Below are 111390 nucleotides of genomic sequence, written 5' to 3' on the forward strand. Positions count from 1 at the left end.
GCGCTCCCTTCAAGGGGACGCCCGCCAAACTTGTTCGAAGCTGAAACGAGCGCGCTCAGCGCTTGAACGGGTCCGCCCAACCGGCCGGAAGGCCCGGCGTGCGCGTCGTCTCGACGCTTTCGGCATCGCCGGCATGTTCGGCCTCGTGCGCGGCACGTTCGCGCTCGGCACGCAATTCGGTGATCAGCGCTTCGCGGTCGCCCTCAAGTCGGGTATCGACTGGCGCTTCGATCCCGGCAGCCTTCGCGGCCTTCGCCACCAGCGCGTCGAGTTCGCGCTGCGAACACAGGCCGAGCGTGACGGGGTCTTTCGGCGTGATGTTGGCGATGTTCCAATGGCTGCGGTCGCGGATCGCGTCGATCGTGGTGCGCGTGGTGCCGATCAGTTTGCCGATCGCGCCGTTCGACACTTCGGGGTGATTGCGGATGATCCAGGCGATGCCGTCGGGCTTGTCCTGGCGCTTCGATACCGGGGTGTAGCGCGGGCCCTTGGTACGGCGGACCTGATCCGGCCCCTTTGCCATGACCAGCCGGTAATCGGGGTTGTCCTGACCCTTTTCGATTTCTTCCATGGTCAGTTCATGCGCGCGGACGGGATCGCGGCCGGTCAGCTTGGTCGCGGCGGTATCGTCGGCGATCGCCTGAATTTCCAGAATGTGCAGGCCGCAGAATTCGGCGATCTGCTCGAACGAAAGCGCGGTGTTGTCGACCAGCCAGGAAGCGGTCGCATGGGGCATCAGCGGCTGGGCCACGATCAAATCTCCGTGAAACAATAAGGGCCGCCCCTTCACGGAGCGGCCACCTCGTATAACGTCGATTTAGTCGCTGGCGCGGCGAAGGGCAAGGATCATCGCACGCAATTACGCCGCGTGCCTCATTCCCGGCAATGGTGAGAGGGCTTCGACGAACTGCGCTGCGCTCGCTTCCCAGGTGAAGCCGCGCCCATAGTCCGCGCAAGTGCTTCGATCGCGAGTCAGCGCGGCGGCAATCGCCCGGTCGAGATCGGCGTCCATCGCCCCGGTCGCGGGCGTCAACACATCGACCGGCCCGGTTACCGGATAGGCCGCGACGGGCGTGCCGCAGGCCAGCGCCTCGATCATCACCAGCCCGAACGTGTCGGTGCGGCTGGGGAAGACGAACACGTCGGCGGCGGAATAAATGCTCGCGAGTTCGCTGCCGAAGCGCGCGCCCATGAAGATCGCTTGTGGATAACGCGCGGCAAGCTTTTCCCGCGCCGGGCCGTCGCCGACGACGATTTTCGTGCCCGGATGGCCGCTATCCAGAAACGCCTCGATATTCTTCTCGACCGCGACCCGCCCGACATAGAGCTGCAACGGGCGGGGCAAGTGCAGCAGGCTGGGATGCGGCCGGACGCGGTCGTGGAAATGGCTCAGATCGACGCCGCGTCCCCAATGCTGCACCTGATCCAGCCCGTGATCGACGAGCGTCGCGCGGATCGACGGGGTTGAAGCCAGGATCGCCTGCGCCGGCCGGTGGAACCACTGGATATAGCGCCACACCCATTCGGCGGGCACGCCCGAACGCGCCGAGACATAATCGGGGAACTGGGTGTGATAGGCGGTGGTGAAGGGCAACCCCCGCCGCAGGCACCAGCGCCGCGCCCCGACGCAGAGCGGCCCTTCGGTCGCCAGATGAATGGCGTCGGGCGCGAACATCGCCAGCATGTCGCCCACCCGCCCGCTGCCCGCCAGCGCCAGCCGGATTTCGGGATAGGTGGGGCATGGCACCGATCGGAACAGGTCGGGCGAGACGACCAGGACTTCGTGCCCCTGCCCCTCCAGCACGGCGCGGACGGCCTGCAATGTGCGCACTACGCCATTGACCTGCGGTGCCCAGGCATCGGTGACGATCGCGATTTTCATGGACATCACGTCACGTTGCCCATCTCCGTTCGTTTCGAGCGAAGTCGAGAAACCTGGGCTGGGCGCTTGAACTGCGTTTCTCGACTTCGCTCGAAACGAACGGGGAGGATGGGGTGAATAGGAAATCACGCTGCCATCGCCTCGACCATCACCGGCGCGTCGCGTTTCGCCACCTCGTCCGCCCAGTGGAGGATTTCCATCGTGCCGTCGAAATGCTCGACCAGCGCGGTGCAGCCTTCCACCCAGTCGCCGTCATTATAATATTCGACGCCTTCGATCGTGCGCATCTCGGCGGTGTGGATATGGCCTGCGACCACCCCGTCGACCCCGCGCGACCCGGCTTCCTTCGCGACGATCCCCTCAAAGTCTGAGATGAACTCGACCGCGTTCTTGACCTTGTGCTTGGCGTGTTTGGACAGCGACCAGTACGGCATGTCCAGCTTGCGCCGCCAGAAATTGACCCAGCCGCTCAGCACCATCATCGCGTGGTAGGCAGCGTCGCCCAGATAGGCGAGCCAGCGATGCGACAACATGATCGCGTCGAATTCGTCGCCGTGCAGAACCAGCAGGCGCCGTCCGTCGGCGGTGGTGTGCACCGCCTGACGTCTGATCTGCACCCCGCCGAAGTTCAGCCCGGTGAACTGCCGGAACATCTCGTCGTGATTGCCGGGAATATAGGTGATCCGGGTGCCGCGCTTGGCCCGTTTCAGGATCCGCCAGACGATGTCGTTGTGCGAGGCGGGCCAGTAAAATTTCTTCTTCAGCCGCCAGCCGTCGATGATGTCGCCGACGAGATATAGTTGCTCGCTGTCGACATGGTCGAGAAAGTCGATGAGCATCTCTGCATTGCAACCGCGCGTGCCGAGATGGACGTCCGAAATCCAGATGGTGCGAAAACGCCGCCGCTCGGTAATCACTTTTTCCGGAATCGACGGTTCGTTCGGGAATTCGACCTGCGACAGATCGAACGGTAACCGGGTGACGGTTGCCATTGTGGGTACTCCCCCAATGCCCTGATGGGCCCTTGCCTGGGGGAGCCTATGCCCGTTCTGTGTGACGATTTGACCGAAACGCGGTTACGGTTTCGCGTCACGCTCCGGCTTGGGCGGTTGCGGTCGCGGCGCAGGCCGGGCGGGGGCACGCGGCGGTGCAACTTCGCTCGGCTTCATCGCCTGGGACGCTTCCGCTGCCCCCTTGACCAGAGCGTCTAGCGATCCGCCGTCGAAGCCCAGTTCCTTCATTAATCCGTCGAGCACCGGCGCCTGCGCCCGGTAGCGCAACGCCGCCGACACGGCCGAGCTGGCAAGGTTGCCGTCGCCCTCCCCCGCGCTGACGCTGCCGCCATCGCCGCCGCGTCCGGTCAGACCGTCGACTTGCACGATCTTGATCGAATCGATCGCTTCCATCGGCTTGGCGGCTTCGCGCACCAGTTCTGGCATGACTTTGAGCAGTGCGAGTTTGGTCTGGAGCGAAATCTGGTCCGACGACAATATGTTGGCGGCTTCGTTGACTGCACGCTGACCCGCGGCCTCGACTTCGAAGCGGACGCGATCGGCCTCCGCCTTCAGCTTGGCGGCCTCCGCCTCACCCTGAGCGACGACGCGCACCGATTCCGCGCGATCGGTCGCGGCCTGCTTCTCGGCCTCGGCCTGGACCTTCACGCTGATTGCGGCGCGTTCGGCCTCGCGGGCGGCGTCGATCAATTCGATCCGCTTGGTGCGCTCGGCAATCTCGGTCTCGCGCGAGGTCGTAACTTGTTCCTCGGCGGCGACCGCCTTGGCGCGAGCCTCGTCGGCCTCGGCCTTGGCCTGGCTTTCCTCGCGGCTTTTGTTCTGGACCGCGATCTGCTGTTCCTGGCGCGCCAGTTCGAGCGCCTGTTCCTGCGCGATCCGTGCTTCCTTGACGGCACGATCGGCTTCGATTTGCTGGCTGTCGACCTGCTTCTTGGCTTCGATCCGGGCATGATCGGCTTCGCGCTGGCGCTCTGCCTGTTCGCGGGCGACCTCCGCCCCTTGCGCAGCGCGACGGACTTCCAGCTCGCGTTCCTGTTCCAGCCGCGCGAATTCGGTGTCACGCCCGATCAGAAAAGACTGGCGCGCGGCTTCCAGATTTTTGGTCTCGATTTGAACGCGGGTATCCTGCTCGATGTCGTTGCGCGCTTTCTTGCGCAGTTCGATCTGCTCGGTCAGCTTGGTCAGACCCTCGGCGTCGAACGCGTTGTTGGCATTGAAATGCTCGATCGATGTCTGGTCGAGCCCGGTCAGCGATACCGATTCCAGCTCCAGCCCGTTCATCGCCAGATCGGCGGACGACACCTGCTGCACCTTTTGCACGAATTCGGCGCGCTGTTCGTGAAGCTGGTTCATCGTCATTCCCGCCGCGACCGAACGCAGCGCGTCGACGAACTTACCCTCGACCAGCTCCTTCAACGCTTCGGGGTTCATCGTGCGCAGGCCCAGCGTCTGGGCTGCGGTTGCGATCGACTGAGAATCGGGCTTCACCCGGACGTAGAATTCGGCCTTCACATCGATCCGCAACCGGTCGAGCGTAATCAGCGCATCGGCATTCTTGCGCTCGACCGCCAGCCGCACCGTGTTCATGTTGACCGGCATCGTTTCATGGAACACCGGCAACACCAGCGCGCCGCCGTTGATGACGACCTTTTCTCCGCCAAAGCCGGTGCGGACGAAGCCGATTTCCTTCGATGCGCGCTTGTACAGGCGGGCGACGATGAACCCCAGGATCAGCAGCGTCAGCAGGCCGACGCCCGCATAGATCAAATAGGGCAACACGGATCCTCCATCGTTGGTCGTCACGAGATCGTTCATCGGTTTACAGCTCCAGTCGCGGCAAGTGGTGGTCGCCGCGCGAGATCGCCCGGAATATGTCGCCGTCGCGGCGGACGATCAGAACGCGCTCGCCCTCGACGAAAGCCTGTCCGTCATTATCGGGTTCGACCATGATGAAATGCGCCTGGCCATATTGGTCCTCGGCGCGCGCACGCGCAGGTGATCCGGGCGTCGCGCGTCCGATCTGGATCGTCGCGCTGCGCCCGATCAGGACTTCGAGGGGTACGGCGGTGGTGTGATCGCGCGGCAGGATGCGTGCCAGTCCCCGCGCGCCCAGCCCCGTCAGTGGCAATGCTGCAGCCGCAGCAGCGGGTACGGCAATCCAGGGTGTCAGCAAATCGCCGGTCAGGTCGAACATCAACTGCTGCCCGACCAGCCCAACGATGCCGAAAACGCCAAGAAACAGCACGATCAGCATCAGCAGGGGCAACCGGCCGACGCCCAGCCAACTAAGCAGACCCGCGCCGCCATCCATGTCGAGATCGGCATCCGCGTCGAAATCGCCACCCAGCCCGATCGCATGGACGATCCCGATCAGGATCATCAGGATCAGCGCGGATACGAAAGCAATGTTCGCCGATGCCCCCAAAAACGCGAACACGCCCACTCCCCCAACAGCGATTCGCCTGTCAGATTAAGGCGTTGGCCGTTCGAGTCAAAGTAGGGCGAGTCAAAGCGTGGTGGTCAACACGATCTTGCCGATATGGTCGCCTGCATCCATTCGGGCGTGCGCGTCGGCAGCGCGTTCGAGCGGGAAGCGCTGGTCCATGACCGGGCGTAATTGCCCCGACTGGACGAAGGGCCAGACCGTGCGCGACAGCTCGTCGGCGACCAGCGCCTTGAACGTGTTGTCGCGCGCACGCAGCGTCGATCCGGTCAGGACCAGGCGTTTGCGCATGATGTCGAACAGCGGAACGGTCGCCATCGCCCCGCCCTGCACCGCGATCGACACATGGCGGCCTTCGTCGGCCAGGCATTTCAGGTTGCGGGGCACGTAATCGCCGCCGACCATGTCGAGCACGATGTCCACGCCACGTTTGTCGGTGATCCGCGCCACTCCCTCGACGAAATCCTGCGTCTTGTAGTTGATCGCGTGGGTTGCACCGTGGGCCTTGGCTGCCGCGGTTTTCTCGTCCGATCCGGCGGTGACGATGGTGCGGATGCCGAACAGGCGGCACAGGCTTATCGCCATGGTGCCGATGCCGGAGGTAGCCCCATGCACCAGCACCCAGTCGCCCTCGGTCGCATAGGCGCGCTCGAACAAATTGGTCCACACGGTGAACAAGGTCTCCGGCATCGCCGCGGCTTCGGCCATCGACAGCCCTTCGGGTACGGTCAGGCACGATCCTACCGGCGCGACGGCATACTCGGCGTAACCGCCGCCCGCGATCAGCGCGCAGACGGGCTGGCCCAGCATATCGCGCTCCACGCCTTCGCCCAGCGCGACGATTTCCCCTGCGACTTCCAGGCCAGGCACGATCGGGGCGCCCGGTGGCGGCGGATAGAGCCCCTTGCGCTGCATCACATCGGGACGGTTCACCCCTGCCGCTGCGACGCGGATCAGCACCTCGTCCGCACCCGGCTGCGGCACCGGTCGCTCCACGCATTGCAGCACTTCGGGGCCGCCCGGCGTCTCGGGATCGATCGCGCGCATCGTCGTCGGCAGTGTCATGATTGCGTCTGGCCCCCAAAGCGTGACTGTATCTCTTTGGCACGAACCTGCGAAACACGCCAAGGGTCCGTCAAGGGTGGGAATGAGATGAGATTAACCGACGTCTTTCACTGCGTCTCTGTCATTCCCGCGAAGGCGGGAATCCATAAGCGCTGACATAAGTTATGGATTCCCGCCTTCGCGGGAATGACGATCTGAGTGGCTTATTCGGTTCACCATGCTGCAAACTGGCTCTGGAAGCCGATTTCCGCGCAACGCCCGTTGACACACGCGCCAATGCAGCCGAACCTTTGGGTATGAACCCCGACGACGACCTTCCGACGCGAAAGGACGATCCGGTTTCGCTGCTCGCGCGCCAGGACCTCGATCCTTTGTCGGTCGCCGAACTCGAAGCGCGCATTGCGGCGCTGGACGCGGAGATCGCGCGAAGTCGGCAAAAAATACAACGCGCCGTTAACCATCGCGCAAGTGCCGACGCGTTATTCAAAGGATGAGCGTGGACGCACCGGACCGGGGCACATCGCCCGTTACGATCCGGCGCATGGCCACCATGCTTGATGCGGGGCCACCGACTTCCGACATAGTGGATGTGGGCCGCGCGTTCCTTGCGGCCCGAACGGAGACGTATTTCAATGCCTAGCTTTGCCTCCGCGCTCGAATCCACGCTGCACAAGGCGCTGGAAGCCGCATCTGCGCGCCGCCACGAATATGCGACGCTGGAACATCTGCTGCTGGCACTCGTCGATGACGAGCATGCCGCGCGGGTAATGAGCGCCTGCGGCGTCGAACTCGACGATCTGCGCACCGCGGTGGCGCATTATCTCGACACCGAACTCGATGCGCTGAAGGTGGAGGCGTCGACCGACCCCTCCCCCACCAGTGGGTTCCAGCGCGTCGTCCAGCGCGCGATCCTGCACGTTCAGTCATCGGGCCGCGACGAAGTGACCGGCGCGAACGTGCTGGTCGCGCTGTTCAGCGAACGCGACAGCTATGCCGTCTATTTCCTGCAGCAACAGGATATGAGCCGCCTGGATGCGGTCAGCTATATCTCGCACGGTGTCGGCAAGGGCGGCACGCCCACCGAGGCTCGCGAAGTGAAGGGTGCCGCCGAAGAGGACAAGCCCACGCAAAAAGGCGGCAAGGACGCCAAGGAAAGTGCGCTCAAGCAGTTCTGCGTCGACCTCAACGAGAAGGCGAAGAACGGCAAGATCGATCCCCTGATCGGTCGTGGCCCCGAGGTCGACCGTACCGTTCAAATCCTGTGCCGCCGCAGCAAGAACAACCCGCTCTATGTCGGTGATCCCGGCGTCGGCAAGACCGCGATCGCCGAAGGTCTGGCGCGCAAGATCGTCGAGGGCGACGTGCCCGAAGTGCTGTTGCCCGCGGTCATCTATTCGCTCGACATGGGCGCACTGCTCGCGGGCACGCGCTATCGCGGCGATTTCGAGGAGCGGCTGAAACAGGTCGTGACCGAGCTGGAGAAACTGCCGCACGCGGTCCTGTTCATCGACGAAATCCATACCGTCATTGGCGCGGGCGCGACCAGCGGCGGGGCGATGGATGCGTCCAATCTGCTGAAGCCGGCGCTGTCGGGCGGCACGATCCGTTGCATCGGATCGACCACCTACAAGGAATTCCGCAATCACTTCGAAAAGGACCGCGCGCTGCTGCGCCGGTTCCAGAAGATCGACGTCAACGAACCGACGGTCGATGACACGATTAAAATCCTGGCCGGGCTGCGTTCGGCGTTCGAAGAGCACCACAACGTCAAATATACGCCCGACGCGATCAAATCCGCGGTGGAACTCAGCGCGCGCTACATCAACGACCGCAAGCTGCCCGACAAGGCAATCGACGTGATCGACGAGGTTGGCGCGATGCAGATGCTGGTCGCCCCGTCGAAGCGCAAGAAGACGATCACCACCAAGGAGATCGAAGCGGTGATCGCGACGATGGCGCGCATTCCGCCGAAGACGGTGTCGTCCGATGATACCAAGGCGTTGGCCAACCTCCAGACGGATTTGAAACGCGTCGTCTTCGGTCAGGACGAGGCGATCGGTGTGCTGTCTTCGGCGATCAAGCTCAGTCGTGCGGGGCTTCGCGATCCCGACAAGCCCATCGGCAACTACCTTTTCTCCGGCCCCACCGGCGTCGGCAAGACAGAGGTTGCGCGACAACTGGCGGAAATCATGGGGATCCCGCTCCAACGGTTCGACATGTCCGAATATATGGAACGCCACAGCGTATCGCGGCTGATCGGCGCGCCTCCGGGCTATGTCGGCTACGACCAGGGCGGCCTGCTGACCGATGCGGTCGATCAGAACCCGCACAGCGTGCTGCTGCTCGACGAAATCGAAAAGGCGCATCCCGACCTGTTCAACATCCTCCTTCAGGTGATGGACAACGGCAAACTGACCGATCACCACGGCAAGACCGTCGATTTCAGGAACACCATCCTGATCATGACGACCAATGCCGGGGCATCCGACATGGCCAAGGAATCGATCGGGTTCGGCCAGATGACGCGCGAGGATGTCCAGGAGGAAGCGGTGAAGAAGCTCTTCACGCCGGAATTCCGCAACCGCCTCGATGCGATCGTGCCGTTCGGTTATCTGCCTCCGCAAGTCGTCGCACGGGTGGTGGAGAAATTCATCCTCCAGCTCGAACTGCAACTCGCCGACCGCGGCGTTCACATAAGCCTCGACGACGAGGCGAAGGCATGGCTCACCGAACGCGGTTACGATAAATTGTACGGCGCGCGTCCGATGGGCCGTCTGATGCAGGAAAAGGTCAAACAGCCGCTGGCCGAAGAATTGCTGTTCGGCAAATTGCTCCATGGCGGCGAGGTTACCGTCAAGCTGAAGGACGGTGTGCTGGCGTTCGAAATCACCCCCGCCCCGCCCAAGAAGGGCGGGAAAAAGGGCGGCAAGAAGGCAGTTGTCGCCAAAGCCTGACGTTGGTTGGGTCAAATACTAGATTGAGGCCGGGAGGGTGACTTCCCGGCCTCGATCATTCGATCACGACGCGGCTACCGGTCTGCTCTGGCAAGCGCTCAGCGACGCTCGGACTGGTCGGATGGCACGACCGTCGAACCTCAGCGCCACGTCATAGGGTTGCAGAGAACCTCCCCCTGCAACCCGAACCGCCAGATCGCGCCATCCATGTGAGGAGGTCGAAAGCACGCGGACCGGCGGGCGGGTCACGGTCATCCTTGTCACGACGCGACAGCCGTCTGCTGTCGGGGTCAGAATGAACAGCGTGCAACCGCCGCTGCCACAATAATCGCGATCCTTTGCCAAAACGATGACCTCAGGGATGTCGTCGTCGTTCAGATCAACCGATGCCGATTGATAGCGCTTCAGGTCGAGTTCGTTTCTCACGAAAGTGTCGGCGGATTGCGAAATGGATACGGACGGCGGTGCACCCGAAATTGCGATCGCCAAAATTATCCCAACCGTCACCATACTCGCCTTCCTTTCCGCTACCACGACAAACACGATGCATGTTCGCGTTGGCCATAGTTGCCATACCGAAAAACGGGTGTCACGTTTGGACGTTCACGTTGAAAGGACCGATCCGTTGTCGATCAGAGTCGCGTCAATCTTTTTCGTCATCTTCACGGTAAGTGGTTGCGGTCAATCGGCTGCCGATATTGTCACTGGGACCGAACGCTGTGGAACCACCAGGATCGGCAACGATATTGCGATGAGGTTGAGCGCCTATAACGGCCATCCGGATTCCCAAAGGCTGTGGGTGATCCAAGCCTGCCATTCGACGATCACCGCCTGCGTGCCCATCCTGACCTACGTCAACGCATTTCCCCCGCATTACGCCGTCGAAAACGATGGGACGGTTTCGATCTCGCTGCTTGGCGGACGGATCGTCGAACGCCACAACGACGAAATCAATTTCAAAGAGGTGACGTACCCAGTCCGGACAACAGAAATCGCAGGCAAAGTCAGCGATGCCGATATCGATGCTTATTTGGGCCGGATCGGGTTGTCGCAGGAGTCTCTTCGCGGTGATTTGTGCGAGAACGCAAGATTCGCGAACCCTGATTAAAGAGCCAGCCAGAGGGCAAAGACTTCCGGGACTTTCCTGCTATTACGGCTCAATGAGGGGCCGGAGTGTCGATGGGTCGGGTGAACCGATGACGACGCCGTCGGAGATTTCCAGCGCGACTATGATTGCGGGTCCATCGCCCCAATCCTGCCCGCGAAATACCAGCAGCGGGGTTTCGCCTCTGCAAGTGATTTTCCAGTCGCGTAAATTACCGATTTCCAACAATCCAGCTCTCACTTCGGTCAAATCTTGATCGATTTCGCCGATGCGTGGAAATCGGGGAGACCGAAGCGACACACCCTTTCGGGTGGCGATGAATTCGATTTCGATCGGCTGCATGGAATTGCATTTCGCGATCGCTTTGATTTCCACAGAAACCGGTGCGTGGTCATGGGATAGCGTGAATTTTCGCGGCGTATCTTGCAAAAAGGCGAACATGAAGACGGTCGACGCGATAAGAGACACTGCTCCGTACTCCCGACGAAAAGATATTGAACTTACCAGCCTCTACAGCGGATTTTTCGATGCACTATGCTGGTTTGGTTCTGACTATACATCTCTATTGCAGCAACCGCCAAACGTCATAGGATGCTTGAATGAAAATATTTCAAACCTGCATCGCGCTATTGGTTGCCTTGCCTATCCCATCAGGCTTTGCTTGGATGACGGCGAAACTGAATTCTTTCCAGCAGCGACCATTGTTGCCAACGCCCCCACCGGCCGTGATTTATGACCCGCAGCCCGGTCCCTTCATCATCAGGCTGGATGAAAGCGACAACATTGCCGATAACCAGAATGGCGTCATCGAAACTGCCGTAAAGTCTTGGTCCGGCCCCACGCTGCAAGCATTCATGATTTGCTTTCGGTCGCACCGCCAGCCGATCAATTGGTCGGCGGCGTCACGCGCTCTTAGGACGGTCGCACTGGAACTCAGGGCGCGCGAGGCGGTGGTCGTGCTAACGCCGAACGGAACGCTATGCCGTCCCTCGTCCAATCCAGAGCTTGCGCGCGTATCGCACGTCGAAATCATGGGCGTCGTTCGCATCTGATTTGCCACGCATTTACCAGTTGTTCGCAACCCGACACTAACTCAGTCGCTCATGTGGGGGCGCGTCATCAGGGGGGTGTGGCTGGCGGTGATCGCGGGGGCGATCATGCTTGGCCTTTCCGTGCCAGCGTCGGCGCAAAGTCGCTATATCGGCGACAAGATCGACGTTTGCGTCCGTCCGGCGGATGCGCCGGGGCTCGATCCCAAACGGTTGATCGCCGAGGCCGCGACCTTCGATTGCGCGTCCCCCCAACGCTCGTTTCCTTCCGGCGATTATTGGGTAGTCTCCAAACCACTGTCCGCGCGATCGAGCGAAGGCAGCCCTTTGCGCGTGCGGACCAGCAGCCTGTTCCAGGGATCGGTCACGCTCGACATCGTCTACGCCGATGGCGCGATCGTTCGTCACCGGGCCGATGGACGGCAGATGTCGTCGCGCATTCAGCTCGGCGCGATTTCCCAATTCGAGGTTCCGCCCCGCGACGCCGCAGTGACGCGGTTGGTGTGGCGGATCGACGACGCGAGCAATCTGCACGGGATCGTGCTGGGCGCGCGATTGGCGACCGCAGAGGATGCCGCGCAGGCGAATCTCAGCCTCGGCGCGCTCTATGCGGGATTTGCCGGGCTCGCCATTGCGCTCATCGTTTACAATCTCGCGCTGTGGGTTGTGCTTCGGCAGGGATTCCAACTTGCCTATTGCGCCATGGCGGCGCTGCTCCTCGCTTATTGCTTCACCTCGTCCGGGGCGCTGGCCTGGGCCTGGCCCGACCTGCCGAACAATGACCGCATCCGGTTGAACCATGCGCTGCTGGGGGCCGCTGCCGCCGCCGCACTTGTATTCGCGCGCAGTTTTTTCGAACGCGAAGTCTTTCTCGGCTGGGTGGGCCGTTTTACGCATGTTGCGACTGTGGCGGTGCTGGGGGGCGGGATCGTGTTCCTGCTCGCGCCTGACACCCATATCGGCCAGGCCGACTCTGTGTTCGCCTGGGGCTTTGTCGGGGTGCTCGCCGTCATCGGTCCGATGCTGTGGCGCGCCTGGAAAGTGAAGAGCAATTACGTCTGGTTGTTCGCCTTTGCCTGGGCCGCGCCGGTGGTCATGGCAGGAATGCGCTTTTCCCAGCATCTTGGGCTGATCCCTTGGCGCTTCTGGATCGACAATTCGACGATCTTCGCGCTCGCGTTCGAAGCATTGCTGTCCTCGGTCGCCATCGCGTACCGCATCCGGCTATTGTCGAACGAGCGCGATTTCGCGGTCGCCCAGGAAGCGGTGCAGCGCAAGCTTGCCGATACCGATCCGCTGACCGGGCTGCTCAATCGCCGCGCGTTCCTGGATCAGGCGATCGGGCGTGGCGGGATGCAGCAATTGCTGCTGATCGACATCGACCATTTCAAATCGGTCAATGAGACGTTGGGCCATGACGGCGGCGACGAAGTGCTGCGCGTCTTTGCCCGTGTCCTGCGCCAGGTCGTGCCCGAAGGCGGGCTGGTTGCGCGGTTGGGAGGGGAGGAATTCGCGGTGCTCGCGCCGCCGGGGGCGGAGATCGATCCCGATGCGCTGCTCGCACGATTGAGAGCGGCCCGAATGCCGTTCGACCTCGACGTCACCGCCTCGATCGGCCTGTGCCGGGGCGGCATGAAGCGCGAGGCGGACTGGAAATCGCTCTACCGTGCCGCCGATCGCGCATTGTTCGATGCCAAGGCAGCGGGGCGCGACCGCGTTCGGCGCAGCGAAACCCTGTTGGCGGAGGCCGCCTGATCCGCTTGCCGCATCTGCCGAAATCGGGTAAATGCGGGCATAGAGGGAGTGGCGACATGAAGCCGGTCGACAAGCGCAAAACGGGATTGATCGCGGGCGGCGTGCTGCTCGTCGCGCTGGCATGGCAAACGCCGACCGCCAGCCTGGAAATCCAGATGCACGACGTCACCGATGTCGCCCCAAAAAAGGTGGAGGCCGCGCTCGATCTGGGCATCGCCGCCGTGTCGTTGCTCGTCACCTGGACCGCGAAGCGATAACCGACGCCGCTTGACGGGAACGTAAACAGGGTTGCGTTTACCGCAACGCTGCTTACACCTATGTCAATGACTGATCCGGCCCAGATCTGGCGCGAGCATTATCTGCATCCCGGTGCATGGGATCGCCCCTTTCCGCCGATGTCGTTGATCGACCTGTTCGAAGCGAGTGCGGCGAAGCGTGGATCGGCACCGCTGATCGATTTCATGGGCCGCAAATACAGCTATGCCGAAACGCTCGACGGAGCGAACCGCGTCGCCTGCGGGCTGAAGGCGATGGGCTACGGCCCTGGCAACCGCATCGGATTGTTCCTGCCCAATGCGCCGCATTATCTCGCGGCCTATTACGGCATTCTCAAACTCGGCGCGACGGTGGTCAATTTCTCGCCGCTCTACACGGTTGCAGAGTTGTCCGAGCAAGTCGCGGATTCGAGCACGAAATTGCTGTTCACTCTGTCGGCGACTGCATTGCTGCCCACCGCGATCAAGGTGCTGGAGGCGAGCAGCCTGGAACGGCTGATCGTCGGATCGGTCGCGGGTGCGCTGCCGCCCGCCAAATCGGTGCTATACCGGCTATTCAAGCGCAAGGAAGTCTCTGCACGTCCCGACGATCCGCGCATCACCGCTTTCTCCGCACTGATCGCCAATGACGGAGGGTGCGTGACCCCGGACATCGATCCGATGACGCATCTGGCGCTGATCCAATATACCGGCGGCACCACCGGCACGCCCAAGGGCGCGATGCTGACACACCAGAATCTGTCGGCCAATGCGCGTCAGGTGGCCCAACTCGATCCCGAAGTCGCGACGCGGCACGACCGGATTTTGGGCGTTTTGCCGATGTTCCATGTGTTCGCCAACACTTGCGTCCTCAACCGTACGGTCGCGGTCGGCGGCGAAATCGTGATGCTGCCCCGGTTCGAGGCGGGGCAAGTGCTGGCCGCGATCGACGCGACCAAGCCCACCGCGCTGCCGGGCGTTCCGACCATGTATCAGGCGCTGCTCGACCATCCGAAGTTCGCAACCACCGATTTCTCGTCGCTCGAATTCTGCATTTCGGGCGGGGCGCCGCTCTCGGCCGAATTGAAGCGTAAGTTCGAGGCTGCGTCGGGCGCCAAGGTGATCGAAGGCTATGGTCTGTCCGAAAGCTCGGGTGTGGTGTCGTGCAATCCCTATGTCGCGGAAAACAAAACCGGCAGCATCGGTCAGCCGATCGCCGCGACGCGCGTCAAACTGGTCGACAAGGAAGACCCCAGCCGCCCGCCGCCCCAGGGCGAACCGGGAGAGATCGTCGTGTCCGGCCCGCAGATCATGGCCGGTTACTGGAATCGCCCCGATGCCGATGCCGAGGTGTTCCTGACCGACGCCGACGGCACCCGCTGGCTGCGCACCGGCGATGTCGGGCAGATCGACGAGACCGGCTTCATCCGCATCGTCGACCGGATCAAGGACATGATTTCGGTCGCGGGGTTCAAGGTCTTCCCGAGTCAGGTCGAAGCCGTCCTCTACCGCCACCCGGCGGTTAAGGAGACGCTGGTGATCGGCATTCCCGACACCTATCGCGGCGAAGTCCCGCGCGCTTACGTCACGCTGAACGAAGACGAAGCGGCGACCGGAGACGCGCTGAAGGCGTGGCTTAACCCTCAGCTCGGCAAGCATGAAAAGGTCGATGACGTGGTGGTACGACTGACCATGCCGAAGACGATGATCGGCAAGCTGAGCCGCAAGGATTTGGTTGCGGAAGTGATGGGCCAGTAAATTCCCCCCCATTGGGGAGGTGGCAGCACGCAGTGCTGACGGAGGGGGAGCGCCGCGCAGCGCAACGCTTGCCGCCCACCCCCTCCACCATGCTTCGCATGGTTCCCCTCCCCATGCCGGGGAGGAATTACTTCGCCAACACCGCCTTCAAATTCATGAATTCGTGCAGCCCCCATGGTCCCAACTCGCGACCGTGTCCGGACAGCTTCACCCCTCCGAACGGTGCTTCCGGCGACGACGCGAGCATCTGATTTACCGCGGTCATCCCGGCTTCGACATCGCGTTCGAAGCGTTCGCGTTCGCCTGCGTCGTTCGTCCACACACTCGATCCCAGGCCGTAGGGAATGTCGTTGGCCAGCGCGATCGCATCGTCGATGTCGGTCGCGCGGAATAGCATCGCGATGGGGCCGAACAATTCCTCGCGCGCGATGTCATGGTCGCGCGGTACGTCGGTCAGGATGCCGGGGTTCATCCATGCGCCCGGAAGGTCTACGCTTTCGCCGCCGCGTAAGCTCGCACCCGCCGCCTTGGCACGTTCGATCTGATCCAACACCGTATTGCGCTGCTCTTCACTCGACAGCGGCCCCATATCGACCTCGGTCATCGGGTCGCCAATGGTAACCGCGTCCATTGCCGCCGCGAATTTCTCGGCAAAGGCGTCATACACATCGGCATGGACGATCATCCGTTTGGCGCAAATGCACGACTGTCCCGCATTCTGGATGCGCGCCTTGACCGCGACCTTGGCCGCTTCGTCCAGATCGGCGGACGGCATGACGATGAACGGGTCCGACCCGCCGAGTTCGAGCACGACTTTCTTCAGATGCTTGCCCGCCGCTTCCGCGACTTTTGATCCCGCCCCTTCGCTACCGGTCAGCGTCGCAGCGACGATGCGTTTGTCGGCGATCAGGCCATTCACCTTGTCTGATTTGATCGCGAGATTCTGAAACAGCCCCTCGGGCGCGCCAGCCGCCCGAACCATTTCCTCGATCAACGCCGCACAGCCCTGCGTCAGCGATGCGTGCTTCAACAGCCCGACATTGCCCGCCATGATCGTCGGCGCGAGGAAGCGGACGACCTGCCAATACGGAAAATTCCACGGCATGATCGCCAGCACGATACCGGTCGGCAGCCAGATCGCCCTGGCATCCCCCGGCGCGTCGGTCACCGCGACGGGCTCCAGGCATGCCGGGCCGTTCTTGGCATAATAGCGGAATCCGGCGACGCATTTTTCGACCTCTGCAATGGCGGACTTCAGCGTCTTGCCCATCTCGCGCGTCGCGGTTTCCGCCAACCGCTGCTTGTTTGCGTCGAATGCATCGGTAATCGCCGACAACAGCTTAGTCCGCGCCTCCATCGGCGATGCGCGCCACGTTTTGAACGTATCGGCCGCCAGCGCGACGCGACGCTCGATTTCAGCATCGTCGTGGATAGCATGGCTGCCGCCCGCTTCGCCGGTCGCGGGGTTGATGCTGGTGAACATGGGGGAAGCTCCTGAAATCTGGTTTGCCCTCCCAATGCGCGGGGCCTTGTCCGGGTTGCATAACCGCCCCACCCTGCCGCATAGCGCGTGCATGACCGAAGATGCCGGAATCGCCGAATTGAGCTTCGAAGACGCGTTGCGCGAACTGGAAGGGATCGTGGCCAAGCTGGAAAGCGGCGACGCGCCGTTGCAACAGGCAATCGACCTGTACGAACGCGGTGACGCTCTGCGCAAACAATGCGCCGCTCGGCTGGATGCGGCGCAGGCCCGGATCGAGGCGATCCGCACCGACGCCAGCGGCCAGCCGGTCGGCACCACCAATTTCGCCGCGGGCTGACACCGATGGGGGGGGCATCGATCGCGCTGCAAACGGCGCTTCAGCAGATCTCCGGCGACATGGATCGCCAATTCGATCAGTTGCTGCCCGTCCCCGACGATCCCCGCGCAAAGCTGTATCAGGCGATGCGCCACGCCGCGATCGGCGGGGGCAAGCGGCTGCGTCCGTTGTTGGTCCATGCCACCGCGCAGCTGTTCAACGTCGATCGCACCGCGACCTTGCGCGTCGCGACCGCGCTCGAATGCATCCACGTCTATAGCCTGGTGCATGACGACCTGCCTGCGATGGACGATGACGACATGCGCCGCGGCAAGCCGACCGTTCACCGCGCCTTCGACGAGGCGACCGCGATTTTGGCAGGCGATTGCCTGCACGCGCTGGCGTTCGAGATATTGGGCGACGAGACGACCCACCCGGATCCGTTCGTTCGCATCGAACTGGTCGCCTGCCTTGCGCGCTCGGCGGGTCCGTCGGGGATGGGCGGCGGTCAGATGATGGACCTTGAGGCGGAGAAGGCGAGCTTCGACTTGCCGACCGTTACGCGGCTTCAGGCGATGAAGACCGGCGCGCTGATCGCCTGTGCTGTCGAATCGGGTGCAATTCTCGGCAAGGTTCCGGTCGAGGGCCGCACCGGTCTACGCGGCTATGCTCGCGACATCGGCCTCGCCTTCCAGATCGCCGACGACATATTGGACGTCGAGGGCGACGAGGAACTGGCAGGCAAAAAACTGCGCAAGGACGGCGACGCGGGCAAGGAAACCTTCCTCTCGCTGCTCGGCCTCGACCGCGCCCGCGAACAGGCGCGGATGCTGGTGGATCAGGCGATCGACCATCTGCGCGGCTATGGCAGCGAGGCCGACCTGCTGCGCGACATCGCCCGCTACACCCTAGAACGCGATCGCTAAGGGGCTCGCCACCATGACCATCCGCACCGGCGTCTATCCCGGCACGTTCGATCCGATAACGCTCGGCCATATGGATATCATCCGGCGAGGCGCAAAGCTGGTCGATCGTCTGGTGATCGGCGTAACGACCAACCCGTCGAAGAACCCGATGTTCGATATCGACGAACGCATGGCGATGGTCCGACGGGAAGTAGAGGGCATCGCAGGCGACATCCGCGTCGTCAGCTTCGATTCGTTGCTGATGGACTTTGCCGAGCGCGAAGGCGCGAACGTCATCGTCCGAGGGCTGCGCGCCGTCGCCGATTTCGAATATGAATATCAGATGGCGGGGATGAACCAGCAGATCAATCCGCGGATCGAGACGGTATTCCTGATGGCCGATGTCTCGCTGCAGCCGATCGCCAGTCGCCTGGTCAAGGAGATCGCGATGTTCGGCGGGGCGATCCACAAGTTCGTGACCCCTGCGGTCTGCGACGAAGTCGTCGCCCGCGTCGATAAGATCGGTCGCAAGGGCTCCTAAAGGTGATCTGCCCGATCCTATTCAGTTTGGCGCAAGGACCGATTTGGTCTAAGCATCCGCCCAACGCTTAAACACCGGGGTTCTGGCACATAGTCATGCGTAAAATCGGATATTTCCTCGCGGCCGCAGCAGCGTTCGCTGCAGCACCGGCCACCGCCCAGATCATGGAACCGACCGTCAAGGATCGGCCCGCGGCACCCGCTTTGACCGACACCGAAAACCACTGGGTGCTCGACCTGTCTACCGGCGGTCGCGTGACGATCGCGCTACGCCCCGATGCTGCGCCCAAGCATGTCGAGCGGATCAAGACGCTGACTCGCCAGAAATTCTACGACGGGCTGGTCTTCCACCGCGTGCTCGACACTGGGGTGCCGATGGCGCAGGGCGGCGACCCCAAGGGTGACGGCACAGGCCAATCGACGCTTCCCGATGTCGAGGCCGAATTCAACTGGATGCCCCATGTCCGCGGCGCGGTTGCCGCGGCGCGTTCGGGCTCTCCAGACGATGCGCCCCCGGAAGTCGAAAAGGCTGCGGAAAATTCCGCAAACAGCCAGTTCTTCATCATGTTCCAGCCGATGCTGTCGCTCGACAAGAAATACACGGTGTTCGGTCGGGTGATCGACGGCATGCAATATGTCGATGCGATCCCGCGCGGCGAACCGCCTGCGAACCCGGCGCGGATCGTTCGCGCCTATATCGGCTCGGACAACCCACCCGCTTATGTCGCGCCTGCGCCCAGCGCACCGGTACTGCCCGCCGGCGAAGAGGAAGTCACGCTGCCGGGGACGTAACCCTGGCGCGCAACCAGCTATGCGCGTCGACGATTTCGATTTCGAGCTTCCGGCAGAGGCCATCGCCTTGCGCCCGGCATCCCCGCGCGATTCGGCGCGGATGCTGGTGGCCGAAGGCGACCGGCTGAGCGACCGCATTGTCAGCGATCTGGCCGCAGCGCTGCGTCCCGGCGACTTGTTGGTGTTTAACGACACCCGCGTCATCCCAGCGCAACTCGAAGGGCATCGTGGCGAGGCGAAGATCGGCGCGACGCTCCATAAGCGCGAGGGGCCGCGTCGCTGGCGCGCCTTCATCCGCAATGCCAAACGCCTGCGCGATGGCGAGACGATCGATTTCGGCAATGGCGTAAGCGCAACCGCACGCGACCGCGCCGAGGATGGCAGCTTTGCCATCGACTTTCATGGAGACGAGCCGGTCGAACTGCTGCTGGAGCGTGCCGGTCGGATGCCGCTGCCGCCCTATATCGCCGCGCGCCGCCCGACCGATGCGCAGGACGCGGACGATTATCAGACGATGTTCGCGCGGGAAAAAGGCGCGGTGGCAGCGCCCACCGCCGCGTTGCACTTCACCCCCAAACTGATGGCGGCGCTCGATGCCACCGGGATCGGCCACACCACGCTGACGCTTCATGTCGGGGCGGGCACGTTCCTGCCGGTCAAGGTGGAGGATACCGACGACCACAAGATGCACGCCGAATGGGGCCGCATCGACACCGCGACCGCCGACCGGCTGAACGAAACGCGGGCCAAGGGTGGACGCGTCATCGCGGTCGGCACCACTAGCCTGCGGCTCATCGAAAGTGCGAGTGGTGCCGATGAGATTGTCCGGCCATTTGAGGGAGACACCGCGATCTTTATCACGCCCGGACACCGGTTTCGCGGGGTAGATGGGCTGGTCACCAATTTCCATTTGCCGCGCTCCACCCTGTTCATGCTGGTGAGCGCGTTGATGGGGGTGGAGACGATGCGCCGCGTCTATGCCCATGCGATTGCGGACGGGTATCGGTTCTACAGCTACGGCGATGCGTCGTTGTTACTGCCAGAGCGTAGTCTTTAAAACACCTCGTCACCCCGGCCTCCGTGCCGGGGTCCACCGAGCGGCGAGTGCTGCGCTAACGCCTCTCGTGAAATCTTAACGGCATAGTGGACCCCGGCACGGAGGCCGGGGTGACGGGTGGGACTGGGCACAGCATTTTCCCCAACCAATACCCCCTAGGCATCCTACCCCCCGCCCCGCTATCCAGCGCAAGTGAGCGCACACCATCATTCCCACGACCACGCGCATGGCGGCCATGGCCATGTCCACGCGCCGAAGGATTTCGGGCGCGCCTTTGCGATCGGGATCACGCTCAACATCGCCTTTGTGGTTGTCGAGGGCGCAGCGGGCATCCTCTACGATTCGATGGCGCTGCTCGCCGATGCCGGGCATAATCTGTCCGACGTGCTGGGCCTGCTGATCGCCTGGGCGGGCGCGACGCTCGCCAAGCGACCGCCGTCGAAGCGCTTCACCTATGGCCTGCGGTCGTCATCCATCTTGGCGGCGCTAGCCAATGCGTTGCTTTTGCTGGTCGCGGTCGGCGCGATCGCCTGGGAAGCCATCCGACGCATCGGCGATCCGCCCGCGGTCGAGGGGACGGCAGTGATGATCGTCGCCGGGATCGGGATCGTCATCAACCTCGCGACCGCTCTCCTGTTCTTCTCCGGTCGCCAGCACGACATCAACATTCGTGGCGCGTATCTCCACATGGCGGCGGACGCGGCGGTATCGGCGGGGGTCGTCGTCGCGGGCGCGCTGATCCTGTGGACCGGATCGGTATGGATCGACCCCATCGTGAGTCTGGTCATCGTTGCGGTGATCCTGATCGGCACTTGGGGGCTGCTTGCGCAGTCGGTGACGATGGCGCTGCACGCCGTTCCCGACCGGATCGATGCGGAAAAAGTGGAGGCCGCGCTGGCCACTCGCCCGGGCGTCGCGCGCGTCCATCACCTGCATATCTGGCCCACCAGCACCACCGAAGTTGCGCTGACCGCGCATCTGGTGATGAGCGGCGGTCATCCGGGCGATGCATTCCTGGGGGAAACCGCTCATATGCTCGATCACGACTTCGGTATCGGCCATGCGACGATTCAGGTCGAGATGGGCGACGGCGCGCCATGTTCGGATGGGCAATGCTGATAGACGAGAAAAAATTCCGTTCGCATTGAGCTTGTCGAAATGCTGTCCTTTTCTTCGTGCCAAGAAGGACAGTGCTTCGACAAGCTCAGCACGAACGGGGGAGAGGGTAGCGTCCATTTTACACCCCATCGACAACCCGCACCCGGAAATGCAAAGCGCCCTGCCATGACCCCCCGTTTCGAATTCACTATCCACGCCACCGACGGCAAGGCGCGCACCGGCACGATCGCGATGCAGCGCGGCGACATCCGCACGCCTGCCTTCATGCCGGTCGGCACCGCCGCGACGGTGAAGGCGATGAAGCCAGCCGATGTGCGCGCGTCGGGCGCCGACATCATCCTCGGCAATACCTATCACCTGATGCTGCGTCCCGGCGCGGAGCGGGTCGCGCGGCTGGGCGGCTTGCACGGCTTCATGGGCTGGGATCGCCCGATCCTGACCGACAGCGGCGGGTATCAGGTGATGAGCTTGGCCGACCTGACCAAAAGGTCGGAGGAAGGCGTCAGCTTCAAATCGCATCTCGACGGCACCCGGCATCTGCTCAGCCCCGAACGCTCGATCGAGATCCAGCGTCTGCTCGACAGCGACATCATCATGGCGTTCGACGAGTTGGTCCCCACCACCTCGGCCCGCGACCTCCAGGCCGCGGCAATGGAACGATCGATGCGCTGGGCAAAGCGCAGCCGTGCGGCGTTCGACGGCGGCGGCGATCATGCGGGCCGCGCAGCGATCTTCGGCATCCAGCAGGGCGCGCTCGATCAGGATTTCCGCAAATCCTCGGCGGATGCGCTGCTGGATATCGGTTTCGACGGTTACGCTGTCGGCGGCCTGGCGGTCGGCGAGGGGCAGGAGGCGATGTTCGGCGTGCTCGACTACGCGCCCGGCCAGCTCGATCCCGCCAAACCGCGCTACCTGATGGGTGTCGGCAAGCCGGACGACATTGTCGGCGCGGTCGAGCGTGGGATCGACATGTTCGACTGCGTGCTGCCGACGCGGTCGGGTCGCACCGGTCAGGCCTTCACACGGCGGGGGCCGATCAACATCCGGAACGCGAAATTCGCGGAGGATCAGGGGCCGCTCGATCCAAGCTGCGCCTGTCCGGTTTGCGGGAACTGGGGCCGCGCCTATCTCTATCATCTCGTCCGATCCGGTGAAATCCTCGGCGCGATGCTGATGACCGAGCACAATATCTGGTTCTATCAGGCGCTGATGGCCGACCTGCGCGCCGCCATCGGCGAAGGGCGGCTTACCGAATTCGCAAACGACTTCCGCACGAACTACTATAACAAATGACGCCAAGCGTCCGATGATCCACGGAGAGACTGTTGAGCAACACCGACGACCAGCCCGAAACCAACGAAATCCTTGCCGCTGCCAAGGATGCCAAGCAGGCCCGCGAGCGCGCCACCGCGCCCGAGCCCTCAGCCAAGGGTAAGCTGCCCCTCGCCAAGATCGGCGTTGCTGCAGGACTGGGTTCGGCGGCATTGGCGGCAGCGGTGCTGTTCGCCCAGCGACGCAAGAAAGACTGAGCGCCCTAGTGCTCCTGCGAAAGCAGGAGCGTGGGCCGCGAACGCGCCACGTGTTGCCAACACTCCCGCTTTCGCAGGAGTACAGCCGATAGCGTAACCCTCCCCTAACACACCCTTGCAGACGCCCCCGAAATCGCGCAGGTTCGCCGCGATCAACGCGCGGGAAACCGGCGCGCCATAATTCTTCGGGGGAATCGAACATGCGCCTTGGCCGGACAGCCCTTTTGCTGGGAGCATCGCTCCTCGCCCTCCCCGCACTCGCGCAGACCAATCCGCCCGCGCCTGCTGCTGCGCAAGTCCAGCCGATCGCGTTCACCGAACGGACTTTGCCCAACGGGCTGAAGGTTTACGCGATCCGCGACACCAATACGGCAAACGTCGCGGTGCACGTCTGGTACGATGTCGGGTCGAAGGCCGATCCCGCCGGGCGTTCGGGCTTTTCGCACATGTTCGAACATCTGATGTTCAAATCGACCCGCAATCTGGTCGACGAGCAGATGGACCGGCTGACCGAGGATGTCGGCGGGTTCAACAATGCGTCGAACGCCGACGACTACACCAATTATTTTCAGGTCGTCCCCGCCAACCATCTGGAGCGCATCCTGTTCGCCGAAGCCGACCGGATGGGATCGCTGGTCATCGATCCCAAGGTATTCGCGTCCGAACGCGAAGTGGTGAAGGAGGAACTGCGCAGCCGCGTGCTGGCAGCACCTTATGGCAAGCTGTTCTACCTGTATCTGCCGATGGTTTCCTATGCGAACCACCCCTATGCCCGCCCCGGCATCGGCAGCATCGAGGATCTGGACGCCGCGACGATCGAGGATATTCGCGCCTTCCACGCCACCTATTACCGGCCCGACAATGCGGTGCTCGTCGTCGCAGGCAATTTCGATCCCGCGCAACTCGACCGCTGGGTGAACCAGTATTTTAGCAAGATTTCGCGTCCGAACCGTCCGATCCCGCGCGTCGATGTCGCCGAACCCGCACGCAAGACCGCTGCGCGCTATACGGTGTATGAGCCCAACACGCCGCTGCCTGCTGTCCTGCTCAGCTATCAGGGTCCAGCGAGCGGCCACCGCGACGTCGCTGCGTTGAAATTGATGGAGGCGATCCTGTCGCGGGGCGACAATTCGCGGCTGTATCAGAGCCTCGTCTATCGCGACCGCACCGCGGTTCAGGCCAGTACCTTCTTCTCCGCGCCGCAGGGGCCAGGGACGCTCGCGCTCTACGCAATCCTGTCAGGCGGGCAGACGGCAGAGGCCGGAGAGGCCGGGCTGCGCCGCGAACTGGCGCGTTTGCGTGACACCCCCGTCACCGCCGCTGAACTGGCCGAGGCGAAAAACGAAATCGTCACTGCGGCGCTGAACGAGCGCGAAACCGCCACCGGCAAGGCCTTTGCCGTCGCGAATGGCGCGATCGTCGATCGCGACCCGCGTGCCGCCGATCGCGAGCTGGCGGCGCTTCAGGCAGTGACGGCCGCCGATATCCAGCGTGTCGCGCGCGAATGGCTGCGCGACGAACGCAGCGCGGTGATCCACTATCTACCGGCCGAATCGAAGCCCGCCGATGCACCTGCGGGCACGATCGCGGTCCCGGAAACCGTGATCGCCCGGAAGCTGGAAACCCCGCCCAACATCGTCATCCACGAACGCGCCAGCGTCGCCGAACGCATCCTGCCGCCCGAACCCGGCACGCCCGTCGCCGCCGTGATCCCCACGCCGGTCGAGGTAACGCTCGCCAACGGGATGCGCGTCGTCACCGTGCAGAAAAGCGACGTGCCGATCGTCAGCGCGACGCTGATCGCCGATGGCGGCGCGGCGCTCGACCCGCAAGGCAAGGCGGGATTGGCGTCGATGGCGTCCGAATTGCTGACCAAGGGCACGACGACGCGTTCTGCGACCCAGATTGCGGCGGCCATCGAATCGCTTGGCGGGTCGATCGGCAGCGGCGCGGGGCCGGACTCCTCGGCGGTATCGCTGACGATAAAATCGGATCAACTGGCGCCTGCAATGACGCTGCTCGCCGATGTCGCGCGCAATCCTGCGTTCGCGCAGGAAGAACTCGACCGCGCCCGTGCCCAGTCGATCGACGGCATCAACGTCCAGATGAAAGACCCCGCCGCGCTTGCCGGGATGGTCGCCAGCCGCGCCGCATTCGGCACCACGCCTTATGGTGGCGCGACGACCGAGGCTTCGTTGAAGGCAGTCACCCGCGACGACCTGACCGCCGCCTATCGCGCCGCCTGGCGGCCAGAAACGGCGACGTTGGTACTGGTCGGCGACATCACGCCCGATCGCGCGCGTGCCGAGGCAGAACGGCTATTTGCCGACTGGAAGGCCAGCGGCACTGCGGCACCCGCGCCTGCCGTCGCCGCGCTGCCCGCACCGCGCGTGATCGTCGTCGATCTGCCGGACGCGGGTCAGGCGGGTGTGGTGCTGGCCCGCGGCGGGCTGGAGCGGCGTTCGCCCGATTTCTATGCGGCGTCGGTCGCCAATGCGGTGTTGGGCGTCGGCTTCTCGTCGCGGCTCAACCAGGAAATTCGCATCAAGCGCGGGCTGGCCTACGGTGCTGGCAGCAGCGTCGACGGACGGCGGTTGCCCGGCCCGGTCACCGTCCGCACCCAGACCAAGAACGAATCCGCTGCCGAAGTGGTCAGCCTGATCCGCGCCGAGATCGAGCGCCTTGGCCGCGAACCCGCGACCGCTGCCGAACTCGATACGCGCAAGGCGGTGCTGATCGGCGGCTTCGGGCGATCGGTTGAGACGACCTCGGGCATTGCGGGCGTCATCGCCGATTACGCCACCGACCGCGTGCCTTTGTCCGAGTTGCAGCGCTATGTCGAGCAGGTTCAGGGGGTTTCGCCACAGGCCGCGCAAGCTGCCGCCGCACGCTATCTGGCGACCGACAAAGCCAGCATCGTCGTGGTCGGCAATGCAAAGCTGTTCATCGACGACCTGCGAAAGGCGTATCCGACGGTGGAGATCATCCCTGCGGCATCGCTCGATCTCGACACCGCTACGCTCAAATGATCCTCACCTTTCCAGGGGAGGCGCTACGTTAACCAATACTCGTGCCATGCAGGGACGGTGCGGAAAACGCGCAAGATCGGGTAAGTAAATTGCGCTAAGTCAGCGCCGATGTCTCCGCGCCGCCCTGCCCCCTTTGCGACCAAGCCCCGGCTGATCGACCGGCGTGCAAAGCGGCTGCGCGTCGTTGCGGCGACGTTGGTCGCGTCCCTGGTGGGGCTGGGTTTCACCGCCCAAGCCGCGTTCGATCGTGGTGAACCGACCGTCGTCGCCTATGCCAGCGAAACCCGTGTGGCGCCGATCGAGGCAGCCGCCGCGCCTTACGGCGCAAGCCTGCCCGGCATGACCGGCACGACGGCGCTGCCCGAAGAGCCCGCCGATTACCTGCCCACCGCTGACCCGACACTGGTCGCGGCCCCGCCCTTTGCCTTTCGTGGGTCGTCGCTCGACCGCGCGCGCGCGCTCGAGTGCCTGACCACCGCGATTTATTACGAAGCCGCCAGCGAACCCGATGATGGGCAAGCCGCGGTGGCGCAGGTGATCCTCAACCGTGTCCGCCACCCGACCTTTCCCAATACGGTCTGCGGCGTGATCTATCAGGGGTCGGACCGCAAGGGTTGCCAGTTCAGCTATGCCTGCGACGGCGCGATGGCGCGAAAGCCCGCGGCGCGCGCTTGGGATCGCGCACGCCGCGCCGCCGATCTCGCGCTATCGGGGCGCGTGTTCGCACCCGTCGGCATGGCGACGCATTATCATACCTATGCCGTCACACCGTACTGGAACAAAAGCCTTGTGATGACGGGGGTTTACGGCGCGCACTTCTTCCACCGCTGGAAGGGGTATTGGGGGACGCCGCGCGCCTTTTCGGCCGTTTACACCGGGGGCGAACCGCTTCCTGGCCCGCTGGGTCGCCGGGATGTCGGCAATGACGTCGCGGATGCGCTATCTGGTCGCACGGCACCACTCGTTGCGCCGGTCACGCTTCCCTCAACCGTGTCCGCGCCGGTCACCGACGTCGCCCAACTGCAACCCGCCTATCGCGAAGCCACGGTTGCGCCCAACACGCTTCCGCAATCGACGATCCTCGACAAATGGGCCGATAGCGGAAAGCCGCTGCGCTGATACCAGTTGGCCCCGCCGGTTTCCCGACGGGGCCATCGCTGGAAGTCATATCGCGTAGCGCTTAGCGCCCGCGATTGGTTTGGCGATCGTTCTTCTGCGTCCGGACCTGCTGCGACAGGCGATCGAAGCGACGATCAAGGTCGCGACGTTCGGCGACGGTCAATCCCGGCCGGCTGCGACGATACTGATTCTCGAGCTGCGACAGCTGACGGAACTGGGTCCGCAGACGCACCGCTTCGTTGCGGTTGAGCGCGCCGTTGCGAATGCCCTGGTTGATCCGCATCTCGATCCGCGCCTGGCGCTGGTTGATCGTCTGCCAGCCATTCTGGGCGCTGGCAGTGGCGGGGACGGCGGCTGCGGCAATGCCGAAACCGGCGATGAGCATGGCGAATTTCTTCATCGAAACTTCCTCCTTCACATGTCCGGTTTCTCTCCGGACGATGCCAATTTGGGGGTCTTGTGTCGCAGACCTGTGCCGGGAAGCCCGCTTTTGTGTCGCCGATTGTCGCATCCATGCCCTGGTCGTTCAGCTTTACTAAGGAACCCTGCCCGGCTTAGGCTGTTGGTTCATTCGCGGCGCTGTTCCCGCGTCTTCGCCTCGGGAGTCTTCGTACCATGCCGGCCCTTTCGTGACCGACAGCAGCACCTCGATTTCTTCTCCTCCACCGCTCACCACTTACTCGCGTGCGGACTTTGGCAGTCCGCGCAAGACGTTGGGCATCGCCGATGTGTTGGCGATCACCGTCGGCATCGTCATCGGTGCAGGCATCTTTCGCGCACCCGCCCTGGTCGCGGGCGCGGCGGGCGGTGATGAGGCTTTGCTGCTCGCGGCGTGGGGACTTGGCGGCCTGCTCTCGATCATCGGCGCGCTCTGCTACGCCGAACTCGCATCGGCCTATCCTAATATGGGCGGCGACTATCATTTCCTCGGCCGCGCTTATGGTCAGCGCACCGCATTCTTCTATGCCTGGGCGCGGCTGGCGGTGATCCAGACCGGCAGCCTTGCGCTGCTTGCCTATGTGTTCGCCGATTATGTCGTTGCGATCCTGCCGGGCTCCGGCCCGCCGGTTCTGTGGGCGGCGATTGCGGTCATTGGCGTCAGTGCGCTGAACTGGCTGGGCGTCAGGCAAGGTGCAACGGCGCAAAAATGGCTGACCGTCGCCGAAGTGGTCGGGCTGATCGTCGTCATCGTCGCGGGCCTGCTGCTCGCTCCCGAAGGCACTGCGCCCCGCCCCGTCTCGGGCGAAAGCGCACTCGGCATGATGATGATCTTCGTCCTGCTGACCTATGGCGGTTGGAACGAGGCGGTGTACGTCTCCGCCGAAATGAAGGACGCGCCGCGCCGGATCGCGCCGGTGATGGTCGGCGGATTGCTGATCGTGACGGTGCTTTACCTGCTCGCCAATATGGCCTTCCTGCGCGTTCTGGGCATTGCCGGAATGGCGGAGAGCGATGCGGTAGCCGCCGCGGTCATGGATGCCGCGATGGGCGATGTAGGGGCTGCGATCCTCAGCGTCATCATCGCGGTTGCCGCGCTCACCTCCGCCAATGCCACCGCGTTGACGGGCGCACGCACCACCTGCGCGCTAGGACGCCGGTTCAGCCTGCTTTCATGGCTCGGGAAATGGGATGAGAAACGCGATACGCCGGGAAACGCGATGATTGCACAAGGGGCAATCGCATTGCTGTTGGTGCTGGCGGGTGCCTTCGCACGCAACGGGTTCCAGCTCGCGGTCGATTACACCGCGCCGGTGTTCTGGCTGTTCCTGTTCCTGACCGGCCTGTCGCTGTTCGTGCTGCGCGTCCGCGAGCCCGATCGGCCGCGCCCGTTCAAAGTCCCGCTTTATCCGATTACGCCCGCGATTTTCTGCGCGACCACGGCATATCTGCTGTGGTCCAGCGTCACCTATACCGGCTGGGGTGCCTTCGCGGGCGTCGCGGTGCTGGTGGTCGGCGGCGCGATCCTGATGTTCATGACCCCCAATGATGACGACCCTGAGGAGATGGCCTTGTGAAAACGATGATGACTGCCGCGATCCTGACGCTTGCGGCCTGCACCAGCGCGCCCGCGCTTTCGAACGGCACGCCCGGCGAACAGGCCGCGACGACCGCGACACAGGAAGCCGAACCGCGCCGTCCCGACGTGATCTACGTCCCCACCCCGCCCGAAGTCGTGGACGCGATGCTCGACATGGCCGACGTCAAGGACGGCGACGTACTGTATGACTTGGGCTCGGGTGACGGGCGCATCCCCATCGCAGCGGTAAAACGCGCCAATCTGAAGAAAGCGGTCGGGATCGACATCGACCCGACCCGCATTCAGGAAGCCAATGACAATGCCCGCGCGCAGGGCGTGACCGGCAAGGTCCAGTTCCGCCAGGCCGACCTGTTTGCCAGCGATTTTTCGGATGCGAGCGTGATCACGCTGTACCTGCTCGATTCGCTTAATGAGAAGCTGCGTCCCAAACTGCTTGCCGAACTGAAGCCCGGCACTCGCATCGTCAGCCACGCTTTTCGCATGGGCGACTGGGAACCGGAAGAATCGAAGATGGTCGGCAGCTCGATGATCTATAGCTGGACGGTTCCGGAACGCGGGGCTGCCGAATAGCCTCGTCACCCCCGCGAAGGCGGGGGTCCATCACCCGAGATAGCCGCTTGCGGAAACCTCAGGAGTTGGGCTCCCGCCTGCGCGGGAGCGACGGTTATATCAGGCCGTCTCCAGCAGCCGGTCCGCCTGCGCCCTTGCTTCGTCGGTCACCGTCGCGCCCGACAGCATTCGGGCGATTTCCTCGCGCCTGGCATCGGCCCCCAGCGGCGTGACGCCGGTACGCGTAACGATCCCGTCATGGCTTTTGGCAATCAACAGGTGCCGCGCGCCGCGTGCCGCCACCTGCGGGCTATGAGTCACGACCAATACCTGAGATTTACCCGCCAGCCGCGACAGGCGTTCGCCGATCGCACTGGCCACCGCACCGCCGACGCCGCGATCGATTTCGTCGAAGATCAGCGTCGCGGCACCGCCTTCTTCCGCGAGCGCGACCTTGAGCGCCAAAATGAAGCGCGACAATTCGCCGCCCGACGCAATCTTGATGAGCGGCGCGAATGGCGCACCGGGATTGGTGGACACCATAAACTCGACGCGGTCTGCACCGTGCGAAGACCATTGATCGGCAGGCATCGCGTCGACCGACGTCCGAAACCGCGCGGCATCGAGTTTCAGCGGCGCGAGTTCGGACGCGACCGCCGCGTCCAGCCGTTCGGCAGCGGCGACCCGTATGGCCGTGATCGCTTCCGCCTCGGTTCGATATGCCGCCTCGGCAGCGCTCACCGCCGCCTCCAGCCGTGCCACCGCTGTCTCTCCGCCCTCAATCAGGGCGAGCTTAGCTTCGAGCTCGGCGGCAAGCGCGGCAAGATCGTCGGGCTGCACCCGGTGTTTGCGCGCCGCCGCCCGCAACGCGAACAGCCGGGTCTCGTCGGCTTCGAGCGCGGCGGGGTCGAACGCCAGCGCTTCGGCGGCCTCGCCCAACTTATCCTCGGCCATGCTCGCCTCGATGATGGCGCGGTCGATCGCGGCCAGCGCCTCACCAAGCGTCGGGTGATCCTCCGCCACTCGGTCGAGCACCCGTGCCGCCTGACGCAGCTTCGACAGGCCGCCGTCCGATCCGTCGAGAACATCCGAAATCGTCTGAAGGTCGCCCGCGATCTTTTCCCCGCGCTGCATCGATGCGCGTCGATCGGCCAGCGCCAATTCCTCGCCCGCCTCGGGGGCAAGCGCACGGAGTTCGGCGACGGCATGTTCCAGCCATTCGCGATCGCGCTCGGCGGTATCGCGTTGGTCCAGGGCGATCGCCAGTGCTTCCTGCGCGTCGCGCCATGCCCGGTGCAACCGCGCCAATCCGCCGGTATCGATGCCACCGAAACTGTCGAGCAACGCCCGGTGACCGCGCGGGTTCAGCAATCCGCGATCGTCATGCTGGCCGTGAATTTCGACCAGAAATCCGCTGAGTTCACGCAGCAAGGCGACCGAGGCGGGCTGATCGTTGACGAAGGCACGGCTGCCGCCATCGGCCTTGACCAGCCGCCGGATCATCAGCGGCTCGCCGGGTTCGATCGATATCCCCTGCTCGCCTAGTCGCTCGGAGAGCGCAGGCGGCATCGCGGGGAGTTCGAAACTGGCAGTCACAACTGCTTGCACCGACCCGTGCCGCACCAGCGATGCGTCGCCGCGCATCCCCAGCGTCAGCCCCAGCGCGTCGAGCAAGATCGATTTGCCCGCCCCCGTTTCCCCGGTCAGCACGCCCAGTCCATGCGCGAAATCGAGGTCAAGCGCCTCGATCAGCACCACGTCGCGGATCGAGAGCGCAGTCAGCACAGTGCAATATCGCCTGGTTCGATGGAGATCAGCTACCCGTGGTCGCCGACGCGATTTCGGTGTTCGGCGCATGACGCTGCATCAGTTCATAGGCGCGCTCATACCATTCGGTGTCTGGATAATTGCGCCCCAGCACCGCCGCCGATTTCTTGGCTTCTTCGGGCACGCCCAGCGCGAGATAGGCCTCGGTCAGGCGCATCAGCGCTTCGGGGGCGTGAGTCGTGGTCTGATACTGATCGACGACGCTGCGGAAGCGCATCGACGCCGCCAGCCACTGACCGCGCACGGCATAGAAACGCCCGACTTCCATTTCCTTGCCGGCCAGATGGTCGTTGACCAGATCGATCTTCAACCGCGCATCGGCGGCGTAACGCGTGTTGGGATAGCGACGCGTCAATTCGCCCAGCGCAGCAAGCGCTTGCTGGGTGATCTTCTGATCGCGCGTCACGTCGCTAACCTGCTCGTAATAGCTGAGCGCGATCAGATAATAGGCATAGGGCGCATCGCGATTGCCGGGATGGATCGACAAGAAGCGCTGCGACGACTGGATCGAATTGGTATATTCGCGGTCCATATAATGGCTGAACGCGCCCATCAGCATCGCGCGGCGCGCCCACACCGAATAGGGATGCTGACGTTCCACTTCGTCGAACAGCGCCGCGGCCAGTTTGTACTGGCGGCGATCGAGCCGGTCCTTCGCCGCGGAATACAGCGTGCCCACGTCGCGCGCGACATAGGGGGTGTCGGTACGGGCATTGTTGGTGCCGGCACAGGCCGAAAGCAGAACGGCGCCGGAAATCGCAAGCGCGAGCGAACGGGGGGTCGGGATACGCATAGGATCGGCTATTAGACCAGGCGCGGCATTCCTAACAATGTATTTTCGCACGTCGCAATTTCGGTGCATGGCGCAGGGAGCGCCGGTCGGTGCGAAGCGTTGGGATCGACATACTATTTGGCCTATCGGAGCGACCATGACCGTCACCCTTCTCGAGATGCACCGCGTCGAAAAGCCTTGGGGGCGACATGACCTATGGCCGGGGTTTGAAAACCCGCCCGAGGATGGCGATCCGATCGGCGAGGTCTGGTATAAATCGCCGGGCGACGACACGCCAGATCTCCTCGTCAAGTATCTGTTCACCAGCGAAAAACTGTCGGTCCAGGTTCATCCCGACGACGATCAGGCGCGCGCCCGCGGATTGCCGCGCGGCAAGGACGAATGCTGGCTGGTGCTGGCGGCTGAACCCGATTCGACGATCGCGATCGGCACGCGCGACATACTCGATGCCGAGCAACTACGCGCCGCCGCGCTCGACGGCTCGATCGAACAGCTGCTCGACTGGAAACCGGTCAAGGCTGGCGATTTCATCTACGCCGCTTCGCGCACCGTCCATGCGATCGGCGCAGGGATCACGCTGATCGAGATCCAGCAGAACAGCGAAACCACTTACCGCCTCTATGATTACGGTCGCCCGCGCGAACTTCATCTCGACGACGGAGTCGCAGTGTCCGATGCCAAGCCCTTCGTCGCACCGCCCGCACCGGGTGAGGTCGCAGAGGGGCGCGAACTGTTGGTCGAGGGGCCGAAGTTCACGGTCGAACGCTGGTCGGGCGGTGAGCGTGGGGTCAATTTGCCGGACGGCGTTACCGGGTGGCTGGTACCGGTTACGGGTTCGGGCAAATTCGGCGATGTCGTATTCGAAGCGGGCGATTGCCTCACGCTGACCGGCAGCGAGCGCCTGATTGCCATCGAGGATGCCGACCTGCTGTTCGCCTACCCACTCGATCACCGGATCTAGGACCACCCCCCCCGTTTGTTTCGAGCGAAGGCGAGAAACGCTAGCAAGCGCCTCGCTTATGTTTCTCGACTTCGCTCGAAACAAACGGGGGGTGGCCATTCAAATGCATCACAAACCTGTCGCAACTGTGAACGCGATGTAGTTTTCGGTTCACGCAACCTCGTCCGCAGTCGGGCCGTTTTGTCCTCACTGCAATCGGATGGAGAAGTTTCGATGCGTACTCATATTCTTGCCGCCATGATCGCGGCTGTTTCGATCCCCGTGATGGCCGCCCCGGCCGACGCACAAAGCAATCGCGACGTGCGCGAATATAACCGCGATGTCCGCGATGCCCAACGCGACTATAACCGCGATGTCCGCCGCGCCGACAGCCGCCGCGACGTGCGTCAGGCGCAGCGCGAATATCGTCAAGATACGCGTCAGGCCCAGCGCGAGTTGCGCCGCGACACTCGCGATTGGCGCCAATATCGCAACTACGACTATAACCGCTTCGAGCGGGGCCAGCGTGGCTATTACGCCGATAATTACTATCGCGACGGCCGCTATTACCAGACCCGCCGTCTGGGTCGGAACGACCGTGTCTATGCGGGCAGCAACGGGCGTTACTATTGTCGCCGTTCGGACGGCACGACCGGCCTGATCGTGGGTGGTATCGGTGGCGGCGTCCTCGGCAACGTCCTGTCGAATGGTCGCTCAGCGACACTGGGCACCTTGCTTGGTGCAGGCGTCGGTGCCGTACTTGGCGCATCGATCGACCGAGGTCAGGTTACCTGCCGCTGAAATTTCCCATACTTTCGAGTGTGAGAACGGGAGAAACGGGGTCCGGTATCGAAAGATACCGGGCCTTGTTTTTTAAGCGATCAGATAATCCCGCCGCCCAGCATCAGGCGCAGCGCACCGATCACCAGCAGGACCAGGTTGAAATTGCGCCCCGTATTCTTGCTCGACAAGGCACCGACCGCCGCGCCGACCACGGGCATCAGCAACAATAGCCAGAGCGACCAGCCGAGAAACGGCATGAAGCCGATGAGGAGCAAAGGCAGCGAGACGATGCCGATCAGGATCGAGATGATGTTCATGGCCACAACATGGGGGAGACGGTACGGTGTGGCAATAGACTAAGACACGATCGCGCGCTGATATGGGGCCGAGACGCTTTCTTAACGGGGCATCCGCCATAACCCCGTGCAAATGCGTGCCACCCTCACCCTTCCGATCCTCATAGCCCTCGCCGCGTGCGGCGATGCGCCGAGCGAAGACCCGCTCGCGGCGCTGGAGCGCGAGCTTGCTGCCGACGCCGGCGATCCCGCGGTTGTGGTAGCGCTCGCCGATCCGATCACGACCGATCCGATGCTTTCCGCGCGCGCCAATACCAATTCGGTCCGTCCGCCGTCCGGCCCCTTTACCGCCCCGATCCCAGCGTCCGATGTCGCCGCGCGCGGCAACACCGCAGACCTGATCGCGCGGGAAAAGCTTGAGGCGGCACCCGCCGCCACGGGCGAGGGCTGTAGCGATTGCGCAAACGCGCGCGAAGCCCTGACGCTCGCCACGCTGGCGGCCCCGATCGCGGGCCAGTGTGGCGCGCAACTCGGCTATTCGAACGGCTGGGCAACCCGCCTATCCGATGCCGTTCCACTGATCCCCAATGCCCGCGTGATCGAGGCCGCGGGCGCATCGAGCCAACGCTGCGACTTGCGCGTGGTGCGGTTCTGGAGCGACCTGCCGCCCGACACGCTGACCGACTGGTATTTCACCCGAGCGAAAGCTGCCCGCTATGCTTCCGATCGTCAGGCGGACACGGTTGGCCAGCGGCTCGCGGGTCGCCATCCCGACGGCCAACGCTACGCCCTGTTCGTCGATCCGCGCGATGGCGGCGGCTCGGACGTCGCACTCGTCGTTCGCGCGCGGTAACGCACGCCCTTCCGGCCCGCGCCGATTCGCGCTAGGCGCACGGATATGGGTACTCTAATTCTGGTCATGGCGGGCGGTGCCGTCGGCGCGGGCGCGCGACATCTGGTCGGGCGCGCCAGCCTGTCGCTGTTCGGCCCCGGCTATCCGTGGGGCACGCTGGCCGTCAACATCGTCGGCAGCCTGGCCATGGGCGTACTCGCGGGCTTGCTCGCGCGCGGTTTGGTCGCAGGTGGAGAGGCGGCGCGTCTGCTGATCGGCGTCGGCCTGCTTGGCGGATTCACCACTTTTTCTGCATTCTCGCTCGACGCGGTGTTGATGGCCGAGCGCGGGGGGTGGATCGCCGCCCTCCCCTATATCCTCGCCTCGGTGATCGGATCGATCGTCGCGCTGGTCGCCGGTATCCAGCTTGTACGCGCGGTGACGGCATGAGCGACAAGGAACAGCCCAGCGTGCGCCAGTTCGTGGTCGAGGCCGATGATGACGGCATCCGGCTCGATCGCTGGTTCAAACGTCATTTGACCGACGCCAATTTCAACACCGTATCGCGCTGGGCGCGGACCGGTCAGATCCGCATCGATGGCGCGCGCGCCAATCCCGGAGACCGGCTGGCGGTCGGCCAGACGCTGCGCATTCCCCCTGCCGAACCCGAAAAGCCGACCGCAAAACCCAAGGTACAGCGCGAAGAACTGTCCGACGAACAGGTTGAATTCGCACAAAGCCTAGTCATCCACCGCGACAAACAGGCGATTGTGCTCAACAAGCCCCCGGGCCTGGCGACGCAGGGCGGAACCAAGACCACCGAGCATGTCGACGGCCTGCTCGACGCGCTGATCTTCGATGGCGAGAGCCGCCCGAAACTGGTCCACCGGCTCGACAAGGATACCAGCGGAGCGCTGCTGATCGCCCGCACTGCGCGTGCGGCGGCAACCTTTGCCAAGAATTTCTCCAGCCGCACCGCGCGCAAGACCTATTGGGCCCTGGTCGTCGGGGTGCCCGATATCCAGGACGGTTTCATCGACCTGCCACTCGCCAAGCAACCCGGCAGCGGCGGCGAGAAGATGCATGTCGATGAAAAGGAAGGGCTGCCCGCGCGCACCCGCTACCGGGTCGTCGAACGCGCGGGCAATCGCGCCGCCTGGGTGCTGCTGATGCCGCACACGGGCCGCACGCACCAGTTGCGCGTCCACATGGCGGCGATCGGCCACCCGATCGTCGGCGACGGCAAATATGGCGGGCAGGAAGCGTTTCTGACCGGGGGCATCAGTCGCAAGATGCACCTTCACGCGCGTCGCATCCGCGTCGATCACCCCGATGGCGGCAAGATCGAAGTGACGGCCGAATTGCCGAGCCATTTCGCCGAGTCGATCCATACGTTGGGCTTCGATCCGTCGCTGGGCGACATTTTCGAACCCGACGACACGCCGCCCCCCGCCACCCGCGAGGAACTGAAAACCAAGGCCCGTCAGCACGCCAAGCAGGTCCGCAAGGAACGCCGTGGCGAACGGCGCGGTCGTGCAGGCGGCGATGCCCCCGTGCGCGCGCCGACGACCCGCGCGCCCAAACCAGGCGCCAAGAAGCCCGCCCCGGCTAAACCCGGCAGCACGCGGCCCGGATCGCCGAAGCCGGGCGGGCCGAAAGCGGGTGCCCCCAAACCGGGTGCCAGGCGCCCGCCGCCAACCAAGCGCGGCTGATGCATCCGCACCCCGCCTTTCGCTGGCAGGATAAAGACGCGATGCGCGATTTCGTGCGTCAGATGGCGTTCGGTGCGCTGTTCGCGTCGACCTCCGAAGGGCCACGCGTGGCGCATATGCCGGTAACTTGGGAAGGAGACGAACGGCTGACCTTCCATCTGTCGCTCGGCAACGACATCACCAAACATCTCGACGGCGCAACCGGACTGCTCGTTGTCCACGGCCCCGACGCCTATGTCAGTCCCGACTGGTATGACGAAGGACCGGCTCAGGTGCCGACCTGGAATTATGTCGCGGTCGAACTCGAAGGGCGCGTGTCGGCGCTGTCGCACGACGCCCTGGTGGCGCAGATCGATGCGCTTGCCGCCGAGCACGAAGCGCGGCTGTCGCCCAAGCCGATCTGGACTCGCGCCAAGATGGAGGCCGAACGCTTCGAGAAGATGACCCGCGCCATTCAGGGTTTCGCACTGGACGTGACCGACTGGCGCGGCACTCGCAAACTCGCGCAGACCAAATCGCAAGCCGCTCGCCTGTCGGCCGCAGACGCGCTCGACGGGCGCGGCGACCGGGAAATGGCGCGCTTGATGCGCGACGCATGAACCGACTCGCGCTATTCGATTGCGACGGCACTTTGGTCGACAGCCAAGCCAATATCTATCGCGCGATGGAAGAGGCCTTCGGCCAGGCCGGGCTCGACTTGCCCGATCGCAACGCCATCCGCCGTATCGTCGGGCTCAGTCTGGTCGAAGCGGTGGCGACGCTGATCCCCGACGCGGAACCCGACCTGCATGTCCATCTCGCCCAATGCTACCGCGACCGGTTCATCGAGATGCGCCGCTCGGGCGGGATGGCGGCCGAGCCGCTTTACGATGGCATCGCGGAGACGATCGAGGCGCTCGACGCGACGGGCTGGGTGCTGGGGGTCGCGACGGGCAAATCCGATCGCGGCCTGCACCTGCTGCTCGACCATCATGGGCTGAAGCACCGCTTCGTGACGCTTCAGACCGCCGACCGCCACCCGTCGAAGCCCCATCCCTCGATGGTCGAAATGGCGATGGCGGAAGCAGGCGCGACGCCGGAGACGACGGTAATGATCGGCGACACCAGCTACGACATGGCGATGGCGGTCGCCGCGCGCGCGCATCCGCTTGGCGTATCCTGGGGCTATCATGCGCCGGAGGAACTGGTTGCAGCGGGCGCGATTCATGTGCTCGACCATGCGAGCGCGATCCCCGATTATCTGGAGCGGACATGACCGAGGAAGACGAAACCGCGCGCAATCGATATTTCCTGATCGTGGTCGCGCGCATCGTGCCGACGGCCGGCGCGATCTTCGGCATCGTGCTGCTGGGCCGCGCGATCAGTCTGGAGCAGAAGATTATCGGAGTCGGCATCGTCCTGGCGGCGCTGGCGGTGATGGCCACGCTACCGCGCTCGCTCGCGCACAAATGGCGGACGCCGGACCAGCCTTGAAACGATTCTGGAAGACAGAGTCGGTCGAACGGACCGAAAGCGGCTGGGAAATCCGGCTCGACGGGCGTCCGGTGCGCACGCCGGGACGAATGCCGCTGGCGGTGCCGACGCAGGCGATGGCCGACGCGATTGCCGAGGAATGGCGCGCCGTCGCCGAGGACATCGACCCGCGCGCGATGCCGCTGACCGGCCTGGCCAACGCTGCGATCGACCGCATTGCGCCTGATCCGCGCACCTTCGCCGCCGGCCTTGCCCGTTACGGTGAGAGCGATCTGCTCTGTTATCGCAGCGACCACCCTGTCCTGCTTCGCGAACGCCAGGACCGTGTGTGGGACGGACCACTCGATTGGGCGCGGTCGCGCTACGATGTGCATTTTGAGATCGTGACCGGGATCATGCACCGCGATCAGCCCCAAGCGACGCTTGCCCGGCTGGCGGATGCCATCACGGCGCGCGATGCCTTCGAACTCGCCGCACTGAGCCAGGTGGTGACGATCACCGGTTCGCTGGTGCTCGCGCTGGCATTGGCGGAACGGGCGCTGGATGCAGACGCGGTCTGGGCGGCGGCCAATCTCGACGAAGACTGGCAGATCGAACAATGGGGCGAGGATATGTTCGCGACGCAGGCCCGCGCAGTGCGTCAAGCGGATTACGACGCCGCGGTGCGGTTTCTGGGGCTCACCGCGTCCAAACGCGACATACCGGTCGTATAAATTCTGTTCGTCATTCCCGCGCAGGCGGGAATCCATAACCTATGATGGTGCGTATGGATTCCCGCCTTCGCGGGAATGACGGATCATATTTGGTGTTGGTCGAACTGCCTCACCAAGGCTGTGTCTTTTCAATCCACCAGCTTCAGCAGCCGCCGTTCGACCGGGGCCAGCACCGGCACCAATTCGTGCCCGCGTTTCAAAATCGCGCCACTTTCGGCGACCAGCGCCCACATGCCTTGGCGATTGCGTAGCGCGGGACGCTTTTCGATCCGCACCTCGGGATTTTCCGCCGTCCGACGAAACGCTGCGAACACCGCGACCTCCCGATCGAGCAGGATCGCATAATCGCGCCAGTGTCCAGCGGCGACCATCCTGCCGTAGAGATCGAGAATGCGGGTGAGTTCGATGCGTTCGAACCCGACCTGACTGGGCTGCGTGCCGGAATGGGGGAACGGCGTGACCGTCCCCATCAGGCGCGGTCGCGCCGCTGTTCAGTGTCGCGCTCGGCGAGCAGATCATCGACCCGCTTGCGCATCGTCTCCAGCTCGCAGCGCATGATTTCCAGCTTCTGGGTCGCGGGATCGAACATCTCGCTGCACGGCGTGCCATAGGGAACGAACTGGCCAGGCGATCCGCCGCCTTCCACCATCGTCGCGCGCGCCGGGATACCGACCATCACCGCGCCCTCTGGCACGTCCTTGGTCACCACCGCATTCGCACCGACGCGCGCGCGGGGTCCGACCGTGATCGGACCCAACACCTGCGCGCCAGACCCGATGATCGCGCCGTCCGAAATCGTCGGGTGCCGCTTGCCCGCCACGCCATTGTCGGGGCTGGTCCCGCCCAACGTCACGCACTGATAGATGGTGACGTTGTCGCCGATCTCCGCCGTCTCGCCGATCACGGTAAAACCGTGGTCGATGAAGAAATTGCGCCCGATCTTCGCGCCCGGATGAATGTCGATTGCGGTCAGAAAACGTGCCCAGTGATTCACGAGGCGCGCGAGGAAGAATAGTCGCGCGCGGAACAAACGGTGCGCAATCCGGTGATGCGCTAGCGCCCAAACTCCAGGATATAGCAGGATTTCGGCGCGCGATCGGGGCGCGGGATCGCGCGCCTTGATCGAATCGAGATAGATCAGGATGCCACGCATCCGCATTCCCCTTTTGGTCAGCACCGCAATTTAGGGCGTTACCCCCGTGATTTCCAGCCATGCGAAGCCACGCTATCGCGACGCCAATACGGGATTGGATTGTGCGGCATAGGTTTGCGCCTAACGTCCCCGGCATCAACGGTCGCGAAGGAGCCGCGCTGCGTGTTCGAGGGCATTACCTTTGCCGATATCCTGCCGTTCATCGCGATCGGCTTTGCGGCGCAATTGGTAGACGGCGCACTGGGCATGGCGTTCGGCGTCATCACCAGCACGTTGCTGATCAGCGTGCTGGGCGTACCCCCCGCCGCCGCGTCGGCGAGCGTCCATCTGGTCGAATGTTTCACCACCGGCGTCTCGGGCGTCAGTCACGCGATCCACCGCAACATCAACTGGCGGCTGTTCGCGCGGATCGCCATTCCCGGCGTGATCGGCGGGGTGGCCGGTGCCTATCTGCTAAGCACGATCGATGCGGCTGTTACTCGCCCCTATGTCATGGCCTATCTGGCGGCGATCGGGGTGTATCTGCTGATCCGTGGCATCCGGTTCTCTCCCAAATTCCAGCGTGAGCCCAAAATCGTCGAGCCGCTGGCGCTGGCGGGCGGATTCCTGGACGCGGCGGGCGGCGGCGGCTGGGGACCGGTCGTCACCAGCAATCTGTTGGTACAAGGCGCGCAACCCCGCACGACGATCGGCACCGTCAACAGCGCCGAATTCGTGCTGACGCTGGCGATTTCGATCACCTTTCTGCTGTCGCTTGGGCTGGAGGCATTCACGACCGCGGTCATCGGTCTGTTGATCGGTGGCGTCGCCGCCGCACCGTTCGGCGCGATCATTGCCAAGCGCGTGCCGGCAAAAGGGTTGCTGATCATGGTCGGCGTCGTGCTGACCATCACCAGCGCCTACGCCCTGGCTCAGGCGGTGACCGGTTGATCCTGCCACGCGCGGATTTCGACGCGTGACCGGTCGGCAGCGGCCGCTGCCTGCATCACTGCCGCAATCCGCACCGCCGCCTGGATTTCGCAGGCCGAAACGCGTGCGCGTTTCAACACCTGTTCGTGCGCGTCGATGCACATGCCGCAGCCGTTGATCGCGCTGACCGCCAGCCCGAACATCTCGAAATCGGCATTGTCGATCCCCGGACACCCGATCGCGTTCATGCGAAGCTTGACCGGCATCGCGCCATATTCCTTGTTCGAAGCCAGGTGGACGAAGCGGTAATAGACGTTGTTCATCGTCATTACCGACGCCGCCGATCGCGCGGCATTGGCGGCCTCCGGCGTCAGCTTGTCGGCAGTCTCATCCTCTGTCGCCCTGATTAGCGGGCGGTGCCCGGTTACGTGCGCGCACGCGAGCATCGTGCCGTATTTGCGCTGATCGTCGAGCACCTCCTCGCCAAGCAAAAGGTCGATATTGACGCGAATGTCGCGCGCAAAATCGGGCAGCTTCGATGCAAAATCGCTGAGTGACATGGCGGTCCTCTCCTCATCGCGTGGGTTCACGCTTTCGTGCGTCAGGATGCCCTGTTTTGATGGTTTCGATCAAGTCGCGGATATGCTGCGTTGCAATAGTTTCATCGAGCGATGCATGAAACGCAACCGCCAGTCGTTACGGATGCGTGATTGCAGCGGATATCCAACGCTGGAGCGCCCTATTGAGTGAATTTTGCGATCACTGACGATCACCCTTCCCGTTTCATCCTGCCGCATCGCACACCTATATGCTGCACGGCACAACGAAATTTCATCCCCAAAAGGAGCACGACATGGCCAAGATTGGCGACACGCTGAAACCCTTCACCACCCAGGCCTACAAGCAGGGCAAGTTCGTCGAGGTCACCGACCGCGACGTCACCGGCAAATGGGCCGTATTCTTCTTCTACCCGGCCGATTTCACCTTCGTCTGCCCGACCGAACTCGAAGATCTGGCCGATGTGTACCCGACCCTGCAAAAAATGGGCGTCGAAGTGTTCTCGGTTTCGACTGACACGCATTTCAGCCACAAGGCATGGCACGACACGTCGCCCGCGATCGGCAAGATCAACTATTTCATGCTCGGTGACCAGAACCACAGCATTTCGAACAATTTCGACGTGCTGCGTGCGGGCCAGGGCCTGGCCGATCGCGCGACGTTCGTGATCGACCCCGACGGCGTGATCCAGATCATGGAAGTCACCTCGGAAGGCGTCGGCCGCAATGCGACCGAACTGCTCCGCAAGGTCAAGGCTGCACAGTATATCGCTGCGCATCCGGGCGAAGTCTGCCCCGCCAAGTGGGAAGAAGGCGAAGAGACGCTCGCGCCTTCGCTCGACCTGGTCGGCAAGATCTAAAACCGCTTGGGCTGCGCGCTGCGTCCTGAAGATGCAGCGCGCGGCCTGACAGCGATCCGGGCGTGGGCGTCCCCTCCCTCTAGCCTGCGTCCGGATCGCACCTTTTCAATCTCAAGGAGAACACGCCTTGCTCGACGCCAATCTGACGCAGCAATTGAAGGGCTATCTCGCGAACATTCGCGAGCCCATCGAACTCGTCGCCTCGCTGGGCGACGATGCGAAGTCGCGCGAGCTGGGTGAACTCCTGGGCGAAATCGCGGCGCTGTCCGACCAGATCACGGTCGCGCAAGGCGATGATGCCCGACGCCCGAGCTTCCTGATCGCGCGCACTAGCGACGCCAACGTCGCGGTGCGTTTCGCCGGTATTCCGCTCGGCCATGAATTCACGTCACTGGTGCTCGCATTGCTCCAGGTCGGCGGGCACCCGTCAAAAGCCGCACCCGAACTGATCGCCCAAATCCGCGATCTCGACGGCGATTTCGCGTTCGAAACCTATTTCTCGCTGTCGTGCCAGAACTGCCCCGACGTGGTGCAGGCGCTGAACCTGATGGCGGTGCTTAACCCGCGCGTCACCCACGTCGCGATCGACGGCGGGTTGTTCAAGGAAGAGGTCGAGGGCCGCAAGATCATGGCGGTGCCCACCGTCTTTTTGAACGGCAAAAGCTTCGGCCAGGGCCGCATGGAACTCGAACAGATCGTCGCCCGGATCGACAGCGGCGCGGAAGCCAACGCCGCAAAGGCGATCGCCGACAAGGACGCGTTCGACGTGCTGGTGGTCGGCGGCGGTCCCGCGGGCGCGTCGGCAGCGATCTATGCCGCGCGCAAGGGCATTCGCACCGGCATCGCCGCCGAACGCTTCGGCGGACAAGTGCTCGACACGATGGCGATCGAAAATTTCATCTCGGTCAACCACACCGAAGGTCCGAAGCTGGTCGCCGCGCTGGAAGGTCATGTCCGCGAGTATGACGTCGACATCATGAACCTCCAGTCGGCCGAAGCGCTGATCCCCGCGCGCGACGAAGGCGGGTTGCACGAAGTCCGGTTGAAGAACGGCGCGTCGCTCAAGGCGCGCACCGTCATCCTGTCCACCGGCGCGCGCTGGCGTCAGATGAGCGTGCCCGGCGAAGACGAGTATCGCAACAAGGGCGTCGCCTATTGCCCGCACTGCGACGGGCCGTTGTTCAAGGGCAAACGCGTGGCCGTCATCGGCGGCGGCAATTCCGGGGTCGAGGCTGCAATCGATCTGGCGGGTCTCGTCGCGCACGTCACATTGATCGAATATGCTGCCGATCTGCGGGCCGACGCGGTGCTTCAGCGTAAACTCGCCAGCCTGCCCAACGTGTCGGTCATCACCTCGGCGATGACGACCGAAGTACGCGGCAATGGCGAGCGGGTCATCGGCCTGAACTACAAGGACCGCAATTCGGGCGACGTCCATGAAGTGGCGCTCGAGGGAATCTTCGTTCAGATCGGCTTGGTGCCTAATACCGAATGGCTGAAGGGTGCGGTCGCACTGACCCAGCATGGCGAGATCGAGATCGACCATCGCGGCGAAACATCGCAGCCGGGCATTTTCGCGGCGGGAGATGCGACGACGGTGCCGTTCAAGCAGATCGTGATCGCGATGGGTGCGGGATCGACGGCGGCACTGTCGGCGTTCGATTATTTGATCCGCTTGCCTGCGGAGTCGATGAGCGAAGCGGCGTAGATCACCACCACTTTCTCCTAAAATCCACCCCCACTCCGTTGGTGTCGAGTAGGGTTCGAGCGAAGTCGAGAACCCGTATCGAGGCAAGTTGGCCGATAACTTCCCTCCCTCGATACGCCTTCTCGACAAGCTCGAAGGCTACTCGGGACGAACGGTTGGGGTAAGCGACGTGAATTTGTTGGTGCGCCGCTCTCGCCCCCTAGTCTGATCGCCGGAAGTGATTATCTCCCGCCATACAATCGACGGAGACGATCACCGGTGACCACCTATCTGCCTACGCTGAAACAACTCCAGTATCTCGTCGCGCTGCGCGACGCGGGGCATTTCGGGCGTGCGGCGGAGGCAAGCTACGTTACCCAATCCACCCTGTCGGCGGGGATTCGCGAGCTTGAGACGTTGATCGGCGTGACGCTGGTCGAACGCACTCGTCGCGTCGTCCGCTTTACGCCGTTGGGCGAATCGATCGTGGACAAAGCGCGCAAGGTGCTGCGCGAAGCCGACGAACTGGGCGACATGGCGCGCGCCGCCGGCCGTCCGCTGTCGGGCGAACTGCGGATGAGCGTCATTCCGACCATTGCCCCGTTCATGCTACCGCGCATCCTGCCGCGACTGCGCAAGGATTATCCCGAACTCAGATTGTTTCTGCGCGAGGAGCCCAGCGCTGCGGCATGCGAGGCGTTGCACCACGGCCGCGCCGATTGTGTTCTGCTTGCCCTCCCCTATGCCTGCGGCGACGTGGAGATCGAAACCCTGTTCGAGGACCGGCTGTTCGTCGCTTTCCCCGAGGATGAAGCCAAGCGCGGCTCCGGCCCCGTCGTTGCCGAGGATATCGACGAGGCCCGGCTATTGCTGCTCGAAGACGGGCATTGCCTGAAGGATCACGCGCTGTCCGCCTGCGCCCATCCCGAATTGCGGGGCCACGCGACGATGCTAGGAACCTCGCTGCACACCATCGTTCAGATGGTCGACAATGGCCTGGGCGTCACGATGTTGCCCGAAATGGCGATCGACGCTGGCATTCTCGACAACACCACCATCGATGCGCGCGCGCTCGATGCCGAAAACGCCAAGCGCCGGATCGCGCTGGTGTGGCGCAAGGCTTCTCCCAGAGAGCGCGATTTCCGGCTGCTGGCATCCGTGCTGGCCGACACGAACGTGCGAAGCATTTGATCTAATTCGTATCGCCGATGAAACCATCTGCGAATTGAGTCGTAATTAGGGCACGTGGGCTCCCAGCCACGCCAACCCAATTCGACCATAATCGTGGAGATATTCGGATGTCGCGCATTTCAAAGCTTCCCCTTGCCCTGTCGCTGATGGCGGGTGCCGCAGCCCTAGCCGCCTGTTCCGAAACCATGGCTGATGGCGATATGTCGTCCGCATCGACGACGTCGACCAGCACGCAGACGACGACGCCCGCGCCTTCGCCGACACCCACCCCGACGCCATCGACGGGCACCTCTGCCGACGCATCAGCCGAAGTCATGGTCGGCGGCGCGCCAATGGTTGCGACGCAAACGATCGTCGCCAACGCTGCCAAAGCCAACAACCTGACCACATTGGTCAAGGCGGTTCAGGCCGCCGGGCTTGCCGACACGCTGTCGGGTGCCGGTCCCTTCACCGTGTTCGCACCGACCGATCAGGCATTTGGCCTGCTTCCCGCCGGCACGGTCGATTCGCTAATGGCACCCGCTGCCAAGCAACAGTTGACGACGGTGCTGACGCATCACGTGGTATCGGGTCGCCTCGACGCCGCCGCGATCCAGAGCCAGATCGAAGCGGGCGGCGGCACGGCACAGCTATCGACCGTAAGTGGTCAGCCGCTGACGGCGACGATCGTCAACGGCAATGTCCAGTTGCGCTCGACCGGCGGCAGCGTCGGCTTCGTCGAGCAGGCCGATGTGCCCGCGTCGAACGGCGTGGTGCACATCATCAACGGCGTGCTGGTCCCCCGTTTGAACCAGGGTGCTGCAGCGCCTGCGCAATAAGCGCGGGCGAGCGACTTAATCTTCGGCCGGGTGTTCGCGCCACCGCGCGAGTGCCCGGTCGTCGTTTTGGCGGGGCTCGACCCAGTCGCCCGCTGCTCCACGCCATTCGCGCTTCCAGAATGGCGCTTGGGTTTTCAAAGTGTCGATCAAGAACGCACACGCATCGAGCGCCGCATGGCGATGCTCGGCAATCGTCACGACCAGAACCACGGTTTCGCCCGGGGTCATCTTGCCGACCCGGTGAACCACCCGAGCGCCCAACAACGACCAGCGGGCACCTGCCTCTTCCGCAAGCGATTGCATGATCGCCTGCGTCATCGCCGGATAATGTTCGAGTTCGAGCGCGTTTACCCCCTCATCCGCCCGCACGATCCCGCTAAAGGTGGCGACGGCCCCTGCACCCTCCGCCATGGTGCCGTCGATGATGCCGCCGACATCGATCGGATCGACCTGGATCCTTGCTTCGATCACCCGCCCGTAACCGGCGGAAAAATTGCGATTTCCCTGGCGCCTGCAACCGGTGCGCCGAACTCTGCAAATTGCTGGTCGATTGCCACGCGCAGCCGGTCGCGATCGGCAAATGCCGCCGCGTGCCCCGCGCTGCGATCACCCAAAAGGTCGATCAGGTCGGCAACCGTGACGACCGACGCAGGCACGTCGATCCGCTCTGCACTCGTTCCGATCCGCTCACGCACCCAGGCGAAATACAGGATGGTCGTCACCGGCGCGTCAACTGTCCATGTGCTTCAGGCCGACCCGCAGATAATCCCAGCCGGTGATCAGCGTCAGGATCGCGGCGCCCCATAGGGAAGCCAACCCGACCGCCTTGACCCACCAGATATCGGGCACCGCTCCCACAAGGATCAATGCACCCAGCGCAACGAGCTGCAATGCGGTTTTCCACTTGGCCAGTTTCGAGACCGGCAGCGACACCCGCAGCCCCGCCAGAAATTCGCGCAGACCCGACACTGCAATCTCGCGCAGCAGGATGACGAGCGCCGCGATGATATGGATGCCGGTGATGATCGCGACGTCGTGCCGCGTGCCGACCAGCATCAGGATGACCGCAGCCACCATGATCTTGTCCGCGATCGGATCGAGGAACACGCCGAGCTTCGACACCGTCCCCTGCCGCCGCGCCAGATAGCCGTCGAAATAATCGGTCAGGCCCATCAGGCAGTAGATCACAAACGCAACGCCGTACCCGAACCGCCATTCCGGCCACCACAGGAAGCCGACGAGGAGAGGAAGCGCGAGGATTCGCGACATGGACAGGATATTCGGCAAGGACCGCATGCCTGATGCTCTATCGTGGTGAAGACCCGGCTGCCAGTGTTTTGGCGACAAATCGCCTGCCAACCCCAACCACCCCGTTCGTTTCGAGCGACGTCGAAAAACTCGCGCATCGGGTTCGCGAACGTTTCTCGACTTCGCTCGAAACGAACGGCGGGGGATGGCAGCCGTCACAAAGCGGTTGGAGCCCTCCCCCCGCTCGGCTATTGCACCCGCATTCGCCACGACCGGGGCAGTCGATTTTTCATGAAGAATGCGTTCGGGCTATTGAAGCGACGCCGCTTCGCGCCCCTGTTCATCACCCAGTTTCTGGGCGCGTTCAACGACAATCTGTACAAACAGGCGGTGGTGCTGTTCGCCACCTATCAGATTTTCAACGATGCCCAGGCCGAACAGAATTTCAACGCGATCGCCACGGGTCTGGCGATGCTGCCTTTCTTCGTGTTGTCGGCCTTGTCGGGGCAATTGGCCGATACGCTGGACAAGGCGCGGATCATCCGCATCGTCAAGACGGCGGAAATCTTCATCATGCTGCTCGGCGCGGCGGGCATTTTCATCGCGCGTGCCGGATACATCAATATCGGGCTGGCGATCATGCTCGGGTCGGTGCTGCTGCTGGGGGTGCATTCGACCTTTTTCGGGCCGATCAAATACGCGATCCTGCCGCAGCATCTGGAAGACGACGAAGTGCTCGGCGGCACCGGCATGGTGGAGGCCGCGACCTATTTGTCGATCCTGACCGGCACCGTCGTCGCGGGCTGGATTTCGGTCGAAGCAGCCGCGATCCTGACGTTGATCGTCGCGGTCATCGGCTGGTTCACCGGGCGCATGGTGCCCACTGCCCCGCGAATGGGGCCGAAGCTTCAGGTCAATTACAATCCGATCACCTCGTCCTGGCGGCTGGTATCGGCGACGATGCACATTCCGCGACTGTTTTTGGCGATCTGCGCGATCAGCTTTTTCTGGACGATCGGATCGGTGCTGATCGTCATCTTCCCGCCGCTGGTGAAGAATGTACTGACCGCCGACGAACGCGTCGCCAGCCTGACGATCGCGGTGTTTTCGGTCGGGGTCGCGATCGGATCGATGATCATCAACCAGATGTTGCGCGGCAAGGTATCGGCGAAATATGCGCCCGCATCGGTGATCGCGATGGGCGCGGTCGTCGTCGCACTCGCCGCCGAGGCATGGTTCTGGGTGCCCGCGGCGCCGGACACGCTTTACGGCTTCGCCGACTTCATCGCTCAGCCCCAGGCATGGCTGTTGCTGGCCACCTTGCTGGCGATCGCCGTGACGGGCGGCATGTTCGTCGTGCCGCTCTACGCGTTTCTGACAACCACGGTCACCAAAGATCAGACCGCGCGCACGGTCGCTGCCAACAACATCGTCAATGCGGGCGCGATGACGATCGGCGCAATCACCGTGACCATCATCAGCACGATGGGGGTCGGCCCGACGCCACTGTTGCTGCTGGTCGCGGGCATGTGCCTGATCTCTGCCTGGATCGCGCAGAAACTACACTTGGCCTGCGACTGACCACCGCCTCTTCGGATCAGATCAGAAACGTATAAAAGCAGACGAAGAACGCGGTGTAGCTGAGGACGAACAGTTTGATATCGTTATCCTCATGCGCATCGCGCGCGCGCTTGCGGATGTCGGCGCGGCGTTCGCGCAGGTGCAGCGCGGTTCGCAAAGGATGTCCGGGGGACTCGGTATGGGTCGCTTTCATCATGACGCAGTAAACGCGTTGTTAACGAATTGGACCACCGCGAATGTTGGTTAATCGCGTTCGAAAGCGGGACGCCCCCCTTTGCGAAAGGGGCGCGCGGACCAAAGTCCCGCACGCGCCATTCGATCGCAGTTGCCGGTTGCGGCTTACCAGCCAACGCGGATACCCAACCGGGCGGTGAAGGCAGTGTGGTGCTGTTGCTCTTCCGCCCCTGCTTCGCCTGTGACCATGAACTGATCGACACCGCCGGAAAGACGCAGGCGACCCAGCCAGCCGCTGTTACGCGCATCGGGATACAGGACGAAGGCGTCGCCGCCTTCGAAATAGGCGATCGTCTCGCCGATTTCTCCGCCGACGATCTCGCGCCGTCCGCCTTCGAGCTCCAGGCGCAGCCAATTGCCATCGGGCTCCAGGCTGCCGAGTTCATAACCGAGCGCGAGCAACGCGTTTGCCGCAACCTCGTCGCTGGTACGTTCTTCTACCGTCAGGTCGAAGCCCTCGCCGCCGCCCGCGTCGGTCCAGCTGTCTTCGCTCAGCTGGAAGAACTCGACCCCGGCCTGAGGCCGCACGCGCAGTCGATTGCCCAGCGACAGATCATAGGACAGCCCCGCCTGCGCCGAGACGAGCGACCCGCCCCAGCTTGCCTTGGCCACGCGGTTGAAATCATCGGCATAGAGGCGACGCTGACCGTCGAAATCGACCTTGGCAATGGCACCGCGTGCATATGCTGCGAAACCGCCGAAGCGACCGCGCCAATGCGCGCCCAGTTCATATTGGCTGATCAGCGTTTCATTGTCGTTGTCGCCGTTCGAATTGCGACCCGACGCATAGGAAAGCGAGACACCCAGATGACCGAGTCCGCCCAGCGCGCGTTCCCCGCCGCCGATCGCGCCCCAGCCGCCGATGTCATAGGCCTGCGTGTCGCCAACCTCCTTCGATCCGCCCCAGGCGATCTGCTGGCCGTACAGCGTCCAGCCGTCGGCCTCTGCCTGATCGGGCGCATAGTCGTTGAGAAAGCGAGCACCGTTTCGGGCCGCGAGCGTGATCGAATCGAAGCTTCCGCCGGCATGTTCGGGCAGGAACGCGCCGAAGCGGTTGCGTAGGGTTTCCTGATCGCCGATCGTCAGGAACAGGCCGGTTAGATCCTCGTCGCGATCGAGCACGTTGAAGATCGCGTCATAGGCGGCGGTCTCCGACCCGTTCAGGCCGAGTTCGCCCGCGGCCTTGCGATCGACCGACAGCGTGACGGTCCCCGCCGCCGCGTCGCTCGCCAATTCGCTCTTGAACAGGAATGGCAATGCCACGTCCGCGGTCGCGAGCGTGTCGCCGCCGGTGAGCGACGCAGCATCGACGATCACGTAATCGCCAAGCGAGGATGCGATCCCGTTCAGCCGCACGCTGACCGTCGCACCATCGGCGAAGTTTGCGCTCCCGGCGATGTCGTAGCGGGTCGCGGTATCGGTCTCACCATCGATCGTGACGCCGATCACGCCGGTCGATGCGACGTTCAACAACGCGAGCGACACCGGTGCCGAACTGGCCATATCCAGCGTGCCCGCCACGCTGGCCGCGACGCCCGCGCTGTTGGTCAGATTGCCGACAAACGCGGTTCCGGCCGCAAGGCTCAGCACATCGGCGCCGCCGCCGAAATCGACATTGCCCTGGGCCCGCGACGTACCAGTCAGTTCCAGCCGGTCGCTGCCGACACCGAAGGCGATATTGCCCGCCTGGACCGCGTCGCCCGACAGCGCATAGCGATTGTCGCCGCCGCCGAATGCGACATTGCCCGCCACGCGTCCGTCGCGCAGGTCGAACAGGTCGTTGCCGCCGCCGAACCGGACATTGCCCTCGATCGCCGGAGCCGCCCTGCCTTCTGCGGCCACGAGCTGGCGGATCTCGGAGCCGCCATTGTTAGCCGACAAGTCGATGGCGACCGCACGGTTCGATTCGGCAGTCGCACCCGTCGCGCGGATCGTGCCCGCATTCTCGACCAGATCGACGGTGCCCGCCACGTCGTGGATCGCGATTGCAGTGCCGTCCGAATTGGTCGCCGCGCTGATCGTGCCGCTGTTGTTGATGCGATCGACCGCCGCTCCGCCATCTACGACGATTGCGCGCGCGATATGGTCCGCCGCTGCCCCGCCGGTTGCCGAAACGGTGCCCGAATTGACGACGGTCGGAGCAACCGTTCCGCTGCCGAGCATCAATGCGGTGGCATCGGCACGGCCAGCGGCGGCAACCGAACCATCGAGGGTGATCCCACCCGCCAGGTTGACGCTGCCGCCCTGACCGCCGATCGCGATGCCGACGGCGTTGACCCCGTCATACACGCCCGCACCTTGCACCCCGCCGCGCACCACCAGTCCGTGGCCGGTAATGCCGACAGCACCGATCGTCAGGTTTTCGGTCGCCGATCCGATTTGCAATGCGGGTGCGGCGCCATAGCTGATGAGGTTCGCGGTCCCCTCCTGCGCGTCCGGGATGCCGTCATCATCCTCGTCCGCATCGTCGGCGTTGGCGTCGGCGGGCGGGCGATCGAGCAGGATGCCGCCCGCGATATTGCCCGATACGCGAACCGCCGCCCCGCCCTGAAGCAGATCGTCGGCGTCGAGCTTGCTGGGGTCGGCAGGCCGCTGGACATAGCGATAACCCGTCGAACCGATCGAACCCTGAATGGTCAACGCGCCGCCGACATCGCCATCGATGGCGACGCCCACCGAATTCGCGCCGACCGCGCTGATCGTGCCGCGCAGCGCGACATTGCCGCTAACATCGCCGGTTTGCACGCCAACGCTGTTGTCGCCCACGACCGTGATCGCACCGGTGTTGATCAGCGATCCGGCGAGCGGGCCGCCCAACCGGATGCCCGCCGATTCGTTGCCCTCCACCGTGATTTCCCCGGCGTTGTCGATCGATCCGGTGAAGGGCGCGGTAGTGCGGATGCCGACGCGGTTCGATCCTTGCGCGAACGGCCCGTCCAGGTCGCCATCGGTGTCGGTGTCCTTGGCCTCATAGGTCTCATCAAGGATGATCTTGCCGTTGTTGGTGATCGTCCCCGTGCCGCCTGCGGTCACGTCGACCCCGACGACATCGTTGCGGTCGGTGATCTGGATGGTGCCGTCGTTCTTCACATCGTTGTCGCTATCGAGCGTGACGGCGACGGGACCGCTGGCGGGCTTTATCGAACCCGTTGCGGCAATGGCGATATCGGCGGGGGCGCCGTTGCTGGCGGTCGAGGTCGCAATGCTGGTCGTGCGCGCATCGCTGACGGTGACGACGGTCTGCGCGGTTGCGGGTGCAGACAGGATCAGGATCGACGACAGGCTGGTGGTACACAAAAGGCTACGCATGATGCTCCCCGAACTTGGTTTTGGGGAGGGGACGGAGCCACCGGCGCGGTCCCGTAACCGATCGTCAGAAAGAAACGTCGAAACCCAGCCGGATCGTACGTGGGCGCAGTGGCGTGACATGGTCTTCGTCACGCAACTGGAACGGACTGCCAAGTGCGAACCGATTGCCCCGGGCGTCGAACAGGTTGGTGATCGACAGCGACAGCCCGCGGCGCGCATCGCCCAGCCGCGCATCGATGCCGGTATCGACATAATCGCCCTGCGGCTTGCCCAGCATCGGGCCGATGCCCAGCGTCGACTGGCCCATGTAACGGGCATGGCCGCGAACCGTCAGCCGTTCGCCGCTGGCCAGATCGGCCCGGTATTCGACGCCGGTGCGCGCCGACAGGTCGGCAACATTGGGCAACGCATCGCTGGCGGCCTGACGCGCCCCTGCCAGCGCCAAAAGCAACGCGGGCGCAGGAGTCGTCACCTTGCTGTCGTTCCAATAGAGCGCTGCATCGAACGTCAGGTCCGGGACCGGCGACCATCGTGCGCTGGCACCCATCGAATGGACGCGGCCGTCGCCGATATTGGCGGTGGTCGGAAACCCGACACCGTCGATGATGTCGGCCTGGATATCGCGCCAGTCGGTGGCGGCCAGCGTCAGTTGCAGTGCGATGCGGTTGCCAGCGTCGCGATAGCGCAACCCGGCTTCCGCGGTCGCAACGCGATCGGGCTCGAACCGCTGGATGAAATCGCTGCGAATCGATAGACCGCCGGGGCGATACCCCTCCTGATAGCGTGCGAACACGCTGACCGTGTTGCTGACGCGGTAGCGAGCGGCGAGCGCGGGCAGCAAGCGCGTTTCCTGGCGGCTGGCACGCGCGCCCGGATCGTTGCGGAACGCAATCATCACGGGCGCATCCTCCGCACTGCCCGACAACCGCGAATGGGTGAGCCGAGCGCCTGCGGTCAGCGCGAGGCGCGGGATCGGCGAGACGGTGGCCTCGCCATAGAGCGTGCCCTCCTCGACCAGATTGCTGACCCCGGTTTCCGGCCGGGCAAGCGTACGGATACCGACCGCGCGATTGATCCGCGTGTCGTTGCGCAGCAGGTTCAGCCCGACCAGCCAGCCGCCGCCCGGTATCTGCCCCGCCAGTCGGGTTTCGCTGGTGATCAGTCGCACCCGGCTCGATTGGTCGAAATAGCGCGGCTGGGCATCGCTGGTCGTCGCATCGAACCGCTCGTCGACTTGCTGATCGACGATGCCGAAGGTGGAGACGAGGCGCGTGGCACCCAGGTCGCCGGTGACCGACACTTCGCCCAGCGCGATACGGTTGGCATAGGGTTGCGCCAGCGCGCTTTCGCGCGAAAGGCCGTCGCCCATGGGGTCGGCAAATTGCGCGTCGCGCCCGACCGTGGATTGATAGGTGCCCGACAGGTCGACGGTCCACACCGCATCGGGCGCGAACCGCAATGCGCCACGTCCACCCCAGCTTTCGACGCGGTTGACGTCACGCAACCCACGCAACCGGTCGTCGATATAGCCGCCATCGATCCCGCCATAGACCAGCCCGCGAAACGCCAGCCGGTCGCCTGCGACGGGCACGTTGATGAGCGCCCCCGCATCGCCGCCGGGGTCGCCCCGCTCGGTCAGTTGAACGCCGCCCCACCCTGCCGAACCTATCGCGCCCAGCACCGGTGCCTGCGGCACGATGCGGATGATCCCGCCCAGCGCACCTGCGCCGTAAAGCGTGCCCTGAGGCCCTTCGAGCAATTCGACCGAGGCGACGTCGTAGAGCTTCAGACCCGGATCGGGCGCCGAATAGGTAACCCGCGTGTTGCCCCAATATTGCCCGACCGTCGCCTGGGTCGGACCGGTGAAGCTCGAATCGGCAATGCCGCGGATGAACAGCTTGTTGCGTCCCGGCCCGAGATGGGTGGAGGTGAGCGCGGCGGCCCGTTCCGCGATCGCATCGGTGCCACGCGCGCCTTGCGCGAACGTGATGTCGCCACCCGCCACGATCGTGGCAGCTCCCGGATAATCGGCCAGCAGCGTGTCGCGCTTGGAAGCGGTGACGATGATCGAGGTCTCGGCAATGGGTTCGGGATCGACGATCGGAACAGCGGTTGGGGCGGGCCGGACGGCGACCGCACGCGGCACGACGGCCTCGACCCGGTATGCGCCTTCGTTGATCCGTCGCGCGTGCACCGGTTTGCCCGCAAACATCTGCGCCATTGCCTTTTCGACCGTCATCCGTCCGCGCACGCGACGCACGCCGATCCCGGCAAGTCTCGGGTCATCAATCGCGATGCTGATCCCCGCCTGACGCGCCAGCGCCTCCACCGCGCGGTCCAGCCGCCGCTCGTCGATGTCGAGATCGGCAACCTGCGCCTGCGCGGCAAGCGGTGCGACGATCAGGAAAGGGACGAGGAAAGCCCTAGGGTTGCGCACGGCTGCGAACTGCCCAGCCGCCATCGTTGGGAGCGGCGACCCCGCCAAGCAACGGCGCGACGCGCGGAAGTATCTGGGCAGGCTCGCCGCGCACCGCCAGCGTGCCGCTGAAGCGTCGTGTCATTAGGTCAGGCGCAAGGGCGATCCGCACGCCAAGGCTGCGCGACAGATCGCCGACCACCTGCGGCAACGGCGCGTTGTCGTACACCAAAGTCCCGTCGCGCCAGCCGCCGACCGCGTCGATCGACACCGATCGCACGGTCAACCGCCCCTCGACGACTTCCAGCGACTTGCCCGCGTCGAGCCGCACGGCATCGCTGTCGAGATTGTAAAGCACCACGCCTTCGGACACCGCGACGCGGGTCGCTTGGTCGGTATGCGCGACGTTGAACACCGTGCCCAGATCGACCAGCTTGGCGTCGCCGACATCGACGGTGAACGGGCGATCATCGTCGTGGCGGACGACGAACAACGCCTCGCCGCGGTCCAGCGATGCATAGCGCGGACGCTCTCGGTCCAAGGTGACACGGCTGTCGCCGTTGAGCACGATCTGCGTACCGGGTTCGAGATCGACGGTCTGCGTCACCCCCGGACGGGTGGCGATGCTGTACGGATCGCTCGGACTTCCGCCCGATCCGATATAGACGAACGCCAGCGCCAGCGATGCCGCAATCGCGCCGGTCCCCGCGATCCAGCGGATCGGACGGCGGCGCGGTGCTGCGGCAGGCGCTGGTATGACGATCGGTGCCGGGATCGCGAACAGATCGCCGATCGATTCGTCCTGATCCTGTGCGACATCGAGTGCGGCGGCATGGGTGGGGTCGGCCTCCAGCCAAAGGGTCAGCGCATCCCATTCGCCGAACGCCGGATCGCGCATGGCGATGACCCAACCGCGCGCGGCGTCCATCTGGTCAAGGGGAAAAGGGCTGGTCATCGGCATCCTGTCCCCAAGACGGAGGCGCGCGCATCATTCCGCATCGAAACGCTCCTGAATCTCGGCAAGCGCGCGATATGCCTTTTGCAGATCCTTCTCCACGGTGCTCAGACTGACGCCCAGGTCGCGCGCGATTTCTGCCTGGCCGGCCCCCTCAAGCCGAAACCGACGAAAGATCGTCGCTACCCGCGGGCTGGGGCTGAGCGCGTCGAGCGACGCATTGACGGCCGCCAATCGCTGACGCGCGATCAGAACGCGCTCGCCGCCTGGCGGTGGTTCGGGAGCGTTCCCCGATGCGGCCCAGTTGGTTTCGCGGTGCGTCCGCGCCAGGCTTGCGCGGTGGCGGTCGCGCATCGCATTTTCGGCGGCGCGAAACAGGTAGGACAAGGGCTCTTCGACTGGCCCGCCGGGCGCATTGACTATGCGCTGCCACACGTCGTGCAGCACGTCTTCGGCCTGGTCGCCCGCTCCCCTCGCCCGCAGGAAGCGGAGCAATCGTTCGCGATGTTCGAGAAAGACGTGTTCCAACCGTCGCCACTTTTCCTGGCACCAAAAGGCGCATTCCGCCGTCGCCCGAATAGAGGATCGGACTCGCTTTAGGCAACCGTCCCGCCCGAGCGCGATCGAAGGGCCGCTAGCGCGACCGCCTCCGTCGCCACCACAGCAGATAGCCCGTGACGACCAGCACGCTGGTGGCGACGCCCGACAGAAAGATCAACAGGCGACCCATTGGCCCGAAAATCTGGCCAGAATGCAGCGCATATTGCCAGGCGAAAAAGAGGTCGCCCGCGCTATCGCCCGCATCGTGCCGCTGCGCAAAGGGGCGGGCGTCGGCCATCGTCACATAGGTCCACAACCGCCCCTGATAATCGACGTCGCGCGCATCATAGGTGCGTACGGCGTAGGCGGCATGATCGGTCAGGATGCGGACGCTGTGGACATTCGCACGGTCTGGCGTGACGGCGGCGATGGCGCGTTCGATGGTAACGGGGTTCTCCGGCGGATCGACATCGGGCCACGCCTCGTCCAGCCGCCCGCCGATCGGCGACAGCAACGCCACCGCATCGCGGCTCGTCTCCGGCCAGGCGAGCGTCACCCCGGTAAGCGCCACGGCGAAGGTTACCGGCCAGCCCCAGATGCCGGGCGCTCGGTGAAGGTCGAACAGGCGGCGCAGGCTGCCTGTCCTTCCCGCGACGCCGAATGCCTGAAGCCATTTCGCGCCGCGCGGCAGCGCCAGCCACAACGCGATGGCATGGTCGATCATCCAGGCCAGCGACACCAACCCGAAGAACCACGTCATCCACGCGCCCGCGAGCAGGTCGACATGCAGGCCGTAGACGATGTCCATCGCGTGCCGCCGGTCGAACGTCAGCGCGCCGCTCACGCGCCAGCCAAGCACGCGCCCGTCGCGCGGGTCGGCGAACAGCTGGACGGGGCGCGGCGTGCCGTCGATGGGCGCGCGCCCCAACATCCAGATCGTATCGCTGGGGCCGGTCGGCAGCAGGATGTTGTTCGCGACGAACCCCGGCAGCGCGTCGCCCGCCTGCGCGACTACCGCGTCCAACGGCGCGGCGCTCGCGGCAGCCACGGGGATCGACCGCCAGTGGGGATTCAACCAGCGGTCGAGTTCGTCGTAATAGGTGATCGCCGCCCCGGTCACCGCGAGCAGCAACAGCCACAGCCCGCCCAGAATCCCGAACCAGCGATGCCACATCTTGGCGAACGGCCGCCACCGCCGCGGGCGTGGCGGCGATGCGCGCATCAGAACCGGAATGCCGCAGTCAGCCGAACATTGCGGCCGGGCTCTGGCAGGCCTTGCACGATGGCATAGTCGGGCTCGCCAAGCTGGGCATAGTCGCCGACGCTGGCGTGGGCGCGATATTGCGTGTCGAACAGGTTATACACCGCAGCCTGCAGTTCGACCGCGTCGGTGCCGAACGGCTGGAAGCGCGCGAATAGATCGACGACGGTATAGCCGGGCTTATCGATGAAGCGGGTGCCGTCGATGAAACCGAGTTCGGATTCGCGGAACAGCACTTCGATGTCGTTCAAATCCTGATAGGTGGTCACCGTCGCGCGAAACCCGAGCGCAGGCGACGGATCATACCCGGCACTGATCGCCCAATTGTCGCCGACCGAATTGCCAAGCGCGATCTGCTCATACCCCTCGATCCGGTTGCCGTTGAGGCGCGAATCATAATGGTTGTAATAGCCGTCGATCGAGAATGGCCCGGTCCGGTATCCGGCGCGCAGCTCGAACCCCTCGGCTTTGAAATCGCCGACATTTTCGTAGAAGACCGCATCCTGTTGGGGCTGAGAAAAAGTACGACCCAATTGATCGAGGATCACGTCCTTGATCGTCGTACGGTAATAGACCGCCGATGCGGTAATCCCGTCCAGTTCGTACTTCACGCCGCCTTCAACATTCTCGACGCGTTCGGGACGCAGGGTCGGCGACAGGCTTTGCCTGCCAGGCCGCTTTTCGAGGGTGAAGGCGTCGCCGATTTCCTTTCCGCGAAACGCCTCGGCATAACCGGCATTCAGCGACAGGCCGGGTGCGATGTCGAGCGTCGCGCCGCCATTGACGCTGAACCCGTCGCTGTCGGTGCCGTCGCGATAGGTGACCAGATCGACGTCATACGCGTCGTAGCGCGCGCCGAACGACAGCAGCAGCGGTTCGACGACGCGCCAGCGATCCTGGATATAGACGCCCATCAGCGATCCGGTTTCCTCGAAGCGTCCGATGGCGGGATCCCAGGCCCAGGGCTGCCACATCGCGGGGTCGCCCAGATACTGGCTGGCCACCCGGTCGTCGCGATACTCGGCACCCACCGTCACGTCATGCCCGGCGCGACGGATACGCGCGCGTGCATCGAATCCATAGCTTTCGATCTCGGCGCCATAGAGACCCCAGCGATCGGCCCGGTCCTGGGTAAATTCCGACCGGGTCCAATAGCCGGTTGCCTCGATATCGATACCCGCAGCCGTCGCAAGCCCGTAATTGGCAATGGCGGTCTGGCGCTTGCCCTCGACCGGGAACAAACGGTCGTTCGCGCGGACAGGCCAGTTGGGTCGCTGGCCGAATTCGCCTTCTTCGTCGCGATGTTCGTAGCTGAGCGTCAACCGGTGGCCACCGCCCAATTCACCGCCCAACTTGACGAAGCCAAGCTGCTGGCGTGCACCGGTGCCACGCAGCGTGTCGCCATCACCGTCGCGAAAATCGTCGCGGTCGACATGAACGACGCTGCCGAGGATGCCGACATCGCCAAACAGCCGGGCATAGGCGGTGCCCGACAGTTTGTACCCGTCATTGCTGAACCAGCCCGCCTTGGCGATCGCCCCATAATCGCGGCCTTCGCGCAACAGGTCGACCGGATCGCGCGTGCGAAAGCGGATCGCCCCCCCGATCGCACCAAAGCCAGACGTCGCCTCGCCTGCCCCCGCCTGAACCTCGACGCTTTCGAGCAATTCCGGTTCGATCGTCACGCGGCCGACATGGTGGAACAGGGTACCCCGCTGCGGTGCGCCGTCGATGGTGACATTAAGCAGCGAGTCCTCAAGTCCCCGAACATAGATTTTCTGCGCAATCCCCAGCGATCCGCCGACCGCGACCGACGGCACCTTGCGGAACAGGTCGGTCAGGTCGTTGGCCTGGGTCAGCTCGATCTCTTCACGGTCGATGGCGACATCGGTCAGCGCGCCGACGACGGTGATCGCGGCACCCTCTTCCTCGCCTCGCGGCGGCGAAACATCCTGCGCGAACGCAGGCACAGCGGCAAACAGGACAGTGCTCGCCAGCAAATGGCGAACGGCAACGCGGCTAATCATCGGTATTCCCTCGAGCAACGAAATTTCCCCGCCGATAGGTTTAGTTGATAATGATTGTCAACAGCGTTTGACCGCCGTTCGTAGGTAGGTTGCGACCTACTGCGCTTGCGCCCGCCGCCATCCGCTTTAGGACTGGCATCGTCCAAAGGGAGAAATCGATGACATTGTCCGGATTGATCGCGGCGTCCGCATTATTGCTGGCGCCGCCGGCATTGGCCCACCAGGACAAGCCATCGGCGCAAGGTGAGGCACCCGACCGCGCCATTCCGGAACCGGTCGTTTCCACGACCCGCCACAGCGGCACGTTCGGTGGCCAGCGGATCGCGTATCGTGCGGTCGCGGGCGAAACCTATCTCCGCGACAAGGACGGCAAGCCGCTCGCCGCGATCACCTCGTACAGCTATATCAAGGAAGGCCCGGTCGATCCCAATCGCCCGGTCAGCTTCATCTGGAACGGCGGACCGGGATCGGGATCGCTGTGGCTGCACATGGGCGCATTCGGGCCGAAGCGGGTGGTGGTGCCATCCGATGCGCGCGATGATGGTGCCCCGCCCTTCCCGATCGTCGACAATCCCGAATCTTTGCTCGACGTGACCGACATCGTGTTCATCGATCCCGTCGGCACGGGGTTCAGCCGCGCGCTGGGCAAGACCGACCCCAAGGACTATTGGGGTATCACCCAGGACGCCAAGTCGATGGCCGAATTCATCCGGCTGTGGCTGTCCGAGCACGGCCGCTGGAACGCGCCCAAGTACATCGGCGGCGAAAGCTATGGCACGGTGCGCGCCGCCGCCGTGATCCGCGAGCTGGAGGGCAGTTATACCGATGTGTCGATCAACGGCATCATCCTGATCTCCACCATCCTCGACATGAGCCAGGCGGCCGACGTACCGGGCAACGAGCTGGGCTATGTCACCAACCTGCCCACGATGGCGGCCACCGCATGGTATCACGACAAGGTCGCGAACAAGCCCGCGCAAGTCGCCGATTTCGTTGCCGAAGCGCGTTCGTTCGCGATTGGTCCCTACGCCGCCGCATTGCTCAAGGGCAACAGCCTGAGCACGGGCGAGCGCCAACAGGTTTTGCCGCAATTGTCGCGCTTTACCGGCATTTCCGAACGCTTCCTGTCGGACGCCGAACTGCGCCTGTCGCCCAGCCGTTTCTACAAGGAATTGCTGCGTGACCAGGGACTGACGATCGGGCGTCTCGATACGCGGTACAAGGGCCGCGATTACGACGCCGCCGGGGAACGCCCCGACAACGACCCCAGCTTCTACGGCATCGACGGCGCCTATACGGCGGGCATGAACCAATGGGCGCGCGAGGGGCTGAAATACTCGCCCGAACGCACCTATGTCTCGATCGGCGGGGTCGCCGACTGGGACTGGAACATCGGTTCGGGGCCGCGCGGCGGGTCGGGCTATCTCAACCTCGCGCCCTTCATCGGCAAGGCGATGCGCGAGAATAGCGGTCTGCGCGTGTTCGTCGGTCAGGGCTATTACGACATGGCGACGCCGCTGTTCGGGGCCGAATATTCATTGAACCGGACGGGCATCCCGGACGACGGCCGGATCACTTGGGCCTATTATGAATCGGGCCATATGATGTACGTGCGCGAGGAGGATTTGCGGAAGCTGTCCAGTGACTTGCGAGCGTTCATTCGCGCGCGTTAATCATTATCCTCACCCGTTCGTTTCGAGCGAAGTCGAGAAACGCCCACGCGCACCAAGCTCACGTTTCTCGACTTCGCTCGAAACGAACGGGATTTGTTTGGGGCAAATTTCAATCGGTAACGGGATGCTGTTCCCCCGAAAACACGCCGTTCAGGAACCCCGCCGCGTCATCCAGCACCGGTCCCTTGCCGCCGAACGGCCGTGACAGCGCCATGACGATCCCCTCATGGCTCATTCCCGGATATTCGCGCACCGTGACAGGCGCGCCCAGACCCTCAAGCGCGCGACCCAACGCCACCGAGTTACGCGGCTTGACCACCGTATCCGCACTTCCGGTCGCAAGCAGCATCGGCGGCGCGTCGGCACGGGCATAGGTTATCGGCTGGGTCGTCTGCTTGTCCGCGACATGCCCCATCGCGACATCGGCACGCGGCGAGGTGAAGGGCAGGAAATCATAAGGCCCGGCAAGACCGACCACGGCCTTCACGGTGCCCGTGGGAGCACCCGCCCCCGCCAGCCAACGCGGATCGAGTGCCAGCAATGCAGAGATATGCGCGCCAGCCGAATGCCCGGCCAGTGCGATCCGGTCGGGATCGCCGCCATACCGCGCGATGTTGGCGCGGGTCCAGGCAACCGCCTGCGCGCCATCGGTCATGAAATCCTCGAACAGCGGCTTGCGATAATCCGGGACGACGGTGATGTATCCGCGGGAGGCAAAGGCGCGGCCCGCAAAGCCATATTCCTCGCGCCGCCCCATCGCCCAGCCGCCGCCATAGACGAACACCACCACCGGGCGCAGGCCATTGCCGCGTTCGGCCGGACGCCAGATATCGAGCGCCTGACCATGATCGCCGAACGCCACTGCTTCGGCCGCACGCTCGGTCCCGCGTGCGCCGCTCGCACGGTCGAGCGAATTGAGCACGCCCTGCGGCGTACAGGCAGCGAGCAGCGGGATCAGTGCCACCGCCGCCCACCGCCGCGCGGTCACGAAACGTAGCTCGCGGTGGTCTTGGCCGCGACCTCGTCGGCAGTCACGCCGGGCGCCATCTCCACCAGCTTGAACGGGCTGTCATGGTCGGGCCGCTGAAACACCGCCAGATCGGTGACGATCATGTCGACGACGTTCTTGCCGGTTAGCGGCAGCGTGCATTCGGGGATGAACTTCGGATCGCCCGATTTGGCGTTATGCTCCATCACGACGATGATCTTTTTGACGCCCGCGACGAGATCCATCGCCCCGCCCATGCCCTTGATCATCTTGCCGGGGATCATCCAGTTGGCGATGTCGCCCTTCTCGCTGACTTCCATCGCGCCCAGCACGGTCAGGTCGATATGCCCGCCGCGGATCATCGCGAAACTGTCGGCTGACGAGAAATAGACGCTGCTCGGCAATTCGCTGATCGTTTGCTTGCCTGCATTGATCAGGTCTGGGTCTTCCTCACCCGCATAGGGGAAGGGTCCGATGCCCAGCATCCCGTTTTCCGATTGAAGCGTCACCTCGACGCCTGCCGGAATATGATTGGCGACCAAGGTCGGAATACCGATGCCAAGATTGACGTAGAACCCGTCCTTCAACTCGCGCGCGGCGCGTGCCGCCATTTCGTCGCGTGTCCACGCCATCGATTATCTCCCCTGCACCGGGCCAGGCCGGCCTTCGTCGTTGCTCGTGGTCGTGGGTGTCGGCGCAACCGCACCGCCCAGCACGCCACAGAAATTGCGCGCGTCGAGCGCTTCGAGTTCAGCGATCCGCGCCTTCTGGTCGATCGAAGCAACATCAACGGCCTTGGCGCTTTCGGCGAGTGCGGCCAGCACTTCGGCACTGGCTTCGGTCAGCACCGGTTTGCTCGATGCCTCCATCGCGCCGCCGACGGCTTCGGCATGCGGCGCGGCGATGCGCCCTGCTTCGCCCGGACCGGCCGCGACCGCCTGTTCAAGCGTTTCCGCCGGGATATGCTCGCGCCATGCCGCCACCATGTTGGCGCGCCAGGTCGGCAAATGCTTGTCATAGGTCGCCTGGAACGCAGGCACGAACGTCGCACACCCCTGCTCGGCACCCAGCGCGACGAACGCGCGCTTGAAGGTGTCGGTGCCGGAAACGGTCCGCAGCAGGAAGCCGCGGAACTGGGTGTCTGGCAATGCCGCCTCGACGATCGCTTCGTCGGTGACTTGCGCAATTGCGGGGCTTGCCACGAGTAGCGCCGCGACGGCCATTAGGGGAGTACAGATACGCATAAATGTGCCTTTCACTCGCCGGGGTCGCGCCATTGCTTGTCGGCGGGAAATACGTCGTCGAAACCGCCCCGGATGCTGGGGCCATAAACCGGATTGGCGAACATGAACCAGCCCGCGCCCCACATCGCCGCATAATCGCCGCGTCCCGCTGCTTCCCGCCTCTCGCGAACTTTCAGCGCCTTGGCATTGAAAAGGTCGGAGAAATCGCCAAGCTGATCGCCTGCCATCGCGACGACGCAATAGCGTTCGGAGATCACCGCGCGGCGCGCGTCCTTGGCCGATCCGGTGCCGACGTCGCCCGCCAGCCACATCGTCTCGCGGTGCTTGACCGGGCCGAGGCCGTTGCGATTGAGCGCATCGGCGGTCTGCGCGGCGTGGACGCTTTCGCGGTTGGTGTTGTAGATCACGGTGACGCCCGCCTGACGCAGCGCGCGCAGGGCGGTGACCGCCCCTGGGATCGGTGCGACCTGTCCGGCACCGGTGCGCTCCCAGCGCTGCCACCGCGGACTGTCGAAACTGCGGCCCGTGATCGCCTCGTCATATTCGTACCCGAGATTCTGGAGCACGGTTTCGTCGACATCGAGCACGACCGCAAAGGGCCGATTGCCACACGGCACCCAGCGCGGCGCGGCGAGCGTCGCGCCTTCTGCCAGCACCACGCTGTCACGCGGACGCGCCTTGATTGCGGTAAGCACATGATCGCGAAACGCGCGATATCCCTGGATCGACGTCGCCGCCGCCTCGCCCGACCCGTACAGCCACTGCATTCCCTTGGGCGGCTCGGCTGGTGAAGTGGGGGAAACCGGTTGTGCAACAGGGGCTTGGGTAGCGGTGGCGGCACAGCCTGCGAGCAGCATCGCACCGAACGCGACCAAACCGATGCGGGTCGGTCGCATCATGCCGTCTCGCGTTCGCGCACGGTGCGGAACTCGATCTTCTTGTCGTAGGGTGCGCCGATAATCATGCGCTTCACATAGATGCCGGGCAGATGGATGGTATCGGGATCGAGGCTGCCGACCGGAACGATTTCCTCGACCTCGGCAACGCAGATGTTGGCCGCAGTCGCCATCGGCTGGTTGAAGTTGCGCGCGGTCTTGCGGAAGATCAGGTTGCCCGCCTCGTCCGCTTTCCAGCCCTTGATGATCGACAGGTCGGCACGGATGCCGCGCTCCAGGATGAACTCCTCACCGTCGAAAACCTTCACTTCCTTGCCCTCGGCGACTTCCGTGCCGACGCCGGTCTTGGTGTAGAAGCCGGGGATTCCTGCCCCGCCCGCACGACACCGTTCGGCCAGCGTTCCCTGGGGGCAGAATTCCACCTCCAACTCGCCACTCAGATACTGCCGCTCGAACTCCTTGTTCTCGCCGACATAGCTGGAGATCATCTTCTTGACCTGGCGCGAGCGGAGCAGCTTGCCCAACCCTTCGTTATCGATGCCCGCATTGTTGCTGGCGATCGTCAGATCCCTGACCCCCGCCGCCTGGATCGCGTCGATCAGCCGCTCGGGGATGCCGCACAGCCCAAAGCCGCCAGCGCAAATCGTCATCCCGTCATGGAGCAAGCCGTCAAGCGCTGCCTCGGCGTTGGGATAGAGCTTTTTCATCGACGATTCCCTTCTTGACCTTGGCTTCAGGCGATAGTCGGGCGGGCGTCGGGCGGTCAAGCGACGCTCCCCCTCCCCAAAGCCGTTCTCGCCCGCTAGACCCTGCGACCATGACCAAAACACGCACCGGCGGCCGCATCCTAGTCGACAACCTGATCGCACAGGGGTGCGACCGCATCTTTCAGGTGCCGGGCGAAAGTTTCCTCGCCGTGCTCGACGCGTTGCACGACACACCGCAGATCGACGTTGTGACGTGTCGGCAGGAAGGCGGCGTGACCTTCATGGCGTCCGCCGACGGGAAGATGACCGGGCGGCCGGGCGTCGCCTTCGTCACGCGCGGTCCGGGCGCGACCAATGCGTCGATCGGCGTCCATGTCGCGATGCAGGATTCGCGACCGATGATCCTGTTCATCGGCGACATCGACCGGGGAACGCGGCACCGCGAGGCGTTTCAGGAGATCGATTTCGAGGCGATGTTTGCACCGATCGCCAAATGGGCCGCGCGGATCGACGATGCGGCACGGCTGCCGGAATATATCGCGCGCGCCTATGCAACGGCGATGAACGGGCGGCCGGGGCCGGTGGTGCTGGCGCTGCCAGAGGATATGCTGACCGACGTCGTGGAGGCGATCGATCGCCCGCGAATCGAGAAGCTTCCGCAAGCTGCTGACGTGCAATCGATGCAGCGGCTGGTCGAGATGCTTGGCGCGGCGAAGAACCCGATCGCCGTTATCGGCGGAGCGGGCTGGTGCGGCGGCGCGTCGAGCGCATTCGTAGAAGCGGCCGAGCGGATCGGAATGCCGGTTGCGGTCGCGTTTCGTCAGCAGGATTCAGTGCCCAACACGCTGTCGGTCTATGCGGGCAATCTGGGCTATGGCCCCTGCCCGCGCCTGCCCGAACGCATTCGCGACGCCGACCTGCTGCTCGTCATCGGCGCGCGGATGGGGGAAGCGACCACCGACGGCTATACGCTGATCGACCCCGATCATGCGGGCCAGACGATGATCCACGTCCATCCCGACCCGGAAGAATTGAACCGTGTCTATGCCGCCGACCTTGCCATCTGCGCCGATATGCGCAGCTTCGCGACCGCGCTGAACGCAGTGGCCGACTTGCCGCGGTTCGAGACCGGCGCGGCGGCGCATGCCGAATGGCTCGACTGGTCCGATCCCAAACCGCGCGACGGCGTCCAGCTCGATCTCGGCCCGTGCGTGGCCCACATGCGCGAAGTCGCCCCCGCCGACACGATGATCTGCAACGGCGCGGGCAATTTTTCCGCCTGGTGGCACCGTTACTGGCGTTATTCGGGGCCGTGCGCGCAGCTTGCGCCGACGTGCGGGGCGATGGGCTACGGCGTCCCCGCGGCCGTCGCCGCGGCGCTTCGCAACCCCGATCGGCTGGTGGTCGCGACCGCAGGCGACGGCGATTTCCTGATGAACGGGCAGGAATTGGCGACCGCTATCCAGCATGGCGCGAACCTGATCGTCATCGTCGTCGACAATGGCGGCTACGGCACGATCCGAATGCACCAGGAGCGCGAATATCCCGGTCGGGTCAGCGCCACCGGCCTGGGCAATCCCGATTTCGCCGCGCTTGCCCGTGCGTACGGCGCTACCGCGGAGACGGTCGAGCGTACCGCGGACTTCGCACCCGCCTTCGACCGCGCGATGGCGGCGAGCGGCCTTCGCCTGCTTCACCTGAAAACCGACATCGAAATTATCAATCCGGGGACGACGATCAGCGCCATCCGCGCGCGCTGATCGCCCCCGATCAGTCGCGCATCCCCGCGGTTTCGCTGCGATAGGCGGCAGCGAGACCGATATATTCCTCGTCCCAGCCCCCGGCGATGCTGGCGCGTCGAAGCGCGCCATCGGGAGCGAAAATCGCGTCGAGATCGCCTAGCGGCAGCGGTTTGCCCGCATCGGCGGCGGTCGCGGCGTGACGCAGGAAATCGATCAGCGCGGCATCATCCTGTGCGTCGGCATAATCGGCGCAGCGCATGAAAATTTCCGCCAGATGCGTCGATCCGCCAATGTCTTCCTCGTGACGAGAAACGCCGCCACCACCCTTCGTCATGTGTCAAAGCCCCCTTTGCCGAAACGGAAATGCGCGCATGACGCGGCATCGCGCAACGATCGTGCTACCCATTTTGGCGAAAAGCCCGATCCGGTCGTGCATTGGAACTGGAAAGGCGGTCCGCTTCCTGCAACGCTTGCCGTCCGTCGTGTCGAGGCCAAGACTTGTTCCAACTCATCAGATCGCCGACTGCCCCCACGCGCCTGATCGGACGACTGGCGGCAGAAATGGTGCTGCATATTCTCGTCCGCACCCGCCATCACTTCGGTGGGGCGCTCGACGGTGGATCGACCTATGACCGGGTCGCGATCGTACTGATGCTGTTGCGCTATGCGCGTCTGCCGTTTCCGGACCAGCGCGATGCCCCCCGCGCCATCAGCGTTTCGGGCATCGCGGCATCGATGGGGATGCCGTTCGAAACCACGCGCCGCCATGTCGGCAGGCTGATCGATCATGGGCTCGCCCAACGTGATTCCGGCGGGGTAGTGCTTTGCCCCGACCTGTGCGACCGACCCGATACAATGGCGCTGTTGCGCGAATTCCACGATGTGATGATCGGGCACATCGCCGATCTGGCGCGGTTCGACATTCCGTTGCCGATCACGCGCGTCGACATCGATTATCGGCCGGTGGAGACGCTGATCGTCCTGCTCGATACCACCTTGTTCCTGTTCGAACGCAACCGCAGTCTGTACGGCAGTGCGCTGACGGCAGTGGTCGGCAATGCGATCATCGCCGCCAACGTCCGACACCTTACCTATGACGCGGATCTCGCCCCTCGCTATGCGCGGCTCGACACCATTCCCCCCGACAGCCTGCGGGTGCCGGTACGGGTGAGCAGGCTAGCGGCAGTCCTGGGCGTGCCGCATTCGACCGTCCGGCGCGATGTCGGGCGTCTGGTCGATCGCGATCTCGTTAGCGTCGAGCGGGGTGGCAGGCTGGTCGTGCGCCAACAGCAATTGGCGAGCGCCATGCTGACCGACAATAACCGCCTGGCGCTGTTGCGAGCGGTTCAGATCGTCCAGCGGCTGAAACTTGGCGGATGTCGTTTCGACCGCCCTGACCATTGCTATCTCGATGGTCGCCGCGCACCGCTTTCCTTCGACTAGCCGGTGACCTCACGAAAAAGGGCCGCCCCATATGGGACGACCCTTTCGGTTCGAATGGTCGATCGACAATCAGATATCGTCGCCGAGCGCACCCTTGACTTCGCCCTTGGCTTGCTGGGCCTTGCCCTTAGCTTCCTGACGCGCGCCTTCAGCCTGCGTCTCAGGATTGTCCGACTTCTGCTTTACGTTGCCAATGGCTTCGTTGACGTTGCCTTTGACCTTGTCGACGAGTTCACCCATGATGATAGCTCCTTGTAATTCCTCGCACTTTCGGCGCGGTAGCCGCGTTTTGCGGTCTCGGGGAATGAACGGGCGAACCGGAAAAGGGTTCCGTCAAATCAGTCCGGCAAGCGGACTCGACGGATCGGCATACATGCGCCGCCCCATCCGCCCGGCACGATAGGACAGTCGCCCGCTTTCCACGGCCAGCCGCATCGCGCGTGCCATCATGATCGGGTCCTTGGCCTCGGCGATGGCGGTGTTCATCAGCACGCCGTCGCAGCCCAGTTCCATCGCGACGCCGGCGTCTGACGCGGTGCCCACCCCCGCATCGACCAGCACCGGCACTTTTGCACCCTCGACGATCAGGCGGATCGTGACGCGGTTCTGGATGCCCAGCCCCGATCCAATCGGCGCGCCCAGCGGCATGATCGCGACCGCACCCGCATCCTCCAGCCGTTTCGCGGCAATCGGATCATCGACGCAGTAAACCATCGGCTTGAAGCCTTCCTTGGCCAGCACCTCAGTCGCGCGGATCGTCTCGACCATGTCGGGGTATAGCGTGCGCGCCTCGCCCAGCACCTCCAGCTTCACCAAATCCCAACCGCCCGCCTCACGCGCCAGACGCAGCGTCCGGATCGCCGATTCGGCATCAAAACAACCGGCGGTGTTCGGGAGATAGGTGATCTTTTTCGGATCGATATAGTCAGTCAGCATCGGTGCGTTGGGGTCGCTAACGTTCACGCGGCGCACTGCGACGGTGACGATCTCAGCCCCCGCCGCCTCGACCGCGGCGGCGTTCTGCTCGAAATCCTTATACTTGCCGGTCCCGACGATCAGGCGCGAGTTGAAGGTCCGGCCAGCGACCGTCCAGCGATCGTCATGATCGCCACCCCCGACGAAATGTACGATCTCCAGCTCGTCGCCATCCTCTACCGCCACCGTCTCCAGCGTCGAGCGCGGCACGATCTCCAGATTGCGTTCCACCGCGACCTTTTCGGGCACCAGCCCGAGTTCGCGTGCCAATTGGGCAAGCGTTATCCCGCCGCGGACGCGGCGATGTTCGCCGTTGATTCGAATGCTGACGGTGCCGTCGCTGTGCAAGACTGCTCTCCGGTGGTCGGTTCGCTTATGAAACGTCTCTCGACTTCGCGCGGCCCGAACGGGTAGGGAAAGCGGCAGATATGGCGTGAGCCCCGCCCCCGCAACCGGAAGGTCCATGATGAGCGGCACGATCTTCGTCCTGAACGGCCCCAACCTCAACCTGCTGGGGATGCGCGAGCCCGAGATTTACGGCCACGACACGCTGGACGATATTGCCAACCAGCTTGACGATCGTGCCCGCGATCTGGGCCTGACCATCGACCTGCGCCAATCGAACCACGAAGGGCATCTGGTCGATTGGCTGCACGAGGCGCAATCGTTCGAGGCGAAGGCGGTGTTGCTGAACGCGGGCGGCTACACCCACACCTCGGTCGCGATCCACGACGCGATTCTGGCGATAACGACACCCGTCATCGAGGTGCATCTGTCCAACCCGCACGCGCGTAATTCCTTTCGCCATGTCAGCCTGATCGGACAGGCGGCGAAGGGAACCATCGCGGGCTTCGGCGCGCTTTCCTATACGCTGGCGCTTGAAGCAGCCGCCCGTCTCTGACAGGAGGCCCGTTTCGGATTCACTGGGGGTCGCATGACCGAGAATAACACCACTGGCGGAATGAGCGTCGACATCGAATTGGTCCGCGCGCTTGCCGCCGTTCTGGACGAAACGCAACTGACCGAAATCGAGGTCGAGGATGGCGACCGCAAGGTGCGCGTCGCGCGCAAGGCCGCACCCGCCGCGCCGATCGCCTATGCCCCGGCACCTGCCGCCGCGCCTGCGCCACTGGCTGCGGCTCCGGTCGGGGCTGCCGAGACTGGCGCATCCGCCCCCGCCGCGGCGGCCAACGCGGTCAAATCGCCGATGGTCGGCACCGTCTATCTCTCGTCCGAACCGGGCACCAAGCCGTTCGTCTCCTCCGGCCAGACCGTCAAGGCAGGCGACACGCTGCTGATCGTCGAGGCGATGAAGGTGATGAACCCGATCCTCGCGCCCAGCGCAGGCACCGTCAAACAAGTGCTCGTGGAGAACGGCCAGCCGGTCGAATTCGACCAGCCGCTCGTCGTCGTAGAATGAGGCAGAAGATCAAGAAGCTGCTCATCGCCAATCGCGGTGAGATCGCGCTGCGCATCCACCGTGCCTGCCATGAAATGGGGATCAAGACGGTCGCCGTGCATTCCACCGCCGACGCCGACGCAATGCATGTGCGGTTGGCCGACGAGGCGATCTGCATCGGCCCGCCGCCTGCGGGTGAGAGCTATCTGAACATCCCGAATATCATCTCCGCCGCCGAAATCTCCGGCGCGGATGCGATCCACCCAGGTTACGGCTTCCTCTCGGAGAACGCGAAGTTCGCCGAGATCGTCGAGTTGCACAACATCCTGTTTGTCGGCCCTAAGCCCGAACATATCCGGGTGATGGGCGACAAGGTGGAGGCGAAGCGGACCGCGGGCGCGCTCGGCCTGCCTTTGGTCCCAGGCTCGGACGGCGCCGTCAGCGACGTGGTCGAGGCCAAGCGCATCGCCGCCGAAATCGGCTATCCGGTGATCATCAAGGCGGCATCGGGCGGCGGCGGTCGCGGGATGAAGGTCTGCGAGAGCGAAGACACGATCGAAACGCTGATGAGCCAGGCCGGTTCGGAAGCGAAGTCGGCGTTTGGCGATGCGACCGTCTATATCGAGAAATATCTCGGCAATCCGCGCCACATCGAGTTTCAGGTGTTCGGCGACGGCAATGGCCAGGCCATCCATCTGGGCGAGCGCGATTGCTCGCTCCAGCGTCGCCACCAGAAAGTGCTGGAGGAAGCCCCCTCCCCCGTGCTGGGTCAGGCCGACCGCGATCGGATGGGGATGGTCTGTGCCAAGGCGATGGCCGACATGCACTATCGCGGCGCGGGAACGATCGAATTCCTGTGGGAAAACGGCGAATTCTATTTCATCGAAATGAATACCCGCCTGCAGGTCGAACATCCGGTGACCGAAATGATCACCGGCATCGACCTGGTCCGCGAACAGATCCGCATTGCCGAGGGCGAACCGCTGTCGGTCAAACAGGACGAGATCGAATTTCGCGGTCACGCGATCGAATGCCGCATCAATGCCGAGGACGCGAAGACCTTCGCCCCCTCGCCCGGCACCGTGGTCCAGTTCCACGCCCCCGGCGGCATGCACGTCCGCGTCGATAGCGGCATCTATGCGGGCTATAAAATCCCGCCATACTACGATTCGATGATCGCCAAGCTGATCGTCTATGGCCGCACCCGCGAAGGTTGCCTGATGCGCCTGCGCCGCGCGCTTGAAGAATTCGTGGTGACGGGGGTCAAGACGACGGTGCCGTTGCATCGGGCGTTGCTCGACGATCCCGAATTCCAGAAGGGCGACTATACGATCAAGTGGCTGGAGGAGTGGCTGGCGCGCGAGGCGGACGAACCGGCGTGAAGGCGCGCATCCTCCACAATCCGCGCTGTTCCAAATCGCGTGAGGCGCTGGCGATCCTGAAGGATGCCGGCGCCGATGTGGAGGTGGTCGAATATCTGAAGGACGCGCCCAGCGCGGGTGAGCTCAGGCGGCTTTACGAAAAGGCGGGGATGTCGCCGCGCGACGGTCTGCGTACGGCTGAGCCCGGTGCGAAATTGCTCCGCGACGCCGATGACGCGACGTTACTGGAGGCGATGGCGAGCGACCCGATCCTCATCGAACGCCCCTTGGTCGAAACCGAAAAGGGTGTGCGGCTGGGTCGTCCGCCGGAGCGCGTGAGAGAGATACTTTAACCTTCCGCCATCCCCCATCCCGTTCGTTTCGAGCGAAGAAGGGTTTTCGTGGCTTGGGATGACGAAGGCTATTACTCTCTCTAGACTCCGACACAATCATCGAGGGGCTGGCTCACCAAATGAAGACTCACGACCAACTCCCCCTTGAAATCGAGCGCAATTGCTGGCGGATCGAACGCGCCGAAAAGGCGACCGTGATCGTCGATGCCGAGGATTATTTCCGCATCTCGCGCCAGGCGATGAAGTCCGCCAAGCACCAGATCATGCTGGTCGGCTGGGATTTCGACGCGCGCATCCGCCTGGTGCGCGAAGGCGAGGATGAGGCCCCCGTCACCGTCGGCGAATTCATCGATTGGCTCATCGAACGCACGCCGACTTTACAAATTCATCTGTTGCGCTGGGATGTCGGCGCGATGAAGAATCTGTTCCGCGGGCGCACCATCTTCACGCTGATGCGCTGGGCGAAGCATCCGCGCATTCACCTGAAACTCGACGGCCACCACCCGACCGGCGGATCGCATCACCAGAAAGTGGTCGTGATCGACGACTGCATCGCCTTTTGCGGCGGGATCGACATGACCGCCGGGCGATGGGACACGCGCGAGCATCTCGACGACGATCCCGAACGCATCGGCCCCGATGGCGAGCCATACGGCCCGTGGCACGACGTCACCACCGCGATGTCGGGTGATGTCGCCGCAGCACTGGGTGATTTGTGCCGTACCCGTTGGGCAGAGGCGGGTGGGCACCCTCTCCCCGTTCCGCCATCGACAAAGGCGTGCTGGCCCGACGGCCTGCCGGTCCAGTTCACCGACGCCGAGATCGCGATTTCGCGTACCCATCCATGCGTTGATGGCGACGACGAAGTCCGCGAGATCGAGGCGCTTTATTGTGACCTGATCGCCCATGCCAAACACTGGGTCTACGCCGAAAGCCAGTATTTCGCATCGCGCAAGGTGGCCGAGGCGATCGCCAGGCGATTGGGCGAAGAAGACGGCCCCGAATTCGTGCTGGTCAATCCGACGACCGCCGAGGGCTGGCTCGAACCCGTCGCGATGGACACAGCCCGCGCACGGCTTGTCGAGGCGCTCCGCCACCGCGACAAATATGGTCGCCTGCGGCTCTATCATCCCGTCACCGAGGGCGGCGAGCCGATCTATGTCCATGCCAAGGTGACGATCATCGATGGCCATGTGCTGCGCGTCGGATCGTCGAATTTCAACAACCGGTCGATGGGGCTCGACACCGAATGCGATGTGACGATCGACGCAGATCGCGACGGCAACGAGGATGAAGTCGATACCATTCATGACATCGCCTACGACCTGCTCGGCGAGCATCTGGGCGTTGCGGCGGAGAAGATCGAATCGCTGCACGCAGGCGGCGGTTCGCTGATCGCCGCGATCGAGGAACTGCGCGGATCGGGCAAGACGCTGATCCCGTACGAAGTGCCCGACCTTAACGCGGTCGAGGAATGGCTGGCCGACAACGAAGTGCTCGACCCCGAGCATCCCGACGACGCGTTCGAAATTACCGAGCGCAAGGGCCTGTTTCGCCGGTTGAAGGCGCATCGCCCACATCGGCCGGAGACCAAGCGCGCGAGTTTCGCGCTGGGCGCGGCGGCCGCAGCGGTCGTTGCCGGGGGTGTCGCCGTTGCGGTGGCCAAGCGCGGAAAGGATAAGCCTGGCGATAAGAACAAATAACCCCAACCCGTTCGTGCTGAGTAGCGCCGCAGGCGCGTATCGAAGCACTGTCCTACTTAGCACGAAGAACAAGGACAGTGCTTCGACAAGCTCAGCACAAACGGTGTGGGTTATTCATTCAGCACAATCGGTGCTCCCCGGCATTCCGCACTAGCCCCCCGGCCCGCCGCTCGCTAAAGCCGCGAGCCATGACCGATACGCGCCAGATCTCGCCCGAAACCGTCGCCGAACACGGCTTCACACCGGAAGAATATGAGCGCGTACTAGGCGCCATGGGCCGCGAGCCAAACCTGACCGAACTCGGCATCTTTTCGGTCATGTGGTCGGAGCATTGTAGCTATAAATCGAGCCGCATTCACCTGAAGAAGCTCCCCACCGAAGCCCCCTGGGTCATTTGCGGTCCGGGCGAGAACGCAGGCGTGATCGACATTGGCGACAATCAGGCCGCGATCTTCAAGATGGAGTCGCACAACCACCCGTCCTACATCGAACCCTATCAGGGCGCAGCGACCGGCGTCGGCGGCATCCTGCGCGACGTGTTCACCATGGGTGCGCGGCCGATCGCCAACATGAACGCGCTGCGTTTCGGACGGCCCGACCATCCCAAGATGCGCCACCTGATCGCGGGCGTCGTCCACGGGATCGGCGGATACGGCAATTGCGTGGGCGTGCCGACGGTTGGCGGCGAGGTCAATTTCCACCCCGCCTATGACGGCAACATCCTGGTCAATGCGATGACCGTGGGCGTCGCCGATCAGGACAAGATTTTCTACAGCGCGGCCAGCGGCGTCGGCAATCCGATCGTCTATGTCGGGTCGAAGACCGGGCGCGACGGCATCCACGGCGCGACGATGGCGAGCGCCGATTTCGGCGACGACGCCGACGCCAAGCGCCCCACCGTTCAGGTCGGCGACCCGTTCACCGAAAAGCTGCTGATCGAGGCTTGCCTGGAACTCATGGCATCCGATGCGATCGTCGCGATCCAGGACATGGGTGCCGCGGGCCTCACCTCGTCGAGCGTCGAGATGGCGTCGAAGGGCGGCGTCGGCATCGAACTCATCATGGACGACGTGCCCCAGCGCGAAACCGGCATGACGCCGTATGAAATGATGCTGTCGGAATCGCAGGAACGCATGTTGATGGTGCTGAAGCCCGGCCGCGAGGCAGAGGCGCAGGCAATCTTCCACAAATGGGAACTGGATTTCGCGGTGATCGGCCATGTCACCGACACCGGGCGGATGGTGCTGAAATGGAAAGGCGATACGGTGGCCGACATCCCGCTCGCCCCGCTGGCCGACGACGCGCCGCTCTACGACCGCCCGCACGTCGCGACGCCCAAGCCCACAGAACTGACCGACGAGCCCGAATCGACCGATCTGCGCGCCGACCTGTTGACGCTGATGGCGTCGCCCGACATCGCCAGCCGCCGATGGATCTGGGAGCAATATGACCACATGGTGGGCGGCGACACCGTGCAACGCCCCGGCGGCGACGCGGCGGTCGTCCGCGTGCATGGCACCCAGAAGGGCCTGGCGATCACCACGGATTGCACGCCGCGCTATTGCTTCGCCGATCCGGTCGAAGGCGGCAAGCAAGCTGTGGCCGAAGCCTGGCGCAACCTGACAGCGGTCGGCGCGAAGCCGCTGGCGATCACCAACTGCCTCAACTTCGCCAATCCGCAGCGCCCCGAAATCATGGGCCAGATCGTTGGCTGCCTCGACGGCATGGGCGAAGCGTGCCGCGCGCTCGACTTCCCGATCGTCTCTGGCAACGTCTCGCTCTACAATGAATCGAAGGCGACCGGCGGCGGCTCCGCGATCCTGCCCACCCCCGCGATCGGCGGCGTCGGATTGCTGGCCGACTGGTCCAAATCGGTTACCATCGGCTTCAAGGGCACCGGCGACGTCATCATCGCGCTCGGCGAACGCGGCGGGCATCTCGGCCAGTCGATCTGGCTGCGCGAAGTCCATGGCCGCGAGGAAGGCCCACCGCCGCCCGTCGACCTGCGCGCCGAACGCCGCACCGGCGATTTCCTGCGCGCGCAGATCGAGCGCGGCAATATCACCGCCTGCCACGACGTGTCCGACGGCGGCATGGCGGTGACGATCGCCGAAATGGCGCTGGCATCGAACATCGGCGCGATGATCAACGAGGCCCAGCCCTTCGGCGTCGCCGGATCATTCTTCGGCGAGGATCAGGGGCTGTACGTCGTCACCGTCAAGGACGAGGCGCTCGCCGATTTCCTGACCCACGCATCGGAATTGGACGTGCCCGCCGACCCGATCGGTCGTACCATCCGCGACCGACTGGTTTTCGAACTCGACGAAGGCGATTTCTGCCTGACCATCGCAGAACTACGCGACGCGCATGAAGGCTTCTTTCCCAAACTGATGGGGGCAGATGCCGCGTTGGCGTGACGCCCACGCATCCCTTTGCCGCCTGCCTGCGTTAAGCACCGACACGGCATAGGGATGGCGCGCATGACGATTGGCAACGAAACCAACGAAACCGCCACCGCGCTGGGGCTGATGCGCGGCGTCCGGTTGTGGTTGCGCAACGCACCCGAAGCGTTGCGCAACGCGATCGACCCAGAGGCAATCGGGGCGGAACTGCTCGCATCCCCGTCGACCGGGATGGAGGTGGCGGTGATCGTCATCGACGACGAAGCCCGGCTCGACCGCGATCTCCAGGCGCTATCCGGCCTGATGCAACCTTCCGGACATGTTTGGTTGCTGTGGGAAGGCGACGCGCTATCTGCCGATATGCTGGCCGACCGGGTACAATCAGACGGCTTCATCCCAGGCGACGTACATCGCATCGCCGAACGCTGGAACGGCTTGAAACTGGACGCTGCGCCTGCGCAATAATTCAGAAATGACCGAAGCGCCGACGATTCCGTGGAAACCCTATCCCGACCTGTCCGATGACGACCGACTGGCAGCGGTAGAGGCGCTGCGTGTATCGCTTGCCACGCGTCGCACCTGCCGCGCCTTTTCGGACCGGCCCGTGCCGCGTGCGATCCTTGAAAGTGCCATCCTTGCGGCGGGATCGGCACCGAGCGGTGCGAACCACCAGCCCTGGCATTTTGCCGTCATCGCCTCACCCGACCTCAAACATGCCGTCCGAACAGGGGCAGAGGCCGAGGAACGCGAATTCTATGCGGGCAAGGCGGGTCAGGAATGGCTGGAGGCACTCGCCCCGATCGGCACCGATGCCGACAAATCCTATCTCGACATCGCCCCCTGGCTGATCGTCATTTTCGGTCAGCGTCGCGGCGGACCGAATCCGGGCGACGATCGCCAGAATTATTACGTTACCGAAAGCGTCGGCATCGCGACGGGGTTGCTTCTAGCGACGCTACACGCGGCGGGGGTTGCGACATTGACCCACACCCCCAACCCGATGAAATTCCTCAATCGCCTTTGCAATCGTCCCGATAGCGAAAAACCGATGATGATCGTCGTCGTCGGGCATGCCGCCGATGACGCCACTATCCCGGTCCACGCGATCAAGCGAAAGCCGCTCGACGCAATCGCCACTTGGCTCTAGCGCGACGGGGTGAAGTTTCCGGGAGGAACTATGGCGAACACCAGCGACCGCATCGCCGCGCTCGACATCGTTCGCGGCGTCGCGGTGATGGGCATTCTGGCGATGAATATCGCGGGGTTCGCGCTGATCTTCCCCGCCTATTTCAACCCGCTCGCGACCGGTGACGCCAGCGCGGTCGACCGCGGGGTTTATCTGTTCAACTACGTCCTGTTCGACGGCAAGATGCGGGGCTTGTTCTCACTGCTGTTCGGAGCCTCGATGCTGCTGGTGGTCGAGCGTGCCAGCGCGAAGGGCGAAAACCCGGCTAGGGTCCACTATTGCCGCATGGTCACATTGCTGGGGTTCGGGCTGATCCACCTATGGCTGGTATGGTGGGGCGATATCCTGGCGCATTATGCCATCGTGGGCATGGTCGCCTATCTCGCGGTGCATCAAAGCGCCCGCACGCTGTTCGGCCTCTCCGCCGCGCTGATCGGGGCGCACACGCTGTTCAGCATTGGCCTGCCGGTCCAGATCGCCACGCTTGAGGCCGAGCTTCCCGCCAGGGAAGCCGCCGCTGCGCTCCAGGGTTATGCCAATAGCTTCGGCGTGCCGGATGCCGCGCACGCGGCGCGCGAGACGGCGATCTATCGCGGCGACTATTCCGGCATCTTCGCCGACCGGACCGCGCGGTTCGGCTGGAGCCCTTTGCGTGACCTGCAATATATGGGGATGGAGACGCTGGGACTGATGCTGATCGGCATGGGATTGCTCAAGACCGGATTGTTCCGCGGTGAGTGGCGTGTCGCAAAGATGCGGCGCTGGGCCGCGATCGGCATCGCGACCGGGTTCGCCATCTATCTGCCGCTCGCAGCGTGGATGGCGTCGGCCGATTTCTCGCTGCTGAGCGTCGTCACCGCCACCCTGGTCGCGCCGGTGCCGCTGCGCCCGCTGGTGATCGTCGGCATCGCCTGCCTGATCCTGCTCGCTTCTCGCCCCGGTGGCCCGTTCACCGAAAGGATCGCAGCCGCCGGGCGGATGGCGTTCACCAATTATTTGATGACCAGCCTGATCTGTACCGCAATCTTCTACGGTTACGGGCTGGGTCTGTTCGGCGCGCTGTCGCGGCTCGGACTGTGGGGCGTCGTTCTGGCGATCTGGATCGGTATGCTGGCCTGGTCCAAGCCCTGGCTGGAGCGATTCGCATATGGCCCGCTAGAGTGGCTGTGGCGCAGCATGGCGCGCGGATCGGTTCAACCCATGCGGCGTCTCGTCTGACCGAACATCATGCGAACGCCTCGCATTAGGCTTGCGAATCATTCGCACTCGCCCTAATCAACGATCAGCGTAGCGAGGATGTGCATGGTCGTCTGTGTCTGCAATGCAATTCGGGAACATGATGTGCGCGAAGCGGCACGTCAGGGTGCGCGCAGCGCATGCCAAGCGTACCGGTCGATGGGTCGCCAGGCCAAATGCGGTCAATGCGTCCCGTTCGCGCGAGCCATTATCGATGCCGAAGCCCGCGATTGCATGACAGTCGCAGCTTAAAAAAACGGCGGATTTCTGCCGTTTTCCGCTGTCTAAACGTCCGATTTGAGCGTATGATCGCCGCCGACCAGATAAAGGACCGGCGCGATGAAGGGTGACGAAAAGGTCGTCGAGTATCTCAACGAGGTGCTCAAGAACGAACTGACGGCAATCAACCAATATTGGCTGCATTACCGGATGCTCGACCATTGGGGCGTCAAGAAGCTCGCCCAGTTCGAGCGTCACGAATCGATCGATGAGATGAAGCACGCCGACTGGGTGTCGGAGCGCATCCTGTTTCTCGACGGCCTACCCAATTTCCAGCTGCTGGGTCGCCTGCGCATCGGCGAGACGGTCGAGGAGGTCATCAGGGCCGACCTCGCGCTCGAAATGGAAGCGCTCACAACCTTGCGTGATGCGGTCGAACATGCCGAAAAGGTCCGCGATTACGTCAGCCGCGACCTGTTCCGCCGCATCCTCGACAGCGAGGAAGAGCATGTCGATACGCTGGAAACCCAGCTCGAGATGATTGAGCGGATGGGCATCCAGAATTATATCCAGCTCAATTCGAAGCCCGAACACGAAGGCGAGTAAGGTTTGAGATCAGAATATTAGCATCCTGTTTGTGCTGAGCTTGTCGAAGCACTGCCCTTTCTTCATGCCAAGAAGGACAGCACTTCGATACGCCGCTGTGCGGCTACTCAGTGCGAACGGATTTGGATATGGTCGGTGGTAGGTGTTACCCCGCCGCCCGCCGCCCGAACCCGCCCTGGGGCTTGCGCATCACCAGCGGATTGGCTTCGCGCTCCAGCAAGTCCAGCGTTTCCAGAAACAGCTTCCGCATCCCCACCACATGCTCCAGCGCGGCATCGGGGCGCTCGCGCGTTTCGACGCAGTGGCGTGCGATATTCTCGATGATTTCGGCACGGTCCCCCAGCGGGTCCGCCCCGAACTGTCGCGATTCGCCTTTCAGCGTGTGTGCGGGCAGCACCAGAGCGGCGGCATCGTGGCTACGCATGGCCGCTTCGATCTGGTCCACCGCCTTCATGCCGTCTTCGCGGAAATAGCCGAGAATGCGCACGAAATTGCCGCCCAGCTCGGCTCGCGCCTGCTGGTACGCCGTCCAGTTGACCAATTGGGTGCCTTCAACCGGCGCCTGCATCATTCCCACACTCCAAACGCCCCCGTAACGTCACGCGGAATTTAGCCGCCAACCGGTAAACAGGGCGTTGACGAATCGCGAAATATTGCATCCGTTCGGCGCATCATCGTCGGATACGAAATACGCCATCGCTGACGACTGCAAATCCCGCATCCGCAGCCTGCGCGACCCGCTCGATCTCTCCGGGGGCGGCTGGATCGTCGGCACGGATAAGATACTCGTAGGGTGCGCCAGCATCGCGCATCGCCTTTGCCAGCCGGATCGCCGGCCAGGGGCATTTCAATCCCCGTGCGTCGATCTCGACGGTCACACGGTCGCTCAAGACTTGCTGTGGTCGAACGGATTCTTGGGCGACCGCATCGATAGCCGCACCGGCACCGCACCGAATCCGAATTCGCGGCGCAGGCCGTTGATCAGGTATCGGCGATAGCTTTCGGGCAACTGGTCAACCCGCGTACCGAACAGGATGAAGCTGGGCGGGCGCGACTTGTTCTGGGTGATATAGCGCGGCTTGATCCGCTTACCGCCGGGTGCGGGCGGCGGATTGGTTTCGATCGCGCGTTCGAACCAGCGGTTGAGCGCGCCGGTGGAAACGCGCGAACTCCATGCCTCGCGGGTTTCGAACGCGACCTTCATCAGCGCGTCGATCCCTTTGCCGGTTGCGCCAGATACGGTCATCAGCGGCACCCCCCTGGCCTGCGCCAGCCCCTCTTCCAGCGCGCCCTTCACGCCGTTGAACAGGCTGGAGGCGTTTTCGGCGACGTCCCATTTGTTCAGCGCAATCACCAGCGCGCGCCCTTCCTGAAGCGCGCGATCGGCGATCTTGAGATCCTGAACCTCAAGTCCGCGCGTGGCGTCGATCAGCAGGATGACGACCTCTGCGAAGTCAATCGCGCGCAGCGCATCCATCACGGACAGTTTTTCGAGCTTTTCCTGGACCCGCGCTTTTTTGCGCATGCCCGCCGTGTCGATCAGCTTGACCGCGCGGCCTTCCCATTCCCAAGGGACCGCAATCGAATCGCGCGTGATCCCGGCTTCCGGGCCGGTGATGAGACGGTCCTCGCCAACCATGCGGTTGATCAACGTCGATTTGCCTGCGTTCGGGCGGCCGATGATCGCCAGTTGTAGCGGTGCCGTGGCGGGATCGAACTCCGCTTCCTCTTCGACCGGCTCATCCGCGGGGCGCTCGATATGCGGGCGCAGGGCCTCGAACAGGTCGACCACCCCTTCGCCATGTTCAGCCGAAAGCGGGATCGGATCGCCAAGGCCCAGCGCCATCGCCTCGATCACGCCGGTTTCGCCTGCGCGACCCTCGGCCTTGTTGGCGACGACGATGATCGGGGTGTCGGAGGTGCGCAACCAGCGCGCGATTTCCTCGTCCAGGGGGGTGAGGCCCGCCCGCGCATCGACCATGAACAATGCGACATCGGCAACCGCGACCGCATTCTCAGTCTGCTGACGCATCCGGCCAGGCAGGGTGGCCGCATCCTCATCCTCGTAACCCGCGGTATCGATGATGACGAATTCGAGACCGAGCAGGTTCGCCTCGCCTTCGCGCCGGTCGCGCGTCACGCCCGGTTGATCGTCGACCAGCGCCAAGCGCTTGCCGACCAGCCGGTTGAACAGCGTCGATTTGCCGACATTGGGTCGGCCGATAATGGCGACGACAGGCATCACGGTCATTGTTCGTTCCAGTTCGCCGCGTGCCTATCACATCGCCGGGAAAGCACCGCTTTCCCAGGGTCGATTACCGATAAGCGGTCAGGGTGCCTGCATCGTCGAGCAGGTAAAGCGTGTTGTTGGCGACCACCGGCGGCAGCGTGAAGGCGGTTTTGCCCTCCATCGTCTGGCCGACAGAGCCATCGGCGGGTGACAGGAAGCTGACCTGGCCTTCGCTATTGGCGACGACCAGACGATCCCCTGCAAGCACGGGTCCGACCCATGAGATCGCACCCGTGTTGCGCTTTTCATTGCGCCAGCGCGGCAACTGCGTGACCCAGCGGACCCGGCCGCTGTCACGCGCCAATGCCATGACGCGCGCATCGTCGGTCACCACGAACATCCAGTCGCCCGCGATCCACGGAGTCGAGATGCCGGACAAATTCTGTTCCCAAAGGCGACGGCCCGATAGCAGGTCGAGCGCCACCGTACGTCCACCCAGACCCACGGCATAGACGCGATCATTATCGATTACCGGCTCCGCGTCGATATCCGACAGCGCAGACACCGAGGTCGAGATCGACGAGCGCGACAGCGCATCGGCCCACAGCGCGTTGCCGTTTTCGTAGCGATAGGCATTGAGTTCGCCGGACGAGAATCCAGCAACCACGGTGCCGCGCGCCGCAGCCGGTGCCGCGACACCGAACACCCCCTGCGATTCGGGCGATGCAGCCACGGTCCATGCGACGGTGCCGTCCGCCTGGTTCAGTGCGTAAAGCTGATTGTCCTGGCTTTGCACATAGACCTGGCCATTGGCGATGGTGGGCGCCCCTCGCAGCGGACCGCCCGGCTTGGCACGCCACGCCAGTCCGCCAGTGGCGGCGTCGAGTGCCACCACGTCGCCCAGCCCGTTCGAGGCATAGACCCGGCCATTGTCGAAGCTGACCCCGCCACCGAAGCGCGAAGCTGCATTGGCATCACCCTCGGTCGTCGCGATCTGCCACACGCGCGCGCCGGTTGCAGCATCGAACGCGTGAACCGTGCCGGCCACGTCGCTGACATAGAGGCGACCGCCGCCGATCACGGGTGCCGATGCCAGCTTCTCACGCGACGATCCGCCCGGAATCTCGACCGACCACGCACGCGAAAGGGCACTGCCCAATGCCAGGTGACCCATCGATTTCGCGGCGTTACCGCCGGGCTGACTCCAATCGGCATTCGGTTGGGCCGCGGGCAGCGCGACCGGTGTCGCGGCGATCGCCGGATCGACGGCCAGTTCTGCGTCGGATGTCAGAATCGGCATCCGCTCGCCGACCACGGGCGTTCCCTTGTCGCGGCCATTGAAAATACCGCACGCGCCAAGGCTCATCAGCGCGGCGATCGCCGCGGTCGCTTTCAACGCTGTCTTCATTCGCCGTTCTTTTCCTCGCCAGCGGCCGGAGCCGCGCTGTTTGCTGGGGCCGCGTCGCCACCGCTACCCGTTGCCGTCGCACTCAATACGCTGGCCATCTGAACCGCACGTTGCCGGATCGATTCGGGTACGTCCTCGGTTGCGGCGATATCCTGAAACACGCGCAGCGCAAGATCGGGGCGGTCCATCCGAAGATGCGCCGCGGCGACCAGTTCGCCAGCACTTCCGAACCAGGCATTTTCCTTGGATGCCAGCCCCTGAAGGCGGCCGATCACCGCCTGAGGCTGCATCGTGTCGAACTCGGCCGATGTCTGGCGGACTAGCGCCAGATCGCGGTACACCTGGTCCAGGCTGTCATCGCCCGCGACTTCGCCGAATTTGGCGGCAGCGCCCTTCAGGTCGTCGCGCGCCAACAGCATGTCGGCTTCGGTAAATCGCGCCATCGCGCGCATCGCTTCCGAATCGGAATTGGCCAGTTCGGCAAGCTTTGGCTCGGCAGCGGCAGTGTTGTTGGCGGCCAGATCGTCGAACACGCTGGCGAGTTGCTCGCCCTGTTCGCCCGCCGCGACTTGCTGCCTGTTCTGCCAGAACAGATAGCCGCCGAACGCCAGAATCGCGGCGATGACGCCGACGATCACCCAGCGCCCCCAGCGCTGCCAAAAACTCAACAGCTCGTCGCGCCGCAGTTCCTCGTCGACTTCGCGAAAGAATGCGTCGTTGTTTTGCGGGGTAAGCGCCAAGGGGAACTCCGTGGATGGCGGGGGGGATCGGGCGCGGACATTAGCCGCGCGCGTGTGTAATGAAAAGCGGTTCAGCTTTTGGGGCGATAGACCTGTTCGTCGCCGGGAAAGGCACGCGACCGGACATCGGCGGCATAGGTCTCGACCGCGGCAGAAATACGGCCTGCCATGTCGTCGAATTTCTTCACGAAACGCGGCGTGCGTTCGAACAGCCCCAACATGTCCTCGGCCACCAGGACCTGGCCGTCGCAGCGGTTGGACGCGCCGATGCCAATGGTCGGACACGCGACCTTGTCGGTGATCTCGATCGCGATCGGCTCGACCACGCCTTCGATGACGATGGCGAACGCGCCAGCATCGGCCACCGCCACCGCATCCCCTACGATCTTTGCGGCCTCGGCCTCGCTGCGTCCGCGCGCGCCGTATCCGCCGAGCATGTTCACTGCCTGTGGCGTTAGCCCGACATGTCCCACCACCGGGATGCCGCGTTCGGAAAGGAAACGGACGGTGGGCGCCATTGCCGCCCCACCCTCCAGCTTGACCGCCGCCGCGCCGGTTTCCTTGAGCAGCCAGGCCGCGCTTTCGAAAGCCTGTTCGGGCGACGCTTCGTAACTGCCGAAAGGCATGTCGATCACGACCAACGAGTGATAGCTGCCGCGCACCACCGCAGCCCCGTGCGCGGCCATCATATCGAGCGTGACGGGAACCGTGGACGGCAAGCCATAGATCACCTGCCCCAGACTGTCGCCGACCAAGAGCATGTCGCAGTGCGGATCGAGCAGTTGCGCCATCCGCACGGTGTAAGCCGTCAGCATCACCAGCGGTTCGGCCTCCGCACCCTTCCGCTGCCGGATCATGGGCACCGTCACCCGCTTCATCGGCGCGGGCGTCGGGTTCGCACGGCTGGTCGCAGTGTCGATGGTAAAGGTCGTGGACATGGTCGCGCTCCTAGGCGCTCCTCGCGTCCTCGCCAAGCTGCAAGCAATGTGATGCGTTATTTGAATGACATTATGTTCGGTTTTATTTACATCGAGTCGTATCAGGCTTACATGGAGCAATCTCATGTCGTTTCGGGAAAAGACCCATTGGATCGCGTTCGTCGCCATCGTCCTGGCGTTCGGCTGGTATTTCCTCAACTATCCTTGGAGCGCTACGCCTACTGCAGCGGGGCTGTGGGCCAGCGGCGGCATGTTGATCGCAGTGTCGGTCGGCATCATCCTTGCGATGAGCGTGGCGACGGCGGTGATCGCAGTCCGCAATCGAAAGGAGGTCGATCTCCGCGAGGACGAACGCGACCGGGCCATCCACCGGTACGGCACGCATCTCGCCTATTATCCGATGATAATCGGCAGTTGGACCTGTATCGGCCTGATCTTCGCGGGCATCGACAGCGCCATATTGCTCAACGTCATTCTGGCGATGGTCGTGGGCGCCGAACTGGTGCGGATCGGGTCGCAAATCTGGCTCTATCGGCAGGGCTGACCCATGGCCAAACTGCCGATCAGCAACGACATCCGCACGCTGCGCTTTCTGGCCGGGGAAATGACGCAAGCCGAACTCGGCGAGCGCATCGGCGTCACCCGCCAGACGATCGCCGCGATCGAAGCGGGCAAATATTCCCCCAGCCTGGAGGCCGCGTTTCGAATCGCCCAGGTGTTCGAAAAGCCGTTGGACGAGATTTTCCGGTGGGAGGGCGACTGACCGCCCTCCCCGTCAATCGTCAGCGCAGCCAGCCGCGTTTGTTGGCGAGATTGGCGAACCAAATCTGGAACAGCGCGATGGCGAAGATGAAGATCGGAAAAATGATCGTCCATGCGCCCTTTTCCGTGATCAGATCGGTCACCCCGAACACCCAGCCGAACTGAACGACCACCGCGACTGCGGACAACAGGAACAGCACGATCGCCAGCCGCCGCCGCAGCAACAGCGCCACCGCCCCCAGAAACCCGCCCCAGGTTGCGAGGCCGTAAACGGTCGCAAACCAGGCCGGACGCCCCAGATACATGGCGCGGTCATACTCATCCATCGCCGCTAGCATCTCTTCGCTCATCGTCACGTCGGTATAGAAAGCGAACACCCCCATCGCACCCCACAACAGGATCAGGATCGACACGATCCAGAACCAGGTGGGCGGCTTTTCGGTCACGTCGGTCATGGCATTTCTCCCCTATAACGGGGATCAATCTACGCCTTTTCAGCGTGCTACGCCATCATTTCGGCGGCGTTACGTCACAACAATGCGCGTGCCCATTCCTCTGGCTTGAACCCCACCAGCACGCCGCCGGGATGCTCGACGACGGGGCGCTTGATGGTAGAGGGATGCGCGATCATCAGGCGCACCGCCTTTGCGGAATCGATGTCGGCCTTGTCGCCCTCGTCCAGCTTGCGGAATGTAGTACCTGCGCGATTTAGCAGCTTCTCCCAGCCCACCGCCGCGGCCCAGCGTTCGAGGTGCGCGGCGTCGATCCCGGCTTTCTTGTAATCGTGAAAGCCATATTCGATCGCATTGTCGGCCAGCCAGGTCCGAGTCTTCTTCACCGTGTCGCAATTGGGAATGCCGTACAGCGTCACGCTCATTTCACCGCTCCGTCCAGAAACCGACCCAGCGTCACCACCGGCTGCCGCTCCAGCCCCAACGCCTCATAGAAACGCAACGCGTCGGAATTGGTGTCGCGCACCATGAGCTGGATTTTCGGGCAGCCCCGCGCTTTCAGCCAGCGCTCAGCCGCCGCCATCAATGCGCGGCCAAGGCCGTAGCGGCGAAATCCTTCGGCGACTGCGAGATAATAGACCCAGCCACGGTGCCCGTCCCAACCGACCATCACCGAACCCGCCAGCGCGTCGCCCTCCCGCGCCAACAGGATCGCGGCATCGGTCGCGTCCATCGCCCGGTCGAAATCGGCGCGCGGATCGTTCCAGGGCCGCGTCAGCCCGCACGCGCCCCACAGCGCAATGACCTGTTCGCGATCAAGCAACGTCGCCGCCTCGATCGCAGGCGTCACCGCGCGATGCAGGCCATGCCAGCCCATAATGCCTCGATCCGCGCATCTTGCCCGGTGCCGGAGAACACGCCCGACAAGCCGCCTGCGTTGAATTCGGTGCCGAGCGAGGTCTGACTGATTTCGGGCACCAGACTGTCTTCCAACTCGGCGCGGGTCGAACCGATGCGAACACCGCTCATCGACGACATCGATCGACCGCCGCGTGGATTGGCCGACCATCCGGCAAACCGGTCATTCTCGAAATAAAGTGCGATCCGCTCTCCGAACTGCGCAGCGGCGAGCGGCACAACATCGCAGCGCGACGTGCCCGACGGATCGCCGAGCGCGCTTTTCACCAGCGCCAGCGTTTCGGTGCGCGGCATGTCGAACGCGATCATCCGGGTGCGTCCGCTGTCGGGATCGACCAGTTGCAGGCCGTCGCCCGACAATGCCAGCGGGATACGCTCGCCGGTATCGGCGCTGGCGGCTTCGGGCGCATTGCACCGCACGCGGGTGGATTCGCTGCCGCTGACGGTCACGTTCAGCCGCCCGCCTTCACCCATTGCCAGCCGATACTGGCGCTGTTCGGTAATGCCTTCGCCGGTCGAAACGGCATCCACGTCGATCGCACCGCCATCGCGCGGCGTAACCCGCGTGACCCGCGCGTCGCTTTCGTGGAAGCGCAATTGCTGCGCATCGACGACCAGCCGCATGTCGCTGCTGTTCCCGCCGCACGCCACCGCATCGGCATCGAAGCTGCCTCGGAACTGCACGGGAATGTCGGGTAGCGGCGCAGCAGTCGCGACTTCGGGCGTCGTTTCGTTGACCGACAGCGCATCGTCCGCCTCATTCGACCCACCCGAACAGGCCGCCAAGGCGAGCGCCGACGCCGCCATCACCCAACTGTAACGCATTCGAAAACCCCTCATCAGAACACCGCTTTCGGCGCGTCTTCGCCCATCATCGCCTGGCGCACCAGCGGGATCGGCGGGCCACCATAGGACAGGAAAGCGTCGTGAAAGGCTTTCCACCCCTGACGCCCACCGCGTGACGCGGTCCAGTCCTCGCGCAGTTTGCGGATCATCAGCTTGCCCAGCGTGTAATTGAGATAGGCCGGGTCATAGGTGCCGCGCGCCGCCTGTTGCCGTGCATTGCCTTCGTCCTGATGGCATTCGTTCTGGAACAGCGCCTGGGCCTGCGCCTGGGTCATCCCACGCGCGTGCATCCCGATCGCGGCGGCATAGCGACAGTTACGCAGCAGCGCGTTGGACAGTTGGCCGATATGCGTCTCCGGCGTGCCGCGCAGCCCCGCCTCCCACATCATTTCCTCGACGTAATGCCCCCAGCCTTCGGCACTGGCGTAGCCGACCGCCAACTTGCCCAGCAGGTTCGGATTGCGGTTCGAATGCAGGAACTGGAGGAAATGGCCGGGAAAGATTTCGTGGACGGTGATGAACAACAGGTCCGCTTCGCCGGGCAGATAGGCTTGCTGCACCGCTTCCGGCCAGGACGGGTCGGGCGGCGAGATGTAGTAGATTGACGATAGGCCTTTTTCGAATGGCCCCGGAATGTCGATATAGGCAAGGTTCTGGCGGTTATAGGGCGGGCTTTCGCGCACCTCGGCCTGCTCGGTGCCGGGGATCGTCACCAGATCCTGCTCGACCAGGAATGCGCGAAGCTCGGGAATTTGCCGCGTCGCCGCCGCGACCGGGCCGCCCTCGGCTTTGCGCGAGCGGACCTCGGCCATGCAGGCAGCAACCGTCGCGCCGGGAAGCAATTCGGCACAGGCCTGCTGCAACGCCTGCTGATTGCGGCGCAGATCAGCGATGCCGATGCGTTCGAGTTCGGCCAGCGGCACGTCAACGCCTTCGGTCGCCTTCAGCATCCGCGAGAAACGCTCCGGCCCCATCGCGAAATCCTGGGTCGCGCGCGGGCGTTCGCTCTCCAGCCACTGCGCCAGCCCGCGCATCGCCTGTGACGCAGCCTGGGCGGCCGTCGCGAACTCGCGCTGCATTGCAGGGTCTTCGACCGATGCAAACGCCCTGCGGGCGTCGCCGACATAATAATCCGCCAGCCCGCCAAACCCGGCGACGCCGTAATCGATATAGCTGACGGGCATCGGGACGCGCAGATTGCCGCGGATCTGCTGTGCGGCGGCCGGCACATTCTTCAAAAACGCGGTCATCGCCGCCATCCGCGTCGTCGGATCGGCATATTCGCGGGCGACATAGACATTGGGGTCGAGCCCGCCACCCACATAGAAAGCCGGGTTACGGCGCCATTGCTCGGCATCCTCAAGCCAGAACAGCTTGCCCTCGAACGTCTTGACCAGATGTTCGCGGGCGAAATTCTCGTCGTCGTTCAGGCTGCGAAAGGCCCGTGCCTGAGAGATTGCGTCCTTATAGAATGCCGCCTGCTTGCGGATGCCCGCTTCGCTCCAGTCGGGCAGGCGTCCGTCGAACTCGTGGCGTCCCTGATAGACTGCGAATGCAGGATCGATCGCCATCCATCCGTCGATCGTACGCTGGAGAAATCCGGCCCAATCGCCCTGATTGGCGACGACGCCGACGCGGTTGCCCGCTTCCTCGTCCGACGAACAGGCCGCCAGTGTCAGCCCGATCGCCGTCAATGCTGCCAGGGGTCGAAACCGCATCCTAATCCTCTCGTCGCGCGTGCCCGGTTGTTGGCAGGGAATCCTGGCAAATGCCACCCCTGCACGCGGAACGGGTTGGTCGCTGCTTTGTTACCGAAAGCTGAACCGACAGGAGACACAACATGCCGATGGTGGATACCCGCGACGGGACCAAACTCTATGTAAAACAATGGGATGGTGGTGGCCGTCCGGTGGTGCTGATCCATGGCTGGCCGCTATCATCGGACAGCTGGGACCCGCAGGCGCTGGCGCTTGCAGAGGCTGGTTTCAACGTCATCGCCTATGACCGCCGCGGTTTCGGCCGGTCGGACCAGCCGTGGAACGGATATGATTATGACAGCCTGTCGGACGATCTTGCCTACGTCATGAAGGCAACGGGCGTCAGCGATGGCGCCGCGCTGGTCGGTTTTTCGATGGGCGGCGGCGAAGTCGCGCGATACATGTCGCGCCACGGCGGCAAGGGCGTGGCGCAGGCGGCGCTGATCTCCTCGGTCGTGCCCTATATGCTCAAAACCGACGACAATCCGAACGGCGTGCCCGCGGACGACCTGAAAGCGATCGGCGATCAGATCGAGAACGATCGCCCGAAATTCTTCAAATCCTTCTTCAAGGACTTTTTCGGCGTCGGCGTCATCAGCCATCCGGTCGACGACACGACGCTCGACTGGGCATGGCGACTGGCGATGCAGGCAGGGCTGCGTCCGACGTTGGCGTGCGCCGAAAGCTTCGGCTTCACCGATTTCCGCGGCGACCTGCCTGCCTTTACCGTCCCGACCCTGGTGGTCCACGGCACGTCGGACAAGACGGTGCCGATCGACGCCACCGGCCGCGCCGCGGCACAGGGCATCGGCGGTTCACAACTGGTCGAATATGACGGCGCGCCTCATGGCCTGTTCGCGACCGAGGGGGATCGGCTGACCGGCGATCTGCTTCAGTTTTTGGGGCGATAAACTGAACTCCTCCCCCATCGGGGGAGGTGGCAGCACCAAGTGCTGACGGAGGGGGCGTGCTACGCAGCGCAGCGCAGGTTGCCCGCCCCCTCCACCGCTCTATGAGCGGTCCCCCTCCCCGCGTGCGGGGAAGATAGAGAATCGTCATTGCCGCGTGCGCCCTCTCGCGCCTAAACCCGCGCCCACATGAGCGCGCATCCCTTCACCATCCCCAGCTTTCGCGCCTATTGGGTTGCGCGGCTCACCTCGACGATGGCGCAGATGGCGATGGTCATCGTCATCGGCTGGCAAGTGTACGACATCGCGCGCGAGACGATGGGCATCCGCGCCGCCGCATTCCAGCTCGGCCTGATCGGCGTCGCGCAATTCGTGCCATTGCTGGTCCTGTCGCTGGTTGCCGGTTGGGTCGCCGATCGGATCGACCGCCGCGTGATCGCCCGCGCCGCCGTGGGGCTGGAGGCATTTTGCGCCTTCATGCTTGCCTGGTTGTCATGGTCCGACACGATCACCCTGCCGTCGCTGTTCGCGGTTGCCGCGCTGTTGGGCGTCGCGCGCGCATTTGCGGGACCGGCGTTGCAGGCGCTCGCGCCGAACCTCGTCCCTGCAAAGGTGCTGCCGACCGCCATCGCGCTTAGCTCGATCGCATGGCAGGCAGGGGCCGTCGTCGGCCCGGCACTGGGCGGCTATCTCTATGCCGCCGCGCCTTGGCTGCCCTATGGCGTATCCGGCGGGCTGTTCACGCTGGCCTTTGTCATGCTGCTGCTGATCCATCCGGTGAAGCGCGCAGCGATTACCGGTTCCCGCAACCCGTGGCGGCAAATGGCCGAGGGGCTGAGCTATGTCCGCCGCAACCGGCTGGTGTTCGGTGCGATCAGCCTCGATCTGTTCGCGGTGCTGCTGGGCGGGGCGACGGCGATGCTGCCCATCTATGCGCGCGACGTGTTGATGATCGGGGCCGAAGGGCTTGGGCATCTGCGGGCTGCGCCTGCAGTGGGGGCAGTCGCGGTCGCGCTGATCTTTTCATGGCGGCCACTGACCAACGATGTCGGCAAGAAGATGCTGTGGTCGGTCGCCGCGTTCGGGCTGGCCACCGCGATCTTCGGCATGGCCGGGCCGGTGCTGCTCCCATTGCTCGGACCAAGCGCGGTCGGCAGCGATTTCGCGCCCGCGGTCGCGCTGTCGCTGGTCGCGCTGTTCGCGATCGGCGCAACCGACATGGTGTCGGTCTATGTCCGCCAGTCGCTGATCCAATTGCATACCCCGGACGAGATGCGCGGGCGGGTCGGCGCAGTGTCCACCCTGTTCATTTCCGGGTCGAACGAGCTGGGCGAAGCGCGTTCCGGCTTCCTCGCGGCGCTGATCGGACCGGTCACGGCGGTTGTCGCGGGCGGCTTCGGTGCCATATTGGTGACTGCATTATGGGCCAGGTTGTTCCCGGAACTCGTCCGGGCGCGGACCTTCGACCCGCCCGAAACTTTGGAACTCGCGCCCCTCAAGGAGAAACCGGCATGAAGGCGAACACCATCCTGGAGACGATCGGCAACACCCCCCATGTCCGGGTGTCGCGGCTGTTCCCGAACGCCGAAGTCTGGATCAAGTCCGAACGTTCCAACCCCGGCGGGTCGATCAAGGACCGCATCGCGCTGGCGATGATCGAGGCGGCGGAAGCATCGGGCGACCTGAAACCCGGCGGCACCATCGTCGAGCCGACCAGCGGCAATACCGGCGTCGGCCTGGCGATGGTCGCGGCGGTCAAGGGTTACAAGCTGATCCTGGTGATGCCCGAATCAATGTCGATCGAGCGGCGTCGCCTGATGCTGGCTTATGGCGCAAGTTTCGATCTGACTCCGCGCGAAAAGGGCATGAAGGGCGCGATCGAGCGCGCGACCGAAATCGTCGGTGAGACCGCGAACGCGTGGATGCCGCAGCAGTTCGAAAACCCCGCCAACATCGACGTCCATGTTCGCACCACCGCTCAGGAAATCCTGGCCGACTTTGCCGACGCGCCGCTTGATGCGATCATCACCGGGGTCGGCACCGGCGGGCACATCACTGGCGTCGCGGAAGTCCTGAAGAAGGAATGGCCTGGGCTAAAAGTCTATGCGGTCGAACCGGTACTGTCCCCCGTCATCTCCGGTGGCCAGCCGGGACCGCACCCGATCCAGGGCATCGGCGCGGGCTTCGTCCCCGCCAATTTGCACACCCAGTCGATCGACGGCGCGATCCAGGTCGATGCCGACGACGCCAAGCAGATGGCACGGCGTTCGGCGAGCGAGGAAGGCATGCTGGTCGGCATCTCGTCGGGTGCGACGCTAGCGGCGATCGCCAAGAAGCTGCACGATCTGGGGCCGAACGCGCGGGTGCTGGGATTCAACTACGACACCGGCGAGCGCTATCTGTCGGTGCCCGATTTCCTGCCCGAAGCCTGAGTTGAGCGCGCGCGGATTAGCGTCATGATCGGGCAGGAACCGTCCCCGGAGGCGATATCCGCGCGCACGTCCCTCGCCTGGCCCTTGTGGTTGGCGATGGCCGCGGTCGCGCTGCTGGCGGTCGTTCTGCCCGTGCTGGTCGCCGCTAATCCACCGCACATTCCAGCAGAGGTCGCACGACAGGTCCGCACGCCCGAGCGCGTTGTCCAGCGTACCGAATTGCCTCCCGTCGAGCCGATCGAGTTTCACGCAGTCGATACCGACGACGCACGCGCGTTCAACGCGACGATCCCGTTCGTCAGCGGGCCGAACCCCGCCGCGCGCCCGTTCCGCTTCGCCGGATCGAACGAGGATCTGGCCCGTGCCGTCGACTGCCTGGCCGCTGCCGTCCTTTACGAAGCGGGCGACGACCGGAGCGGGCAGGAAGCCGTGGCCCAGGTCATCCTCAATCGCGTGCGCCATCCCGCCTTTCCCAAAAGCGTGTGCGGCGTGGTTTTTCAGGGGTCGGAGCGCGCCACCGGTTGCCAGTTCACCTTCACCTGTGACGGCGCGCTCGCTCGGCGCTATTCGGACGGCTTGTGGGAACGCGCCAAACAGGTCGCGAGCGCAGCATTGGGCGGCAGCGTGTTCGCACCCGTCGGCCTCGCCACCCATTACCACACCGACTGGGTCGTGCCCTATTGGAGCGCCAGCCTGGACAAGCTCGCCGCGATTCACACGCATCTGTTCTTCCGCTGGACGGGCTGGTGGGGAACGCAACCGGCCTTCAATCGCGCCCATGCAGGCGGCGAACCGGTGATCGCGAAGCTCGCCGCAACCTTTGCCGCGCATCGCAGCGGGCTTGAGGAGGTGGCGGAAGCGGCGGGAGTCGAGCCCCCCGCGATCATCGCCGCCGACCTGCTTCCGCGTCCGATGGCGGGCGATCCCAACACGTTTCTGGTCGCGCTCGACCCTCGAATGCCAGCCGCCAATTTTGCCGCACTTGCATCGCAGACGTGCGCGGCGCGGCCCTATTGCAAGTTCCTCGCCTGGACCGACAAGTCGGTGACGCCCGCGTCCGTGCCTTCGGACCCAAAAATCCTGTCGGCGATGTCATTCAGCTATCTCCGCGACCAGCCGCGCGGTTTCGAAAAGGCGCTGTGGAATTGCGAGGAGTTCCCGCGCACCACCCAGGCGGAATGTATGCGCCAGCGGGTCGTGGTGCCGGTGCCGGTGCGGGGCGCAGCACCCGCCCGCTCTCAGCCGGTGGCAGTGGCAAAGCCGGAACCCGCCACGCCGCTCGCGGGCGTCCGGCGCAAGACGGGAACGCTGGCTCCGGTCGTTCCGGCCCCTGTGCCTTCCACCAAATCGGAATAATACCCTTCCCCCGTTCGTATCGAGCGAAGTCGAGAAACGTGAACTGCGCGCCAGCCAAGCGTTTCTCGACTTCGCTCGAAACAAACGGAAAAGCGCTTTCGCTGCCCTTACCGCAGCCGCCGCAGAGGCCGGATCGCATCGACCAGCGCCCAGGCTTCGCCCGGCCGGACATCCTCGACCGACGGCGTCGCGATGATCGACGCGCCCGCCGTGTCCGAATAGACGCTTGCCGTGCCCAACCGTCGTTGAAGCCAGGTCCGCCGCACGGTGATCGCCTGGATATTGCGCGCGGGCACGATCCAGCGTTTCTGGCCCAGCACCCCGCGCTGAACATGGAAGGTCCGCCCGATCAGGCCGTAGCGGTGATGCCCGCGCTGGAGCATCGCGACGATCGCAACCGGCACGAGCAACAGCAGGAACAGCCCGATCAGCACCGCGAAAAACACCGCCGCCTCCGCCAGATTGGCGCGCGCGATCACCAGTGCGGCGATCGGCACCAGCAGCCATCCGATCCGCGTGATCACCATCCGCCACACATGCATGGTCGATACCCGCGTCAGCGAGTCCGCATTTGCACGCTCGAGTTTCAGCGGCGCGAGCACCCGGTCGATATCCTCGGGTCGGCCAAAGGGCACGACATCCTGCCGTCCGCCCTCTCCCTTTTCTCCGCTGCCCAAGGTCTGGAGTTTCAATCCCGCCCAGCCGAGCAACCGCATGACGAAGCCGTTTTCGATCACCGCCAACTGGACGCGGCGCAGCGCGACGACCGCTTCGGTCCGCGTCAGCAGCCCGCGCACCCGCCGATAGCGACCGCCCTCATCGGTCAGCGTGAATCCATATTCGCGCAACACTGTCCGCAATACGCCCGCGACGACGCCCAGCAGGAACAGAACGAAAATCACCGACAGCGTGACGCCTGCGACGAAAGCCGCTTCCGCCGCAGCGCTTGCCGCCTCGGCGCGGGTGCGAAGATCGTCGACATCGACGTCGCCCCACGGCACCCAGTCATCGACATATTGAAATGCGCCGCCGATCACTGCGAGCCAGACCAGCGAAAAGCGGAACAGCCCGGAATAGAGCACCCGGCCCAGGCTCATCGAAAACAGCACCGGCGTAACGCGTTCGACCGGACGCGCATCTGCCGCATCCTCGCCGACCGCAACCGGTTCGGAATGGGCCTGAGCCGCACGGCTACGGATCACGCCGCGCAGCCGCTCCGCCTCCGCCATCGACACGCTGTCGAGCGCCCCTTCATTCTCGCCCGCGCCGCCGGTTTCCAGATTGACCTTGGCCAGCCCGAACAATCGCGCGAGCAGCTTGCGCTCGATATCGACGTCCTGCACGCGGTCGAAGGGAATGGTACGGCGATTGCGCGACAACACCCCGCTTTGCACCACCAGCGCGTCGTCGGTCAGCTCATAAGTAAAGCGCCACCACGACAGGAACTGAAAGACACCGACGACCGCCGCCAGCCCCAGCGCGATCAGCCCCGCCAGCCACAGATCGAAATCCCGCGCAAAGGTCAGAAATGCCGGGACGCCGAACACCAGACCCGGCGCACCGCGGATGACGTTGAGCGCAATCGTCCCCGGATGCAGGCGACGCGCGAATTCCGACATCACCATGGTTCGGCGCGAACATGGGTGCGGACGACGTCGCGCAATTCTTCGGCAGTGCTGCGCGAGATGCCGGGCAGCGCCACAGTCGCGTGTGCGGTGCCCGCAGTGTGCACGATCAGCGTTGCGACGCCGAACATGCGTTGCAGCGGCCCCTGCGCCACGTCGATATGCTGAACGCGGGTCAGCGGAACGATGGTGTGAACCTGAGTCCACACGCCGTAGGCGACATGCAATTCGTCATCCGCCAGCGCCCAGCCCCAGGCGCGAAACCGGCGGATCGGCGCGCCCGTCCCGCCCCACAAGGCAATCAGGCCGAGGATCACGAAGGACGGCCACCACGGCCAGCCCAGTTGATCTTCCAGCAGCTTCCCCAGCCCGAAACCGCCTGCGGCGAGCATCAGGCTGGGGATGGCGTTCAGGATGAGCATCACCCATCGCTGGCCGGGTTCCAAAGGGTTCAGCGCGACGGGTGTGCTATCCATATAATGCGCTTATGCCGCGCGAAACATCTCCGGATCAAGCGCCATGATCGCATCCGCCCCGCCTTCGATCTTGCGACGCAGCGCAGCCGTATCGGGCATCACGCGTTCGGCGAAGAAGCGCGCGGTCACCAGCTTGGCTTCCAGGAACTTGGTATCGCCGCCGCCGTTCGCCAGCGCCTTCTGCGCGGCCGTCGCCATACGCAGCCACATCAGGCCGGTCGCGACGATCCCCATCAGGTGCATGTAGCTGTGCGCGCCCGCGCCGACATGGTTGGGATTCTGCATTCCGTTGGCCATGAACCACATGGTCGATGCATGAAGGTCGCCCAGCGCCTTTTCGAGCAGTCCCGCAAAGTCGGCAAGCTTTTCGTCGCCCTTCGCGGCAGCGATTTCGTCGGTCACGACCTTGAACAACGCCTGCACCGCGCGGCCGCCATTCTGCGCCAGCTTGCGCCCGACCAAGTCCATCGCCTGCACGCCATTGGTGCCTTCGTAAATCATCGCGATCCGCGCATCGCGGACATATTGCTCCATGCCCCATTCGGCGATGTAGCCATGCCCGCCATAGACCTGCTGCGCGTTGGTGGCGATGTCATAGCCCTTGTCGGTGCCATAGCCCTTGATAACCGGGGTCAGCAGGCTGACCAGATCGTCGGCCATTTGGCGGTCCTCCTCGCTCGACGCATTGTGCGCCAGATCGACCTGAAGCGCGCCCCACAGGCACAGCGCGCGAAGCCCCTCGGTCAGCGCCTTGGCCTCCATGAGCATCCGGCGCACATCGGGATGGACGAACAACGTGTCGGCCTTTTCTTCGGGCTCGGCAGCACCGGTCAGCGCGCGCCCCTGACGGCGATCCTCGGCATATTGCACCGCATTCTGATAGGCGGTCTCAGCCACGCCCAGTCCTTGCAGGCCGACGCCCAGCCGCGCGGCATTCATCATGATGAACATCGCCGCCAGCCCCTTCATCTCGTCGCCGACCAGCCAGCCGATCGCGCCGTCGTAATTCATGACGCAGGTCGAATTGGCGTGGATGCCCATCTTGTGCTCGATCGAGCCGCACGACACGGCGTTGCGCTCACCCAGCGAACCATCGTCGCCCACCATGAACTTGGGCACGACGAACAGCGAAATACCCTTAGAGCTGTCGGGCGCACCCGGCGTCTTTGCCAGCACCAGATGGATGATGTTGCTGGTCAGGTCATGCTCGCCCGACGAAATGAAGATCTTGGTGCCGGTGATCGCATAAGAGCCGTCGCCCTGCGGCTCGGCCTTGGTCTTGATCAGGCCCAGATCGGTGCCGCAATGCGGCTCGGTCAGGTTCATCGTGCCGCCCCATTCGCCCGACACCATCTTGGGGACGTATTTTTCCTTCTGCTCCTGCGATCCCTTGGCAAGCAGCGCGGCGATCGCGCCGTGGGTCAGCCCCGGATACATGGCGAACGCCATATTGGCGGAGATCATATATTCCTGAAACGCGGTAGAGACGACGTGCGGCATCCCCTGCCCGCCGAACTCCTCAGGGGCGGAAAGCGTCGCCCAACCGCTTTCGACAAATTGCTTGTACGCAGCCTTGAACCCGTCGGGCGTGGTCACGCTGCCGTCGTCGTGGCGCGTGCAGCCCTGCTGGTCGCCCGACAGGTTGAGCGGGAACAACACTTCGGCGACGAACCGCCCGCCTTCCTCCAACACCGCATCGACCACATCGGGGGTGGCATTGGCAAAACCGGGCAGGTTGGCGTGATTTTCCAGACCCAGCACGTCGCTGAGGATGAAACGCGTGTCGCGGACGGGGGGCGTATATTGGGGCATGGGGTCTCTCCAAAATTCAGAAGCGGGAAACACCCCCTCCGTTCGTTTCGAGCGCAGTCGAGAAACGCGTCCGACGCGCTTGCTTCACGTTTCTCGACTGCGCTCGAAACGAACGGGGTGAGGGTGCGAAATAATCAATTAATGGCGTTGGTCGGTGTCGATCACCGACAGGAATTCGTTGAGTTCGTCGATCGAGGCATCGATGTCGCGCTTCTGCGCGTCGAGATGCGCGATCTTGGCGCGGCAGCGTTCGATCGTCACCTGACGCTGCGCCTGACGTCCGTCGCCGATATCGTACAGATCGATCATCTCGCGGATTTCACCGAGCGAGAAACCCACCCGCTTGCCGCGCAAGATCCAGGCAAGCCGCGCGCGGTCACGGTGCGAATAGACGCGCTGCAATCCGCGCCGTTCGGGCGCGATCAGCCCCTCGTCCTCATAAAAGCGCAGCGCGCGGGCCGTGACGTCAAATTCGGCGCAAAGATCCGAAATGCTGAACGTGGTACGGTCGGGTCGCGGCGAAATCGGCGCGAGCCCCGCGATGATGGGAACAGCTTGCGACATGCCCCAACTATGCTTTACCTTTACGTGAACGTCAAGAGGGTGCCGCTACGGTCTCCGCGCAAGGGAAGCGCCCGCGCCGGTCGCGGAATGCGGCAACCTCCCCCGCAGAATGGCTAAGCCTCACGGTCGTCATGCCCGCAAGCGAGGCATTGCCCCGGCACAAATTCGCGCATCCGTCTGGCAAAGCGCCGGGGAAACGGATCGCCTCTCCGTCATATCCAGCGTCGAACCGGCATGCCTCGCCCAGGTCGACCGATAGCGTTTCGCCCTGTCTGCTGGCCGTGCCCAGTGCCGCGCAGCCGTTACCCTCGCCATAATCGATCGAAAGTCCCATCACCGCGCGATCCTCGCCTACATCGGCGCGCAGGCACAGCCGATCGGCGTCGCGCGCGAAAAGTCCCGTGAGCGGCGCAGCATCGGGATCGGGCACCAACCCGCGCGCGATCGCCGCAGCCTCCAGCGACGGTACCGCCTCGCCCGGCACCTCCACCGGCGCTTCCGAACAGCCTGCGAGCAACAGCGCCAGGGCAACGGCACGCCTCACTCGATTCGCTCCAGCCCGTCCGGCGTGACCCGGCGAAAGAAACAGCTTCGCGCGCCGGTATGGCAGGCGGGTCCGGCAGGCTCGACGATCAGCCACACGCAATCCTGATCGCAATCGATCCGCATCTCGACCACGCGCAGCATGTTCCCCGACGTCTCCCCCTTTTTCCACAGCGCAGCGCGGCTACGCGACCAGAAATGGGCGAGCCGTGTTTCGCGCGTCAATGCAAAGGCGTGCGCGTTCATATGAGCGACCATCAGCAATTCACCCGACGCGTGATCGGTCACGACGGCGGTCAACAGCCCCGCTGCATCATATCTGGGATCGAGCGCCAGCCCGGTATCGCGTCCATCGGTCATCGCCAGGCGGTGTAACCGGTGACATGGCGCGCGTCACGCCTGCCACGCAGCACCTCTGGCAAAAGCGCGCTGCTTCCCTTAGGCTGCCCGGCCAGACGACCTGTAGCCCAAGGGACATCGATGCGTTTTCTAAAGATCCTGTTCTGGATCCTGATCGGCGGCCTGGCGGCGGCATTCGTCATCTATAACGAGGCTGAACGAGTCGAAATTGCGCTGTGGGGCAATCTGGTCGCCGATGTCAGCCTGCCGATCCTGCTGGTGCTTGTCTTCCTGCTGGGGCTGATCCCCGCGCTGATCGCCTATCACACGCTGCGCTGGCGGATGCGGATGCGAGTCAATTCGCTGGAACGAACGATCGGCGAATTGCGCAGCAATCAGGAACACGCCCCGCCGCCGCCTGCGGTCGATCCCGGCGACCTGCTGGTCGGCGTCGATCCCATTCCGGTGCGGTCATGAGCACGCGCATCTACGTCGCGCTCGACACGCCCGATCTGGCGCGGGCAAAGGCGATCGCGACCAAAGTCGGCCATCATGTCGGCGGGATCAAGCTGGGGCTGGAATTCTTCATGGCCAATGGCCGGGCAGGCGTCCACGAAATGGCCGAACTGGGCCTGCCGATCTTCCTCGACCTGAAATTCCACGACATCCCCAATACGGTGGCCAAGGCGGTGCAGGCGCTCCGTCCGCTAGAACCGTCGATCCTGACGGTGCACGCCAGCGGTGGCCGCGCGATGATGGAGGATGCTAAAGCCGCAGCGCCGACGGGCACAAAAGTCGTCGCGGTGACCATGCTGACCAGCCTGGACGGCGAAGACCTGTCTTCGATCGGGCTGAATCCCGATCCGCATGAACAGGTGGTCCGTCTGGCCGAACTGGCCCGCTCGGCAGGTGTCGACGGCATCGTCTGTTCGGGTGAGGAAGTCGCAGCCGCCAAACGCGCCTGGAAAGACGGCTTCTTCGTCGTCCCCGGCGTGCGCCCGGCCAACGGATCGGCGATGAGCGACCAGAAACGCGTGGTCACCCCGCGCGCCGCGCTCGATGCGGGCGCATCGATCCTTGTGGTCGGCCGCCCGATCACCCAGGCCGAGCACCCCGATCAAGCCGCCCGCGCGATCGAGGCCACGCTGTAATTTCGATGCCGGTCGAACAACGCGAGTCGGATGCGAGAGGCCTTGTGCGCGCGCTGGGCATTATCAGCTTGGCCGTCGCTTTCGGGCTGATCGCGCTGATGATTCACACCGGCGACCCGTCGTCATCATCTTGGTGGCTGGCCGCGATTCCGTTCGCGCTCTGGATCGTCTGCCCGGCGGTTGCGGCCTATCTGCTCGCACGGCGGCGGCGGGACCGGATTACCTCGATCGCGATGCTCGCCTTTCTCGTCATTTCAACTGCGCTATCGGGAGCCGCCTATTATCAGGCGATATTCGTCTCGGAATCCTCGACAGCCGCGCTCGTCTTCCTGTTCGTGCCGCTCTATCAATGGACGGCATTCCTGGTCGTTGCGGGCGTCATCCTTGCGGTAACGTCATTGGCGAAGCGACGCTGACCATGGATTCGATCCGCATTGCGCCTGCCTGCCCGGACGATATTATCGGCATCCATCCGTTGATCGAGCGCGCCTATCGCGGGGACGATGCGCGGGTCGGCTGGACCCACGAGGCAGATCTGGTAACCGGCGCGCGCACAGATTCCGCAACGTTGACCGCGCTGGTGACAGACCCCGCATCGCGCCTGCTGATCGCGTGGGACGGCGACACGCCGATAGGTTGCGTCAATGTCGCGGATCGTGGGGACGGCCTCGCCTATCTCGGCCTGCTCTGTATCGAGCCTGCGCGACAGGGCACCGGGCTGGGCAAGCGGTTGATGGCCGCCGCCGAGGCTTGTGCTCACGCTGACTTTGGCGCCGATCGAATCGAGATGACCGTGATCGACGCCCGCGTCGAACTCATCGCCTGGTATCGCCGCCACGGCTATGCCCCCAGCGGCGAAACGCGCCCCTTCCCCATTTCGCTCGATCCGCCGCTCCGCATGACGGTGCTGGTCAAGCCGCTCGTCTGACGGCAAAGCGGGCGCCATGCCGACCACCGCCAAAATCTGCGGTCTTTCGACGCCCGACACGCTGGACGCCGCGATTGCGGGCGGGGCGAGCCATGTCGGCTTCGTGTTCTTCCCCCCCTCCCCGCGCAATGTCGGGTTCGATCAGGTCGCGGGGCTGGCCAGTTCTGTTCCGTCGCATGTCGGCAAGGTCGGGGTGTTCGTCGATCCCGACGATGCGCTGATCGACGCGGCGCGCGCCGCAGGGCGGCTCGACGCGATCCAGTTGCACAAGACCGCGCCCGACCGGATCGCCGCGATCCGCGCGCGAACCGGGCTGGAAATCTGGGCGGCGGTCGCGGTGAAGACCCGCACCGATCTCGACCACGCCCGCGCATTTGCCGGAGCCGCCGACCGCATCCTCTATGATGCGAAAACGCCGGAAGGCGCGGCACTCCCCGGCGGCATGGGGCTGCGATTCGACTGGTCATTGCTGGAAGGATTTCGCCACCCGCTCCCCTGGGCGCTGTCGGGCGGGCTGGACGCAGGCAATATCGGCGAGGCGGTGCGGCGCACGGGCGCGACGCTAGTTGACGTGTCGTCGGGTGTCGAAAGCGCGCCTGGGGTTAAAGATGTTGGGCGAATCGTTGATTTCCTGCGCGCAGTCCACGCCACCTGACCCTCCCTTCCGTTCGTTTCGAGCGAAGTCGAGAAATGTGAACCAGGCGTGCGTGAGCGTTTCTCGACTTCGCTCGAAACGAACGGAACATTGGGAGGATCCCCTAGGCTTCCCTAAGTGCTAAGCCATGCTAAAGCGCGGGCCATCATGACCACACCCAACAGCTACCGTGCCCAGCCCGACGAACGCGGGCATTTCGGCGATTATGGCGGCCGCTATGTCGCCGAGACGCTGATGCCGCTCGTCCTCGAACTCGGCGAGGAATATAAGCGCGCCAAGGCCGACCCCGCCTTCGCCGCGCAGTTCGACGATCTGCTCAAACATTATGTCGGTCGACCCAGCCCGCTTTATTATGCCGAACGCCTGACCGACTCTCTCCGCGAAAGCGCGGACGACGGCATGGGGGCCGAGATTTGGTTCAAGCGCGACGAGCTGAACCATACCGGCGCGCACAAGATCAACAATTGCATCGGCCAGATCCTGCTGGCGATCCGCATGGGCAAGACGCGGATCATCGCGGAAACCGGCGCGGGTCAGCACGGTGTCGCGACCGCCACCGTGTGCGCGCGTTTCGGCCTGCCCTGCGTCATCTATATGGGTGCCAAGGACGTCGAGCGGCAGCAGCCCAACGTGTTCCGCATGAAGCTGCTCGGGGCCGAGGTCCGTCCGGTGACCAGTGGCGCAGCAACGCTGAAGGATGCGATGAACGAGGGGCTGCGCGACTGGGTCGCGAACGTCCATGATACCTTCTACATCATCGGCACCGCGGCAGGCCCGCACCCCTACCCCGAACTGGTCCGTGATTTTCAGAGCGTGATCGGCAAGGAAGCGCGCGCGCAGATGCTGTCGCGCATCGATCGCCTGCCCGACCTGCTGGTCGCGGCGATCGGTGGCGGGTCGAACGCGATCGGACTGTTTCACCCGTTCCTCGACGATGCCGACGTGAATATGCTGGGCGTCGAGGCGGCGGGCGAAGGGCTGGACCGCAAACACGCCGCCAGCCTCGCAGGCGGCTTCCCCGGCGTGCTCCACGGCAACAAGACCTATCTGCTTCAGGACGATGACGGGCAGATTACCGAGGCGCATTCGATCTCTGCCGGGCTCGATTATCCCGGCATCGGCCCCGAACATGCGTGGCTGAAGGATATCGGGCGGGTCGAATATACCTCGATCACCGATACTGAGGCGCTGGACGCTTTCCAGCTGCTCTGCCGCACCGAAGGCATCATCCCCGCACTGGAACCTGCCCACGCCATCGCCGCTGTCGCCAAGCGCGCACGGGAGATGCGGTCGGACCAGATCATCCTCGCGAACCTGTGCGGGCGCGGCGACAAGGACATCTTCACCGTCGCCGAAGCGCTGGGAGTGGCGATATGATCTCGAATTTATCAAGCCCCTCCCCTTCAGGGGAGGGGGCGGGGGTGGGGCCTCGCCTCACTGCCAATCGCTTGTGGACACGCCCCACCCCAACCCCTCCCCTGAAGGGGAGGGGCTAGCCCATGACTCGCCTCTCCACCGCCTTCGCTATCGCGCGAGATGAACACCGCGCCGCACTCGTCGCGTTCGTCACCGCAGGCGACCCCTCGTCGCAGGCCACCCCCGCCATCCTCGACGCGCTCGTCGCGGGCGGGGCGGACGTGATCGAACTCGGCATGCCGTTCACCGATCCGATGGCGGACGGCCCAGCGATCCAGTCTGCGAATATCCGCAGCCTGGCCGCAGGCACCACCACCGCCGATATCCTGCAAATCGCCACCGATTTCCGAGCACGACATCCGGACGTGCCACTGGTGCTGATGGGCTATGCGAACCCGATGCTCCGTCGCGGCCCAGCGTGGTTCGCCAACGCGGCACGCGCTGCAGGCGTGGACGGTGTGATCTGCGTCGATCTTCCACCCGAAGAGGATGACGCACTCGGCCCGGAACTGCGCGCGGCCGGGATCGCGCCGATCCGCCTTGCCACTCCGACCACCGATGCCGCGCGACTGCCGCAAGTGCTCGAAGGCGCCAGCGGCTTCGTCTATTACGTCTCGGTCGCGGGTATCACCGGGCTGCAACAGGCTGCGCAATCCTCGATCGAGGAAGCCGTCGCTCGCCTCAAAGCCTCGACCGACCTGCCGATCGCGGTCGGCTTCGGCGTCCGTACGCCGGAACAGGCGGCGGCCATTGCCCGCGTTGCTGATGGCGTCGTCGTCGGCTCTGCCATCGTAGAACTCGTGGCCCAGCACGGCGCGGATGCACCCGCCGCTGTCACCGCCTATATCCAGACCCTCTCCGCCGCGATCCGTGCGGCCAGAAAGGAACCCGCATGAGCTGGCTCGACAGCGTCCGCAACGCGCTCCCCTTCGTCGCCAAACGCGAAACCCCCGACAATCTCTGGCACAAGTGCAAGGGATGCGGGCAGATGGTGTTCACCAAGGAGCTGGAGGAGAACCTCCATGTCTGCCCCTTGTGCGAGCATCACGGTCGCATCGGGCCGAGCCAGCGCTTCGAATATCTGTTCGACGAGGGCGAGCATGAAGTGCTGCCCAGCCCCAAGGTCGCCGAAGACCCGCTCAAATTTCGCGACACCAAACGCTATGTCGATCGGATCAAGGCCGCCCGGACCGATACCGGCGATCCCGATGCTTTCGTAAACGCCGCCGGGCTGATCGGCGGGCGCGAGGCGATCGTCGGCGTCCAGAATTTCGGCTTCATGGGCGGATCGATGGGCCAGGCGGTCGGCGAGGCGTTCATCGCCGGGGTCGAAGCCGCGATCGCGCGCCGTGCGCCCTACATCGTGTTCACCGCCAGCGGTGGCGCGCGGATGCAGGAGGGTATTCTCAGCCTGATGCAGATGCCGCGCACCACCGTGGCGATCGAGATGCTCCATGACGCGGGCCTGCCCTATATCGTCGTGCTGACCGATCCCACGTCCGGGGGCGTGATGGCCGCGTACGCCATGCTGGGCGACATCCAGATCGCCGAACCACGCGCGACCCTGGCCTTCACCGGGCGCCGCGTCATCGAAAACACCATCCGCGAAAAGCTGCCCGACGATTTCCAGACGAGCGAATATTATCTGGAGCACGGCCTGATCGACATGGTCACACACCGCAAGGAATTGCCCGAAGTGCTGGGCCAGGTGATCGGTCATCTGTGCGGGAAGCGGAAAGCTGCGTAACGCGTTTCTCTCCGTCCGTTCGTTTTGACCGAAGTCGAGAAACGCTTCCGAGCGCCAAGATCACTTTTCTCGACTTCGCTCGAAACGAACGGAGGTTGGGAGAACGACCGGACAGGACCGCCAATAGCGCATGGACCAAGCCCGTTCCACCGACCCCGCCGTCCAGGCCCAACTCGACCGGCTATGGGCATTGTCCCCCGGCGCGGACGTGCTGGGGCTAGAGCGCATCACCGCGCTGCTCGCCGCGCTCGGCAATCCACACCACAACCTGCCGCCGGTGTTCCACGTTGCGGGCACCAACGGCAAGGGTTCGACCTGCGCCTTTCTGCGCGCAGGACTGGAGGCTGCCGGATACCGGGTCCACGCCTATACCAGCCCGCATCTGGTGCGGTTCAATGAACGCATCCGCCTCGCTGGCACGCTGATCGACGACGCTGCGCTTGCCCCGCTGCTCACGGAGGTGTTGGACGCGGCGGAGGCGGCGCAGATCAGCGCCAGCTTCTTCGAAATCACCACCGCCGCCGCGTTCCTGTCCTTCGCTCGCACGCCCGCCGACGCCTGCGTGATCGAGGTCGGACTGGGCGGCCGACTGGATGCGACCAATGTCATCGACGCGCCGTTGGTCACCGGCATCGCCCAGCTCGGTGTCGATCACGAAGCCTTTCTGGGGAGCGATCCGGTCGGCATCGCGCGCGAAAAGGCGGGCATCGCCAAACGCGGCGCGCCATTGGTGACGATGGACTATGCTTCCGCGATCAACGCAGCGTTCGAACGATCGGCCGCGCAGGCGGGCGCTACCCTGCGCCGCCTGAACCGCGACTGGCATTGGTCCGCGACCATCACCAAGCGCCGGATCGCGGTCGGTGATGGTCGCGGCGACATCTCGGTCCCCTTCCCCCGGCTGGCGGGCGAGCACCAGCATGCCAATTTGGCGCTCGCGGTAGCGATGATGCGGGCGCAGGACCGGCTGCCGGTGTCCGACACGCCGCTGGGGCGCGCCGCGGAGGCGCGCTGGCCCGCGCGGATGCAGTTGCTGGGCGATGGGCCGCTCACCGCGTTGTTGCCGCCCGGCAGCAGCGTTTGGCTCGACGGCGGGCACAATGCCGCTGCCGCCGATGCGCTTGCTGCCGCGATCGCCGATCTGGCCGAAGGGCGCCCGATCGACATCGTCGTCGGGATGCTCGCCAGCAAGGATGCCGCCGCGTTGGTCGAGCGGCTTGCGCCGCACGCGCGGAGCGTGACCGCGGTTCCGGTGCCCGACCATGCGCATCATGCGCCGCACGCGCTGGTACAGATCGCACTGGCGGCGGGGGTGCCGATCGCGATCACGGCGGACGATGTGGCGGCCGCGCTCCGCGAGATCGCGACTCGCGCACCCTTCGACAGAGAGCCCGCCCCGGTCCTCATCTGCGGATCGCTCTATCTCGCCGGTGAAGTGCTTGCCGAAAACGATGAATGGCCGGACTGATCTTTATTGATATTGACTTGCAATAACCACTTCGTCAGCTTGGAGCTCAAGCTACGGAGTCTTCCCCTCATGCACGTCACCCAACGCTTCGCGCACACCCTGCCGCACCCCGCACCGACCGATGATACCCGCCGCACGATCCTGTCCGCGATGCGCCAGATGGGGGCAAAGGGGCTGGATGATGCCGCCACCGCCCACGCCTTCATGACCCATTTCGGCAAGGATTTTCGCCGTCCACTGACTCTGATGCGCACGCTGATGCTCGAAATGTCGCGCGGTGCGGCCGGACCGATCACCATCGCACCCTGGTGCTGCCGCCGCATGACCGCGCAGGAATCGACCCTGCTCGCAGTGATCGAGCGCGCGGGCGACAATCCGTGCGCAGCGGCGTTGCTGCTCGCCGACCTGATGGGCGTGCGCGATGCCGGTGCCACGCTGACCACCGCACAGGCGCTGGCATTCGCGCTTCAGGATTGCGGGCGACCGCTGGCGAGGGTTTAAGCCACCCTCAATCCGTTCGTCTCGAGCGAAGTCCAGAAACGCAGGCCAGGCGCATTGTTCACGTTTCTCGACTTCGCTCGAAACGAACGGAATGGTGGATCAGCGATCAAGGCTCGGCAGGCGCATCCTTCCTCGCATCGCCCTGCCCCTGGGTCCCCGCACTGCCGATCGATGCATCGACCAGGCCCGATCGCATCATCAGCCAGAACAGCAGGATGCCCGGAAACGCGAGGACGGTCGTCAGCAGATAATATTCGACATAACCGATCGATTCGATCGCCGCCCCCGCAGTCGTCCCCGACAGGAACCGACCGAGGATGCTCGCCGCTGCCGACAGCATGGCGAACTGGGTGGCGGTGAAGGACAGGTTGCACAGCGCCGACAGGTACGCGACCACGCACACCCCACCGATGCCGCTTGCGAAATTCTCGAACCCCATCGCCAGCGCCATGCCGGTATTCGAATGGCCGACAGAGGCGAGCGCCGCGAACGACAGGTTGGACACCGCCATCAGCACCAGGCTGATCAGCACCGATCGCTTCATCCCCAGCCGCGCATACATGATGCCGCCGACGAAGATGCCGACCAGCAGTGCGATAAAACCGATGCCGACATCGTAGAACGCGATTTCGTCGTTGGTGTAGCCCAGATCCTCGAACAACAGCCGTAGCGTCAGATTGGCAAGCGTATCGCCCAGCTTATGCACAAGCACGAACAGCAGGATCAGCCAGCCGCCCTCGCGCTTGAAGAATTCGGCGAGTGGGCCGGTAACCGCGCGCTTGCGGCTATGTTCGGTTGCCGACTCGCCTTCGCCCGTCACGGGCGGCAACAGCGTGAACACCACCGCCGCGACTGCGCCGATACCGAGCAGTGTCATCGCAAGCGGGTCGGTCCATCCGGCCATGATCGCGCGCGCGAAACCCGCCACCGGGGCCAGCATCACCCAGGTCAGATGGCTCGATCGTCCGGCATCCCGCGCCCGCCGCGCGGTCAGGTCGAACAGCGGAAACGCGTATCCGACCAGCACCATTCGGCTGAGGATCGTCACGTCGAGCAACTGGTCGATCCAGGTGCCGAGCAGATAGACCGGCACGAACGAGGCGGCGAACACGCCATACGCCTTGCGCCCCATATAATCGGGCCATTCGCGCGCGACTTTGCGGACCGGTTCGCCAATCAGCAGCGCGACCAGCATCGCGGGCGCGACGAAAAAGGCGCAGGCGATATAGGCGGCCCCCCAGCCGTAGCGCGCGGCGATCACCAACGCGAGCGCCCCCGCTCCCGCCGACCCGATCCGCCAGCCATATTGCGACATGCCCGACCCGATGCCGAGTTCGGAGGGTTCCAGAAGTTCGATCCGGTACGCGTCGATGACGATGTCATAGGTCGCGCCCGCCAGCCCGACGCAGATCGCCGCCAATGCGACCGCGGGCAGGTCCTGCGTCGGATCGATGCTGCCCAGCACACTGACCGCGATGAACACGAGGATGCTGGTGACGATCAGCCACGACCGTCGCTGACCGATCGCGCCCAACAGCGGCAGGCGAAATTTGTCGATGACGGGCGCCCACGCCCATTTGAGGTTGTAGGCGAGAAAGGTCAGCGCAAAGGCGGTCACCGCCGATTTGGTGATCCCGTCCTGCGCCAGTCGCGAGGTCAGCGTCGCCCCGATCATCGCAAAGGGAAAGCCCGACGACATGCCCAGGCCAAGCGCGGCAAGCGGCGCGGGCCGGAAATAGGGCTTTAAACTGTCGATCACGCTGCCCCGTGGCACCGCTGCCCCCGCTTCACTCATTTACGCTTGCTCCCCGCACAGATTGCGCGCGACACTAACCGAAAATATGGCAGAGGATAGCCATGAACGCATGTCTCCCAACGCAGGGCCAACTCGCTCTGGCGAAGCTGCTGGCCGAAGGCGGCACGCGCGAGGATCGCGGCGTCACTTATGTCGATGCCGCGCATTATACCGACCCCGCGCGCCACCGCCAAGAACAGGTGCGTATCTTTGCCCGCGTGCCTCTCGTCATCGCGCCGTCCGCGCTACTGCCCGAACCCGGCATGGCGGTGCCGCATGACGGCTTTGGCAAGCCGCTTCTCATCACCCGCGACCGCGATGGCGTGGCGCATGTCTTCCTGAATGTCTGTCGCCACCGCGGGACAAGGCTGGTCGAGGGGTGCGAGCCAGTCAAAGCCGGACGGCTGGTCTGCCCTTACCATGCCTGGACCTACGCGCTGGACGGCGCGCTGGTCGGCCTGCCGCGGGCCGATGCGTTTCCGGGTCTCGACAAATCGGACTATGGCCTGCGCAAGCTGCCGACGCGCGAGGAAGGCGGGCTGATCTGGTTCGCGTTCGATGACGCCGCCGATTTCAGCGAGGCGCAAGCACTCGGCCGCGACTTCGCCGCGTTCGACCTGGCAGGGCAGCACGCCTTCCGCAGACGCACGCACAGGGTCGCGGCAAACTGGAAGCTCATCATGGATGCGTTTCTGGAAAGCTATCACATCCAGCGGCTGCACTCGGGCACGATTGCCCCCTTCTTCAAGGACGGAATCGCTGCGGCAGATACGATGGGCACGCATCAACGCTCAGCCGTTGGTCGCGCCGCCGAACGCGATGCCCTGTCATCCAGCGACTGGGCAGTGCTCCGCTCCGCGATCACCTATACCTATCAGATGTTTCCCGGTGCGGTGCTGGTCGTCAGCCCCGATTACATCAACCTGATGGTGCTGATGCCGCAAGACGAAAACTCTGTGCTGGTAGAGGATTTCATGCTGATTCCCGAAGCGCCGCAAAGCGACAAGGCGCTGGCGCATTGGGAGCGAAGCTGGGAACTGCTCGACGGCGGGGTGTTTGCAGCCGAAGATTTCCGCGCGGCGGAATTGGGCCAACAAGGCCTGCGGTCGGGTGCGATCGACCGGCTGACGCTAGGGACGTTGGAGGCAGGCATCCGCAGCTTTCACGACCAGATCGCGCAGGCGATTGAAAAACCGGCGATCGGTGAAAACTGACGCTACCAATGGTAGCGGAGGAGGGACTTGAACCCCCGACCCCAGGATTATGATTCCCGTGCTCTAACCAACTGAGCTACTCCGCCCCGAAAGGCCTCCCGCTACGGGAGAGCGGGCCGTTTAGTCAGGCCTGCGCAGTCGGTCAAGCGAACATGTGCCGCGAAATCGGCTCCCATGGGCCTCCGCGATAATAGAAACAGCCAATGCCCGCGATTGCCAAGAGGCGTGGACGAAAATCGGCCTCCAGATCGGTCTTCAACGCACGTGCGATGCCGGGTTCGACCTTGTTCTGGATCGTGACATGCGGTCGCCAGCCGCCTGCGTCCTGAGGGGTCAACAGCGGCGCGAATGCGTCGCGCAGCGATTCGCGGATCGCCTCTAGCTCGGGCGATTCAACCCGGAAGGCC

The 111390-nt window shown here is 64.1% G+C and carries 118 protein-coding genes and 1 tRNA gene (1 of these 119 only partly in view); 65 read left to right on the forward strand and 54 right to left on the reverse strand.

The window, feature by feature from the left end:
* Positions 1-55: 55 nt before the first annotated feature.
* The 6 genes from ENHY17A_RS13655 to ENHY17A_RS13680 all read right to left on the reverse strand — a co-directional run bounded on the left by ENHY17A_RS13655 (position 56) and on the right by ENHY17A_RS13680 (position 6403).
* Positions 56-751: a DUF1013 domain-containing protein gene (locus ENHY17A_RS13655; protein ID WP_236547979.1), complete on the reverse strand. Its 696-nt coding sequence runs from the start codon at positions 749-751 to the stop codon at positions 56-58.
* Positions 752-859: 108 nt separating this feature from the next.
* Positions 860-1882, reverse strand: coding sequence for a glycosyltransferase family 4 protein (locus ENHY17A_RS13660; protein WP_159714677.1), 1023 nt, complete (start codon positions 1880-1882; stop codon positions 860-862).
* A 125-nt stretch (positions 1883-2007) separates the two neighbouring features.
* The gene (locus ENHY17A_RS13665; RefSeq protein WP_159713542.1) at positions 2008-2874 is read right to left on the reverse strand and encodes a UDP-2,3-diacylglucosamine diphosphatase; all 867 of its coding nucleotides are present in this window, start codon (positions 2872-2874) and stop codon (positions 2008-2010) included.
* A gap of 84 nt (positions 2875-2958) precedes the next feature.
* The gene (locus tag ENHY17A_RS13670; RefSeq protein WP_159713544.1) at positions 2959-4710 is read right to left on the reverse strand and encodes a flotillin family protein; all 1752 of its coding nucleotides are present in this window, start codon (positions 4708-4710) and stop codon (positions 2959-2961) included.
* A 4-nt stretch (positions 4711-4714) separates the two neighbouring features.
* Positions 4715-5332 carry a YqiJ family protein gene (locus ENHY17A_RS13675; protein ID WP_159713546.1) on the reverse strand — a complete coding sequence of 206 codons (618 nt, stop codon included), beginning with the start codon at positions 5330-5332 and terminating at the stop codon, positions 4715-4717.
* Positions 5333-5401: 69 nt separating this feature from the next.
* Positions 5402-6403 carry an NAD(P)H-quinone oxidoreductase gene (locus ENHY17A_RS13680; protein WP_236547980.1) on the reverse strand — a complete coding sequence of 334 codons (1002 nt, stop codon included), beginning with the start codon at positions 6401-6403 and terminating at the stop codon, positions 5402-5404.
* 296 nt (positions 6404-6699) lie between these two features.
* Between ENHY17A_RS13680 and ENHY17A_RS13685 the strand changes: the two genes are divergently transcribed.
* Positions 6700-6897 carry a DUF1192 domain-containing protein gene (locus ENHY17A_RS13685; RefSeq protein ID WP_159714682.1) on the forward strand — a complete coding sequence of 66 codons (198 nt, stop codon included), beginning with the start codon at positions 6700-6702 and terminating at the stop codon, positions 6895-6897.
* Between the two features lie 138 nt (positions 6898-7035).
* Positions 7036-9357: an ATP-dependent Clp protease ATP-binding subunit ClpA gene (gene clpA, locus ENHY17A_RS13690; RefSeq protein ID WP_159713548.1), complete on the forward strand. Its 2322-nt coding sequence runs from the start codon at positions 7036-7038 to the stop codon at positions 9355-9357.
* Between the two features lie 63 nt (positions 9358-9420).
* On the opposite strand, the gene ENHY17A_RS13695 is transcribed toward clpA, so the two are convergent.
* A complete protein-coding gene (locus ENHY17A_RS13695; protein ID WP_159713550.1) occupies positions 9421-9783 on the reverse strand; it encodes a hypothetical protein in 363 nt (120 codons plus the stop codon).
* A gap of 22 nt (positions 9784-9805) precedes the next feature.
* Between ENHY17A_RS13695 and ENHY17A_RS13700 the strand changes: the two genes are divergently transcribed.
* Complete coding sequence (locus ENHY17A_RS13700) at positions 9806-10465, forward strand: hypothetical protein (RefSeq protein WP_159713552.1); 660 nt, start codon at positions 9806-9808, stop codon at positions 10463-10465.
* 42 nt (positions 10466-10507) lie between these two features.
* Here the strand turns inward: ENHY17A_RS13700 and ENHY17A_RS13705 are convergent, their stop codons facing one another.
* Positions 10508-10930: a hypothetical protein gene (locus ENHY17A_RS13705; RefSeq protein ID WP_159713554.1), complete on the reverse strand. Its 423-nt coding sequence runs from the start codon at positions 10928-10930 to the stop codon at positions 10508-10510.
* A gap of 131 nt (positions 10931-11061) precedes the next feature.
* Here ENHY17A_RS13705 and ENHY17A_RS13710 point away from each other — a divergent pair, with 131 nt between their 5' ends.
* The 4 genes from ENHY17A_RS13710 (at position 11062) to ENHY17A_RS13725 (ending at position 15278) form a co-directional block, all read left to right on the forward strand.
* Positions 11062-11514, forward strand: a complete 453-nt coding sequence (locus tag ENHY17A_RS13710; RefSeq protein WP_159713556.1) for a hypothetical protein — start codon at positions 11062-11064, stop codon at positions 11512-11514.
* 51 nt (positions 11515-11565) lie between these two features.
* Positions 11566-13266, forward strand: coding sequence for a GGDEF domain-containing protein (locus ENHY17A_RS13715; protein ID WP_159713565.1), 1701 nt, complete (start codon positions 11566-11568; stop codon positions 13264-13266).
* 56 nt (positions 13267-13322) lie between these two features.
* Entirely contained in the window at positions 13323-13523 is a 201-nt protein-coding gene (locus ENHY17A_RS13720) for a hypothetical protein (RefSeq protein ID WP_159713567.1), read from the forward strand.
* Positions 13524-13589: 66 nt separating this feature from the next.
* Complete coding sequence (locus ENHY17A_RS13725) at positions 13590-15278, forward strand: AMP-binding protein (RefSeq protein WP_159713569.1); 1689 nt, start codon at positions 13590-13592, stop codon at positions 15276-15278.
* A gap of 127 nt (positions 15279-15405) precedes the next feature.
* Here ENHY17A_RS13725 and ENHY17A_RS13730 read toward each other — a convergent pair whose 3' ends face one another.
* Positions 15406-16761: an NAD-dependent succinate-semialdehyde dehydrogenase gene (locus ENHY17A_RS13730; RefSeq protein ID WP_159713571.1), complete on the reverse strand. Its 1356-nt coding sequence runs from the start codon at positions 16759-16761 to the stop codon at positions 15406-15408.
* 91 nt (positions 16762-16852) lie between these two features.
* On the opposite strand from ENHY17A_RS13730, the gene ENHY17A_RS13735 reads away from it, so the two are divergent.
* From ENHY17A_RS13735 to ENHY17A_RS13780, 10 genes are all read left to right on the forward strand, one after another.
* Positions 16853-17098, forward strand: a complete 246-nt coding sequence (locus ENHY17A_RS13735; protein ID WP_159713573.1) for an exodeoxyribonuclease VII small subunit — start codon at positions 16853-16855, stop codon at positions 17096-17098.
* A 5-nt stretch (positions 17099-17103) separates the two neighbouring features.
* Positions 17104-18003, forward strand: coding sequence for a polyprenyl synthetase family protein (locus tag ENHY17A_RS13740; protein WP_159713575.1), 900 nt, complete (start codon positions 17104-17106; stop codon positions 18001-18003).
* A gap of 13 nt (positions 18004-18016) precedes the next feature.
* A complete protein-coding gene (gene coaD, locus ENHY17A_RS13745) occupies positions 18017-18523 on the forward strand; it encodes a pantetheine-phosphate adenylyltransferase (RefSeq protein ID WP_159713577.1) in 507 nt (168 codons plus the stop codon).
* Between the two features lie 95 nt (positions 18524-18618).
* The gene (locus ENHY17A_RS13750) at positions 18619-19314 is read left to right on the forward strand and encodes a peptidylprolyl isomerase (RefSeq protein WP_159713579.1); all 696 of its coding nucleotides are present in this window, start codon (positions 18619-18621) and stop codon (positions 19312-19314) included.
* A 19-nt stretch (positions 19315-19333) separates the two neighbouring features.
* Positions 19334-20371: a tRNA preQ1(34) S-adenosylmethionine ribosyltransferase-isomerase QueA gene (gene queA / locus ENHY17A_RS13755; protein WP_159713581.1), complete on the forward strand. Its 1038-nt coding sequence runs from the start codon at positions 19334-19336 to the stop codon at positions 20369-20371.
* Positions 20372-20563: 192 nt separating this feature from the next.
* Positions 20564-21490 (forward strand): cation diffusion facilitator family transporter, encoded by a 927-nt coding sequence (locus tag ENHY17A_RS13760; protein WP_159713583.1) that lies wholly within the window; start codon positions 20564-20566, stop codon positions 21488-21490.
* 165 nt (positions 21491-21655) lie between these two features.
* Positions 21656-22783 carry a tRNA guanosine(34) transglycosylase Tgt gene (gene tgt / locus ENHY17A_RS13765; protein WP_159713585.1) on the forward strand — a complete coding sequence of 376 codons (1128 nt, stop codon included), beginning with the start codon at positions 21656-21658 and terminating at the stop codon, positions 22781-22783.
* Positions 22784-22815: 32 nt separating this feature from the next.
* Entirely contained in the window at positions 22816-23019 is a 204-nt protein-coding gene (locus ENHY17A_RS13770) for a hypothetical protein (RefSeq protein ID WP_159713587.1), read from the forward strand.
* A gap of 200 nt (positions 23020-23219) precedes the next feature.
* Positions 23220-26048 (forward strand): M16 family metallopeptidase, encoded by a 2829-nt coding sequence (locus tag ENHY17A_RS13775; protein ID WP_159713589.1) that lies wholly within the window; start codon positions 23220-23222, stop codon positions 26046-26048.
* Between the two features lie 108 nt (positions 26049-26156).
* Positions 26157-27167: a cell wall hydrolase gene (locus ENHY17A_RS13780; RefSeq protein ID WP_159713591.1), complete on the forward strand. Its 1011-nt coding sequence runs from the start codon at positions 26157-26159 to the stop codon at positions 27165-27167.
* A gap of 61 nt (positions 27168-27228) precedes the next feature.
* Here ENHY17A_RS13780 and ENHY17A_RS13785 read toward each other — a convergent pair whose 3' ends face one another.
* Positions 27229-27567 carry a hypothetical protein gene (locus tag ENHY17A_RS13785; RefSeq protein ID WP_159713593.1) on the reverse strand — a complete coding sequence of 113 codons (339 nt, stop codon included), beginning with the start codon at positions 27565-27567 and terminating at the stop codon, positions 27229-27231.
* 229 nt (positions 27568-27796) lie between these two features.
* On the opposite strand from ENHY17A_RS13785, the gene ENHY17A_RS13790 reads away from it, so the two are divergent.
* Together ENHY17A_RS13790 and ENHY17A_RS13795 are read left to right on the forward strand one after the other, a co-directional pair.
* The gene (locus tag ENHY17A_RS13790; RefSeq protein ID WP_201296407.1) at positions 27797-29182 is read left to right on the forward strand and encodes an APC family permease; all 1386 of its coding nucleotides are present in this window, start codon (positions 27797-27799) and stop codon (positions 29180-29182) included.
* Positions 29183-29187: 5 nt separating this feature from the next.
* Positions 29188-29775, forward strand: a complete 588-nt coding sequence (locus tag ENHY17A_RS13795; RefSeq protein WP_159714684.1) for a class I SAM-dependent methyltransferase — start codon at positions 29188-29190, stop codon at positions 29773-29775.
* A 99-nt stretch (positions 29776-29874) separates the two neighbouring features.
* Here the strand turns inward: ENHY17A_RS13795 and recN are convergent, their stop codons facing one another.
* Positions 29875-31539 (reverse strand): DNA repair protein RecN, encoded by a 1665-nt coding sequence (recN, locus tag ENHY17A_RS13800; protein WP_159713595.1) that lies wholly within the window; start codon positions 31537-31539, stop codon positions 29875-29877.
* A 28-nt stretch (positions 31540-31567) separates the two neighbouring features.
* Complete coding sequence (locus ENHY17A_RS13805) at positions 31568-32374, reverse strand: outer membrane protein assembly factor BamD (protein WP_159713597.1); 807 nt, start codon at positions 32372-32374, stop codon at positions 31568-31570.
* A gap of 136 nt (positions 32375-32510) precedes the next feature.
* Here ENHY17A_RS13805 and ENHY17A_RS13810 point away from each other — a divergent pair, with 136 nt between their 5' ends.
* Positions 32511-33335 carry a class I mannose-6-phosphate isomerase gene (locus ENHY17A_RS13810; protein ID WP_159713599.1) on the forward strand — a complete coding sequence of 275 codons (825 nt, stop codon included), beginning with the start codon at positions 32511-32513 and terminating at the stop codon, positions 33333-33335.
* 213 nt (positions 33336-33548) lie between these two features.
* A complete protein-coding gene (locus ENHY17A_RS13815) occupies positions 33549-34115 on the forward strand; it encodes a glycine zipper 2TM domain-containing protein (protein WP_159713601.1) in 567 nt (188 codons plus the stop codon).
* Positions 34116-34195: 80 nt separating this feature from the next.
* On the opposite strand, the gene ENHY17A_RS13820 is transcribed toward ENHY17A_RS13815, so the two are convergent.
* Entirely contained in the window at positions 34196-34414 is a 219-nt protein-coding gene (locus tag ENHY17A_RS13820) for a hypothetical protein (protein ID WP_159713603.1), read from the reverse strand.
* Positions 34415-34526: 112 nt separating this feature from the next.
* Here ENHY17A_RS13820 and ENHY17A_RS13825 point away from each other — a divergent pair, with 112 nt between their 5' ends.
* From ENHY17A_RS13825 to ENHY17A_RS13855, 7 genes are read left to right on the forward strand one after another with little or no spacing between them, the layout of a single operon-like run.
* Entirely contained in the window at positions 34527-35246 is a 720-nt protein-coding gene (locus ENHY17A_RS13825) for a hypothetical protein (RefSeq protein ID WP_159713605.1), read from the forward strand.
* Positions 35247-35291: 45 nt separating this feature from the next.
* A complete protein-coding gene (gene crcB / locus ENHY17A_RS13830; protein WP_159713607.1) occupies positions 35292-35675 on the forward strand; it encodes a fluoride efflux transporter CrcB in 384 nt (127 codons plus the stop codon).
* Positions 35672-36937: an RluA family pseudouridine synthase gene (locus ENHY17A_RS13835; RefSeq protein ID WP_159713609.1), complete on the forward strand. Its 1266-nt coding sequence runs from the start codon at positions 35672-35674 to the stop codon at positions 36935-36937. The genes crcB and ENHY17A_RS13835 overlap by 4 nt, the downstream gene beginning before the upstream one ends.
* Complete coding sequence (locus tag ENHY17A_RS13840) at positions 36937-37536, forward strand: FMN-binding negative transcriptional regulator (protein WP_159713611.1); 600 nt, start codon at positions 36937-36939, stop codon at positions 37534-37536. The genes ENHY17A_RS13835 and ENHY17A_RS13840 overlap by 1 nt, the downstream gene beginning before the upstream one ends.
* Complete coding sequence (locus ENHY17A_RS13845) at positions 37533-38192, forward strand: HAD-IA family hydrolase (RefSeq protein ID WP_159713613.1); 660 nt, start codon at positions 37533-37535, stop codon at positions 38190-38192. The genes ENHY17A_RS13840 and ENHY17A_RS13845 overlap by 4 nt, the downstream gene beginning before the upstream one ends.
* A complete protein-coding gene (locus ENHY17A_RS13850) occupies positions 38189-38410 on the forward strand; it encodes a hypothetical protein (RefSeq protein ID WP_159713615.1) in 222 nt (73 codons plus the stop codon). Before ENHY17A_RS13845 ends, ENHY17A_RS13850 begins: the two co-directional genes overlap by 4 nt.
* Positions 38407-39123 carry an ATP12 family chaperone protein gene (locus ENHY17A_RS13855; RefSeq protein WP_159713617.1) on the forward strand — a complete coding sequence of 239 codons (717 nt, stop codon included), beginning with the start codon at positions 38407-38409 and terminating at the stop codon, positions 39121-39123. Before ENHY17A_RS13850 ends, ENHY17A_RS13855 begins: the two co-directional genes overlap by 4 nt.
* 128 nt (positions 39124-39251) lie before the next feature.
* On the opposite strand, the gene ENHY17A_RS13860 is transcribed toward ENHY17A_RS13855, so the two are convergent.
* On the reverse strand, positions 39252-39593 hold the full coding sequence (locus tag ENHY17A_RS13860; RefSeq protein ID WP_159713619.1) for a DUF2794 domain-containing protein: 342 nt from the start codon (positions 39591-39593) through the stop codon (positions 39252-39254).
* Complete coding sequence (epsC, locus tag ENHY17A_RS13865; RefSeq protein WP_159713621.1) at positions 39593-40276, reverse strand: serine O-acetyltransferase EpsC; 684 nt, start codon at positions 40274-40276, stop codon at positions 39593-39595. The genes ENHY17A_RS13860 and epsC overlap by 1 nt, the downstream gene beginning before the upstream one ends.
* A gap of 162 nt (positions 40277-40438) precedes the next feature.
* Here epsC and ENHY17A_RS13870 point away from each other — a divergent pair, with 162 nt between their 5' ends.
* Complete coding sequence (locus ENHY17A_RS13870; protein WP_159713623.1) at positions 40439-41206, forward strand: sulfite exporter TauE/SafE family protein; 768 nt, start codon at positions 40439-40441, stop codon at positions 41204-41206.
* Here ENHY17A_RS13870 and ENHY17A_RS13875 read toward each other — a convergent pair.
* Entirely contained in the window at positions 41188-41745 is a 558-nt protein-coding gene (locus ENHY17A_RS13875; RefSeq protein ID WP_159713625.1) for a carboxymuconolactone decarboxylase family protein, read from the reverse strand. The genes ENHY17A_RS13870 and ENHY17A_RS13875 overlap by 19 nt on opposite strands.
* A gap of 293 nt (positions 41746-42038) precedes the next feature.
* Here ENHY17A_RS13875 and ahpC point away from each other — a divergent pair, with 293 nt between their 5' ends.
* From ahpC to ENHY17A_RS13895, 4 genes are all read left to right on the forward strand, one after another.
* Positions 42039-42602, forward strand: a complete 564-nt coding sequence (gene ahpC, locus ENHY17A_RS13880) for an alkyl hydroperoxide reductase subunit C (RefSeq protein WP_159713627.1) — start codon at positions 42039-42041, stop codon at positions 42600-42602.
* Positions 42603-42729: 127 nt separating this feature from the next.
* Positions 42730-44310 carry an alkyl hydroperoxide reductase subunit F gene (gene ahpF / locus ENHY17A_RS13885; protein ID WP_159713629.1) on the forward strand — a complete coding sequence of 527 codons (1581 nt, stop codon included), beginning with the start codon at positions 42730-42732 and terminating at the stop codon, positions 44308-44310.
* 258 nt (positions 44311-44568) lie between these two features.
* A complete protein-coding gene (locus ENHY17A_RS13890; RefSeq protein ID WP_159713631.1) occupies positions 44569-45480 on the forward strand; it encodes a hydrogen peroxide-inducible genes activator in 912 nt (303 codons plus the stop codon).
* A gap of 107 nt (positions 45481-45587) precedes the next feature.
* Positions 45588-46298: a fasciclin domain-containing protein gene (locus ENHY17A_RS13895; RefSeq protein WP_236547981.1), complete on the forward strand. Its 711-nt coding sequence runs from the start codon at positions 45588-45590 to the stop codon at positions 46296-46298.
* A 15-nt stretch (positions 46299-46313) separates the two neighbouring features.
* Here the strand turns inward: ENHY17A_RS13895 and ENHY17A_RS13900 are convergent, their stop codons facing one another.
* Genes ENHY17A_RS13900 through pgsA form a run of 3 tightly spaced genes read right to left on the reverse strand, consistent with a single transcriptional unit; the run spans position 46314 to position 47594 of the window.
* Positions 46314-46769 (reverse strand): molybdenum cofactor biosynthesis protein MoaE, encoded by a 456-nt coding sequence (locus ENHY17A_RS13900; RefSeq protein ID WP_443018300.1) that lies wholly within the window; start codon positions 46767-46769, stop codon positions 46314-46316.
* Complete coding sequence (gene moaD / locus ENHY17A_RS13905; protein WP_236547982.1) at positions 46766-47020, reverse strand: molybdopterin converting factor subunit 1; 255 nt, start codon at positions 47018-47020, stop codon at positions 46766-46768. The genes ENHY17A_RS13900 and moaD overlap by 4 nt, the downstream gene beginning before the upstream one ends.
* A gap of 7 nt (positions 47021-47027) precedes the next feature.
* Entirely contained in the window at positions 47028-47594 is a 567-nt protein-coding gene (pgsA, locus tag ENHY17A_RS13910) for a CDP-diacylglycerol--glycerol-3-phosphate 3-phosphatidyltransferase (protein ID WP_159713633.1), read from the reverse strand.
* 243 nt (positions 47595-47837) lie between these two features.
* Between pgsA and ENHY17A_RS13915 the strand changes: the two genes are divergently transcribed.
* A complete protein-coding gene (locus ENHY17A_RS13915) occupies positions 47838-49127 on the forward strand; it encodes an MFS transporter (protein ID WP_159713635.1) in 1290 nt (429 codons plus the stop codon).
* A gap of 16 nt (positions 49128-49143) precedes the next feature.
* Here ENHY17A_RS13915 and ENHY17A_RS13920 read toward each other — a convergent pair whose 3' ends face one another.
* The 7 genes from ENHY17A_RS13920 to ENHY17A_RS13950 form a co-directional block, all read right to left on the reverse strand.
* Complete coding sequence (locus ENHY17A_RS13920; RefSeq protein WP_159713637.1) at positions 49144-49323, reverse strand: hypothetical protein; 180 nt, start codon at positions 49321-49323, stop codon at positions 49144-49146.
* 143 nt (positions 49324-49466) lie between these two features.
* A complete protein-coding gene (locus tag ENHY17A_RS13925; RefSeq protein ID WP_159713639.1) occupies positions 49467-52670 on the reverse strand; it encodes an autotransporter domain-containing protein in 3204 nt (1067 codons plus the stop codon).
* Positions 52671-52734: 64 nt separating this feature from the next.
* On the reverse strand, positions 52735-55131 hold the full coding sequence (locus tag ENHY17A_RS13930; protein ID WP_236547983.1) for a TonB-dependent receptor domain-containing protein: 2397 nt from the start codon (positions 55129-55131) through the stop codon (positions 52735-52737).
* On the reverse strand, positions 55094-56041 hold the full coding sequence (locus ENHY17A_RS13935) for a FecR family protein (RefSeq protein WP_159713643.1): 948 nt from the start codon (positions 56039-56041) through the stop codon (positions 55094-55096). The genes ENHY17A_RS13930 and ENHY17A_RS13935 overlap by 38 nt, the downstream gene beginning before the upstream one ends.
* Positions 56042-56074: 33 nt before the next feature.
* Positions 56075-56569, reverse strand: coding sequence for an RNA polymerase sigma factor (locus ENHY17A_RS13940; protein WP_159713645.1), 495 nt, complete (start codon positions 56567-56569; stop codon positions 56075-56077).
* Between the two features lie 106 nt (positions 56570-56675).
* Complete coding sequence (locus tag ENHY17A_RS13945; protein WP_159713647.1) at positions 56676-57803, reverse strand: PepSY-associated TM helix domain-containing protein; 1128 nt, start codon at positions 57801-57803, stop codon at positions 56676-56678.
* Positions 57803-59869: a TonB-dependent receptor domain-containing protein gene (locus tag ENHY17A_RS13950; protein ID WP_159713649.1), complete on the reverse strand. Its 2067-nt coding sequence runs from the start codon at positions 59867-59869 to the stop codon at positions 57803-57805. Before ENHY17A_RS13950 ends, ENHY17A_RS13945 begins: the two co-directional genes overlap by 1 nt.
* 158 nt (positions 59870-60027) lie before the next feature.
* Here ENHY17A_RS13950 and ENHY17A_RS13955 point away from each other — a divergent pair, with 158 nt between their 5' ends.
* Entirely contained in the window at positions 60028-61542 is a 1515-nt protein-coding gene (locus ENHY17A_RS13955) for a S10 family peptidase (RefSeq protein ID WP_159713651.1), read from the forward strand.
* 109 nt (positions 61543-61651) lie between these two features.
* On the opposite strand, the gene ENHY17A_RS13960 is transcribed toward ENHY17A_RS13955, so the two are convergent.
* The 5 genes from ENHY17A_RS13960 to ENHY17A_RS13980 are packed head-to-tail and all read right to left on the reverse strand — an operon-like array spanning position 61652 to position 65377.
* Positions 61652-62530, reverse strand: coding sequence for an alpha/beta hydrolase (locus ENHY17A_RS13960; RefSeq protein ID WP_159713653.1), 879 nt, complete (start codon positions 62528-62530; stop codon positions 61652-61654).
* Entirely contained in the window at positions 62527-63162 is a 636-nt protein-coding gene (locus ENHY17A_RS13965; protein ID WP_159713655.1) for a CoA transferase subunit B, read from the reverse strand. Before ENHY17A_RS13965 ends, ENHY17A_RS13960 begins: the two co-directional genes overlap by 4 nt.
* Before the next feature lie 3 nt (positions 63163-63165).
* Entirely contained in the window at positions 63166-63774 is a 609-nt protein-coding gene (locus tag ENHY17A_RS13970; RefSeq protein WP_159713657.1) for a hypothetical protein, read from the reverse strand.
* 11 nt (positions 63775-63785) lie between these two features.
* A complete protein-coding gene (locus ENHY17A_RS13975) occupies positions 63786-64673 on the reverse strand; it encodes a 5'-nucleotidase, lipoprotein e(P4) family (RefSeq protein WP_159713659.1) in 888 nt (295 codons plus the stop codon).
* Positions 64670-65377 carry a CoA transferase subunit A gene (locus ENHY17A_RS13980; protein WP_159713661.1) on the reverse strand — a complete coding sequence of 236 codons (708 nt, stop codon included), beginning with the start codon at positions 65375-65377 and terminating at the stop codon, positions 64670-64672. The genes ENHY17A_RS13975 and ENHY17A_RS13980 overlap by 4 nt, the downstream gene beginning before the upstream one ends.
* Positions 65378-65487: 110 nt before the next feature.
* Between ENHY17A_RS13980 and ENHY17A_RS13985 the strand changes: the two genes are divergently transcribed.
* On the forward strand, positions 65488-67137 hold the full coding sequence (locus ENHY17A_RS13985) for a thiamine pyrophosphate-binding protein (RefSeq protein ID WP_159713663.1): 1650 nt from the start codon (positions 65488-65490) through the stop codon (positions 67135-67137).
* Positions 67138-67147: 10 nt separating this feature from the next.
* Here the strand turns inward: ENHY17A_RS13985 and ENHY17A_RS13990 are convergent, their stop codons facing one another.
* Positions 67148-67453, reverse strand: coding sequence for a hypothetical protein (locus ENHY17A_RS13990; RefSeq protein ID WP_159713665.1), 306 nt, complete (start codon positions 67451-67453; stop codon positions 67148-67150).
* Positions 67454-67617: 164 nt separating this feature from the next.
* Here ENHY17A_RS13990 and ENHY17A_RS13995 point away from each other — a divergent pair, with 164 nt between their 5' ends.
* Complete coding sequence (locus tag ENHY17A_RS13995; RefSeq protein ID WP_159713667.1) at positions 67618-68562, forward strand: hypothetical protein; 945 nt, start codon at positions 67618-67620, stop codon at positions 68560-68562.
* Between the two features lie 69 nt (positions 68563-68631).
* Here the strand turns inward: ENHY17A_RS13995 and ENHY17A_RS14000 are convergent, their stop codons facing one another.
* Positions 68632-68802: a CsbD family protein gene (locus ENHY17A_RS14000; protein ID WP_159713669.1), complete on the reverse strand. Its 171-nt coding sequence runs from the start codon at positions 68800-68802 to the stop codon at positions 68632-68634.
* A gap of 93 nt (positions 68803-68895) precedes the next feature.
* Positions 68896-69885, reverse strand: a complete 990-nt coding sequence (gene thiS, locus ENHY17A_RS14005; protein ID WP_159713671.1) for a sulfur carrier protein ThiS — start codon at positions 69883-69885, stop codon at positions 68896-68898.
* A 118-nt stretch (positions 69886-70003) separates the two neighbouring features.
* On the opposite strand from thiS, the gene aroQ reads away from it, so the two are divergent.
* The 11 genes from aroQ to bfr all read left to right on the forward strand — a co-directional run bounded on the left by aroQ (position 70004) and on the right by bfr (position 80002).
* Entirely contained in the window at positions 70004-70438 is a 435-nt protein-coding gene (gene aroQ / locus ENHY17A_RS14010; protein WP_159713673.1) for a type II 3-dehydroquinate dehydratase, read from the forward strand.
* 33 nt (positions 70439-70471) lie between these two features.
* Positions 70472-70957 (forward strand): acetyl-CoA carboxylase biotin carboxyl carrier protein, encoded by a 486-nt coding sequence (gene accB / locus ENHY17A_RS14015; RefSeq protein ID WP_159713675.1) that lies wholly within the window; start codon positions 70472-70474, stop codon positions 70955-70957.
* The gene (gene accC, locus ENHY17A_RS14020; RefSeq protein ID WP_159713677.1) at positions 70954-72318 is read left to right on the forward strand and encodes an acetyl-CoA carboxylase biotin carboxylase subunit; all 1365 of its coding nucleotides are present in this window, start codon (positions 70954-70956) and stop codon (positions 72316-72318) included. Before accB ends, accC begins: the two co-directional genes overlap by 4 nt.
* Complete coding sequence (arsC, locus tag ENHY17A_RS14025) at positions 72315-72650, forward strand: arsenate reductase (glutaredoxin) (RefSeq protein ID WP_159713679.1); 336 nt, start codon at positions 72315-72317, stop codon at positions 72648-72650. Before accC ends, arsC begins: the two co-directional genes overlap by 4 nt.
* A gap of 119 nt (positions 72651-72769) precedes the next feature.
* The gene (locus tag ENHY17A_RS14030) at positions 72770-74353 is read left to right on the forward strand and encodes a phospholipase D-like domain-containing protein (protein WP_159713681.1); all 1584 of its coding nucleotides are present in this window, start codon (positions 72770-72772) and stop codon (positions 74351-74353) included.
* A 188-nt stretch (positions 74354-74541) separates the two neighbouring features.
* Complete coding sequence (gene purL / locus ENHY17A_RS14035) at positions 74542-76770, forward strand: phosphoribosylformylglycinamidine synthase subunit PurL (RefSeq protein ID WP_159713683.1); 2229 nt, start codon at positions 74542-74544, stop codon at positions 76768-76770.
* A gap of 63 nt (positions 76771-76833) precedes the next feature.
* Complete coding sequence (locus tag ENHY17A_RS14040; RefSeq protein WP_159713685.1) at positions 76834-77220, forward strand: hypothetical protein; 387 nt, start codon at positions 76834-76836, stop codon at positions 77218-77220.
* 7 nt (positions 77221-77227) lie between these two features.
* Entirely contained in the window at positions 77228-77902 is a 675-nt protein-coding gene (locus tag ENHY17A_RS14045) for a nitroreductase family protein (RefSeq protein WP_159713687.1), read from the forward strand.
* A gap of 30 nt (positions 77903-77932) precedes the next feature.
* On the forward strand, positions 77933-79159 hold the full coding sequence (locus tag ENHY17A_RS14050; RefSeq protein ID WP_159713689.1) for a DUF418 domain-containing protein: 1227 nt from the start codon (positions 77933-77935) through the stop codon (positions 79157-79159).
* Positions 79160-79243: 84 nt separating this feature from the next.
* Entirely contained in the window at positions 79244-79429 is a 186-nt protein-coding gene (locus ENHY17A_RS14055; protein WP_159713691.1) for a (2Fe-2S)-binding protein, read from the forward strand.
* A gap of 87 nt (positions 79430-79516) precedes the next feature.
* On the forward strand, positions 79517-80002 hold the full coding sequence (bfr, locus tag ENHY17A_RS14060; protein WP_159713693.1) for a bacterioferritin: 486 nt from the start codon (positions 79517-79519) through the stop codon (positions 80000-80002).
* Positions 80003-80147: 145 nt separating this feature from the next.
* Here the strand turns inward: bfr and ENHY17A_RS14065 are convergent, their stop codons facing one another.
* From ENHY17A_RS14065 to panB, 6 genes are all read right to left on the reverse strand, one after another.
* Positions 80148-80573, reverse strand: a complete 426-nt coding sequence (locus tag ENHY17A_RS14065; RefSeq protein ID WP_159713695.1) for an Hpt domain-containing protein — start codon at positions 80571-80573, stop codon at positions 80148-80150.
* Positions 80574-80673: 100 nt separating this feature from the next.
* Positions 80674-80892: a sulfurtransferase TusA family protein gene (locus tag ENHY17A_RS14070; protein ID WP_159713697.1), complete on the reverse strand. Its 219-nt coding sequence runs from the start codon at positions 80890-80892 to the stop codon at positions 80674-80676.
* Positions 80889-82253 (reverse strand): ribosome biogenesis GTPase Der, encoded by a 1365-nt coding sequence (gene der, locus ENHY17A_RS14075; RefSeq protein ID WP_159713699.1) that lies wholly within the window; start codon positions 82251-82253, stop codon positions 80889-80891. Before der ends, ENHY17A_RS14070 begins: the two co-directional genes overlap by 4 nt.
* 64 nt (positions 82254-82317) lie before the next feature.
* The gene (locus ENHY17A_RS14080; RefSeq protein ID WP_159713701.1) at positions 82318-83640 is read right to left on the reverse strand and encodes an outer membrane protein assembly factor BamB family protein; all 1323 of its coding nucleotides are present in this window, start codon (positions 83638-83640) and stop codon (positions 82318-82320) included.
* The gene (locus tag ENHY17A_RS14085) at positions 83637-84380 is read right to left on the reverse strand and encodes a tetratricopeptide repeat protein (RefSeq protein WP_159713703.1); all 744 of its coding nucleotides are present in this window, start codon (positions 84378-84380) and stop codon (positions 83637-83639) included. The genes ENHY17A_RS14080 and ENHY17A_RS14085 overlap by 4 nt, the downstream gene beginning before the upstream one ends.
* A gap of 71 nt (positions 84381-84451) precedes the next feature.
* Positions 84452-85318 carry a 3-methyl-2-oxobutanoate hydroxymethyltransferase gene (panB, locus tag ENHY17A_RS14090; RefSeq protein ID WP_159713705.1) on the reverse strand — a complete coding sequence of 289 codons (867 nt, stop codon included), beginning with the start codon at positions 85316-85318 and terminating at the stop codon, positions 84452-84454.
* Positions 85319-85442: 124 nt separating this feature from the next.
* Between panB and ENHY17A_RS14095 the strand changes: the two genes are divergently transcribed.
* Positions 85443-85862, forward strand: coding sequence for a hypothetical protein (locus ENHY17A_RS14095; RefSeq protein ID WP_159713707.1), 420 nt, complete (start codon positions 85443-85445; stop codon positions 85860-85862).
* A gap of 3 nt (positions 85863-85865) precedes the next feature.
* Positions 85866-86081: a helix-turn-helix transcriptional regulator gene (locus tag ENHY17A_RS14100; RefSeq protein ID WP_159713709.1), complete on the forward strand. Its 216-nt coding sequence runs from the start codon at positions 85866-85868 to the stop codon at positions 86079-86081.
* Between the two features lie 19 nt (positions 86082-86100).
* Here the strand turns inward: ENHY17A_RS14100 and ENHY17A_RS14105 are convergent, their stop codons facing one another.
* From ENHY17A_RS14105 to ENHY17A_RS14125, 5 genes are all read right to left on the reverse strand, one after another.
* Positions 86101-86535 carry a hypothetical protein gene (locus tag ENHY17A_RS14105; RefSeq protein ID WP_159713711.1) on the reverse strand — a complete coding sequence of 145 codons (435 nt, stop codon included), beginning with the start codon at positions 86533-86535 and terminating at the stop codon, positions 86101-86103.
* Between the two features lie 74 nt (positions 86536-86609).
* Entirely contained in the window at positions 86610-86957 is a 348-nt protein-coding gene (locus ENHY17A_RS14110) for an ArsC family reductase (protein ID WP_159713713.1), read from the reverse strand.
* Positions 86954-87409 carry a GNAT family acetyltransferase gene (locus ENHY17A_RS14115; protein WP_159713715.1) on the reverse strand — a complete coding sequence of 152 codons (456 nt, stop codon included), beginning with the start codon at positions 87407-87409 and terminating at the stop codon, positions 86954-86956. The genes ENHY17A_RS14110 and ENHY17A_RS14115 overlap by 4 nt, the downstream gene beginning before the upstream one ends.
* Positions 87379-88275, reverse strand: coding sequence for a hypothetical protein (locus ENHY17A_RS14120; protein ID WP_159713717.1), 897 nt, complete (start codon positions 88273-88275; stop codon positions 87379-87381). Before ENHY17A_RS14120 ends, ENHY17A_RS14115 begins: the two co-directional genes overlap by 31 nt.
* 14 nt (positions 88276-88289) lie before the next feature.
* Complete coding sequence (locus ENHY17A_RS14125) at positions 88290-90014, reverse strand: DUF885 domain-containing protein (protein ID WP_159713719.1); 1725 nt, start codon at positions 90012-90014, stop codon at positions 88290-88292.
* A 122-nt stretch (positions 90015-90136) separates the two neighbouring features.
* Here ENHY17A_RS14125 and ENHY17A_RS14130 point away from each other — a divergent pair, with 122 nt between their 5' ends.
* From ENHY17A_RS14130 to ENHY17A_RS14145, 4 genes are all read left to right on the forward strand, one after another.
* The gene (locus ENHY17A_RS14130) at positions 90137-90964 is read left to right on the forward strand and encodes an alpha/beta fold hydrolase (protein WP_159713721.1); all 828 of its coding nucleotides are present in this window, start codon (positions 90137-90139) and stop codon (positions 90962-90964) included.
* A gap of 186 nt (positions 90965-91150) precedes the next feature.
* A complete protein-coding gene (locus tag ENHY17A_RS14135; protein ID WP_159713723.1) occupies positions 91151-92476 on the forward strand; it encodes an MFS transporter in 1326 nt (441 codons plus the stop codon).
* Positions 92473-93393, forward strand: a complete 921-nt coding sequence (cysK, locus tag ENHY17A_RS14140; protein ID WP_159713725.1) for a cysteine synthase A — start codon at positions 92473-92475, stop codon at positions 93391-93393. Before ENHY17A_RS14135 ends, cysK begins: the two co-directional genes overlap by 4 nt.
* 96 nt (positions 93394-93489) lie before the next feature.
* Positions 93490-94749 (forward strand): cell wall hydrolase, encoded by a 1260-nt coding sequence (locus ENHY17A_RS14145; RefSeq protein WP_236547984.1) that lies wholly within the window; start codon positions 93490-93492, stop codon positions 94747-94749.
* A 107-nt stretch (positions 94750-94856) separates the two neighbouring features.
* Here ENHY17A_RS14145 and ENHY17A_RS14150 read toward each other — a convergent pair whose 3' ends face one another.
* The 6 genes from ENHY17A_RS14150 to hisI all read right to left on the reverse strand — a co-directional run bounded on the left by ENHY17A_RS14150 (position 94857) and on the right by hisI (position 100129).
* Positions 94857-96368: a PH domain-containing protein gene (locus ENHY17A_RS14150; RefSeq protein ID WP_159713735.1), complete on the reverse strand. Its 1512-nt coding sequence runs from the start codon at positions 96366-96368 to the stop codon at positions 94857-94859.
* Positions 96368-96850: a PH domain-containing protein gene (locus ENHY17A_RS14155; protein WP_159713746.1), complete on the reverse strand. Its 483-nt coding sequence runs from the start codon at positions 96848-96850 to the stop codon at positions 96368-96370. Before ENHY17A_RS14155 ends, ENHY17A_RS14150 begins: the two co-directional genes overlap by 1 nt.
* A 9-nt stretch (positions 96851-96859) precedes the next feature.
* The gene (locus ENHY17A_RS14160) at positions 96860-98662 is read right to left on the reverse strand and encodes an acyl-CoA dehydrogenase C-terminal domain-containing protein (RefSeq protein ID WP_159713748.1); all 1803 of its coding nucleotides are present in this window, start codon (positions 98660-98662) and stop codon (positions 96860-96862) included.
* Positions 98663-98800: 138 nt separating this feature from the next.
* Entirely contained in the window at positions 98801-99226 is a 426-nt protein-coding gene (locus ENHY17A_RS14165; RefSeq protein WP_159713750.1) for a MerR family transcriptional regulator, read from the reverse strand.
* Between the two features lie 31 nt (positions 99227-99257).
* The gene (locus ENHY17A_RS14170; protein WP_159713752.1) at positions 99258-99770 is read right to left on the reverse strand and encodes a hypothetical protein; all 513 of its coding nucleotides are present in this window, start codon (positions 99768-99770) and stop codon (positions 99258-99260) included.
* A complete protein-coding gene (hisI, locus tag ENHY17A_RS14175) occupies positions 99767-100129 on the reverse strand; it encodes a phosphoribosyl-AMP cyclohydrolase (RefSeq protein ID WP_159713754.1) in 363 nt (120 codons plus the stop codon). The genes ENHY17A_RS14170 and hisI overlap by 4 nt, the downstream gene beginning before the upstream one ends.
* Before the next feature lie 120 nt (positions 100130-100249).
* Between hisI and ENHY17A_RS14180 the strand changes: the two genes are divergently transcribed.
* The 10 genes from ENHY17A_RS14180 to ENHY17A_RS14225 all read left to right on the forward strand — a co-directional run bounded on the left by ENHY17A_RS14180 (position 100250) and on the right by ENHY17A_RS14225 (position 107974).
* The gene (locus tag ENHY17A_RS14180; RefSeq protein WP_159713756.1) at positions 100250-100585 is read left to right on the forward strand and encodes a lipopolysaccharide assembly protein LapA domain-containing protein; all 336 of its coding nucleotides are present in this window, start codon (positions 100250-100252) and stop codon (positions 100583-100585) included.
* Complete coding sequence (gene pyrF, locus ENHY17A_RS14185) at positions 100582-101259, forward strand: orotidine-5'-phosphate decarboxylase (RefSeq protein ID WP_159713758.1); 678 nt, start codon at positions 100582-100584, stop codon at positions 101257-101259. The genes ENHY17A_RS14180 and pyrF overlap by 4 nt, the downstream gene beginning before the upstream one ends.
* Before the next feature lie 68 nt (positions 101260-101327).
* Positions 101328-101675 carry a hypothetical protein gene (locus tag ENHY17A_RS14190; protein ID WP_159713760.1) on the forward strand — a complete coding sequence of 116 codons (348 nt, stop codon included), beginning with the start codon at positions 101328-101330 and terminating at the stop codon, positions 101673-101675.
* Positions 101676-101677: 2 nt separating this feature from the next.
* Positions 101678-102187: a GNAT family N-acetyltransferase gene (locus ENHY17A_RS14195; protein WP_201296409.1), complete on the forward strand. Its 510-nt coding sequence runs from the start codon at positions 101678-101680 to the stop codon at positions 102185-102187.
* Between the two features lie 16 nt (positions 102188-102203).
* Positions 102204-102842, forward strand: coding sequence for a phosphoribosylanthranilate isomerase (locus ENHY17A_RS14200; protein ID WP_159713762.1), 639 nt, complete (start codon positions 102204-102206; stop codon positions 102840-102842).
* Positions 102843-102989: 147 nt separating this feature from the next.
* Positions 102990-104219: a tryptophan synthase subunit beta gene (gene trpB, locus ENHY17A_RS14205; protein WP_159713764.1), complete on the forward strand. Its 1230-nt coding sequence runs from the start codon at positions 102990-102992 to the stop codon at positions 104217-104219.
* Between the two features lie 122 nt (positions 104220-104341).
* Positions 104342-105154 (forward strand): tryptophan synthase subunit alpha, encoded by an 813-nt coding sequence (trpA, locus tag ENHY17A_RS14210; protein WP_159713766.1) that lies wholly within the window; start codon positions 104342-104344, stop codon positions 105152-105154.
* On the forward strand, positions 105151-106005 hold the full coding sequence (gene accD / locus ENHY17A_RS14215; protein WP_159713768.1) for an acetyl-CoA carboxylase, carboxyltransferase subunit beta: 855 nt from the start codon (positions 105151-105153) through the stop codon (positions 106003-106005). The genes trpA and accD overlap by 4 nt, the downstream gene beginning before the upstream one ends.
* 130 nt (positions 106006-106135) lie before the next feature.
* Complete coding sequence (locus tag ENHY17A_RS14220) at positions 106136-107473, forward strand: bifunctional folylpolyglutamate synthase/dihydrofolate synthase (RefSeq protein ID WP_159713770.1); 1338 nt, start codon at positions 106136-106138, stop codon at positions 107471-107473.
* A 69-nt stretch (positions 107474-107542) separates the two neighbouring features.
* Positions 107543-107974 (forward strand): DUF6628 family protein, encoded by a 432-nt coding sequence (locus ENHY17A_RS14225; protein ID WP_159713772.1) that lies wholly within the window; start codon positions 107543-107545, stop codon positions 107972-107974.
* A gap of 106 nt (positions 107975-108080) precedes the next feature.
* On the opposite strand, the gene ENHY17A_RS14230 is transcribed toward ENHY17A_RS14225, so the two are convergent.
* Positions 108081-109769 carry an AmpG family muropeptide MFS transporter gene (locus ENHY17A_RS14230; protein WP_159713774.1) on the reverse strand — a complete coding sequence of 563 codons (1689 nt, stop codon included), beginning with the start codon at positions 109767-109769 and terminating at the stop codon, positions 108081-108083.
* Between the two features lie 62 nt (positions 109770-109831).
* Between ENHY17A_RS14230 and ENHY17A_RS14235 the strand changes: the two genes are divergently transcribed.
* The gene (locus ENHY17A_RS14235) at positions 109832-110983 is read left to right on the forward strand and encodes an aromatic ring-hydroxylating oxygenase subunit alpha (protein ID WP_159713776.1); all 1152 of its coding nucleotides are present in this window, start codon (positions 109832-109834) and stop codon (positions 110981-110983) included.
* A 9-nt stretch (positions 110984-110992) separates the two neighbouring features.
* On the opposite strand, the gene ENHY17A_RS14240 is transcribed toward ENHY17A_RS14235, so the two are convergent.
* Both ENHY17A_RS14240 and ENHY17A_RS14245 read right to left on the reverse strand, forming a co-directional pair.
* Positions 110993-111069, reverse strand: a tRNA-Met gene (locus ENHY17A_RS14240).
* A gap of 56 nt (positions 111070-111125) precedes the next feature.
* Positions 111126-111390: the 3' portion of a 2'-5' RNA ligase family protein gene (locus tag ENHY17A_RS14245; RefSeq protein ID WP_159713778.1), read on the reverse strand. Its footprint extends 263 nt past the window's final position; only the last 265 of its 528 coding nucleotides appear in the window; its start codon lies beyond the right edge, outside the window; its stop codon occupies positions 111126-111128.

The sequence above is a fragment of the Sphingomonas sp. AX6 genome (assembly GCF_902506605.1).
Taxonomy (GTDB): domain Bacteria; phylum Pseudomonadota; class Alphaproteobacteria; order Sphingomonadales; family Sphingomonadaceae; genus Sphingomonas.

What these genes read in the sequence shown, in the direction of transcription:
- ENHY17A_RS13820 (WP_159713603.1), bottom strand. Translation starts at nt 34,414, where the DNA reads ATGAACATCATCTCGATCCTGATCGGCATCGTCTCGCTGCCTTTGCTC.
- ENHY17A_RS14105 (WP_159713711.1), bottom strand. Translation starts at nt 86,535, where the DNA reads ATGACCGACGTGACCGAAAAGCCGCCCACCTGGTTCTGGATCGTGTCG.
- ENHY17A_RS14080 (WP_159713701.1), bottom strand. Translation starts at nt 83,640, where the DNA reads ATGAAGACAGCGTTGAAAGCGACCGCGGCGATCGCCGCGCTGATGAGC.
- ENHY17A_RS14130 (WP_159713721.1), top strand. Translation starts at nt 90,137, where the DNA reads ATGCCGATGGTGGATACCCGCGACGGGACCAAACTCTATGTAAAACAA.
- ENHY17A_RS14180 (WP_159713756.1), top strand. Translation starts at nt 100,250, where the DNA reads ATGCGTTTTCTAAAGATCCTGTTCTGGATCCTGATCGGCGGCCTGGCG.
- ENHY17A_RS13680 (WP_236547980.1), bottom strand. Translation starts at nt 6,403, where the DNA reads ATGACACTGCCGACGACGATGCGCGCGATCGATCCCGAGACGCCGGGC.
- coaD (WP_159713577.1), top strand. Translation starts at nt 18,017, where the DNA reads ATGACCATCCGCACCGGCGTCTATCCCGGCACGTTCGATCCGATAACG.
- ENHY17A_RS13895 (WP_236547981.1), top strand. Translation starts at nt 45,588, where the DNA reads ATGTCGCGCATTTCAAAGCTTCCCCTTGCCCTGTCGCTGATGGCGGGT.
- trpB (WP_159713764.1), top strand. Translation starts at nt 102,990, where the DNA reads ATGACCACACCCAACAGCTACCGTGCCCAGCCCGACGAACGCGGGCAT.
- ENHY17A_RS13990 (WP_159713665.1), bottom strand. Translation starts at nt 67,453, where the DNA reads ATGACGAAGGGTGGTGGCGGCGTTTCTCGTCACGAGGAAGACATTGGC.
- ahpC (WP_159713627.1), top strand. Translation starts at nt 42,039, where the DNA reads ATGGCCAAGATTGGCGACACGCTGAAACCCTTCACCACCCAGGCCTAC.
- crcB (WP_159713607.1), top strand. Translation starts at nt 35,292, where the DNA reads ATGGGTACTCTAATTCTGGTCATGGCGGGCGGTGCCGTCGGCGCGGGC.
- cysK (WP_159713725.1), top strand. Translation starts at nt 92,473, where the DNA reads ATGAAGGCGAACACCATCCTGGAGACGATCGGCAACACCCCCCATGTC.
- ENHY17A_RS13730 (WP_159713571.1), bottom strand. Translation starts at nt 16,761, where the DNA reads ATGTTCACCAGCATCAACCCCGCGACCGGCGAAGCGGGCGGCAGCCAT.
- ENHY17A_RS14220 (WP_159713770.1), top strand. Translation starts at nt 106,136, where the DNA reads ATGGACCAAGCCCGTTCCACCGACCCCGCCGTCCAGGCCCAACTCGAC.
- ENHY17A_RS13740 (WP_159713575.1), top strand. Translation starts at nt 17,104, where the DNA reads ATGGGGGGGGCATCGATCGCGCTGCAAACGGCGCTTCAGCAGATCTCC.
- ENHY17A_RS13780 (WP_159713591.1), top strand. Translation starts at nt 26,157, where the DNA reads ATGTCTCCGCGCCGCCCTGCCCCCTTTGCGACCAAGCCCCGGCTGATC.
- tgt (WP_159713585.1), top strand. Translation starts at nt 21,656, where the DNA reads ATGACCCCCCGTTTCGAATTCACTATCCACGCCACCGACGGCAAGGCG.
- ENHY17A_RS13835 (WP_159713609.1), top strand. Translation starts at nt 35,672, where the DNA reads ATGAGCGACAAGGAACAGCCCAGCGTGCGCCAGTTCGTGGTCGAGGCC.
- ENHY17A_RS13875 (WP_159713625.1), bottom strand. Translation starts at nt 41,745, where the DNA reads ATGTCACTCAGCGATTTTGCATCGAAGCTGCCCGATTTTGCGCGCGAC.
- ENHY17A_RS13700 (WP_159713552.1), top strand. Translation starts at nt 9,806, where the DNA reads ATGGATACGGACGGCGGTGCACCCGAAATTGCGATCGCCAAAATTATC.
- ENHY17A_RS13930 (WP_236547983.1), bottom strand. Translation starts at nt 55,131, where the DNA reads ATGGCGGCTGGGCAGTTCGCAGCCGTGCGCAACCCTAGGGCTTTCCTC.
- ENHY17A_RS13715 (WP_159713565.1), top strand. Translation starts at nt 11,566, where the DNA reads ATGTGGGGGCGCGTCATCAGGGGGGTGTGGCTGGCGGTGATCGCGGGG.
- ENHY17A_RS13665 (WP_159713542.1), bottom strand. Translation starts at nt 2,874, where the DNA reads ATGGCAACCGTCACCCGGTTACCGTTCGATCTGTCGCAGGTCGAATTC.
- ENHY17A_RS13970 (WP_159713657.1), bottom strand. Translation starts at nt 63,774, where the DNA reads ATGCGTATCTGTACTCCCCTAATGGCCGTCGCGGCGCTACTCGTGGCA.
- ENHY17A_RS13925 (WP_159713639.1), bottom strand. Translation starts at nt 52,670, where the DNA reads ATGCGTAGCCTTTTGTGTACCACCAGCCTGTCGTCGATCCTGATCCTG.
- ENHY17A_RS14230 (WP_159713774.1), bottom strand. Translation starts at nt 109,769, where the DNA reads ATGAGTGAAGCGGGGGCAGCGGTGCCACGGGGCAGCGTGATCGACAGT.
- ENHY17A_RS13915 (WP_159713635.1), top strand. Translation starts at nt 47,838, where the DNA reads ATGAAGAATGCGTTCGGGCTATTGAAGCGACGCCGCTTCGCGCCCCTG.
- ENHY17A_RS14045 (WP_159713687.1), top strand. Translation starts at nt 77,228, where the DNA reads ATGACCGAAGCGCCGACGATTCCGTGGAAACCCTATCCCGACCTGTCC.
- ENHY17A_RS13815 (WP_159713601.1), top strand. Translation starts at nt 33,549, where the DNA reads ATGCGTACTCATATTCTTGCCGCCATGATCGCGGCTGTTTCGATCCCC.
- ENHY17A_RS14050 (WP_159713689.1), top strand. Translation starts at nt 77,933, where the DNA reads ATGGCGAACACCAGCGACCGCATCGCCGCGCTCGACATCGTTCGCGGC.
- pgsA (WP_159713633.1), bottom strand. Translation starts at nt 47,594, where the DNA reads ATGCGGTCCTTGCCGAATATCCTGTCCATGTCGCGAATCCTCGCGCTT.
- ENHY17A_RS13735 (WP_159713573.1), top strand. Translation starts at nt 16,853, where the DNA reads ATGACCGAAGATGCCGGAATCGCCGAATTGAGCTTCGAAGACGCGTTG.
- ENHY17A_RS13920 (WP_159713637.1), bottom strand. Translation starts at nt 49,323, where the DNA reads ATGATGAAAGCGACCCATACCGAGTCCCCCGGACATCCTTTGCGAACC.
- ENHY17A_RS14040 (WP_159713685.1), top strand. Translation starts at nt 76,834, where the DNA reads ATGACGATTGGCAACGAAACCAACGAAACCGCCACCGCGCTGGGGCTG.
- ENHY17A_RS13945 (WP_159713647.1), bottom strand. Translation starts at nt 57,803, where the DNA reads ATGCGCGCATCGCCGCCACGCCCGCGGCGGTGGCGGCCGTTCGCCAAG.
- ENHY17A_RS13845 (WP_159713613.1), top strand. Translation starts at nt 37,533, where the DNA reads ATGAACCGACTCGCGCTATTCGATTGCGACGGCACTTTGGTCGACAGC.
- ENHY17A_RS13785 (WP_159713593.1), bottom strand. Translation starts at nt 27,567, where the DNA reads ATGAAGAAATTCGCCATGCTCATCGCCGGTTTCGGCATTGCCGCAGCC.
- ENHY17A_RS13950 (WP_159713649.1), bottom strand. Translation starts at nt 59,869, where the DNA reads ATGATTAGCCGCGTTGCCGTTCGCCATTTGCTGGCGAGCACTGTCCTG.
- purL (WP_159713683.1), top strand. Translation starts at nt 74,542, where the DNA reads ATGACCGATACGCGCCAGATCTCGCCCGAAACCGTCGCCGAACACGGC.
- ENHY17A_RS13955 (WP_159713651.1), top strand. Translation starts at nt 60,028, where the DNA reads ATGACATTGTCCGGATTGATCGCGGCGTCCGCATTATTGCTGGCGCCG.
- der (WP_159713699.1), bottom strand. Translation starts at nt 82,253, where the DNA reads ATGACCGTGATGCCTGTCGTCGCCATTATCGGCCGACCCAATGTCGGC.
- ENHY17A_RS13685 (WP_159714682.1), top strand. Translation starts at nt 6,700, where the DNA reads ATGAACCCCGACGACGACCTTCCGACGCGAAAGGACGATCCGGTTTCG.
- ENHY17A_RS14055 (WP_159713691.1), top strand. Translation starts at nt 79,244, where the DNA reads ATGGTCGTCTGTGTCTGCAATGCAATTCGGGAACATGATGTGCGCGAA.
- ENHY17A_RS13980 (WP_159713661.1), bottom strand. Translation starts at nt 65,377, where the DNA reads ATGAAAAAGCTCTATCCCAACGCCGAGGCAGCGCTTGACGGCTTGCTC.
- ENHY17A_RS13725 (WP_159713569.1), top strand. Translation starts at nt 13,590, where the DNA reads ATGACTGATCCGGCCCAGATCTGGCGCGAGCATTATCTGCATCCCGGT.
- ENHY17A_RS13965 (WP_159713655.1), bottom strand. Translation starts at nt 63,162, where the DNA reads ATGGCGTGGACACGCGACGAAATGGCGGCACGCGCCGCGCGCGAGTTG.
- ENHY17A_RS14195 (WP_201296409.1), top strand. Translation starts at nt 101,678, where the DNA reads ATGGATTCGATCCGCATTGCGCCTGCCTGCCCGGACGATATTATCGGC.
- ENHY17A_RS13860 (WP_159713619.1), bottom strand. Translation starts at nt 39,593, where the DNA reads ATGGGGACGGTCACGCCGTTCCCCCATTCCGGCACGCAGCCCAGTCAG.
- ENHY17A_RS14030 (WP_159713681.1), top strand. Translation starts at nt 72,770, where the DNA reads ATGAAGACTCACGACCAACTCCCCCTTGAAATCGAGCGCAATTGCTGG.
- accD (WP_159713768.1), top strand. Translation starts at nt 105,151, where the DNA reads ATGAGCTGGCTCGACAGCGTCCGCAACGCGCTCCCCTTCGTCGCCAAA.
- ENHY17A_RS14155 (WP_159713746.1), bottom strand. Translation starts at nt 96,850, where the DNA reads ATGGATAGCACACCCGTCGCGCTGAACCCTTTGGAACCCGGCCAGCGA.
- ENHY17A_RS13775 (WP_159713589.1), top strand. Translation starts at nt 23,220, where the DNA reads ATGCGCCTTGGCCGGACAGCCCTTTTGCTGGGAGCATCGCTCCTCGCC.
- pyrF (WP_159713758.1), top strand. Translation starts at nt 100,582, where the DNA reads ATGAGCACGCGCATCTACGTCGCGCTCGACACGCCCGATCTGGCGCGG.
- hisI (WP_159713754.1), bottom strand. Translation starts at nt 100,129, where the DNA reads ATGACCGATGGACGCGATACCGGGCTGGCGCTCGATCCCAGATATGAT.
- ENHY17A_RS13975 (WP_159713659.1), bottom strand. Translation starts at nt 64,673, where the DNA reads ATGATGCGACCGACCCGCATCGGTTTGGTCGCGTTCGGTGCGATGCTG.
- ENHY17A_RS14225 (WP_159713772.1), top strand. Translation starts at nt 107,543, where the DNA reads ATGCACGTCACCCAACGCTTCGCGCACACCCTGCCGCACCCCGCACCG.
- ENHY17A_RS13850 (WP_159713615.1), top strand. Translation starts at nt 38,189, where the DNA reads ATGACCGAGGAAGACGAAACCGCGCGCAATCGATATTTCCTGATCGTG.
- ENHY17A_RS14100 (WP_159713709.1), top strand. Translation starts at nt 85,866, where the DNA reads ATGGCCAAACTGCCGATCAGCAACGACATCCGCACGCTGCGCTTTCTG.
- ENHY17A_RS13840 (WP_159713611.1), top strand. Translation starts at nt 36,937, where the DNA reads ATGCATCCGCACCCCGCCTTTCGCTGGCAGGATAAAGACGCGATGCGC.
- ENHY17A_RS14165 (WP_159713750.1), bottom strand. Translation starts at nt 99,226, where the DNA reads ATGTCGCAAGCTGTTCCCATCATCGCGGGGCTCGCGCCGATTTCGCCG.
- ENHY17A_RS14160 (WP_159713748.1), bottom strand. Translation starts at nt 98,662, where the DNA reads ATGCCCCAATATACGCCCCCCGTCCGCGACACGCGTTTCATCCTCAGC.
- bfr (WP_159713693.1), top strand. Translation starts at nt 79,517, where the DNA reads ATGAAGGGTGACGAAAAGGTCGTCGAGTATCTCAACGAGGTGCTCAAG.
- clpA (WP_159713548.1), top strand. Translation starts at nt 7,036, where the DNA reads ATGCCTAGCTTTGCCTCCGCGCTCGAATCCACGCTGCACAAGGCGCTG.
- ENHY17A_RS13795 (WP_159714684.1), top strand. Translation starts at nt 29,188, where the DNA reads ATGATGACTGCCGCGATCCTGACGCTTGCGGCCTGCACCAGCGCGCCC.
- ENHY17A_RS13805 (WP_159713597.1), bottom strand. Translation starts at nt 32,374, where the DNA reads ATGCGTATCCCGACCCCCCGTTCGCTCGCGCTTGCGATTTCCGGCGCC.
- ENHY17A_RS13825 (WP_159713605.1), top strand. Translation starts at nt 34,527, where the DNA reads ATGCGTGCCACCCTCACCCTTCCGATCCTCATAGCCCTCGCCGCGTGC.
- ENHY17A_RS14000 (WP_159713669.1), bottom strand. Translation starts at nt 68,802, where the DNA reads ATGGGTGAACTCGTCGACAAGGTCAAAGGCAACGTCAACGAAGCCATT.
- ENHY17A_RS13810 (WP_159713599.1), top strand. Translation starts at nt 32,511, where the DNA reads ATGACCGTCACCCTTCTCGAGATGCACCGCGTCGAAAAGCCTTGGGGG.
- accB (WP_159713675.1), top strand. Translation starts at nt 70,472, where the DNA reads ATGACCGAGAATAACACCACTGGCGGAATGAGCGTCGACATCGAATTG.
- ENHY17A_RS14135 (WP_159713723.1), top strand. Translation starts at nt 91,151, where the DNA reads ATGAGCGCGCATCCCTTCACCATCCCCAGCTTTCGCGCCTATTGGGTT.
- ENHY17A_RS14120 (WP_159713717.1), bottom strand. Translation starts at nt 88,275, where the DNA reads ATGCGTTACAGTTGGGTGATGGCGGCGTCGGCGCTCGCCTTGGCGGCC.
- ENHY17A_RS14095 (WP_159713707.1), top strand. Translation starts at nt 85,443, where the DNA reads ATGTCGTTTCGGGAAAAGACCCATTGGATCGCGTTCGTCGCCATCGTC.
- ENHY17A_RS14065 (WP_159713695.1), bottom strand. Translation starts at nt 80,573, where the DNA reads ATGATGCAGGCGCCGGTTGAAGGCACCCAATTGGTCAACTGGACGGCG.
- ENHY17A_RS14115 (WP_159713715.1), bottom strand. Translation starts at nt 87,409, where the DNA reads ATGGGCTGGCATGGCCTGCATCGCGCGGTGACGCCTGCGATCGAGGCG.
- accC (WP_159713677.1), top strand. Translation starts at nt 70,954, where the DNA reads ATGAGGCAGAAGATCAAGAAGCTGCTCATCGCCAATCGCGGTGAGATC.
- ENHY17A_RS14235 (WP_159713776.1), top strand. Translation starts at nt 109,832, where the DNA reads ATGAACGCATGTCTCCCAACGCAGGGCCAACTCGCTCTGGCGAAGCTG.
- ENHY17A_RS13670 (WP_159713544.1), bottom strand. Translation starts at nt 4,710, where the DNA reads ATGAACGATCTCGTGACGACCAACGATGGAGGATCCGTGTTGCCCTAT.
- ENHY17A_RS13720 (WP_159713567.1), top strand. Translation starts at nt 13,323, where the DNA reads ATGAAGCCGGTCGACAAGCGCAAAACGGGATTGATCGCGGGCGGCGTG.
- ENHY17A_RS13985 (WP_159713663.1), top strand. Translation starts at nt 65,488, where the DNA reads ATGACCAAAACACGCACCGGCGGCCGCATCCTAGTCGACAACCTGATC.
- ENHY17A_RS14200 (WP_159713762.1), top strand. Translation starts at nt 102,204, where the DNA reads ATGCCGACCACCGCCAAAATCTGCGGTCTTTCGACGCCCGACACGCTG.
- queA (WP_159713581.1), top strand. Translation starts at nt 19,334, where the DNA reads ATGCGCGTCGACGATTTCGATTTCGAGCTTCCGGCAGAGGCCATCGCC.
- ENHY17A_RS13710 (WP_159713556.1), top strand. Translation starts at nt 11,062, where the DNA reads ATGAAAATATTTCAAACCTGCATCGCGCTATTGGTTGCCTTGCCTATC.
- aroQ (WP_159713673.1), top strand. Translation starts at nt 70,004, where the DNA reads ATGAGCGGCACGATCTTCGTCCTGAACGGCCCCAACCTCAACCTGCTG.
- ENHY17A_RS14110 (WP_159713713.1), bottom strand. Translation starts at nt 86,957, where the DNA reads ATGAGCGTGACGCTGTACGGCATTCCCAATTGCGACACGGTGAAGAAG.
- trpA (WP_159713766.1), top strand. Translation starts at nt 104,342, where the DNA reads ATGACTCGCCTCTCCACCGCCTTCGCTATCGCGCGAGATGAACACCGC.
- ENHY17A_RS14145 (WP_236547984.1), top strand. Translation starts at nt 93,490, where the DNA reads ATGGCCGCGGTCGCGCTGCTGGCGGTCGTTCTGCCCGTGCTGGTCGCC.
- ENHY17A_RS14125 (WP_159713719.1), bottom strand. Translation starts at nt 90,014, where the DNA reads ATGCGGTTTCGACCCCTGGCAGCATTGACGGCGATCGGGCTGACACTG.
- ENHY17A_RS14150 (WP_159713735.1), bottom strand. Translation starts at nt 96,368, where the DNA reads ATGTCGGAATTCGCGCGTCGCCTGCATCCGGGGACGATTGCGCTCAAC.
- epsC (WP_159713621.1), bottom strand. Translation starts at nt 40,276, where the DNA reads ATGCGTGGCATCCTGATCTATCTCGATTCGATCAAGGCGCGCGATCCC.
- ENHY17A_RS13660 (WP_159714677.1), bottom strand. Translation starts at nt 1,882, where the DNA reads ATGAAAATCGCGATCGTCACCGATGCCTGGGCACCGCAGGTCAATGGC.
- ENHY17A_RS13935 (WP_159713643.1), bottom strand. Translation starts at nt 56,041, where the DNA reads ATGACCAGCCCTTTTCCCCTTGACCAGATGGACGCCGCGCGCGGTTGG.
- ENHY17A_RS13750 (WP_159713579.1), top strand. Translation starts at nt 18,619, where the DNA reads ATGCGTAAAATCGGATATTTCCTCGCGGCCGCAGCAGCGTTCGCTGCA.
- panB (WP_159713705.1), bottom strand. Translation starts at nt 85,318, where the DNA reads ATGTCCACGACCTTTACCATCGACACTGCGACCAGCCGTGCGAACCCG.